Consider the following 115,343-nt stretch of genomic DNA (forward strand, 5'->3'; position numbering starts at 1 on the left):
AATTGCAGGAATTTACAATTATGACCTGTATTTATCATTACAACAGGCGAGTACTTGATATTTTCGCAGGAGGTCTAATGTATTCTTCTGTGGCTTTTCGGTAGTTACCCTTCATTCTATCATCTTTAAAACTGTCTAAATTATCCGGGTCGCCATAGACGCGACCATAGGCAATTTTTCTCAGAGAGCATCCAATTAGCTCGGCAGTTTGAGCTTGTGTATTCCCGCTATTTAGCAATAGAAATATTAAGGCTCTTTGCCGAATATCTGGATGCTTATGCTCTTTTAATGCTTGTTGCAGAGTTTCTTTTGTTTCGGAACTCAGGAAGTTTTTAATAGGCATTAATTTTTCCTAAATACGGTCATACTGTATTATACAATATGCGTTTTAAATGCACAACAGCTTATCACGATTATCCCATTTTAACTGGTATTTTATTTTTCCGCAAGTCCCTAACACTCGGAAGTGCTGTATTTAGTGTACCTTCATAGTGAATGGGTATAACTTATTCAGCAAGCCCTATCTATGTTCTGACGGGGGTGTTACCGTCAGATCCCACACTCCGTCACCAACAAATTTCTGGCAGAACATCCAGCCCGCCCCACATTCTCCAAAAGCCCCAAAACCATTCATTTCAACCAGGCAGGGTGAGCCATCAAAGCTGCAAAAGGCTGCACTCCCCGCAACTGATTCGACAGCGGCAAATGACCCCTAGGCGCACTCAAATCCCAGATAAACTCTTGCGGGTAGCGCGTCCAATTATTCCCCTTTTTCCAGCCAATTAGCGGCCACAATTTATCCCAATTCTTGCCCGAACTCAGCCAAATTTCCCGCTGCACTGAAAAGCCAAATTTGCCTTCAGAATGAACTTTCCACAGCGTATTAATTGTTTGCAAATCCGCTATCGGCAAACTCTCAACTTGCGTAAAATACAGCCACTTTCTCACGGAAGCTGTTTCACCCGCCAATTCACAAAGCTTGTCTAAAGTCAAGCGATCGGCTTCTTGAAATTCCTGTAACGCCAATAATTGTTGCAGCGGAGTGTAATCAATGTTAGAGTCCGATCGCAGCGGCACAACCCCACTTGGAAAATTCGCTTGCAAAAACTCCGCCGCTCTCGGAGAATTAGCACTGTAAAGAATTTGGTAAGCCTTACCCATTACCGCAGTCGGTGCCTCTGACTTGCGCTCTAATAAAAATTCCATCAATACATCCCAACCGGAATCTGCTATTTGTTGTTGTAGCAGTTGCAGTTGAGCTTTTTCCGAACCAGACCTCAACTGAGAGCGGAGTTCGGCTGTATCGGCCGCCGAGTCTAGAGGAGAAGTAGAAATCGAGTCAGTCATGAGAAACTATCAGCTATCAGCTATCAGCTATCAGCTATTAGCTGAAGCCCTGGTTTTCCCCCATTGTACAATGGTACTGACTCCGATTCACTTCTCTGTACTCGGATGCCTGCGCGCAAAGCCGCCTGGTTTAGCCGATCGCCCCCACCCTCTTCGCCAATGGCAGCAATAGCAAATCAGTCTACCATCTGAATTTTACGATCGATGCCATGTCAAAGAGTTTTTCTTGAACCTAGTCGTCCACGATCGAAACCCATGCAGAGAAGGAAGGCGGAAAAAAGTTTATGTCATATTCCGAGTCTTCCCACTCTTTGACCCAAAGCGGCACGGCGCCGGGGCGAGGAGTTGCAGAAAAGGTGCGTTCTTTGACTTCGATCGAGTGAAATAGCTGTTTTAAAGTATCTCCCCGATCCAAAGCTTCGCTGAGGATGTCGTCCAACTCAGGATCGACCCGTTTGACACGGTTTTTGTCCTCCTCCAGCCACAGAAGTTTCAAAGACTTCAGATCTCTCGGACTGAGGATGCTCTTGTAGTACACGCGCTTAAGGGTCGCTACGGGTTCCAATGAGCGTTCGATCCGGCGAATTTGCTGAACTCGCAGGTAGTGCCATTCCGCTAAACGCTTGCTTTCCGAAGGCGGGAGAGTACCCTTGCCCGCTGCGTGTTTGTAGTCGTATTTAATCAAACTGCAAGCCATATTGGCTAGCAGATGAATTAACTGTTTTTCTTTGGGTGTTGCCTGACGCCGTTCCTGGGTTCTTGTCAATACGCGCTGTCTGCGGGTAGTTTCGAGAGTATTTTCCATTGGGTTTTTACGAGATGAAATACGATTGTGCCAGATCCAAATCCCGAACATCAGAAGGTAAGGAAGTTGATAGGCGGGGAAACTCCACCGACAGACTCGCCTTACCTGTTTATTTTCCCATTCACCGTTCTCTGAAACTGACCCCTACCCCTGGGATTAGGTAGACTGATATTGGGATCTAGTTTTAACCGCCTCGATCAGAGGCGGTTGCGACAACAAATGCCACCACAACCACAACCGCACCAGAGCAAACCACACAAGAGCGCCAATTATTTCCTGCCTTTACCCGTTTTTACCTCTTCTTGCTCCCCATCCTCATTCGTTCCAGTGTAGTTAAAGTCGGGACGACTCTCCCAAGCCGTCAAACTACTGGCTGATGAAGGTTGTGTGGCGATCGCTGAAGCGCTGGCGCTGCCTGCCTGGAAAAAGCCGAAGCCAGCCGAGGCAATTACCCCTAATACTAAGATGCTGTTTTTCATGTTCGATGACCCTGATTTGCGTAGATTGACACTTTTTGGCTAACCCGATCAGTCAGAAATGGGTTGATGCAATAACCCACTTGTCTTCTGATAAATCTGCCTGCCATAATCAATTCAGACAGGCACACCCGCTTGTGATCGGAAACGCCGGAAGTGACGTGTTACTAATGTCCACGATCATCCATCAACCCGAATTTTTTGGGTAGTGGAGCGAAAGCCATCAGGGCGTCGATCCATCAGGGAGTTATGCCATCAGGGTGCTAATCCATCGGGTAGTTAAGCCATCAGGGCGCATCTTCTACAATTAGCCACCGACTTAACTTTTATAGTTGAGTAAGTGGTTAGCCTGGTACTGACAAAGCCTTTAAGAATTAAACTTTTTGTGGATGCATCCTGAAAAGTTTGTTCTTAGGAATCCCCGAAGGCGAAAGCCCCGGGAAAGTCAGCAGCATGGAATTCCATGCAATCTAAGTCAACTAAAAAAACGCAGATTAACGCAGATTAACGATATCTCCCACTCAAGCAGTCCTCAGCAAAACGCTGGGGTTTTTTATTGGCAGCAATTGTTCAGCGTTTGTCTCCGGCATCCGGCAGGCGGAGCTGAAGGCAGAAGGTTGACGGCGCTGTGGTTATGAGTTTCCCTGCCAACATCATACCACCGGGTGAAATTTAAAGTATTATTGTAAAAAAATGTGAAAAAAAGGGCGTTTTAGCGTTCTCAATCCGAGGAGAGTGAAAATTGATCAATTATGTGAACGAGTGTAAAAAATTAAGTGGCGGGCTAGGATTCAGCCGATCGTAGGATTTGGGGCGAACGCTTGCAAAGATACGGTAAAGATTGACAAGGAGAAAGCTGAGCTAGTAGACAATAGAGAAAGACGAACAAAAATTTTCCACCATAGTAAGCTGGCAATAATTGCAATTTGTAACCTTTCGATCGCACAGCATAGGGGCGTAAAATCTTGATGAATTCCCAGATGACAGCAGAAGTCAACTCAACGTACCACTATCAAGTCGGAGGATATTTGCCTGCCGGTGCGCCCACCTATGTCAGGCGATCGGCAGATAGCGAGCTCTACGAAGGACTCAAAGCCGGAGACTTCTGCTACGTGTTGAGTTCGCCACACATGGGAAAGTCCAGCCTGCTAGTGCAAACGGCCAAAAGGTTGCAAGCCGAAGGTACAGTTTTTGCCGCCATCAACTTGAGAAGCATCAGCAGCCCAGATATCTCCCCCCAAAAGTGGTACGCAGCAATCATGTACCGCATGGCAAGCAGTTTACACATCACAAACAGGTTTGATGCCATCAAGTGGTGGAACGATCGCGAACTGCTATCGCCGATGCAGCGATTGGAGATATTTCTCGAAAAAGTTTTGCTCAAGTCACTTCAGCAAAATCTGGTAATTTTCATAGATGACATTGACAGCATCAGCAGCCTAAATTTCAGTACCAGCGATTTTTTTGCTTTGATCCGGGCTTGTTACTCCAAGCGGGCAGAGCAACCGGAATACGATCGCCTGACTTTTGCTGTTATGGGAGTAGCAGCCCCCTCAGAATTGATCCGAGATCCCAGATGCAACCCTTTTAATATTGGACGGCAGATTCATTTAAGTCGATTCCAACTGCACGAAAGTTTGCCGCTAGCAAAAGGATTAGCCCTGAAAGCTTTTCGCCCCCAAAAAGTTCTCCAAGAAATATTAGCTTGGACGGGCGGCCAACCGTTTTTAACTCAAAAAATTTGCCACTTGGTACTTGAATACGGGCCTTTCATTGGCCGAAATTCCGAAGCTCAGCAGGTAGAAAAACTGGTCAAACACAGAATTATTAAAAATTGGGAAGAAGAAGACGATCCCCAACATTTGATACCCATACGCGATCGCATTTTCCATAGCCACTGCGACCTCACGCCACTGTTAACGCTGTACCAGCAAGCTTTGCAACCGGTCAAAGCAACAAAACCGGGGGAATCGCAGGGAGTACCCGCAGATTACTGTCCCGAAAAAATCGAATTGCAACTGTCAGGACTGGTTGTTAAGTCTAACGGTAAATTAATAGTTGCCAACCTAATTTATCAGTCAGTTTTTAATCGATTCTGGGTGGAAAAAGAGCTGGGAAAATTGGCTCCCTACCACTCCGCGCTAGCAGCATGGCTGGCTTCAGACCGCGAAGATGAATCGCTGTTATTGACAGGGGAAAGTTTGCAGTCAGCTTTGGATTGGGCTGCGAACAAACAATTAAGCCAAGAACACTCTTGGTTCTTGAATCCCGATCGAACTTTTGGGGAAAAACCGACAGTGGTTGTCGCGCAAGTTGCAGACAGCAGCGTAGACACAGATGCAGAAAGCAGCATCCTCACCCCGCCCTCAGATAGTGTTCCAACTGGCAGCAACGAACAGAGATTGTACGATCACATCGTCTCCTGCGTGGAAACAGAATCTCCGGCACAGGTGATCGAGCGGTTCCGAAAGCTATTTATAGACGGCATGGGCTATCCCGATCGAGAGATTGAAGCAACTTTGTACAGTATAGTCTCCGTCAAGCGATCGGATCAGCACTTTAAATATATCCTCCACCGCTGCTGCTACATCCCGATCAACCGCTGGCAATTGCAATCACACAACCAGTTCGCGATCGCCAAGTTGGTAGCTTTATTTAAGCAGAGTTCTCCCCGATTCGGGACGGAATTTTACATAGTCAAGCGCTTGCAAGAACAAATAGCTTTCTTTACTAAAAGTGAAGAATTCCAGACCCTAGATCGCTTAGTAAAAGCCCTAGATAGAGAGGCGGAACTGCAGACACAAGATACAGATTATCCTTTGGGCGAATTGATCTGTCGGTATCCTTATTTGTACGGCTATTCTCTACTGAGCAAGGGCAGTATTGAGGAAGACCAACAAACCATTCAAAAACTGGCATTTCAAAGACAGCGACAATTTGAAACACATTTGTCTCTATATTTAAATTATTTGGTTGAGCCGAGAAATACAGAAATAGGAATTGTGCATCGAGCGGCTAATCCCACACTTTTAAACGATGCAGAACTGCACTTAGCGGTCAGGGAATTTGCGGGAAAAGTAGCAGGCGATCGCAGCTACAAAGAAGAGGCTCAATTTTTCCTGAGAGATGCCAGACAAACTCCATCTTACGCCTCATTTAAAGTGGATTTATATGAATATTTAATATCCTCGGTTGAACCAGAATACGGCGGGCGTCAATTTAATGACCGTTTGTACAAACAAATCAAAAATACATTGCGAGAAAATGATTCGGTGAAATTCAATAATATATTGTTAGTTGGGACTTGCCACCAGTTGTTCAACTTCTTAGTAGTAGAAAATGCCCAACATCCCAGCCACTACGTTTTTTACGACTTGGTGTACAACCTCGGTGCCAGCAGGACAATGGGTTTAATGCTCAAACTGGTACTGCTTTCTGGCAAAGTTAAACCAGAGTTGGAAAAGCGATTTTCTATTTTGTTTAATCACTATGAAGGGAAAGCTTCTAATGAAATTATGTGGTTTGTCAAATCCTTGGAAAATTTCAATGTGGCTTTGGTTGTGAATTTTGGTAAGACGGATTTGTCTTTGGTTAAAAAACAGCTTATTTTGAATTGACAACAAAATTGAGCGGGCTGCCTTATATAATGATAGTAGTAGCTCAAAAAAATTCATGTAAAACCCATGAAAGCCTTTGAAGTCACAGGAACGCTCGACGAAAAAGGTCAATTAATTCTCGATCGACCTTTAACACTAGACACTCCGGGCCCCGTGCGAATTTTCGTCCTTCTTCCCGAACCTACAGATGAAGCTGAAGACGACCCCGACGATACGACCGTTGAAGAAGTAAAAGCTAGTCTCAGAAAAGGATTGCTACAAGGCAAAGCCGGACAAACGAGATTAATCTCGGAACTGTGGGAGAGAATCGATGCCGAAAAAGGTCAATTATTGCTTGATCGACCTTTAACGCCCGGTATTTCCGCTCTCCTAGGAATTATTCTCCTTTCCGAACCTATATATGAAGCTGAAGAAGATCCAGACGATACTCCAGTTGCCGAAGTGAAAGCTAGTCTCAAAAGGGCATTCCAGGAAGCAAAAACCCGACAGCGAATACCTCTTTCTCAAATGTGGGAGGGCATCGATGTCGAATGAATCCGATCATCTAGTTCAAATCGATTTAACGCCTGAGTATAAGCGAAATTTGCGTGAATTATCCAAAAAGTATCGACAAATCCGGCTAGATACTCAGCCCGTAATTGAACAAATACAGGCTGGCAATTTTATTGGCGATCACATTCCCGGAATGGGCGAAGATTATATCATCTTAAAAGTCCGGGTGAAAAACAGCAACATCCAAAAAGGAAAAAGTGCAGGGTATCGCATGATTTATTAAGTCGAATCGCCGTCTATCGTACTTTTGTTAACCATTTACTCAAAATCCGATCGAACAGATATTAGCCTCAAGGAAATCCGCCGCATCATAGCCGAGTTTGATGAAAACGAATAGCGGTGTATTATTATTAATTTTATGATTAGCTATCTCAAAGGCACAGTCGCCGATATCGCCAAAGGCAGCAACCGCGTCATATTGACTCTCGAAGTCAATCAAATTGGCTATGAAATCCAAATTTTGCCCCGCGTCACCGGTCAATTGCCAGCATCCGGCGAAGTCGCCCAAATTTTTACCCACCAGCAAGTTAAGGAAGACCAAATCGTATTGTACGGTTTTGGCAGCGCGGCAGAACGCGATTTGTTTCGGCAGTTGACGAGTGTCAGCGGTGTTGGAGCTCAACTGGCGATCGCACTTCTCGATACTTTAGGATTGCAAGATTTAGTCCAGGCGATCGTCGGCGGTAACACCCGCATCCTCGCCAAAACCCCGGGCGTGGGTACAAAAACCGCAGAACGTCTCGCCCTGGAACTCAAAAGCAAACTCTCGGAATGGCGACAGCAAGCAGGTTTGACAACTTCAGTCGCCGCCGGAGTCCCCCCAGCTATTCAAGAAGAAGTCGAGATGATCCTGCTGGCGATGGGATACACTGGGGCGGAAGTTTTGCAAGCGCTGCAAACCCTCAGTCAAGACAGCAGTTTGTCCGCCAAAGCGAATGCCGATGATTGGATACGTGAGGCGATCGCCTATTTGAGCCGATAATCGCCTACAACATCTAGCCGCCCGGAATAAAAACCCTGGACGGGCGGGACATCCCACAATTTTTTTCCTGTGGGATGGGCGTCCCGCCCGTCCTAAGTATGTTTGCAATTCAAGTCTATTCTGCTCAAAAAACAAACCCATCCGTGGCAAAAATTTTATCGTTGTTATGCTTCTCGTGTGATAACATTGGAGATTGTGACAATCGTACAAAAAAAACTAAAATCAATTCATGGCTCTTACACAACAGCGCAAACAAGAAATCATGGGCGACTTCCAAACCCATGAAACCGATACCGGTTCAGCAGATGTCCAAGTCGCCATGCTGACCGATCGCATCACCAAACTCAGCGCCCACCTGAAAATCAACCAAAAAGACTTCGCCTCCCGGCGCGGTTTGATGATGATGATCAGCCGCCGCAAGCGCCTGCTGGCATACATCCAAAAGGGAAGCGTAGAACGCTACAAAGCATTGATTGCCCGTCTAGGCATTCGCGGCTAAACACCAAAGCCAAAATTTGCGACAATATTCTTTAATCTTGGACAAACACCAAGACTTATTGAAAAATGTTCGAGATTTCAGGTTAGAGATAAAATATGTCCTCCGAACCACCCCGCAAGCGCTTGCCCTTTGAACCGGCAACAAATCGTAAAAAAACGCCTAAAAAGCCCCCAGAACCCCAAGCAAGCGTGGCCTTAGAGTCGGATTCTGCCGATAAGCAGCCGAAAGCTAACAAAACCGGAAAACAGGCGCAATCCATCCCAGAAGTAGTCAGCCAACGCATGATATCCCGCATAGCGGTATTCTGCGGCATACCTACCATATTGGGAATTTCCACATTTTTTGTAAGCTATTTGGTAGTCAGCAAGGGCTTGTTTGATCTGCCCAACACAGCAGTATTGCTGGTAAGCATGGGCTGTTTTGGTCTAGGCGTTCTGGGATTGAGCTACGGAGTCCTCTCGGCTTCCTGGGATGAAGAAGTTTCAGGAAGCACTCTGGGGTGGGAAGAATTTAATACTAATTTTGGACGGATGCGAGAAGCGTGGCGTGAGGCAAAATCTAAAAGTTAGTCATTAGTTATTAGTTATTAGTCATCGGTGTCAACTTAACATTAAACCGATAGTCCGATAGTCCGACAGGGAATGAATTCCCTGTCTCAAAGCGAAAGTCCTCTAAAGAGGACTAATGAATTTAAAAAGTTTTCTTCTCAGTCCTCTTCAGAGGACTTTAGCTTTGAGACAGGGGTTTTAACCCCTGGCGGACTTGGCGGGTGAGCGAGAGAACTTGGCGGACTAAAAGCTTAAGTTGACACCAATGGCTACTGCCGTGTCCTGATATCATTCGATCGCCATTGCATCTCATCCGTGTCATAATCCGTAGTTTAGCCCAACAGAAAAGGCAAAAAAAATATGATTATAGTAATGAAAGCCGGCACTCCAGAAGCCGAGATCGATCGACTAGACGAAGAACTCCGCACTAACTGGGGTTTGACACCAGAAAAAATCGTCGGGCGTTACAAAGTCGTCATGGGTTTGGTAGGTGACACCGCCGAGCTCGAACCGATGCAACTGCGCGAAATGAGCACCTGGATTGAGGAAGTGCTGCGCGTCGAAAAACCCTACAAACGCGCTTCTCTCGAATATCGCCAAGGAGAAGCCAGCGAAGTAGCGGTTGCTACTCCTTTAGGAACTGTAACGATCGGCTTGCATCACCCGATCGCGATCGTAGCAGGCCCTTGCTCGGTCGAAAACGAAGAAATGATTGTCGAAACGGCAATGCGCGTCAAAGCTGCTGGAGCTCATTTCCTCCGTGGTGGCGCGTACAAACCGAGAACTTCCCCCTACGCTTTCCAAGGCCACGGCGAGAGTGCTTTGGGATTGCTAGCTGCGGCCCGGGAAGCTAGCGGTTTGGGGATTATCACAGAAGTTATGGATGCGGCCGATTTAAGTGCGATCGTGGAAGTAGCGGACGTGATCCAAGTCGGGGCGAGAAATATGCAGAATTTCTCACTGTTGAAGAAAGTCGGAGCTCAAGACAAACCGGTTTTGCTGAAGCGCGGCATCTCCGCCACCATTGAAGAATGGTTGATGGCTGCTGAGTATATCATGGCTTCTGGCAATCCGAACGTGATTTTGTGCGAGCGCGGAATTCGCGGGTATGACAGGCAATATACACGCAATACCCTAGATTTGTCGGCGGTTCCAGTGTTGCGGACTCTGACTCACTTACCGATTATGGTTGACCCCAGTCACGGCACCGGTTGGGCGCAGTTTGTACCGTCAATGGCGTTTGCTTCGATCGCCTCTGGTACTGATTCGCTGATGATTGAAGTGCACCCGAATCCGAAAAAAGCTTTGTCTGACGGGCCGCAATCTTTAACACCGGATCAGTTCGACAAGTTGATGGAAGAATTGGCGGTGATTGGTAAAGTCATGAACCGTTGGCCGCAACCCGTGCCAGCTTTGGTATAAAAACAGGCGAAACGCCTAACCTAAAATGCGATCGCGGTTAAATCCCCGACTTCTTAAAGAAGTCGGGGATTTTGTTATTCGGTTTTTGGAATAGAGGCCCAGGGGCGATCGTACTTCTAGGAAAGTTGGGAAATTTTGTATAATACATCTATCAACTAATTAGCGAGAGGGCTGGGAGTCATGGTAGGCATCGGAACCAAACTCACTTTAGCAGAATTTCTAGCTTTGCCCGACGGAGATGTATATTATGAGTTTGTAGATGGTCAAGCAGTTCCTAAAGTGTCTCCAAAAATTTTTCATTCCAGTTTACAGGGAGCTTTAAATTTCCTATTGCGTCTATGGAGTCGGGGAAAAGGTAGAGTCTTTCCAGAATTAGCGGTTCTATTAAAGCGTCAGGATCGAAACTGGGCTCCTCTACCAGATTTACTGTATATTTCTTATGAACGTTTACCGCGGAGTTATCGGCGGAATCAAGCTTGTCCCGCAATTCCTGAACTGGTGATTGAGATTATATCACCGGATCAAAGTATGAAGGAATTTGAAGAGAAGGCGAAAGATTATTTGGCGGCGGGAGTTCCGCGAGTTTGGGTAATCGATCCAGAAGCTATTTTAATAAGAATCTTTTTCCCCGATGGTTCTAGTCAAGTTTATACGGATAATACACCGATTGTGGATGAGTTGCTGCCTGGTTTGGAGTTGACGACTAGACAGATTTTTCAGGAAGCGGAATTGATTGATTGATTGATTGATTGAGGGCGATCCTACTCTGTGGAAGATATCAGTCGTAGGGTGCGTGACAACGGGAAAACTTCAACTCGCGGCGGTGGGACTATTGATTGTCACGCACCGCACGCGGGCAAAGCATTGAATAATACGCTGTCACCGGAAACGACATCACTTACACTTCGAGACGGATTTTGACTGTTGTGCCAAAAGCTTTTCTGAAGGCTGATTCAACATCGGGAAGTTTTTGAATTGCCATTAGCAAAAGTGGTGTTGAGGAAACTTTAATCCGGGCTTCGCCATCATTGAGAGCAATCAGTTTTCCGTGTTGTCGCATCAGTTCTTTAGTGCTGCGCGGTGATATGTGAAGGATCACAGTTTTCCATGTCAGACCTAGCATACTTTGAATTGCTTCTTCCATTTGTTTGAGTGGATCTATTTTCTGAGGCATTACAGGTAGTTCTAGTTGAATGGAGAAGTTGGGTGATTGTCGATTATTGAGGCTTGCCATAATCAAAATTTCCTCTGTGGCTTGACTTTTTAAGCATGACAGCTAGGAATCTCATATATTGGTAGTGAGAAAAATCTCATTTTTATGAGAAACGCCTAATATGGATGCCAAAAGAATCAGAGAGATTTTCGATACCCTACCTTCCAAGCGCAAGCAGGTACTCCTGAGAGTGTTAGCGGGTGAGAGTAAGGCAAAAATTGCCTGTGATATTTGTGATGGGAGCACAGATGCTGTACAGCAGAATTTGAGACAGCTTTATAGGTGCTTTGAGATTCAGGATGAAAGAGAACGCAAACTACCAGGGTTAATTGCTCTGTTTGCCAAGTCAATGCCTGAGTTGATAGGTGTTGGTAATTCTCAAGGGATTAACGAATCGCAGCCATCAGTCTATGATGATGAGACTTGGGTAGGCGGTGAGGAACCGAAGATCGCAAACCCAAGCATCAGTGTCGATCAAGAACAGAATTTTGGTTGGGTTGAAGATGCTTCAGAGGATAACCCCGATGTCTTGGTGCAAAGGGTGCGATCGCATCCCTATCACACTGCTAAAATTAAAGATCAGTGCGGACAATTACGCATCTTAGATGTTGAATGGCCAGTGGAAATAGATAATATTTACATTGAGGTCAAAGTTCTGGAAAAGCTTCCTAGCAATAGTAGGAAAACGATTTCTGATTTTCTATGTTTAAATTCAGCGATAGATAAGTCTGACCGTCTTGATGTAGATAAATCACAACAAGAACGAGTACCGGGCCTAGAGGTAGCAGCAAATAACTTGAAGTTAATGGTACTGGGAAAACAAGGGTCAGGTAAAACCACTTTTTTGAATCATTTAGCAATTCAGTGCAACCAAGGTAGGTTCCAATCTCAACTTATACCGATTTTTATAGAACTGAAATATTTTGCTATGATTGCTCGGGATAAATGTAATTTTAGCCTTTTCAACTACATCATCGACGAATTGTTAAATTGTGATGTTTGGGAAGAACAGATTAATACCTTGCTTTTTAACGGCAGAGTTTTTATTTTGCTTGATGGTTTAGATGAGGTAGAGCCAGAAAATGCTGATGCAGTTTTGAGAGAAATATATTATTTTTCAACACACTATTTTAGAAATAAATTTGTTATAAGTTGTAGGATTTCTACTCAGCTTGCCAATCGGCGATTTAGTTTAAAATTTACTGAGGTCGAAGTTGCAGATTTTAAGAGTGAGCAAATACAAGCATTCGCTAAAAAATGGTTTGTAGCAGTTGCCAGGAACTCTATAGAGCAGGGTTTAAGCCAAGCTGCTGAGTTTATTAAAAAATTGTATCTTTCAGAACATCAATCAATTCTAGAACTAGCAGGCACACCTATCTTGCTCAATCTAGCCTGCTTAGTTTTCCAAGAGAAAACTAATTTTCCTTCTACCCGAGCTAAGCTTTATGAAGAAGGATTAGACATTCTGCTTTTCCGATGGGATGAAGCCAAGAACATTAAACGGGATGAAATTTATCGAAAGTTGCCTGTGCGGAACAAAAAACAACTGCTGAGTCACGTAGCAGCCATTACATTTGAGCGAGGCGATGAAATTAAAGTTTTTGAGCGAGATATAATAGAGCGAATCATCGCCGACGGTCTTACTAAATTAACTGATGAAAACAACGCTCCGGTGCAAGTACAGTTAGATAGTGAAGCAGTGCTGAAGTCTATTGCAGAGCAAGATGGGCTACTTGTAGAACGCGCAAGAGGAATTTACTCTTTTTCTCATCTCACATTTCAGGAGTATTTTACCGCTTGGAAATTTGCTAATAGTTTAGAGCCACAAATTTTAGAAAAATTACTCGTCCATATTAGTGAAGAGCGATGGCGAGACGTGTTTTTATTGACTTCGGAAATGTTACCTTCGGCTGAGGAATTAATGCGATTAATGAAAGAAGAAATTGATAAAATTATACCCCAAAATGACAAGTTTCAAAAGTTTTTTGGCTGGTTAAAGCAAAAATCTTTGTCAGTCAAGAATCAAGACCAAGTTCCCTTCGGACTAGCTACCGTTCGGAGTTTGTATTTTGCTCGTGAAGTAGACCGATTTTCTAACAGTATGCGAGAGCCTGTATCCAGTCTTTTTAAGTGTGCCTATGCTCTGGAGCAAACGGTTTATTTTGGAAGTAATAATGCTCTTGATATAGATAGCGCAGTTTATTTTTTTGTTGTTTTTGCCGATAAACCTAAAGTTATCCGTTCTTGTGCGCTTGATGCTGTCCTTGAACTTAAACCTGAACTTAAGCAAAAACTCGAAAAACTCAAATATGAGATACCTGAACTAGCCAATGACGAAATACCTGATGATGAAATATCTGAGGATGAGGAAAACAAAGAAAAATCTCAGAAATTTAATAATTGGTTTGGCAATGATTTTTCCCGGTGGTTTGACCAAGTAAAAGTCGTAACAACTGAGTCTCGGAATATAGGCCATGATTGGCATTTCAACGAAGAATATAAAACTCGTTTACGGCAGTATTATGATGCTAATAAATTATTAGTTGATTGTTTAAATAGTAGTCGTAATCGTAGTCCGACAATAAGAGCGCATATCGAAGAGACTTTTTTATTACCTCAAACGAAATATTTTCAGCAATAAAAGTAGCAGAGATCGCCGTCTTTTTAGACAAGATATATCTATTACACCAAAACTGAAGCAGATATTAACAGCCTAAATTGAATTGCTAACTATACATAAACTCAAAGACATTCATTAAGTTGTTTCAGATCCCCTTGCGGCTGCACTTGCTTGTGCAAACTAATTTGGTCGCCCACTTCATACCCCGAATTAAAACCCGCCTCACTGCTGATTTGAGAATCTGTTCTCGTTTTAACTTTAACCCCTCGGCCCTCTAGATAATCCGCGATCGCCTGTTGATTTTTCTCAAACATCGATCGCACTACAATCCCTGGAGTCGCCGCCACATCCCCCGAACCCGGAATCCCCGACTCTTCCATCTCCTGTTTTTGTTCCAACAATCTTTGTCTCAACCTCGTCGCGCATCCAACCCGAAAAGCATTCAGGTACGCCAACCCCCTGCCGTTCCCTTTGCGGTATTTAGCCCTTTTTTCAATCGCAGAACTCAAATACTCGTACAGATGTTTGCAAACAATCAGGTTTGTAGAAGTTCCCACCAAAAACATACTGCCATTATAAGTGTTTCGCATGGCATTGCAACCGTTAGCGTCGGCAATTCCCGAAAGCAGCATCATTTTCCAAGTGACAAATTTCGATGTTGTTTCAACTGAGTCTTCGTCAATCTCTTCTTGGTGATTTGGCCCTAAATCGGCGAGGCTGAGATTGTACTGTGCCAGTAAAAGGGAAGCTTTTTCGGCCGCAGCAGTGGATTCGTTTTCATTGGATGAGGTGGCGAGGGCTAACAGCTTTTTGATTCTTTCGACAATACTTGTGTCTGGCATTTTTCAATCGGTTTTAGGGTGAGAGTATGTGGTGGCAAGGATTTGGGTGAATTCCTATTTTAGTATAGCTGGGAATGTGCGATGTTTTTTGAGGAGGATTTTTGTGAACCGCAGAGGGCGCAGAGGGCGCAGAGAGAGAGAAAGAAGTTCGCCGCGGATGGGTTACTCTTCGAGGACTTCCAGGACTGATTTGGGCAACAATTTATCTTTAAACCAGACTACTTTTGCTGGCACATCTTTTACATTCACCCCGGCTTTTTCTAAATTCAGCCGTTCGGAAATAGCTAAAATCAAGTTATCGCATTCTGACTTCTGTACTTGTGCAAATTTCTTTTGCAAATACTCGGGCCGCCAATAGCCAACTATTTCTAATAAAAATACTCGCCCGTCGGGATGCACTAACCGAAAGTCGGGTATCATCACACTACCTGGTATCGGAATTAAATCAACTTCTCGCTCTAGTTGCCACTCGGTTTTTGTGGAATTCCATCTTTCAGCAAATGCCGCTTCTAACATACTATCATAAGGCTTGCCAGGGGGATAGTGGCTGACTAAACCGCAGTCGGAATTTAGGGTGAATTTACCTGTTTTCAAAACGCCACTAAAAGGGTCTTTTGTGTGCAGTGTCGAGTGCATACTCCATTTGGTGACGTGCAGCAGTGCGGGTAGCATTTTCGCCAGGGCTAAGCCGTAGCGGGTGCTGGGTTTGAATAAGCTTGTAGGGCCGTCTATTGTCAGTGTAAAACCGTGGTCTGCATCGCCTTCGATGTAAGTCATTAATTGAAATAGTTTCAGATAGCGAAATAAGAGTTTGTATTCTCCCGGATCGTTGCGGTGGGCGGTTAATTGGACTTGACTTGCTCGGTAAAATATGCCTTGAACTTGAGAAAGATTGTATTTGTGAAGCAAGTTTTCGGGTGTTGGTGCATTAAACTCTGTGAGGATTTTGTTTTCGTTTAAATCGGCGTATAAACCTGTACTGATTTCGTAAGGAAAAACTTCTCTGTTTAAGTCTTGGCTGAGTTCAGTTGCTACTTTTTCCAGGGTTAATTGGGTGGATTGAGGGCTGGGAGTCGATCGCGCTGACAAGGCAAATACCCGCTGTCTCAAGTCTGATGGTTCTAGGGGGCTGACGACTTCCAAGGTGCAGAAACCGCCCTTCAGCAGGTGCGCTAATCCCCGTTTCAGCCGATAGTCGGGGCTGTCGCCTTCCAATTCTAGCAAGCGTCCGTCGAGTTCGCCTTGGGTTTTGCCGATCGACTCTTGGAAACAGTTTATCGTTTCGGTAGCTGCTTCTAAGTTTTTAGCATCTATCTTGAGGCGTAGCGGGATGATTGATTCCCCATTTTGGCGGTGACTTAATAAATCGGTGGGTAACATAAGCAGTGAAAACTTTTACTCAATTTTTTGTTCGACAATCACCATAACTCCCCTAAGTTTTCCATCTTCTGTCAAGCTTTGGGTAGTCCGAATTCGCCGATTGTCACTGACAAGATTTATTGTTTCAACGGCCCTCAGAATGTTAGTTGCTTTATCCCATATTTGAAAAACTATCAGATGATTTCCAACTTCTGTGGCTAGTGTTTTGTAGTTAGAAAAGATAGAGTCAGGACTTTCAATTTCCACCTGCCCTTCACCGACAACATGACCCACAAAGTTTTGGGTTTCAGTCTTGCCATTGGCATAAGTTTGAACGTTAGTTTGCCTCCACTCGTTGTCCACAATTTTCTGGGTTAACACGGCTGTAAAACGCTGGGCTTCTTGGAGGTCAGCATTGAGGATTGTCCAAGTTCCCTCCCAAACTCCTGTATGTTTGGGGAAGACTTTAAAGTTACTTATTTGTGTGATATCGATCATTTTCCACTAATGTGAATTAGTTAATATTTAGATTATACACTAATTGGGAAATCTTAAAAATTCCGTGAAATCATCATTTTTGTCTCCTCAATTTATGGGTGATTCGGCTGCTTTTTTAGTCGCCTCTCGGTTGACTCCGTAAATCGATTGTAGATTTTAGATTGTAGATTTTAGATTTTAAATAAACCTAGGAGTGATTTAATTATATAGCCATCTTTTCGCTAAGACTACCCATCTCATAACTAACTTTTTTAGGCTGACTACCAAGGAATTTCATCATCATTGTCTTCTCCCCATTTTGCTGGTGATTCAGCCGCTTTTTTTGTTGTCTCTCGGTTGACTCCGTAAATTGGTGTTGGTTTGACAGTTTCTAATTTCGGATATGCTGTGGGCGGCGGTTCTATTTGTACTTTTGGTTGGGGTTTGTGAACTTGCATTCCTCCTCTGCGGCGCTGAGATGTTCTTTCTTCGCTGGTGTCTTCGGTGACGACTTCGTAGAGAATTGCTAACTTATTTACATCGCTGCTTTTGCGGAGAACTCGACCCAATCTCTGGATGTATTCGCGTTCGCTTCCGGTACCTGACAATATAATAGCAATTCTGGCATCTGGTACGTCAACTCCTTCGTTGAGGACGTGGGAGGCGACGAGGGTTTTGTATTCGCCGCTGCGAAAGCGGGCGAGGATTTCGTGACGTTCTTTGACTGGGGTTTGGTGGGTAATTGTGGGGATGAGAAATTCTTGGGAAATTCGGTAAACTGTGGCGTTATCTCCGGTAAAAATTAGGGTGCGATGGGGAGAGTGTTCTGCTAGTATTTGGGCTAAGATTCGCAGTTTTCCTTCGGTACAAAGGGCGATTTCTTTTGCTTGGCGGTGGGCTAGCATGGCGCGCCTTCCCAAGGGCGATCGCGCGCTTGCCATGATAAACTGTTTCCAACCTTCGAGGCTGGATATTTTGATGTTAGACTGTTTTAAGAAGTCGTTGCGAATGTTCATGAATTCGCTGTAGCGGTCGGTTTCTTCTTTTGACAGTTTTACCATGATTTGAACTATTTTATGGTCGGCTAAGGCATCGCCTGCCAAATCTTCGGGTCTTTTGCTATATACTGTCGGGCCGACGAGGAAATGTAAGTCGCTGTGGCGGCCGTCGGTGCGATCCGGTGTTGCTGTCAGTCCGAGTCGAAAAGGGGCGATCGCATATTCAGATATTACTCGATAAAAGTCCGTTGGTAAATGATGGCATTCGTCAAAAACCAACAACCCGTATTTATTGCCCAAGGTTTCTGCATGAATACTTGCACTGTCGTAGGTTGCGACTAAAATAGGCGTTTTGTCCCGTGAACCTCCGCCCAACAATCCGATTTCGATGTCTGGAAAAGCAGCTTTCAAATTAGCGTACCACTGGTGCATTAAATCGAGAGTTGGTACTACAATTAATGTACTGCGGCCTGTGACTTGCATGGCTAATTGTGCCAGATAAGTTTTGCCGGAAGCGGTGGGGAGGACGACTACTCCTTGGCTTCCTGCTTGCTGCCAAGCTGCTAAGGCTTCTTTTTGATGCGGGTAAGGCTGCATTTCGACGCTGGGTACGAGTTCGAGCAGTTCGTAGGCCCGGGCTTCGTCGGTGAAGTGAATGCAGTCGGCTTGGAGGCATTCTACCAGCGGGCGGTAGTGAATGGCTCGAATGCGGAATTTTTCCACGCGATCGTCCCACGTGGCAAAGTCCGCCCAGTCTCTGCCTTGGGGCGGCGGGTGCAGCAATAGAGTTCCGCGATCGAATGTTAAGGTAGGTGTGCGTGGCATTTTTTTTTAGAGACCTGAGTCGCTGCTGTTAAATTATAAATGACCGATCGAATATATTGACAGCAGACTCTCTATCAGCTATTATTTAATCACATCTATTAAACCCTAATGTATTTTAATCTAAAATAGGGTTAACTTAAAATTAAATAGTAATCCTTTCAGGATTTGTCAAAGTCAATATTTCTTTCTTTTCTCCTTCTATACACCATCAGGGGATCCTCTACAAAAAATCTCGTTCACAAATCAAATAGGATGACCCTAGCATTTTTTGTAGCCGACCAAATTGCCCAAAGGTCAAAAATGTCAAAAAAATGTAGCAGGGACTTTAGTCACTGTTTCTGAATTGGCAAAAAAACGTAGGCACTGACTACAAAATGCTTGGTATTGATTAGATATTTTCCCCACGGCTTCGAGTTCAATTATCATCGGAATAATATGTTTGATTTTATACAATACAAAAAAAGATTTTTACAAGCGACTAAGGACTGGAATAACGAGAAATGGAATAATTTTGATGACAATCCATTGCTGCTTTCGGCCCCAATGCTTCAAGATTGTCACGTGAAAAATTGTCGCTTTGTTGAAAGTAGATTAAAGATATTGGAATATCTGCCTAAAAATAGTGTGGTGGCTGAGGTGGGAACTCAATACGGGCGCTTTGCCGAAAAAATTCTGGCTATTGCCAAGCCCAAAAAGCTGCATTTGATCGATTATAATCTTGATTTATTCAAAGCAGAAGTCAGCAAAAAACAAAAAAGTCTAGTTCAAGAAGGGATAGAAAATGGAACGGTAGAGCTTCACGAAGGGGATTCTTCGACAATTTTAAGGAGCTTTCCTGACGAGTATTTTGACTGGATGTATATCGATGCCGACCACGAATATCACGGTGTATGCAAAGATATTCAGCAAGGTTACACGAAAATTAAAGCCGCAGGAATGATGGTTTTTAACGATTATACGAATTGGTCGGTATGCGAGGTGATGCCTTACGGTGTGGCGAAAGCAGTCAATGAGTTTTGTATTGCGAACAACTGGGAAATCGTATTTTTTGCCTTTCAGCCCCTAGGGTATCACGATGTGGCAATCAGGAAAAATACTGGGGAAACGGCACTGCGAATTCCGTTGGAGGAAGCCAATTCCGAATTGCAGAATTACCAATATCAAATTCAACAGCTACAGTTACAGTTGGAACAAGCTAAAAAGACGATCCACTTGATGGAAAACGATCAATTTGGGAAATTGCGATCGATCTGGCGGAAAATCCAACAAAAATTATCCTAGCCCACCCGGATTGCCAAATCTAAAATCTACAATGGTATTGTCCCGCTGGGGATAGTTTTTAGGTTAGATTCGATCTACGTATGCCTGAGATTAGAGGTTATAGATGGAAATAGGCGTCCCCAAGGAAATCAAGGATTTAGAGTTTCGAGTCGGGCTAAGTCCCACAAGTGTCCGGGCTTGTTCGGACAAAGGTCACGTAGTTTTCGTCGAAACGAATGCTGGTGCTGGGGCCGGTTTCGCGGACGAGGACTACGTTGAAGCAGGGGCTAAGATTGTCTTAAAAGCATCAGATGTCTGGAATCGCGAACTAATTGTTAAAGTTAAGGAACCGCTGCCTGCTGAGTATCCGCTGATGCAAAAAGAGCAGTTGCTGTTTACATATTTGCACTTGGCTGCCGATCGCACATTAACCGAGCATTTAATCAGCAGCGGAGTCCAGGCCATCGCCTACGAAACCGTCGAACTCCCGGACAGAAAATTGCCACTGCTAACGCCGATGAGTATTATTGCAGGGCGTTTGGCAGTGCAGTTCGGAGCTCGGTTTCTGGAACGACAGCAAGGTGGCAGAGGAGTGCTTTTGGGTGGCGTACCGGGAGTAAGACCGGGTAAAGTTGTGATTTTGGGCGGCGGCATTGTCGGCACAGAAGCAGCGCGAATTGCTGTAGGAATGGGCGCGAGAGTGCAGATATTAGACGTAAATGTCGATCGCTTAGCCTACTTGGAAACTCTGTTCGGTTCCAGAGTAGAATACCTCTACAGCAGTCCTTTGCAAATTGAAGCAGTTGTTCCCGATGCTGATTTATTAATCGGTGCAGTTTTGGTCTTAGGTAAAAAAGCTCCAATTCTGGTTTCTCGCGCATTTGTTGCGAAGATGCACCCCGGTTCTGTAATTGTTGACGTAGCCGTTGACCAAGGCGGCTGCGTAGAAACTTTGCGAGCAACTTCTCACACAAATCCTACCTATGTTGAGGAAGAAGTTGTGCATTACGGCGTACCAAATATGCCCGGTGCCGTGCCTTGGACAGCGACTCAAGCTTTGAATAACAGCACTTTGCCCTATGTTTTGGAGTTGGCAAATAACGGGATTAAAGCTTTGGAAATGAATCCGAGTTTGGCGAAGGGATTGAACGTGCAGAATCACCGATTAGTGCATCCGGCAGTGCGCGAGGTTTTCCCTGATTTAGCTGATTGAATTGCCCGTTTTTTGAAGTAAGTTGTCCCGGATCTAAATTGTATTGTGTCGCGGGCAGGATGCCCACCCCACAAGAAACTTGATGTGTTGTGGAATGGGCATCTTGCCCGTTCCTAAATAAAGTGGAATGGCATCTTGCCCGTTCCTAAAGATGATGCAAGATGTGAGTATGGGCGGCGGGTTTATATAATTTGTCGATACTTATCAAATATCTCGGCGAACCCGCCCCTAGCAAAAATCATCAGATACAATTCCGAATCAAACGGACATGATATTACTAATAACTTTGTAAGATTATGGTTGATAAATTTGGCGGATTGCGTCAAGGTTGTTGGCTTCAGGCATATAAGATGCGATCGCCTGCAAAACAGCAACATCAGAAATTGCCGAAATTTCATCAAGCAGCAGCAATCCTTCCTCTCCAAACTTCAAATTCAAGCCGAGTTCGATCATCTGAATAAATGCTCGTTTAGTCCGCGCTTGTTCCTCCAATAACTGAGCATCTTTTTGAGATAACTGAGCATCTTTTTGAGCCGCCAGTTCGTCGCCTGTAGGAATGGGATCGCCACTAGGATAGCACCAGCGCAACCAAGTACCACCGACCTTTTCAAATTCACCTTCCCACAGAGTTAATCCCAAACCGACTTCGGGAAACCAAGCATCAGTTTTGGGCGCGTAGGATTGGTTCTGCAACTCAAAAACTCGCAGCGTGCTACCTCTCAACTCGCGTAGCGGATCGTACACAACATAATAGGGGATTCGCATTCGAGCGTAGTCTATTAACTTGCTGCCCAATTCATTTCCCGGAGTTGGGGAAACAATTTCGATCGCAATTTCGGGAGGTTTGCCAAATTCCCAAAATAAATACGATCGCACTTGTCTTTCCCACCAATCCTCAGCACCAGTAATATTGATACTAAGAAAAACATCCGGGGCGATTCCCGGTTGACGCACGCTGCTGAACAAACCAACATTTGCCGCCGCAATAAAAGGAACAGTAATCCCTGTATCGCCACCGCTATATAAAACCGTTGTCAGCAGTCGCTGCTGTTTTTCGTTGATGAAGCTGTCCAAAGGAGTATCGTCTTCTAGCACTAAGTTGCTAATATCTGGCAGCTGACTGGGATCGAGGATTAATGGCTCAGACATAGGTAGCCGAGATGAGAACTATCTGCCACAAAAATTTTAACATCATCAGCCAAGGGACTCGGGCAATATTAAGTTTTTCCACCAATGTCAACAGTCAACTTGAATTCGCTTCATTCGATCGCTAAAAAATCCAAATTATCTGCGTTGATCTGCGTCAATCTGCCTGAAATCTGCGGTTGACCGATCGATCGGTTTATGCCATGCAATAAGTCTAGTTAACAGATATATTACTCGCAGCCCAGAAGCAGAAAAAATATTTCCCAAAACACTTGACAGATTCCCGAACTTATGGCAAAGTAGTGATTCGTGACCGATGCGGAACTGGCGGAATTGGTAGACGCGCATGATTCAGGTTCATGTGGTGCAAGCCTTCCGGGTTCAAGTCCCGGGTTCCGCATTCCAAAAGCAGAAGGAAGTTTGGGGTTAACCCGGTAAAGGAAATAACCCCATTCGCTCTGCTGAATTAAACAATGATTACAAGTATTCAAAACCCCCTAGTCAAAGAAATCCGCAGGCTGCACAGCTCGAAGGGACGCAGGGAACAACAATTATTTTTACTAGAAGGGACGCATTTGCTCGAAGAAGCTTGCGCCGCTAAACACCCGCTAGAAACAGTTTGCTGCACTCCCGAATGGTTGGATCGCCACGGGAAATTGTGGGAGCAAATTGGTAGTTTAGCCGATCGCACAGAATTAGTAAGTGCAAAAGTATTAGAGTCGATCGCGACTACAGTCCAACCCGACGGCATTGTCGCCACCGCACCCCGCACCGCCACAGCGCCTGCAGAAATCTCAACTTTAGGAATAGCCCTCGAAACAATCCAAGATCCAGGCAACTTGGGGGCGATCGTCCGCACGGCTGCGGCTGCTAATGCCGATGGTTTGCTGCTGAGCACCGACAGCGCCGATTTAGACCATCCAAAGGTGCTGCGCGCCTCAGCAGGAGCTTGGTTTAAACTGCCCGTAGCAGTCACTCCAGATTTAACCGCCGAAGTCTGGGCGTATAAAAATCGGGGAATGCAAATATTAGCAACCGTTGCCGACGCGAGTTTGACTTATTGGGAAGTAGATTTGCGAGTGCCGACTCTGATAGTTTTGGGTAACGAAGGCTCTGGGTTGTCGCCAGAATTGAGAAGTTTGGCCGATCGACAAATCCAAATTCCCCTGAGTCGTGGCGTAGAATCTTTAAATGTGTCGATCGCCTCTGCCCTGATCTTGTACGAAGCTCAACGCCAAAGAGCTGATTAGACTTATTGCATAAATTTTTGATTGATAGGGAAACCGCAGATAAACGCAGATAAACGCAGATTCATTTCCAGATAGGAGAGCGAATGCCTGCAATTCAAATCTCTTATTTAATTGTTAATTAATGCTTATCTGTAGGGCGGGTTCATCAATATCTGTAACTTCACATTTATAGTCTTGGACCCACGGATGGCCTGAAATCGGGTTTTTATAACCCAAATACCTCGTTACAGCCCGCAGAGTCGCTAAAAAGCCCGGTTTCTTGGGTCGGAGTGCGATCGTCAACTGAAGCTGCCGGGCCTTTAAATTGTATTTTTAACTTCGCTGTGTCCCCAGGGTTTCCTCCCCCTCTCCCCATCTACCCCTCTGAGATTTGGGCGATTTTGTTTAATATGATGCAACTGTAAAGCCAGGAAAGTGGTTACTCTCCTACCAACAGTTCAGGCTGGCATGAAATAAATATGAAGAAGTGTAGGCAAGTGCTCTCACAAATGTTAAGATTCTTAACATAACGTAGTATTGTGCACACCCCAACAAAAACCTAACCTGAGACGGTGCTGACTGGGAGTAGTAGCTAGCTACCATAAAATTAAGCCTCTTTAAATGGAAGGAAAGCGCAAGTCCCCGCCCGCTTTCCTTCCCAGCTAAAGCTAGGGGTTTGCGACTACCGCAAACCTTTAGAGGCACAGATCCTCAGCGGGAAAAGCTCATGAAAACTCTTAAGTCCTCAGATACAGATTCTGTTCGCGCTTACTTGCGGGAAATCGGCCGCGTTCCCTTGTTGACCCATGAGCAAGAAATACTCTACGGGAAACAGGTACAGCGCTCAGCCGCACTGCATCAGGAGAAAAATATTTTAGCCGAAGAGTTAGGCCGCGACCCGACGGCGGCTGAATGGGCACAGGCAGTTGGGCTGTCTGAGGCACAGTTGCAGCGGACGATCGAACACGGGGAAAGGGCAAAGCGCCAAATGGTGGAAGCGAATCTCCGCCTGGTAGTGTCTGTTGCCAAGAAATATATCAAGCGCAACGTAGATTTGCTCGATCTAATTCAGGAAGGTACGATCGGGATGCAGCGGGGAGTAGAAAAATTTGACCCGACTAAGGGCTACAGATTTTCAACTTATGCTTATTGGTGGATTCGTCAGGCAATTACTCGGGCGATCGCCGAAAAAGGCCGCACCATCCGCTTGCCGATCCACATTACCGAAAAGCTCAACAAAATTAAAAAGGCTCAGCGCCTGCTAGCTCAACAGCTCGGCCGCGCGGCTACTTCTGCAGAGTTGGCTGCAGAGTTAGATTTGACTCCCAAGCAAATTCGCGAATATCTCGATCGCTCGCGCCTGCCACTTTCCCTGGACTTGCGCGTGGGAGACAATCAAGATACAGAGTTGGGCGATTTGTTGGAAGATACTGGTACTACCCCGGAAGATTTTGCCCTGCAATCTTCCCTGCGGACTGACTTAGATCACCTGATGGCGGAACTGACTCAGCAACAGCGAGAAGTGCTCGCCTTGCGCTTCGGTTTAGAAGACGGGCAAACCTTAACTTTGGCCAAAATAGGCGATCGACTCAACATCAGTCGGGAACGAGTGCGGCAAATTGAACGGGAAGCTTTGACCAAACTCCGCAAGCGCAAGCAAGATATCAACGATTATCTAGCCAGCTAGATAGATTGGGGATTGGCGATCCGGACGCACCAGATCGCCAATTCCCCATCTAAACATCGTAAAAACCGTCGCCTTTAATTCGGTTGTGCCCACTCAGTGCTGGTAACTGTCCTGCTACATTAGTAAATACTTAGTAATAAAGATCAACAGCGATCGGATAAGGTAAAGGTTATTTAATTTAACCGCCCGCATCTCAAATAAAAAGCTGTCTCTGAAACGGAGGTACTCGTGAGCAACTCATCTAATAAATCCCCAGAATTCTTTGAAGAAGACGGAGAAAATGCCAACTTATTATGGCAATACGTGCAGTCAATGGCTCCCGACACTGTTTCTCAGTTGTCTAAGCCGACTTCTCACGAAGTGTTTCAAGTAATGGAGCGAAATATTGTTGGACTATTGGGGAATTTGCCTTCGGAACACTTCGGGGTGACAGTGACTACCAGTCGCGAACATTTGGGTAGATTGCTCGCCTCAGCTATGATTAGCGGTTATTTTCTCAAAAATGCCGAACAGCGAATGACTTTTGAAAAGTCCATACAAGCCAGTGAGAGACACGGCTCGGACGATTAGTAGATTCTTAACATTTAAGTGTACAAGTGTCAAGCCCCCCCTCGCAAGATGGGGGCTTAATATTTTAGATTTTAGATTTTAGATTTTAGATTTTAGATTTTAGATTGTTGATTTTAGATTTTAGATTTTAGATTGTTGATTAAATAATTGAATAATTATTGATATTATTCTTAAATTCCCAATTCCCCATTCGCAATTCCCCATTCGCAATTCCCCATTCCCAATTTCTAGTTAATATGTCTATTACTCCCTTGGCCCACAAAGTTATCGGCGTTGCTGCAATCTGGAACGATCGCCAACAAATTTTGATTGACAAGCGCCGACAACATGGACTGCACGGGGGTTTCTGGGAGTTTCCGGGCGGAAAAATAGAGCCTGGGGAAACAATCGAAGCTTGCATAAAACGGGAAATTATGGAGGAGTTGGGGATTGTTGTAGAAGTTGGCGATCGCCTGATTACAATTGACCACGACTACACTAAATTTACAGTTAGACTATACGTGCACCACTGCCGCCACGTCAGCGGGGAACCGCAAACGATCGAATGCGATGAAATTCGCTGGGTAACACTCGACGAAATTGACCAATTTACTTTTCCCAAGGCAAACGCACAGATTATTGCTGCACTGCGGCAAAGTTGAACTGTCATGTCAAATTTCTTGCTATCAACTATCAACTGTCAACTATCAACTATCAACTGTCAACTGTCAACTGTCAACTATTTTTGGACGGGCAGAGTAAAGTGAAAACAACTGCCTCTATCGGGTACAGAGTCTACCCAAATTTGACCGTAGTGGGCGCGGATGATGCCTTGACACAGAGACAGTCCAATGCCGTAACCGTCTGTTGATTTATCTCGCTGCAAGCGAAAGCTGTCTTCAAAAATGCTCGCGCAATCTTCTTCAGGAATTCCCGGGCCGCTGTTGCAAATACTGACTTGAACTTTGTAAGCGGTGCGGTGGAGAATTGAAAGATTAACAGTTCCTCGGTCTGGCGTGTACTTGCTGGCGTTGTCAAGCAGGTTGACTATGACTTGTTTGATGCGATCGGGATCGGCATAAACCAAGGGCAAATCTGCGGGAATGTCTGTTTCTAAGTTCAGACTTTTCGCCTGAAATTTGTCTTGAAACTGCAATATTACATCTTGACAAATCGCCCCCAGTTCGATTCTTTTTGGTTCAATGTGGAGTTGAGCGTTTGTACCCCGGGCTGCTTGCAGGATATCTGTAATCATACGATCGACAATTCGGATTTGGCGGCGGGCTTGCTTCATCAAATGAGCCGCCAGAGTCGGTGTCAAACGGGACTTTTGCCCCTCCTTCACCTTCTGATTTGACTCCAAAGTCTCCAAAGCCAAAGATGCCGCCGTCAAGGGATTACGCAAGTCGTGAGCCAGCATCGCAATAATCCGGTCTTTCAACTGCAACTGCTCTTGCAGGTGTTCTTTTTCCTGTTTTAGCCGAAAAACTTCATCCGCAAGCTGCACGAGCTCAGTGGCGCAAGCAACCGAATAGATGGGTTTTGGGTCTGCCAGAGCTGCTGCCGTCAGAGCAGGGGCAGACTGCTGCTGAGCTGCGTATTCTTCTACAGAACGCTTCCAGCGGGGCCACCAGTGTTCGAGTTGGGCGATTAAATTGCTGCCGGCGAGAGTTTGTCGCGGCTCAGGATGAATTTTGAGCAACGAGGGAGTGGCTACAAGTTTAAAGTGTTCGGCTAAATCGGGCTGTTCTCCTACGTCGATGATTTGAAGATCAAAGTCGCACTCTGCCTTCAAATCCTTTAGGGACTTGCGGATGTGTCTGGTCTGTTCCCTAGAAGAGGGACGCTTGTCTACAAACAGCAAAAGCTGTAAAAGCGGTGCGGAATTGACCGGCTGTTCGGGAGAACAGTCAGTGCCGCTGGTGCCGGGTGTTGGATGGACGCTGTTGAGCTTTTCGATCGGGTGAAAATAATTGACCATTGCCGAGCCGAGTTATTTCACTTCTACTTTAATTTAATACTTGCTTTAGATTTATGCTAGTGTCCGATGATTTCATTACGGCGGGCCAATGACATTTTTGAGATGGAAGAAAAATGAGTCGCTGCAGGTGGTGGTGAAAGTGGCGGCCGCCTTTTTTGTGCTGTGCCTGTTGCTGACGCTGCATCGCTACTACAGTTTTTACGCTACTTACGACCAAGGCATTTTCAATCAACTTTTTTGGAACGGCACTCGGGGTCACTTGTTTGAGAGTTCCCTCTCTTCGGCTTTGTCCACTAATGTGGTTCACCAAAATCAGCTCCCGGAAGTATCTTACTACCGGTTGGGGCAGCATTTCACCCCGGCGCTGATGCTGTGGCTGCCAATTTACTCGCTGTTTCCCTCGCCCGTCACTTTGACGGTGTTGCAGGTGACTTTAATTACCGCGGCTGGAGGAGTGCTCTATGCTCTCGCCAGACATTATCTGGAACCGAGGCTGTCGGCGACAATTGTTGTGAGCTATTACTGCGCTAACGCGGTCATCGGCCCGACTTTGGGCAATTTTCACGATATTTGTCAAATTCCACTTTATGTCTTTGGCTTGCTGCTGGCTATGGAGAAGCGCTGGTGGCCCTTGTTTGGGATTCTGGCAACTTTAATTTTGGCCGTGCGAGAAGATGGGGGAGTTGTTTTATTTGGCGTTGGAGTTTACCTGATTTTGAGCCGGCGCTACCCTGGGACTGGTTTAGCCGTCTGCATACTCAGTTTTGGTTATATGATCGTCCTGACCAATCTGATTATGCCTTTGTTTTCTGCTGACATATCCCAGCGGTTTATGATGGAGCGCTTCGGCCAATATGCCGATGGAGATGAAGCTTCGACTCTTGAAATTATTTGGGGAATGGTTAGCAATCCCGGGCGCTTGGTGGCTCAATTATTTACGCCGTTTTTTGGTAAAATTAGATACCTGCTTGGCCAGTGGTTGCCATTAGCTTTGGTTCCTGCTTTCGCGCCTGCATCTTGGATGATAGCTGGATTTCCGCTGCTGAAGCTATTTTTAGCGAAAGGAGAGTCGGTGCTGGCAATTAATATTCGCTATGCGATGACTGTGGTTCCAGGGCTTTTTTATGGGGCGATTCTGTGGTGGGCCCAGCGTCAAAAGGAAGAAGATAGAATGGTGAGAGAGGAAAGAATGTTTTTGCGTTTTCCTTCTGCTTTATTTCCTCTGCCTTCGTCTTCAAGGTTTCGCCGCTTTTGGGCGTTTTGCATCTGTTTGTCGCTATTTTTTACCTTCACTTCTAACCCAAATCGGACTTTTTCTTTGATTTTGCCCGATGCGATCGATCCTTGGGTGCAGGTTCCTCTTGTCAGACAATGGCAGCACGTTTTGCAAGTGCGGCCGCTGTTGGCTCAAATTCCTGCTGATGCTAGCGTGGCAGCGACGAATACTATTGTGCCGATTTTGTCAAGCCGCCGAGAAATTCTCAGGTTTCCGATGTTTGAACTCCGCAATGATGCGGGGAAGGCAGTGAAGATGCAATATGTAATTGCCGATATCTGGCAGTTGCAGCAGTATCAGGCTGCGTTTCGCGGGGAACGGGGACAGTTGCAGGAGATCGTACCGGCGATCGATCGAATGTCCAAATCAGGAGAGTACGGAATTGTTGGCTTTGAAGATGGCGCGATTTTGATGCGTCAGGGTGCTGTTTCTAATTCTGGATCTGCTGCTGCTTGGACGCGTTTTCGCGGCGAATTGGAGCCGATTTTGAAGAAACGGTAAGCGGGTAGTTACGATCGCCATTGCTTCCCTCAGTGGCTCAAATCTTGAGGAAACCTGTTTTTTCAGGTAATGGCGATCGAGCAATTTCCTGCAAAAACCAGGTTTAGGAATGATTTTCTGTCTTTGTTGCTGCCAAAAGTCAGGCATTGGGCATCAACTTGCGATCAACTCAAATTTGAGGCCGATTATTATACAATAAATCTGTTAATCCTAAACATTAAGATATATAAATTATTTGGAGGAAGAAAGATGAAAATTTTGGTATTGGCATGGGAGTTTCCTCCCAGAATCGTAGGCGGTATCGCCCGCCACGTAGCGGAACTGTATCCAGAATTAGTGAAGCTGGGCCACTCGATTCACTTAATTACAGTCGAGTTCGGCCACGCGCCAATGTACGAAGTGGTGGAAGGAATACGGGTGCATCGGGTGGTGGTGGGGCACGCCAGGGACTTTTTTCACTGGGTCGCGAATCTCAATCAAAGCATGGGCAAACAAGGCGGCAAACTAATGCTGGAGGAAGGCCCCTTTGATATCATCCACGCTCACGATTGGTTGGTGGGAGATGCGGCGATCGCCCTCAAGCATACCTTTAAAGTACCCCTAATTGCCACCATCCATGCCACCGAATACGGGCGCTTCAACGGCATCCACAACGAAGGACAGCGCTACATTAACGGCAAGGAAAACGACCTCGCTTACAACGCTTGGCGGGTAATTGTTTGCAGCGACTATATGCGGCGGGAAGCCGAACGGGTACTATCGACTCCGTGGAACAAAATCGAGGTAATTTACAACGGAATTAGAGCCGAAAAAAAGCCGCGCTGGAACGAATTTGACGCGATGAACTTCCGCCGCCAGTTTGCGACAGACGACGAAAAAATAGTATATTATGTAGGAAGAATTAGCTATGAAAAAGGCATTGCTGTATTTCTAAATGCTGCACCTAAAGTAATTTGGGAAATGGGGGGCAAAGCGAAAATTGTGATTGTTGGCGGCGGCAATACAGACCATCTAAAACAGTTGGCTTGGCATTTAGGAATTTGGCATAAGTGTTATTTTACGGGGTTCATGTTTGAGGAAAATCTTGACAAATTTCAGACGGTGGCTGACTGCGCGGTTTTTCCCAGTCTTTACGAACCTTTTGGGATTGTAGCGTTAGAAAGCTTTGCTGCAAGAGTGCCTGTGGTGGTGTCGAATGCGGGCGGACTTCCAGAGGTGGTGCTGCACACTAAAACTGGCATTGTTACTGAGGCAAACAATCGGGATTCTTTGGCATGGGGAATTTTGGAGGTGCTGAAAAATCCGGGTTACGCGCGGTGGTTGGTTGACAATGCTTATGAGGATTTGGAACGCCGATTTAGTTGGCCGAAGTTGGCGATGGAAACCCAGTGGGTTTATGACCGGGTGGTGGAGGAAAGGGCTGAGGTTGATTGGTAAGAGTGTTGACTGTTGACTGTTGACTGTTGACTGTTGACTGTTGACTGTTGACTGTTGAGTAAAATATCAACTTTTTTAGAAGTAGAAGTAGGTTGGGTTGAGTGATAGCGAACCCTACGCTTCGCTCCGCCCAACATCTTATTTGAAATGAAGAGTTGGGTTTCGTTACCTCAACCCAACCTACATATTTGGGATTTCACTCCATTGAGAACCGCTATAGTTGCAAATATTAAGGATTTGTAACACAATGATATGGATACACTTGACGTTAGCTTGAGTGGACTCGGAAGATTTAAAGGGAATTCGCATCTTGAATATTTTTAGGGACATCGATCCCCAACCCAGACGCAGCTTGCTGACTTTATTCACCGCAGGCCTGCTATTCTGGTCGAGTTTGGCTTCGCTGCTGCCAACTTTGCCGCTGTACGTTCAATCTGTGGGCGGCACAAAACAGCAAATTGGCTTTGTGATGGGTGCATTTGCGATCGGACTTTTGCTATCGAGGCCACCGTTGGGTAAAATAGCCGACAGCAGGGGGCGAAAACAAGTTTTGCTGCTAGGCGTGGCAGTCGCTGCGATCGCCCCTGTGGGCTACCTGTTAGCTCAATCTATCCCCTTACTGTTACTTATTCGCGTTTTTCACGGCATTAGTATCGCCGCTTTTACCACAGCTTACAGCGCTTTGGTAACAGATTTGTCGCCACCAGGAAAGCGGGGCGAATTAATCGGTTACATGAGTTTGGTGAGTCCTATTGGTCTAGCATTTGGCCCGGCTATTGGCGGATTTGTGCAAGCTGGGGTTGGTTATACTCCTTTGTTTGCGATGTCGGCGGTTTTCGCTGCAACGGCTGTATTTTTTACCTGCAAAATTGCGGAACCTAATTTTGCAGATTTAACACAATCGGACTCGCTATCTGAGGACAAAAATAGCCAAAAATACTGGGAAATGCTGTGGAATCCTAGAGTGCGGATTCCGGCTTTAGTGTTATTGCTGGTTGGTTTAGTATTCGGAACTTTGAGCACTTTTATGCCTTTGTTTATCCAAGAAACTAAGGCTAATTTGAATCCGGGATTATTTTATTCTACGGCGGCTATCGCCAGTTTCGGTATACGGTTGCTCACGGGACGGGCTTCGGACAAATACGGTCGGGGCTTGTTTATTTCTGGCGGCTTAATTTGTTATGCGGTATCTATGTTATTGTTGTATTTTGCTAACAACAGCAGTGCTTTTTTAATAGCAGCTTTGGTTGAAGGTTGCGCGGGCGGTACGGTTTTGCCGATGATGGTAACGCTGATGTCGGACAGGTGCGAACCTCATGAAAGGGGCCGCTTGTTTTCGCTTTGTATTGGCGGATTTGATTTGGGAATTGCGATTGCTGGGCCGACTTTAGGCTTTGTTGCTGAACAAGTTGGCTACAGAAATATGTTTGGTTTTGCGGCTGGCCTCGCTGGCTTGGCTTTGCTGGTTTTTATTACTCAGTCTAGCAAGGGCTTGTCTAATTCGATGAAATTTGCGATCGGTAGAGGCAAAGATATTTATGCTTTGAATCAGTAGACTTGAATTGCCAAAGTCCTTTTAATCAATTTTGGGGCGATGCTCAAAGCCCACTCCACCATAAAAAATGATTTTTGTGGGATGGGCTTTGAGCATCGTCCTAGATATTTTTGCAAGAGGTCTAGTAAACGCACAAAATTAAAAAAGTTATGAGTTTTAAGTCGTGAGTTGGATTAATTTCTTAATTCAAAACTCAGAATTCAAAATTCATAACTTTTAGTAGTGGGCTTGGAGGGATTCGAACCCCCGACCTCATGGTTCGTAGCCATGCACTCTATCCAACTAAGCTACAAGCCCCTGTTGCTTGGAGAGTTGAAATTTTAGATTTAATCTAAAATTGAACAATCTCTGTTCCGCACAGAATCTAACAGTAACACCATTCTCAAAATAATGCAAGACCTTTCTCAAAATATTTCTAAATTGCCCGATCGCCCGCAGCTAACTCACCTCGACAACAGCGGGGAAGCCCAAATGGTGGACGTTTCGGCGAAAGTGGCAACTGTGCGGCAAGCTGTGGCCGCGGGGCGGGTGCGGATGCTACCGGAGACGTTTGCTGCGATTGAAGCGGGGAATGCGCCGAAAGGGGATGTGTTGGGCACTGCGAGGCTGGCTGGGATTATGGCGGCCAAGCAGACGGCTAATTTGATTCCTCTGTGTCACCCTCTGCCGCTGAGTAGCGTGAAGGTGCAGGTGATAGCGGATGCTGGGTTGCCGGGGTATCAAATTCGGGCGACGGTGAAGATTAAGGCGGAAACTGGGGTGGAAATGGAGGCGCTGACGGCGGTTTCGGTGGCGGCGCTGACTTTGTACGATATGGCGAAGGCTTTGGAAAAGTCGATCGCCATTGAATCGATTCGTCTGGTAAGCAAAAGCGGTGGCAAATCAGGGGATTATCAAAATTTAGAGGAATAAATTTCCTGTCTTGAGAGGGATGCAGAATTCAAAAAGCTGCGCTTAAGATTAAAATAGGCACAGAACTACTAATATCATGTGAAAAACTATGCCTCCTCGTTGGCCCCGCAAACCCGATCGCAACGATCCAGAGTACCGCCGCTTAGATGACCGGATGAATTTTGCCATCCACGTCGGTCTTTTTTCTGCTACAAATTCTGGTTTGTGGTTTGTTCAAAATTTGCAAAAGGCTGATTGGCCTTGGGCAGTTTCGGTAACGGGTGTATGGGCTCTAGTAGTTTTGGCCCACGCGATTTTCATTTTTGCGATCGCCGATTATTCGCCCCTCACCAAAGATTCTGGCTGAAGGCAGTTGTCGGCGATCGGTTAACTTTTTTTGACGGATCACCAATAACTTTCTGCTTTTTATATGGCTAATACTACTCAGGCGATCGAATCCTTAGCAGCCGAAATCGGCGAAAATGTCTACATTGACATTGCCAAGTGGCATTTGTATCTCCGTGATGCCCACCTGCATACGGTGGTTGCCCAACAACTTTATTCAATGCTGGAAAAGGGCAATTTAGATACTGACAAAGTTGAAGGAGTTTTGCAAGGAATTTCAATCAAGTTGGGCGGCGGCAAGCGAGAAGTGCCGCTGGCAGATTTGATTCCGATGCAGTGTCAAGTTAAGTTGATGGATGTTTTGGAGGAATTTCAGCGTCAGATGTGATATCAATTGTTGATTTGGATTTAAGTGCGATCGCCCTTTGTGGATTTAATGGCGATCGCACTTTTCATTTTTCCCTAAACCAGCATGAAGTTAGCCGCTGTTAGCGAATTGGCACTCACTCCAATCATCACACCTAACTCTTCTCCTGTCAAGGCATTTTTGATAATTGTACCCTGAGTATTTTGAGTTATTGCTAACTGGCTAAAGCTCAAACCTCCGCTTAGTGCGATCGAATCTTGACCAATGGTAAAATCAGCAATAATGTCAAATCCTTGACCTGCATTTAAGACAAAGATATCATTGCCGCTACCGCCAATCAAACTATCATTTCCCAAATCTCCGTAAAGGATATCAGAGCCTTTTCCGCCCAGGAGAGTATCGTTATCTTCCCCACCGTAAATAGTATCATTTCCTTCACATCCTCCCAGAATATCTGCTTGTTCGTTACCGCTGATAAAATCATTGCCAGCACCGCCGCAGATGGTATCCGAACCCTCATTTCCAAACAGGTAGTCGTCTCCATCACTACCAAGCATTATGTCGTCACCTTTGCCTCCAAATAAGGTGTCATTATCCTTGCCCCCATCGATGAAGTCATTATCTTTATCACCCCGAATGATGTCATTACCTTCGCGGCCATTTATGGAGTCATTGCCTTTGCCTCCGAAGATTAAATCATTGCCCAAGTCGCCAAGAACGATGTCGTTTCCTTCATCTCCAAATAGGATGTCATCACCTTTGCCACCGCTGATAAAATCATTGCCTGTGTTGCCGTTGAGGATGTCGCGAACCTCGCCACCATATAAGTTATCATTCCCTGATTTGGCATCGAATATATTGCCGTTGTTGCTGCCGAGAAATTCATCGTTTTGGGCAGTGCCTATTTGAATTCCCGATACACCGAGTATGGTGTTTTCAACTGAGTTAGGTTGGTTTAAGTTGGGATAGTCAATGTCATCGCAGATGCAGTCGTCATTGGGGATGTTATTAGTTATTGGTGTTGGCGTTATTGATGGTGTTGGCGTCGGTGTTTCAGCAGGGGTTGGTGCAGGGGTTGGTGCAGGGGTTGGTGCAGGGGTTGGTGCAGGGGTTGGTGCAGGGGTTGGTGCAGGGGTTGGTGCAGAGATTGGTGCAGGGGTTGGTGCAGAGATTGGTGCTGGTGTGGGTGTGGGTGTTGGTGTTGGTGTTTCCCCAGGGATTGGCGCTGGTGTGGGTGTTGGTGTTGGTGTTTCCCCAAAGATTGGCGCGGGTGTGGGTGTTGGTGTTGGTGTTTCCCCAAAGATTGGTGCGGGTGTGGGTGTTGGTGTTGGTGTTTCCCCAAAGATTGGTGCGGGTGTGGGTGTTGGTCTTGGTGTGTTCGGAGGGATTGGTGCGGGTGTGGGCGTGGGTGTGGGCGTGGGTATCGGTGCGGTGTCGTTGTCAGTATTAGTAACTGCGACATCTGAAGCATCAACACCACTGTAATTAGTATCGGTACTGGTAGCGGGTGCGGTGACAATGTTGTAAGCAACATTCCCATCTACTACTAAGTCATCTACTCCGGTGACAGTGACGGTTTGGGGAGTATTCCAGTTAGCCGATGTGAAAGTTAAACTCGGTTTATCTACAGTACCTTCAGCCGTATTATCCGAAGTCGTCCCAATCGTCACATCTGCTGTAGGCTGGCTATTTAGAACTACCGTAAAAGTAGTAGTTCCCCCCGCTTCAGTAGTTGTTAAACCGCTGGTAGGAGTGACGGTGATGCCTTTGCTGTCGTTGTCAGTATTAGTAACTGCGACATCATCCGCATTAACACCACTGTAATTAGTATCGGTACTGGTAGCCGCAGCGGTGACAATGTTGTAAGCAACATTCCCATCTACTACTAAGTCATCTACTCCGGTAACGGTGACAGTTTGGGGAGTATTCCAGTTAGCCGACGTGAAAGTTAAACTCGGTTTATCTACAGTACCTTCAGCCGTATTATCCGAAGTCGTCCCAATCGTCACATCTGCTGTAGGCTGGCTATTTAGAACTACCGTAAAAGTAGCAGTCCCCCCCGCTTCAGTAGTTCTTGTTAAACCACTGCTGGGAGTGACGGTGATGCCTTTGCTGTCATTGTCAGTATTAGTAACTGCGACATCATCCGCATTAACACCGCTGTAATTAGTATCGGTACTGGTAGCAGCAGCAGTGACAATATTGTAAGCAACACTGCCATCTACTAATAAGTCATCTACTCCGGTGACAGTGACGGTTTGGGGAGTATTCCAGTTAGCAGAGGTGAAAGTTAAACTGGGTTTATCTATTGTCCCTTCAGTCGTTTTATCGGAAGTCATCCCAACAGTCACATCTGCTGTAGGCTGGCTATTGAGAACTACTGTAAAATTAGCTGTTCCGCCCGCTTCGGTAGTGGTTAAACCGGCAGTCGGAGTGACGGTGATGCCTTTGCTGTCGTTGTCAGTGTTGGTAACTGCGACATCATCGGCATTAACACCGCTGTAATTGGTATCGGTACTGGTAGCAGCAGCAGTGACAATGTTATAGGCAACATTTCCATCTACTACGCTGTCATCTACTCCGGTGACAGTGACGGTTTGGGGAGTATTCCAGTTAGCCGATGTGAAAGTTAAACTCGGTTTATCTACAGTACCTTCAGCCGTATTATCCGAAGTCGTCCCAATCGTCACATCTGCTGTAGGCTGGCTATTTAGAACTACCGTAAAAGTAGCCGTTCCCCCTGCTTCTGTGGTTGTTAATCCGGCAGTGGGATTGATAGAAATTCCCGCAATATCATCGTCTTGAATCGTGGTGGTTATTGGAGAACCAATAATGTTAGCAGTTCCTGGGGCAGTGGCGTTGCTCAGAGTGAGTGCTAGGGTTTCGTTAGGTTCGGCAATTCGATCGCCCAAAACATCCACCGCAATAGTCGCTATGCTAGCATTGGCCGCAAAACTAATCGTACTACCAGTAGCCGTGACCCCAGTTCCGGTAACATTGGCGTTGTTGTAATCTGCACCGTTGGTTGCGGTTCCCCCAAAGCTAAAATCGATGCTGCTACTTTGGCTAATTTCTCCGCTGCGAGTAACGGTGAAACTTACCGTTTGAGTGCCGCTATTTCCCTCAGTGATGCTAGCGGTACTGCCGACAACGCTGTAAGTAATATCGTTATCAGTAATCTGGGCATTCACCGGCCCGATCGCCAATGTTGTCGGATAATTGGGATCGGTACTGTTGGTAATCGCGTGGGTTAGTGCACCGGTATGGTTGTTTTCTGGTAGCGTGTCATCAACAGCACGAACGGTGACAGTTTGGGGAGTGATACCATTAACATTTGTGAAGGTTAGAATTTGCGTGGCAGCAAAATTCGTTCCATCTAGGCTAACTTCTGCTTGAGTATCCGCCGTCACGGTAATGTCAACATTGCTGGTGGGGAGGGTGTTCAATTGTAGGGTATAAGAATCGGTAATTCCCCCTTCTGTTACTTCGGTACTGCCAGCAGATTGAGTGACGGTAACGCCTGGAGAGTCGTTGTCTGTGTTGGTGACATTGACATCTTCTGGGTTGAGATTGTTATAGTTTGTGTCGGCTGTGGTGGTGTCGGCAGCGGTGATAATTTGGTAGGCAATATCACCGTCAGCCACTAAATCATCTACGCCGGTGATGGTGGCAGTTTGGTAAACGTTCCAATTGGTGGAATTAAATGTGAGGTTCGCGGGTAAAACCGTGCCTTCTGCTGTGTTGTTGCTGGTTAAGCCAAGGATGACATCGGCGGTGGGTTGGCTGGTTAAGCGGATGTCAAAGGTGGCTTGACCACCGAATTCGCTGGTATTGCCGCTAATCGGGAGGATTTGAAAGCCAGCAGTGTCGTTGTCGGTGATGGTGAAACTACCTGTGGTAGTGGTTCCTAATTGAATGCCTGCCGATGGGCTGCTAATGGTGAGGGTGGCAGTTTCGTCAATTTCGGCAATTTGGTCGTCGCTAATGGTGAAGGTGACTTGTCCGCTGGTGGCGCCATCGGCGATGGTAATTTGGGTGGGAATGGTGCCGGTGAAATCAGCAGCCGTTGCTGTTCCAGTTAAGGCTAGGTCAACGGTTTGGTTGCCGGCTACGGGTGCGTTGGTAGTAGCGGTGACGGTGATGGCGGTGGTTCCGGCTTCGGTGCCGGTAGTCGGGGTAACTGAGAGGTTGACGTTGGGGAAGTCGTTGTCGGTAATCGCAATATTTTGACTGGTGTTCGCTCCCAACACTATCCCAGCCGAAGGATTGCTGATAGTTAGAGTTGCAGTTTCGCTTCCTTCAATTAAGGCATCATCGGCAACAGTAAATGTAACTGTTCCTGTAGTTTGTCCAGTGGGAATGGTGATGGTTGTGCCGCTGAGGTTGTAGTCGCCAGCGGTGATATTTGTTCCTGCTACGCCTAAGTCAACGGTTTGAGGGCCTGTAACTGTTTCAGATGCGATGGCGGTGACGGTGATGGCGGTTGTTCCTGCTTCTGTGCCTGCGCTACTGCTGACTAAGAGGTTGACGTTGGGGAAGTCGTTGTCGGTAATCGCAATATTTTGACTGGTGTTCGCTCCCAACACTATCCCAGCCGAAGGATTGCTGATAGCTAAAGTTGCAGTTTCGCTTCCTTCAATTAAGGCATCATCGGCAACAGTAAATGTAACTGTTCCTGTAGTTTGTCCAGTGGGAATGGTGATGGTTGTGCCGCTGAGGTTGTAGTCGCCAGCGGTGATATTTGTTCCTGCTACGCCTAAGTCAACGGTTTGAGGGCCTGTAACGGCACTCTCTGCGGTAGCGGTGACGGTGATGGCGGTTGTTCCTGCTTCTGTGCCTGCGCTACTGCTGACTGAGAGGTTGACGTTGGGGAAGTCGTTGTCGGTAATCGCAATATTTTGACTGGTGTTCGCTCCCAACACTATCCCAGCCGAAGGATTGCTGATAGCTAAAGTTGCAGTTTCGCTTCCTTCAATTAAGGCATCATCGGCAACAGTAAATGTAACTGTTCCTGTAGTTTGTCCAGTGGGAATGGTGATGGTTGTGCCGCTGAGGTTGTAGTCGCCAGCGGTGATATTTGTTCCTGCTACGCCTAAGTCAACGGTTTGAGGGCCTGTAACGGCACTCTCTGCGGTAGCGGTGACGGTGATGGCGGTTGTTCCTGCTTCTGTGCCTGCGTTACTGCTGACTGAGAGGTTGACGTTGGGGAAGTCGTTGTCGGTAATCGCAATATTTTGACTGGTGTTCGCTCCCAACACTATCCCAGCCGAAGGATTGCTGATAGTTAGAGTTGCAGTTTCGCTTCCTTCAATTAAGGCATCATCGGCAACAGTAAATGTAACTGTTCCTGTAGTTTGTCCAGTGGGAATGGTGATGGTTGTGCCGCTGAGGTTGTAGTCGCCAGCGGTGATATTTGTTCCTGCTACGCCTAAGTCAACGGTTTGAGGGCCTGTAACGGCACTCTCTGCGGTAGCGGTGACGGTGATGGCGGTTGTTCCTGCTTCTGTGCCTGCGTTACTGCTGACTGAGAGGTTGACGGGGTTGCCTAAAATCGTACCGTAAACATCGTTATTGTCTTGGTTATTGCCGACACCGTTGGCAGAGGTGGTGGCAGCGGGAGTGCCAGCTTGGTTGGCTGCGGTGTTGCTGGTGAAAGTTGCTCCTAATCCAAATGAGGTGACAATAGGTAGCGCAGTTGGCATTCCCTGGTTGTTGCCGTTAGCGTTGGTGAGGGACTGCATGGCGAAAATTGCCCCACCTTTGCCTTGACCGGGGCTCGCGCCTGTGCCGCCTGTGGCTGTGTTGTTCGTAAAAGCGGTGTTATTAAGCGTTAAAGCCCCTTGGCGGATGAAGATGGCACCACCTAAACCAGCACCGCTGCCGCCGTAGCGGTAACCGCTGCCGCCGCCGCCAAAGTTGCCGCCGTTGGTGCTGTTACTGCCGCCGCCGCCGCCGCCATAGCCACCTAAACCAAAACTGGTGTTGCCCCAGCCGCCGCCGCCGCCACCAAAACCGCCTCTGCCGCCCGCCAAGCCAGCGCCAGAGGCGGTGCCACCGCCGCCGCTGCCCACGTCACCGTTGCCGGCGGCGCCGCCGCCAAAGATGCCGCCGACGCCGCCCAAGCCACCGGTCAAGCCACCGTTGCCACCGGCTCCACCGGGGTTGGTGCCGTCAAAACCGTTGCCGCCAAAGCCGCCGCCGCCGCCGCCGCCGCCATCAAAACCGCTGATGTAACCGCCGCCGCCGCCGCCAATTGCTTGATTGCCATTAAACGCAATATTATTAAGTGCAACCGTGCCGTTATAAACAAACAAACCGCCACCCATCCCGGCAGCAGCACCCCCCCCACTACCACTACTTCGACCACCATTTCCGCCTTGGGCTCGTCCGTTAGTGATAGTCATGTTGGAGAAACTGACGATTCCCGAATTGACAAAGAAGGGACGAACATCACCCGCATCATTGATGCTGTTGTTATTGATATCCCCGCTTACGATGAAACCGCCACCAATAAAGGCAATATTGCTGTTAATGGGAACATTAGGAGTTCCTGTAAATCGGACATTTGTTTGGATAGTAATAGTGTCATCGCCACCTGCGGCATTCGCATCTAAAATTGCTTTGCTCAATGTGCCTGCTACAGTGCCTGTGCCATCATCGGTTGCGACTGTGACATCAAAGTTAGCCAGGGTATAGTCATAATCTTCCATCGCCTGCCGATTAAACGGCACGGCGGATTCAATCTGGCCCGTTACTATTTCTAAATCCCAGTCGCCGCCTTTAACGGCATTTCCTGTTAAGTCGTTAGAGGCTGCGACATCTGCTCCGGTGAGTTCGCTCAATCGCTTGACAAAATTATTGCCAGTTTCTCCGGCAGCTGCATCGCATCCATATAATAGGATGTCGCCGTTTTCTGTGAGGCCATTTCCCCACTGTTTTAGCTGAGTGTTGAAATTTTCTATATCATTCCCATTCAGTACATCTGAACCAAGTTTTAGACTGCCTTCGCTGCCGTGTGAAAGGATATGCACTGCTTCAATATCTTTTTGATTAGCCAAGGCATTGGTAATTTGCTCGATGCCGCTCAAATTTTCATTTAAAATGAAAATTTGAGCGGCATCGATGTTTTGAATCAGGCTTTGATAGTTCTGTACAGAAGGATCTACGAAAATGATTTGTTGGTTGGTGGTTGGTAAGTTCATGGTTGTTGAAATCCTTGAGATTTATGGTTTATATTTAAGTCCGGTGGCATTGGAATTGATATTACCCACAGTCGGGACATGACGCCGTGCCCATTGGTGTCAACTTAAGCTGTCAGCCCGCCAGTTTTCTCGCTCGCCCGCCAGTCCGCCAGGGAATGAATTCCCTGTCTCATAGCTAAAGTCCTCTAAAAGAGGACTAATGAGTTTTTCAGTCCTCTTTGAGAGGACTTGCGCTTTGAGGCAGGGGTTTCAACCCCTGCCGGAATGTGGCTTCGCGACAATGGCGCTGGCGCGGCTGTTTGTGGCATCTGTCCAAAAAGATAAGCTATCAAATCGCTCGAACAAATCGGGGGGTAAAATTGTTTTTCTCGGTTTAAACTCGACTTTGGCACGCACTTGATGCAATCCTTTTGTTTGTAGTCTCTTATCGAATTCTGGTTCGTGATATTGAACATTCTCGAAATCATGCTCGAAAAGTTCTTCGCCCAAAAATTGATAAATTAGCGACATTATTTTAGCGGGGTTTATAGTTAACAGCTCGTAATCTACCAGTAGAATAGATGCACTTTGTTCGCTGTAGAATGCTTCTTTGAGAGCGTTGTAAGCATAACCAACTAAACGGGAACCCTGACTTAATGCTTCGGTGCGGCTGTAGACTGTCGCCCGTTCCGCTGGATTGTTAAATAACCGGGAAATATCAAAGGCGTTGCGCCGAATCAGTATCTCGATGCTGTCCATAATCCAGGCGATGTTTCTGACGCAGCAGATGACTTTTGCTTCGGGAAATAGTTCCTGAACTAATGGTAATTTGCTGCACCACAGGCGATTGGTGTCGAAGATAATTTCTTTGTCGGCTTGCGGGTGGTAATAAGCCGAAAAGATGCTCATAATCAGCGCCCGTTTTTGTTCGGGGGAAATGAACGCGGAAAACTCGTTGTCTTCGCTCATGGCTTCCAGCATTCTCTCCACTAATCCCCCCACTGGGCTAGTCATAGCAGCGTGAAACCGGGGATTTTGTCGTAGTAGTGCAGCCAGCAAAGTAGACCCTGAGCGTGGTAGTCCTGATATGAAGTGGGATCTCACTGGCTTCGCGTAGGAATGAATGTAAATAACATAGATGCAATCCAAATGTATCATACTAAAGACATATCTTTTATAGCATATTTTTATTTATACTCCGCAACACAACTCTGCTGGTTTACGATATCTTTACAATCTAGACATCGTGGGTTTACTTTCCCTGTCTCTATCATTGCTTCGGGCCCCTGCCTCTGTAAAGTCGGAAAAGTCGGATCTTAAAGTCGGAAAAGTCGGATCTTTTCCATGTGGACATAATTTAGACCTCCCTCAGAGGCTGTGGGTATGAGGGCGTATTTTTTTTGTAAGAATTTTATTGGCTGTTTTGCCAGACAGCATTAAGGTTGACGATATCTTTACAATCTAGACATCGCCGTTGTTAATTATTGGGGAATTTTTAACCGCTGATGCGGGCGGATGGACGCGGATGGACGCGGATAATTGTTGATTTGGGTGTAAGGCCGATCGCACTTTGTCTCAAATTCCTGGAATCGGCCGCAAATTTCTGATATTTATTTGCGAAAACGTCCCCGAATGCGATCGACAAACATATCAACTTCCGGCAACTTCATCTGACTGACAAACACCGCAAAAACTGCTAACCCTACAAAACTTGCCACACTCAACTGCACTAATTGAATTACCACACCTTCAGTACCCAAAACTCTTTGACAGCCTTGCAGAGTAGCCAAGGTGACGAAAGCAGTTAGACAACTGCCAGAAGTTAACCCCAGAAAAGGCAAACTCCACTCCCCCCAAGGCAGACCACCCAGCTTTTTATCTAAAAAGTACAAAAGCATAATCATCGAAACAAGATTCACTCCCACCGTCGCCAAAACTAATCCGGGCGCGCCAAAAGCTCCTACCAACAAATAATCCAAAAGACCGTTTAAAAAGATATTGATAATACTGATGCGAAAAGGGGTTTCCCCGTCTCCCAAAGCGTAAAATACCCGTACCAAAACGTCGCGTCCCAAATACACAAACATTCCAATACTGTAAGCCATCAATATCGGCGTCACAAACTGCGATGCTGACCGATCGAAAGCATAGCGTTCGTAAACAACACGGACGATCGGGCCGGCAAGTGTTACCATTAAAGCGCTTAGGGGCAGCATCGTAACGCCGGTCAAAATTAAAGATTGACGAATTCGATCTTTTAATTCCGGCCAGTCTTTGGGTTCGGCAAGGCGAGAAAAGATTGGCAAAAATGGTACTAAAATTACATTAGAAATGATGCCTAAAGGAGTCATAACCAACAAGCCGCTGTAACCCATCGCAGATGCAGCTTGAGGGATGTAGGATGCAAAAAATAGGTCAGTATAGACATTAATTTGCAGCATTCCCGATGATAAAGTAGCAGGAACCATCACCTTAACTACTTCTTGTACTCCGGGACGTTTAAAATTGAACCGCAAACGCAATTTTCCCAAGCCCGCGCGCGACTGCGCCACCAGTTGCACCAACCACTGCAAAACTGCTCCCGCTAAAGTTCCCCAAGCTAACACTAAACCGCCCATTAGTGCGTACCCAGGCTGAGTAATTTTTTCTCCGAGTTGCAGGGCGAGAATCGCCAAACCGCCGACAAGTGCAACACTAGAAAATAAAGGACTAATCGAAGGCAACCAGTACATATCGGCGGCGTTGAGAGTGCCGAAACCAATACCGATTAAGCCTGAAAGTAATGCCATCGGTGCCATGATCCGAAATTGTTGGACAGCAATTGCTTTGATTGCTAAGCCTTCTGCTGTTCTATTTAATCCCGGTGCTACCAAATCTATCAGCGGATCGGCGAAAATAATTAAAGCGACTGTTACTAACAAAAGTATGCCGCCGACTAAGGTGGTGATAGTCTCGACTAAGGGTGCAGCTTCTTTTTTGTCGCGGCGGGCTAAAACGCTGACTATGGCGCTGTGAAAAGGCCCGTTGATGCCTCCGAGTAAAATAAATAAGAAACCGGGTATGACGTAGGCGTAGTTGTAGGCATCGACGGCGACACCGACTCCAAAGGCTGCGGCGATCGCAATTTGGCGCACCAACCCGAAGACTTTACTAATCAGAGTGGCGACTGCGACAATGCCGGCAATCCCTGCTAGGGAACGAGAGGGCTTCTGCGGTTCAGACACAAATAGTTACAAATGCTAGTGATAAAAGGCTTCACTAAGTTTAATAGCAAATCTGGAAAATCATAACATGAATTCAGAAAATTTCTATTCCGCATTACCTTTACTGGACAATTTTCTCAAGATTACCGATCTGGGTAATTTTGTTGACGTACCTGATGATTGGTACATTGTTGTCACAGATATTCGCGGTTCTACCAAAGCGATTGAAGCTGGAAAATACAAAGAAGTTAACTTATTGGGAGCTTGTTCGATCGCTGCTGTTTTGAATGTAGCAGGCAAAATAGAAATTCCCTTTATCTTTGGTGGCGACGGCGCTTCTCTGTTAATGGGGCCATCGCTTTTACCCGCTGCTAAGATTGCTTTGCTTGCCACTCAACAAATGGCTAAGACTGAATTTGACATGGATTTGCGAGTTGGGGCTGTGCCGGTTAAAGTTGTGGTAGCAGCTAATTACCCGGTTAAAATAGCTAAGTTTAAAGTTTCCGAAAATTACAGCCAAGCTGTTTTTATCGGGGGCGGCTTAACCCGTGCGACTGAACTTATTAAAGACCCTGCTGCTGGTAATATTTACAGTATTAAAAATCAGGGCGTTTCAGAAACAGCCGATTTTTCAGGATTGGAGTGCCGGTGGCAGGATATTCCCAGCAAGTACGGGGAAATAGTAACGCTGCTGGTAATGGTGCGATCGGATTTCGATCGGCAAAGTCATCTATTTTATAGAAATATTTTAGAAAAAATTGAATACATTTACGGCAAGGAAGATTGTTTAAATCCTATTAATGGTAAAAATCTTAATTTGACATTGAATAGCAAAAAGCTAATTAAAGAAATTCAAGTTAGGGCGAGCAATGCTAGTTGGCTAGACCGCCAGATAGATTTATCAAAAATACAGTTAGAGACGGCGCTTGGTTCGCTGCTAATGAATTTGAAAGTTAAGACAGAAGAGTTAGATTGGGGAGTTTATAAAGATATTGCGATCGCAGCTACGGATTACCGAAAATTTGATGATATGTTGCGAATGGTAATTTCGGGCAATGGGTGGCAGCGAAAAAAATTGACGGTGTACTTGGAAAAGAATTACCGAGAAGGCAAGCTGGTTTACGGTTTGCACGTTGCTGACAGAGCGTTGATGACTTGTTTGGTGTTTGAACGCAACGGCCGCCAAGTACATTTTATAGACGGTGCTGATGGAGGTTATACTTTAGCTGCAAAGGATATGAAACAAAGAATGAATCAATAAGCCGGGAGCATCTCATATTTGTAAAAATACTTCTTTTGACTCCTGATTTCTGACTCTTTCCTCCTGTCCCGCAGTCTCGGGCCTCCTACCTCCAATTTCTAGCTGGGCTGCTTTCATTGAGATGCTCCCAGTAAGCCTACCTAAACTACAAACCGTCGTTTCGTGCTATGATGCCTCAATCTAAAATCTAAAATCTAAAATCGAATTACCGTGCTGAAACTTTATCACAATCCGCTTTCGACTAACAGCCGCCGGGTTTGGATCGCCTTGCTCGAAAAGGACATTCCGTTTGAATTGGTGTCGATGAAATTAAATGGCGATCAATTTCAGCCAGATTTTTTGGCAATTAGCCCTTTTCACCACGTTCCTGTTTTAGCTGATGGGGATTTTAATATAATAGAAACGCTGGCAATTCTCGATTATCTGGAAGCTAAGTATCCCGCGCCTGCACTGCTACCGGAGGATGAAGGAGAAAGGGCGATCGTGCGGATGGTGGAAATGGTGACAGTGAACGAGTTGACGCCGGCGATGAGTCCTTTTGTACGCCAGACTTTCGGCGGCGAAGGCGACCCGGAAAAGTTGGAGCAATCACAGCAGCAAGTAGCTGCGGTACTGAGGTTTTTTGAGGGTTTGTTGGGCGATCGCTCTTTTTTTGGCAAGGGCGATCGTATTACTCTAGCCGATATTGTTGCTGGAGTTTCCGTGCCGTGGCTGCCTAGTTTGGGCATATCTTTGGACGAATATCCCAATTTAAATGCTTGGTCGGAACGCTTAAATTCCCGCGATTCTTGGCAAAAAACTCAAGCTAGTCCCGAATTGGTAGAAGCTTTTAAAGCGCAAATGAAACAGTTGATGAAAGGCAGGCACAAGCAACCTTTGAACGATCAAATAAATGATGCGAACAAAGAAAAAAGTTAACTCACGACAAAACTTACGCAAGTAGCAGATTGAAACAGGTTTGTAGTTGCGCTTCAGCGCTGAAGCGCAACTACAAACCTACTAAAATATCAAAATATAATGAGTGACTTTATTTACAAATATCCCGCTTTATTACCAGGCATTTTAATCAAGCGGTACAAGCGATTTTTTGCCGAAATCGAACTAGATTCGGGAGAAATTATCACCGCGCACTGTCCGAATACCGGCCCGATGACTGGTGTTTTGATTCCGGGTAATCCTGTCCTAGTATCTGCCAGCGATAATCCCAAACGCAAGTTAGCTTATACTTGGGAATTAATTAAGGTTTGCGATACTGTACCTGTTTGGGTGGGAGTTAATACTGGGCTGCCAAATCGAGCGATTAAATTAGCTTTGGAGTTGCGATTGTTTCCTGAGTTGGGCAATTACAGTTTAATTCAGCCGGAGGTTGTTTACGGTATCGATAAAAAAAGTCGTGTTGATTTTTGGCTGACTGGTGAGGAAAAACCGATTTTTCTGGAAGTGAAAAATACAACTTGGGTCAAAGATACATTAGCTTTATTTCCTGATACAGTGACGGAGCGGGGACAGAAACATTTGAGAGAGTTGATCGATGTGGTGCGGCAGGGTTCGAGGGCTGTAATGCTGTATTTTATTAATCGGGGAGATTGTACGGATTTTGCTCCGGGAGATAGTGCCGATCGCCTTTACGGACAATTGTTCAGACAGGCTGTGGCTGAAGGTGTGGAAGTTTTGCCTTGTCGGTTTGACGTGACGCCGGAAGGTGTGCGCTATTTGGGCTTAGCAAAAATGGATTTACTAACCGCTAACGGAAACTGAAGTGCTGGATCGACTGCTGGTTTACAGCACAAAACGAGAATTCTGATCGGCCACCGTCTCCGAGTTATATCGTATCCGGTTGCATAGGAATGATCTTAACAGTTAACAGTCAACAGTTAACAGTCAACAGTTAACAGTTAACAGTCAACAGTTAACAGTTAACAATTAACATCATGTATAGCGATCCTAAATCATTTGCATAGTTCTTGTAGGGGCAATCCCCCCGTGGTTGCCCAATCTCTCGGAGGCGGGCACGGGGGCACCGCCCCTACATATCTGCATGAATGATTTAGGATTGCTATATGAGTGCAACCGGAATTGATATTATGGAGGAACACTGGTATTTTTGTATTGATAAATTACTGATTTATGGAAATTTGCAGAGACAGTATATTGCTGCTTTTGCACGAATTTATTATGGCTTAAAAAAAAATCTAACTACCGCTATAGTTGGTGAAAAATCGGGAAATTGATTCTTCTTTTAATGTTTGCTTAATAAATTACCTGTCAGTATCAGGCGATGTTTCGTACAATACAGTTATGTAGCATCTTACCAAAAAGAGCGATCGAACTATGGGAATGACCCTGACCGAAAAAATCTTAGCCAAAGCATCAGGCCGCACTAAAGTAGAGCCCGGAGAAAACATTTGGGTAGAAACAGACGTGTTGATGACCCACGATGTCTGCGGGCCGGGCACCATCGGCGTTTTCAAACGGGAATTCGGCGAAAATGCTAAAGTCTGGAATCCAGACAAAATCGTCTTAATTCCCGACCACTACATTTTCACCAACGACGAACGCGCTAACCGCAACGTCGATATTCTCCGCGATTTTGCCGCAGAACAAGGGATAAAATACTTTTACGACATCACGGATCGATCGGACTTCAAAGCAAATCCCGACTACAAAGGAGTTTGCCACATCGCCCTAGCCCAAGAAGGCCACACGCGGCCCGGCGAAGTGCTCTTCGGCACAGATTCCCACACCTGCAATGCCGGCGCTTTCGGACAATTTGCCACCGGTATTGGCAATACGGACGCGGCATTTATTATGGGAACCGGCAAACTGTTGATTAAAGTGCCGGCGACGATGCGCTTTATACTCAACGGCGAATTGCCCGATTATTTGTTAGCAAAAGATTTGATTTTGCAAATTATTGGCGATATCAGCGTGGCCGGGGCTAACTACCGGACAATGGAATTTGCCGGCGATACAGTCGAACGTTTGACGATGGAAGAACGGATGACGCTGTGCAATATGGTAATCGAAGCTGGCGGCAAAAACGGCACGGTGGCTGCGGACAAAACCACGTTTGATTACGTTAATCCTCGTACTAATGTGCCCTTTGAGGCCTTTTACACTGATGCTGATGCTAGTTTTTATAGCGATCGCACCTACGATGTCAGCAAATTAGAACCAGTCGTCGCCAAACCGCACTCCCCCGACAACCGCGAATTGGCCCGCAACTGCCGCGATGTCAAGATCGATCGAGTTTACATCGGTTCCTGCACCGGTGGCAAAACCTCCGACTTTTTGAATGCAGCCCGCATTCTCAAAGGAAATCAAGTCAAAGTTCCGACGTATTTAGTACCGGCCACTCAGAAAGTTTACGAAGATTTGTTTGTCACAAAATACGAGGGTCAAACGCTTTCGGAAATCTTCTTAGCTGCCGGCTGCATCGAACCCGCAGCCCCTTCTTGCGCCGCTTGTTTGGGTGGCCCGAAAGATACTTTCGGGCGGATGAACGAACCGGAAATTTGCGTGTCTACAACTAACCGCAATTTCCCCGGCCGGATGGGGAACAAAGAAGCGCAAGTTTATCTGGCTTCGCCTTACACGGCGGCCGCGTCTGCCCTGACTGGGTATGTCACCGATCCGCGCGAATTCCTGCGTTAGATAGTTGCTTTTAGCATTCTTTAAGGTTGACACAATGGCTGAAGAGTTCCCTATTATTGTAGTTCCAGAAGCAGCCTATGAGCTATCTGAAACCGAGACTATGGGAACTAAGTACAAGTTTTGGTTTGACCATCCAAATTTAGGGCGTTGCTTGTACAAACAGTCTCGACCGAATACAGGTGAAGATTGGGCGGAAAAAATTGCAGCCGAGTTGTGCAAATTGCTCGGACTGCCCCATGCTCAATATGAACTGGCAACTTGGAGAAGTCAACGCGGAACTGTCTCACCATCATTTTTGCCCGATGGTGGCAGTTTCATTCCTGGAAATCAAGTTTTGTCTGCGAGCGCACCGCACAGAGTTAATATTGTGTTGAATGCGATCGCAGGCAATTCTGTTAATTTGCCCCTCGATTGGGTTCCGCCAGTCGGGATAGAAACAGCAGTAGAAACTTTTATCGGATATTTGCTATTAGATGCCTGGATTGGCAATACAGACAGTCACTCAGAGAATTGGGGTGTATTAGATAAACCCGAAAGCGCTCCTACTTTAAATATCGCCAGATATCTAGCACCAACTCACGACCATGCCTCTAGTTTGGCAGTGCGGATATCTGATGAACAACGGCAAAATAGACTAATTACAAAAGATACTGGCTATTCTGTCCAAGCTTATGCTAAAAGATGCTTTTCTCAGTTATATGCTAGCGATAATAGACCAAAGCCTCTCAAGACTTTTGAGGCATTCCGCTCCGCAGCGCTAGACTATCCCCAAGCAGCCCAAGTTTGGCTTAATTGCCTTACCAGGATTTCAGCTAATGATCCTCTAGCCATTTTTAACCGGATACCGCGCGATCGCATTTCACAAATTACGATTGACTTTTCTCAACAACTACTTAAATTTAACAGAGAAAGGCTACTTGAATTGACAGGAGATTTGCTTTGAAAACACTATTTTTGGCTTGGCAAGACCCGGGCAGCAGTTCTTGGTTTTCGATCGCAAAATTGACATTTAACGGTAAAGAATACCAGTTCAATTATACAAATGGTGTTCTAGAAGCTCAACATAAGTGCAGGTTTGAACCCTTGCCATCTTTCCCTGATTTCAATAAGGTTTACACTTCACAAAAACTGTTTCCCTTGTTTTCCAATCGAGTGATGCCGCGATCGCGCCCTGACTACCCTGAATTTGTACAGTGGTTGAATATCCCTCAACACGAAGATGACCCAATTGCTTTATTGGCCCGCAGCGGAGGGAAACGGGTAACTGATAATTTTGAGGTATTCCCCTGTCCCGAACCGGATGAAAATGGACGTTACCGCATCCATTTTTTTGCACAGGGACTGCGACACCTTCCCAAGCCGGCAATTGAACGGATTAATGGGCTTCAAGTGGGCGAACTTTTGTATTTAGCCCACGAATTTCAAAATCCGCACGATTCCTCTGCTTTGCTTCTGTGTACTGAAGATCACTGGATTGTAGGCTATTGTCCGCGCTATCTTTGCGGGGATATTTTGAAAATTATCTCGCAGGATCGAGAATTAGTTCGCGTAGAAGTCGATCGCCTCAACGAACCCTCAACGCCGCTAAAGTTCCGCTTGCTGTGCAAGATGACCGCCGATTGGCGAGACTTTCGCCCCTTCCAAGGTTGGAGGTACCAGCCGGTTAGCAGTGATGTTTTAGCTGCAAGTGCGATCGGATAATCAGCAACAATAAGTAAAGTTACGATCGCAGAATTAGGGAAAAAGTCAAGTTAATTATTGTGAATTGAATACAGAATATTGCCCAATTTATACAAATAATTAGCTCAATATTGACACTTTTTCCATAATAGAGTATGTTTAACCTAATTTATCAATTTCAAATTCCGCAGTTTTAGTTTAAATTCATAGAATTTATGAAAGTTAGAGCTACACAATACTAATGATTTCCATTAGTATTGTTCTTCTGCAGGAAACCAATTAGAGTTATATTTTTTATAATTATAATTGGTCTGGGTGCGAAATTGACCGAACATAAACTTCAGAAAAGTGTGAGTATGAACAAAAAAATAAAGATTGGGGTTGCTGAAGCTTTTGGTACTTTTGTGTTGGTATTAGGTGGATGTGGCAGTGCGGTTTTAGCTGGAGACAAAATCGGATTTTTGGGAGTTTCTATCGCCTTTGGTCTATCCCTCTTAATCATGGCTTATACGATCGGGCCTATCTCTGGATGCCACATTAATCCGGCGGTAAGCATCGGTTTAGTAGTTGCCAAACTGATCGATGCTGTTTTGCTTCCTTATTATATAGGAGGTCAGATTGTAGGGGGAATTTTAGGCGGTCTTGTTTTGTACATGATAGCATCAGGAAAACCGGGTTTTGATGCGGCGGCTTCTGGATTTGCATCTAACGGTTTTGGAGAACATTCTCCCACTGGTTACGGGCTTTTAGCAGCAGCTTTGACGGAAATTGTACTGACGGCTTTTCTGTTATTTACCATCATGGGTACTACCGATCCCAATTATCCCGTGGGTTTGGGCGGAATTCCGATCGGCTTGATGCTGGTGTTGATTCACTTAGTCGGAATTCCCGTAACCAATACTTCAGTCAACCCGGCTAGAAGTATCGGTGTGGCACTTTTTCAAGGCGGATGGGCAATTCAACAGTTGTGGGCGTTTATTGTGTTCCCGGTGATTGGTGGAATTATCGGGGTTTTGGCTTATAATTTAATTAAAAACACGAGGGAAGAAATTTGATCTAGAATTAGAAACAGACTGGGTTTCTTGAACTTTTTATGCGTTGTAGGATTTATGAGAAAATTTAAGAAACTCGGTTTGTCGATCGCACAACTCGATCAAATTACAAATATTTGGTAAATAGGCGCCATGATTGCGATCGTGATGGGAGTTTCCGGTTCGGGAAAAACTACTGTTGGCAAGTTGCTGGCGCAATCTCTCAATTGGGATTTCAGCGATGCCGACGATTTTCACCCGCCAGCCAACATCGAAAAAATGAGTTTGGGCATTCCTTTAGAAGATGCCGATCGCATTCCGTGGCTTTTGCAACTGCAAAGTCAAATAGACACCTGGTTATTAGAAAATAAAAATGTTGTGTTAGCTTGTTCCGCCTTAAAAGCATCTTACCGCGAAATGCTCTGCCGAGACCAGCAGCAAATGAAAATAGTTTATCTCAAAGCTTCTTTTCAGCTATTAACAGCCAGGTTAAAAACTCGCGACAATCATTACATGAAAGCAGACTTGCTGTCAAGTCAGTGCGCTACTCTCGAAGAACCAGAAACTGCAATTATTATAGATGCTTCGCAGCCGCTAGAGGTAATGGTGCGCCAGATTGAAAATTATCTAGTTTGCAGTTAATTTCCTACAAAAAACAGGTTCGTAGTGAGGATTTTAGTCCGCCTAAAGAAAGACTAAAGTCCGAAGGATCGAACCTATTAATGTTTGGCGGGATGTTTTTTGTACAAATACAAGAAAGCTTCTACTTCAGCGGCGGTTGGTTGAGCTGCAATTGCTCCAGGCTTCATCGCTGTCATCGCACCCACCGCGCTCGCAAAGGTAACAATTTGTTTTGCTATTTCTGAATCTGCTAAATTCTTAATTCCGTGCTTGCACAACTGTTGCACAAAACCAGCGACAAATCCGTCACCGGCACCTGTTGTATCCTCAACATCTACTGTAAAGCCGGGGATTTTTCCTTCATTTTCCGAGATACAATAAGCGCAACCTTTCTCGCCCGCAGTCACCAAAACGCCTTCTACAGAATCGAGGCGGTAGGTAATAGCTCCAGCGTCGGTAGTTGCAAACAACCATTCTGCTTCTTCCTCAGATAACTTGACAAAATCAACTTTTTTTAAGAGTTTTCTAATATGCGCTTTTGCTTCGTCTGGATTTGGCCAAAACACGGGACGCCAATTGATATCAAGTATAATTTTAACGTCGTAACGTTCTGCTAGTTCGATCGCTCTTGCGATCGCCTCTCGACTTTCAGGATAAGCTAATTCTAAAGTGCCTAGCACTAAATATTCGGCATTTTCAAACAGCACTTCGGGTAGTTGTGCAGCGAGGAGGCGGGTGTCGGCAAAATCCGCAGTATCAAATTTGCCAAAACCGGCAAAATTTCGATCGCCCGCTTGATTCCGCAAAACATAAACTTGCCGCGTCGGCGCACTCAGATGGTGCTGCACTCCAGCGGTATCAACCCCTACTTCTTGCAATACCTGCACTAGGGAATTCCCCAATTCATCCCCACCTACAGCGCCGATAAATCCCGCCGCCGTCCCCAATTTAGCCAAAGCACAGGCAACATTAGCAGGAGCACCGCCGGGATATGCAGTCCAAGATTCTACCTCTTCGAGAGATACTCCTGATTGGTCTGCTAAACAATCAAATAAAATTTCACCCAGACACAGAACGCGAGGATAAGTCATATCTATTTTAGATTGGAGATTTGAGATTTTAGAGCAGCAGTAGACAGCTCAATAATTATTTTTAACCCATCCCAGAAAAATTGCAAGCTATTTTTTAATGGCTGCTCCTATAATATCAGACTTACTGATACTGGCAGTTACTCCTTCAACGCACAAGTGCAGTGCGGGCGTATTAGTTGTTTTACCTGAAAACATCTGCGGGTTTGGCCCGGATGTCTGATGCGCGCAGGTAAAGGGGGGCTCACGCGCCACCGGAACGGTGCCAGCAGTGCAAGTCGGTGCGGGTCATGCTGTGTCGGCGCTGAGTTTGCACTTTTTGCGATTCTGCAAGCGAGTTGGTGCTTCGGGCCCGAAATAGTAGCACAGCAAATTTAATTTTCTCTTCATACTTCATCCCTAATCCTCTAGAATTGTAGATAGGTAAATATGCAGACATAGGAAAAATTTATGAGCGGGATCGTCTCTGGTACCCCTGTCACCCTGTCGGACAGAGAATTGCAAGTGGTAGAGTTAGTAGCGGCGGGACTGACTAATGAGAAAATAGCCGAAAAGTTAGAGATTAGCAAGCGTACAGTTGACAACCACATTAGCAATATCTTGAACAAGACACGCGCTGACAATCGAGTTACGCTTGTACGCTGGGCTTTGCAGTGGGGAAAGGTATGTTTGGACAATATTAACTGCTGCCCTTTACCGCGGCCGATGGATAAAGAAGTATCTTAAGTAGGGGATCTGGTTGGGGACAGGCAAAGAAATGATGCAAACGGCACAAGAAAAACAACTCCGCTATCAAATTCAATGCCCTGGATTGCCGCTGGCGGTGTATCGCGAAGTGGCGGTCCATTTGCGTCAAGTTGAAGGGGTGCAAACCGGTTTAATTCCGCAGCTGTCGCAGCGGTTTGATTACTACGACAGCCAAGTTGGGGGTTTGTGGATACAGTATCCTGAAGGGTTCGATTTGGCAGGTCGCGAGCGGGTCGATCGCATTTTGGCTTATTATGGCGATCGTTACGGAGTTTGGGAATTATTAAGTCATTAATTAGGGGAAATTGTTAGGTGTTGACTGTTGACTGTTGACTGTTGACTGTTGACTGTTTACTAACAACTAACAACTAATGACTAATGACTAATGACTAATGACTAATGACTAATGACTAATGACTAACAAAATGAGTGCAATTAAAACTTTACCGGGAACGCGGGATATTTTGCCCGCTGAAATTCAATACTGGCAAAATATAGAAGAAGTCGCTAGAACAATTTTGAAAAAAGCGGCTTATAGAGAAATTCGGACGCCAATTTTTGAACAGACATCTTTATTTGAACGCGGCATCGGCGAAGCTACCGATGTTGTGGGCAAAGAAATGTATACTTTTAAGGATAAGGGCGATCGATCGACTACTTTGCGCCCAGAAGGCACCGCCGGAGTAGTCCGAGCTTTTATTCAAAACAGTTTGTACGCGGCTGGTGACGTGCAGCGTCTGTGGTATGCTGGGCCGATGTTTCGCTACGAACGCGCGCAAGAGGGAAGACAGCGGCAGTTCAATCAAATTGGCGTGGAAGTCTTGGGGAGTGCGAATCCTCGTGCGGATGTCGAGGTAATTGCGATCGCCTGCGACATCCTGCAAACCCTCGGTTTAAAAAATTTGCGCCTCGATATTAATTCTGTCGGAAATAAGCAAGACAGACAAAATTACAGGCAAGCTTTGATAGATTATTTTACACCGCACAAAGACGAATTAGACGCGGATTCTCAAGACCGCTTGACTCGCAATCCGCTGCGGATATTGGACAGTAAAAATCAGCGCACTCAAGAAATTGTAGCTGGTGCGCCTAGCATTTTAGAATATTTGGGAGAGGAATCGCGAGATCACTTCGAGCAAGTGCAGCTTATGCTCACAAATTTAGGAATTAGCTATCAGTTAAATCCCAGATTAGTGCGCGGTTTAGATTACTATACCTACACCGCATTTGAAATTATCTCCGACGATTTGGGAGCGCAAGCAACAGTTTGCGGAGGCGGCCGCTATGACGGTTTAGTCAAGGAATTGGGCGGCCCAGATACGGCGGCAGTCGGTTGGGCAATGGGTATCGAAAGGTTGATTATCCTGCTGCAAAAGTTGCAACCTTTGCCCGCGCCCAAGCAGGATTTTTATTTGGTATCTAGGGGGGCAAAAGCAGAACAGCAATCGGTATTGTTAGCTCAAAAATTGCGAAGTGCGGGGTTTAGCGTAGAGATAGATTTGAGCGGCAGTGCTTTCGGGAAACAGTTTAAAAGAGCCGACAGAAGCGGTGCAGTTGCGTGTTTGGTTTTGGGTGATGCGGAAGCTGAAAATGAGACTGTACAATTGAAGTGGTTGGCGAGTGGTGAACAAAGTGCGATCGCACAATCAGAACTACTAGCAATGACAGACGAGCTAAAACAGAAGATCATAGCTGCATATTAAGTCCGGCAGGGAATGAATTCCCTGCCTCAAAGCTAAAGTCCTCTAAAGAGGACTAATTATTTTAACAGTCTTCTTCTCACTCCTCTTAAGAGGACTTTAGCTATTAGCCAGGGGTTTCAACCCCTGGCGGACTGTCGGCTTAAGTCATTACTAATTGGCCCTGCCCGGTAACGCAGATCCAGAGGCTCTGCCTCGTCATTAAGCCATTAACATTAATCCCAAAAACCAAGAGATATAATTTAAGCATTAAAACATTTAACCTCTGATAAACTATGTCTGTAGCAACTAAAAATTATGAAACACAACTCACAATCACCTGGCCGCTACTACCAGAAGATTTCCAACTACCAGACGACCCCGTGGAAGACGAAAGCCAACCATTGTTAGCAGCAGCTTTGCGCCAGCCCCTAACAGCATTTCCTGAATTAATGCAGGATGCCTTAATTGTTTCCAACTTTGCCCTGTGTGCCGGCATAAGTTTCCCAGGTTCAACCAGCGACGAACAGCGTATTATCTGCAAAGCGCCAGATTGGATGTACGTGAAACCCGTCAATCCAAAAAATGTCTCTCAAGTCCGCCGTAGTTACACGCCACACACAGAAGGAACCATCCCCCAAATCGTGATGGAATTTCTTTCAGAAACCTATGGAGAAGAATACTCCGTTGAATTTACCTCGCGGGTGGGAAAGTGGTATTTTTACGAGCAAGTAATTAAAGTACCCAGATACGTCATATTCCGAGCCAAAACTGCTCATTTAGAAGTTTACGCTTTAGAATCAGAGCACTACAACTTTCAAAAACCAGATGAAAACGGACGTTATTGGATACCGGGATTAGACTTGTTTTTAGGAATGTGGCAAGGAACTCAGGAAGGAAGGACAGGCTGTTGGTTGAGGTGGTGGGATGCAGAAGGCGAGTTGTTGCTTTGGTCAGAAGAAAGAGCCGATCGCGAACGACTCCGCGCTGAAAAATTGGCAGAAAAACTGCGTCAAGCCGGGATCGAGTTAGATGATGAAGAGTGAAATATCAATTGATGAGTCGAATTCGATCGCGTTTTGGTATGATGGCACTCTTGTGGTGCGGGCATCCAGCCCGCCCTTGCGTCACTTTGCACTCCTATGTTAATCGAACGTCTCCAGCCGATCGCCTGGACAACAAAACCGCAACTCATATCCTTATTTTCTGGTTGCGGCGGCATGGATTTGCCATTCCACCAAGCCGGATTTGAGGTAGTTTGGGCGATCGACTCCAACAAATACGCCTGCAAAACATTCAGCAGAAACATCGCCGATGTCATCATCAACGACAGCATAGAAAATATAGACATTGCACAAGTTCCCCAAGCAGAAATATGTATAGGAGGGTTCCCCTGTCAAGATTTCTCCCTAATTTGGAAGCGCCCCGGACTTGAAGGAACCAGAGGCAATTTATATACATACTTTCTCGATTTTGTCAACAAAAAAAAGCCGAAAGCTTTTGTAGCAGAAAATGTCAAAGGCTTATTAAGTGCAAATAATTATCAAGCAATAAAACAAATAATTTCTGACTTTGAAAGTATCGCTCCGGGCTACTTAGTTAAACCTAAACTCTACAACTTTGCTGATTACGGAGTTCCGCAATTTCGGCAAAGAGTGTTATTAGTTGGCATTCGGATGGATACAGGATTTAACTTTGTGCATCCTCAGCCCAAATACGGTCAAAATCGAGAATATCCCTATCGAACAGCGGGCGAAGCACTCAAAAATGTGGAAGCAGTTCTGGACAATAACCAACATCATAAAATTCAAGCCCGCACCGTGGAAATTTTAAATCGAATTAAACCAGGAGGCAATTTCTCTGATATTCCCAAGGATAGTCCCTACTATGTCAAAGGCATGATCAGTCACGTTTATCGGCGAATTCATCCAGATAAACCATCATCGACAATCATTGCTGGTGGAGGTGGCGGAACTTGGGGTTATCATTATTTAGAACCGCGTTCTTTGACAAATCGTGAAAGGGCAAGATTGCAAACATTCCCCGATGATTTTGTTTTTGAAGGTTCTACTACTGAAGTGCGACGGCAGATTGGAAATGCAGTTCCGCCGCAGGGAATCGCGGCTGTTGTTGAGTCTTTGATTCCGCTATTTAAGGGGGATTATCCGCAAGTAGATTTATATGAAATGAGTAAAAAGTTGCAGGTAATGTCAATTCAGGAACGATTAAAATGGGCTGAATAAGAGGGGCTAGAGCAGAGTTTTTCGTTAATTTAAAAGTGTGGTATAATCAAAATACCTGAGTCTGACGAAGCTTAAATCTTATGTCTAAGTCAGGTTATATATTTTTATTTATCGGTGTGTGACATTAATTATTACTCCCGTGAACAAAAACTTAACTAGAGGAAACCCCTCTAGAAACACACGTCATTACCAGTATCCCCAAGAGATACTTGATTGCCATCGGGATATGGTAGAGGAACTGCGGACTAAGGCTAAAGAGGTTCGATCGACTCATATTAGAAAAGCCAGTTCTGGTAATGTTGCTGTTGCCAAACTAGAACTCCCAATGGGTGGAGTTTATAGCCAAGAAGCTACTAGCAAGCGAGATCCTCTAAATATTCCAGGTAAAGAGGATGGGCCAAAGTTATTCTTTGAGCCAAGGCTTAACAGAATAGCATCCTGCAACAACAAAGAACACGCCGAGTACAAGCTTTTCAATAAACTTGCAGAAGATTTAGAAAGAGATGATCTTTCCTTGGATGCAGAAGGAATACTCTACCTCTACACTGAGAGAGATATGTGTTCTGGTTGCAACATTACTTGTGATGAGGACTTTAAGATGAGGTTCCCGAATATTCAAGTGCTTATCTTCTACGAACGTCCATATCCGTAGACATATCAGTATAGACAGCCAGTAAAGGCTATCAAGGCTTTACTGGCTTCTGTACCCAAAGTAAAATTGAGGTGATATGAAGGTGACAATGAACTGGCTCATAGTTTATGATTAATGAAAAACATAAGGAGGGAAAGTCAATGATCGAGTTTGACATAGGCTACTACAGAAATTTTCAATTGCCCAGCAACTCAGATATTCCTGAGCAATTACAGGAAACTCTTCACAGGGTTTGGGAAAGAAAGTATCGTGATTTATACGAAACGGGTGGAAAATGCAATGTAGAAGAAGCTTTTGTAGAAGTAATGACAGCTTTTGGAATGCCTAATGATGCAATATCCCATCAGCGATATGTCTACATGGCTTATGGAATAGCATTAGTGGCTAAACCGACCATTAAACATTACTTTCCTGAAGAACACAAAGCTGATATCGTTGAAGGAATTGTATCTTGTTGGCTGAAGGATAGCTGTGAAATCCCAGAAACTTGGGCTGATACCTTGTTTCCTAACATCAACAAAATCGGAAAATATCAAGCTACTGACGAAGCTTACAATATCTTTTACGGCTTGCTGCAAACACTCAATACGAAAACAGCTTATAATGCCATCTTAGATATTCTGTATGATGGGATTACTGGTGATGCCATTTCTGGTTTTACTGAAGCCAGACGAGATATGTTTAATTGGTGGCTGATCGAAGTAATTCCTGCTGCTTATTGTTTAAAGCTGCCATCTACTTTATATTCGGGAACATGGGAATTTCCGCCGTTGAGTAAGCTTGCGTAATCGATATAAGCAAATCGATCGAATAACTAATCAGGCACCATCAAACCCTTCAAAATTCTCCCCTTCTCCTCCTCCCTCAACCCCTTACACTGCACCAAAACCCCAAAACCACCCAAACCCATCGGATCGATCGCTCGATGCAAAGCCTCCCTGCGCCGCAACAGCGTTGCCACATCCAATACAGTTGTTGATAGAGCAGCAATACGATCGCCCAAACCCAACGCCATCAAAAACAAAGCCTGCTGAGTAAACCCTACCACATCCAAACCGCACAATTCCCCCTGCTTTTCCAGCGCCGTAAAATCAACATGAGCCGTTAAATCCTGCCGCCCCACATTAATATAAGGATTGCTGTGATATCGGTGGCGATAATAACACTGTAGCGTCCCCTCCCTGCGCCTCGGATTGTAATAGCGGTGCGCCGGATGGCCATAATCAATAGTTAACAAATATCCTCGCTGCAACTTTTGAGCAACTGTACTCATCCAGTCCAAAGCCGCCAAATTTACCTCACTGCGATATCCATCCCCATAAACACTCGCCGACAAATCGATGCCCACCCAATCCAAATATTCGGCAATTTTAGGCGTGGAAACTTCGCCAATTACTTCAATAAATTTTATCTCTTTTTGTTCATTATTGGGCGTTTCTGCGGCCACGTAAATCTCCCTAACTTGCCCTTCTTCCAGAATGAATTGATGTACTGGCAAAGCATCTACTAACTCGTTAGAAAAGAAACAGCCGAGTATTGAATTATTAACTATCTCATCCCAATCGCACCACTTAACACACTTGATATCACTTAAAATTTGGCGTTGTTCCGCTTGAAGTATTGGCGAAATTTCAACAATTATGTATGTTAAACTTTTAAATAAGTCGGGATGTTGCCGTTGCAGATACTGCAGCACATTTTCGGCAAAATTTCCCCGTCCAGCGCCCATTTCTACGATCGCGAAATTGAAAGGGCGATCAAGAATTTCCCACATTTCTACAAACTGATCCGCCAAAACCTCCGCAAAATCAGCACCCCAATGAGACGACGTGATAAAATCGCCTTGTTTTCCGATCGACTGTCGATCGCTATTATAATATCCGTGCTGCGGATGATATAATGCCAAATTCATATATTCAGCAAAAGTAATTCGCCGCTGCGGACTCGCGACAATTCTTTCGCAGATTAAAGCGCAGAGTTCCGGGTTGCTGTCATTGATATCTGGTTGCTGGACTTTCATAATTTATCGAATCAAAGTTGATGTTATTTCATTTGTGAAGGAGAGATTTTTTTTATTAACCGCAGAGGGCGCAGAGGGCGCAGAGGGCACAGAGGAAGAGAGAAATAAGGTACATTTTAGCGACGTTAATAGCAAAATTAATCGATATCTATCCGCGTTTATCTGGGGTTTAAAAAAAATCAACCCGGTTCCATAAAAAAACCGGGTTAAGTTCTCAGATAAAAACCGACAAAACCTACCTGTCAACCGAGCCCATAATAATGTCGATACTCCCCAAAATTGCCACCAAATCCGCAATCTTCACACCGCGCACGATGTGGGGCAAAATCTGCAAATTATTGAAATCCGCAGCCCGAATCTTCCAGCGCCAAGGAAACACACTATCATCCCCGATAATATAAATTCCCAACTCACCCTTGCCGCTTTCAACCCGCACGTAATGTTCGCCCTTGGGAATCTTAAAAGTTGGGGCTACTTTTTTGCCAATAAACTGATAGTCGAAACTGTTCCACTCAGATTTTGGCCCGCTTTCTAAGCGCTTGGCTTCTAAGTTTTCGTAAGGGCCGCCGGGGAGTCCTTTCAAGGCTTGATAGAGGATTTTAACTGACTCGCGCATCTCGCGAATTCGGACTAAGTACCGGGCTAAACAATCGCCCGCAGCTTCGGTGCAAACTTCCCAGTCGAATTCGTCATAACATTCGTAATGGTCAACTTTCCGCAAATCCCAATTTACCCCAGAACCGCGCAACATGGGGCCGGAAAGTCCCCAGTTAATCGCTTCGTTGCGGGAAATCGTACCCAGGCCTTCAATCCGGCGGCGAAAGATTGGATTGTTGGTGATTAAACGTTCGTATTCGTCAATTTTGGGAAGGAAGTAATCGCAGAAATCTTCGCACTTATCTACCCAACCGTAAGGCAAATCGGCGGCAACTCCGCCAATGCGGAAATAGTTATTATTCACCATGCGATAACCTGTGGCTGCTTCCCACAAGTCGAGAATTGGTTCGCGATCGCGCATAGTATAGAAAAAAGGAGTTTGCGCGCCCACGTCCGCCAAAAACGGCCCTACCCACATCAAGTGGTTAGCAATCCGGTTCAACTCCAGCATAATTACCCGAATATAACTAGCCCGTTTGGGGACAGCAATATTTGCCAACTTTTCCGGTGCATTCACTGTCACCGCTTCGTTAAACATCCCGGCAGCGTAGTCCCAGCGGCTCACGTAGGGGACGTACATCACGTTGGTGCGGTTTTCGGCAATTTTTTCCATCCCGCGGTGCAGATAGCCCAAAACTGGCTCGCAGTCCACCACATCTTCCCCGTCTAGGGTGACAATTAACCGGAGTACCCCGTGCATTGAAGGGTGGTGCGGCCCCATGTTGAGCACCATCGGTTCGGTTCTAGTCTCAATTCTTGACATAATTAAATGAATTAATGATTACTGACTATTGTTGATTTTTGTTTCGCTGTTATAGATTATGAAGGATATCGAGCTCTGTGAGAAAAATACCTCTGGATCAGATGTCAGTATTGACACCTATCACGTTCCAGTTTTGGGTCAAGAGTTAATTGCGGGTTTGGCTGTGCGTGCAGGCGGGCACTATTTGGACGCGACGCTTGGGGGCGGCGGACACACGAGTTTGATTTTAGCGGCGGCGCCAGATGTTACAGTGGTGGCGATCGACCGCGATGAACAAGCCATCCGTTTTTGCGGGGCCCAATTTGCCAACTCACCCGTTGAGTTTTGGCACGGCAACTTTGCTGAATATCAGTCCTCAGAGGCCGAATTTGATGGTATCATAGCAGACTTGGGCGTCAGCTCTGCTCAGTTCGATACACCGGAACGAGGATTTAGTTTTCGCCACCCAGCTCAACTAGATATGCGTATGAACCAGCAGCAATCTTTGACGGCAGAAGAGATTATCAACCACTGGGAAGAAGTTAAACTAGCAGATATTATTTACAAGTACGGCGAGGAGCGACTGTCGCGGCGCATCGCAAGGCGGATTGTGCAAGGGCGTCCTTTTCAAACTACAACAGAACTTGCAGGGGCGATCGCCTCCAGCTTCCCTCCCAAGCAGCGCAACGGCAGAATCCATCCGGCCACCCGCACTTTCCAAGCTTTAAGGATAGCCGTCAACTCCGAACTAGCTTCTTTAGAAACTTTCCTCAACCAAGCGCCAAGGTGGTTAAAACCAGGTGGGAGAATCGGAATCATTACATTTCACAGTCTGGAAGACCGACCAGTCAAGCACCAACTCAGAGGAACACCCAGTTTGCAGGTACTGACAAAAAAGCCGATCGTGCCGCAATCCGAAGAAGTAGCTAGAAATCCCCGCTCTCGTTCTGCTAAGCTCAGACTGGCAGAAAGATTAGCTTGATTCGGCAGTAGTAATATGCTTGCTGCAAAAAGTTCAGAGATTAGAGGGACTTGAATGCAGCAATAAGCGTGCGCTTCGGCACAGGTGTAGGGAATAGCGCCAACAACCCACGGCTAACCCTCCGGGTACAGTGGGGCTTGAAATACAGCCGGTGTTGACCAGACTTAGGTAGCAATACCTGCGTTAGTAGTAAGTGTTAAAATTCACACCGAGGTCAGTACCCAGCTAGTTAAGAACTCTGCAATCAGAGCATTAATTAGCCGTTTTGAATGCTGGTGTGTTTAGAAAAGTACCGACTGCTAACAAGGTCATTACTCGTATCAAAGCGCAAAAGCTGACTCGGGAATTTTCCCTATTGAAGCGGCCTACCGAAGCGGGTTACAGTATCGAAAGCCTCTCATCTGTGCGAACAGATGGTGCGAAAGGAATGCTCACCTTGAGGTAAAACGGGTTTCTTTAACTCAACTTGACGTAACTGATATGTTGCATATATCCAGCCCTCCTTTTCCTCCCGCCACCTTGCTGATTACAGCTATGGTGGGGGTTTTCAAGGGGGAAGAAAGATGAGTCGGGGAGATGGAAGCAAGCTGAAACTGATGGTAGTCGATGACGAACCCGACAACTTGGATTTATTGTACCGGACGTTTCGACGCGACTTTCAGGTTTACAAAGCAGATAGCGCCCTCAGCGCCCTGGAAGTTCTAGACGAACAGGGCGAGATGGCAGTGATTATATCTGACCAGCGGATGCCAGAAATGAATGGCACCGAGTTTTTGGGGAAAACAGTCGAGCGATTTCCCGATACGATTCGGATTCTGCTAACGGGATACACAGATGTTGAAGATTTGGTCGAGGCCATCAACTCAGGTCAAGTTTTCAAATACATCACCAAACCGTGGAATCCAGAAGAACTCAAATTGGTGATCAATCAAGCCTCAGAAACTTACAAATACTACAAGCAGCGCAGCGTTGCATTGCGCCGCGCTTTACGCAAGGAATCTCTGTTCAATGAGGTAATGAGCGTGATTCGCGGGTCGCTAGATTACTCTAGTATGGTACAAACTATTGTTCAAACCGTAGGTCAAACTTTTGAAGCCAACTATTGTATGCTGCGGCCGGTAGAGACCGATAGACTATTGCCGAGTACCTTCCCCTACCAAGCCCAAACCGACGAGGCCATTCACTTTTCTTTTGATGAAAATTTGCTGGTTCAAGCCGTAGCCACCCGCCAAACTCAAGTGAACCCAAACAGTGGGGGGGACGGTAAATCGGTTGAGATTGCCGTGCCCCTGACTTACCAGCAAGAATTGCTGGCGGTACTGGCTTTGTGCCAGATTGGCGGAACTAACCCTTGGTCGGCAGAAGATATAGAGTTAATAGAAGGTGTAGCAGCTCAAGCTGCTCTCGCCCTGTCTCAAGCTAAGCTATACCAGCGCACTCTGGATTTAGCCAAGCAGATGCAAAACGAGTTGGAAGTGGCCCGCCAAATCCAAACAAACTTGTTGCGTCAAAGTTGGCCGGATTTTGAAACTGTCAGGGTGCAAGCTTGCTGCTATCCCGCGCGGGAAGTTGGTGGCGACTTTTTTGAAGTCTACGTCCACTCCCAAGGGGATATTTGGATAGCGGTGGGAGATGTTTCGGGTAAGGGAGTTCCGGCTGCTCTATTTATGGCGAGCGCGATTTCGGTGATGCGGCGGGAACTTTCCCAAGAAGTTTCTCCAGAACCCGCTCAAGTTATGCAGAACATGAATAGCAGTATGTCTGACGACCTGATCGGCAACAACCATTTTATTACAATGGTTGTAGCTCGTTACACTCCGTCAACGGGACACCTCGCGTTTGCTAATGCCGGTCACATTTACCCGATTGTTTGGTCTCACTCGGAGGTGAAAGCTCAAGCTGCTAGCGGTAAAACGCCAGCCGAGCCGAATTTCCTGAAAGCTCGTGGCATTCCCTTGGGGATACTACCAGTTTGGAGAGGCAAAGCAGGTGCGATCGAATTAAAGTCAGGAGATGTATTTCTGCTGACGAGTGACGGAATTACTGAAGCTAGCGTGACCACTGAAGTCGCAGGGGGTGTACCAACCCGTTCTATGCTACAACAAGAAGGGCTTTGGCAACTCTTGATTCAGGAACCGGGTTCCTTCAGCTTGGACAATTTGTTGGCTTACATCCGAGCCGACAATCCAGTTCAGGAAGACGACCAAACCATACTCTCTCTGGAGGTTCTTTGAATCTGTCAGCGACTCCCGACGCATAGTCGGGGGTGAGAGCCGAAAAAACTTAAGCCCTGCAGGTTGACGGGCCACAGAGTAGTCCTGCAAAGGACGGCGTTATCGTCAACAGTCAAAAACCACAGTAAAAAACCTAGCCGGCGATGGCGCAGCTAGTTTCCTGAATCGCTTTCCTGGGGGATTAAACACCTGTAAAAGGTTAAGGTAGAAGGCATTGGTCAGAAAAAACCAAAGCTTAAAAGTCAGGGATTGAAACAAAGATTTTTTATACTTCGCTGCTTGCAGTCTCGGTATAATTATCACTTGTTAATGGGATTTAGACCCATAACTAAAGTTTTCAACAATACTCTTAACTTCTGCCTTCTACCGAATGACGAATGCCTGATTTTTAAACAGAAAAGGCTAGTATCCCCCGAGTAGCGACAAGTATTGAGGCCGAATCCATTCGGCGCGTCGTGTTTCATACCTGGTGTGAAGACACAGGGTTTTCAAACTTACGGGATTTTTTTATGAATACTGAGCTTCATGTGCCAAGCGACTTGCGGTTTTTAACAATTGTTGAAAATTGGTTGCTGAGCAGTTTGGAAGTAGAGCTAGGAGAGCACGTCGATTGGCCGCGTCAGTCGAATCGTTTGCGCTTGGTGTTAGCAGAAGCCTATTCTAACGTGATCCGCCATGCTCACAAAGATCAACCCAATTTGCCCGTGTTAATTCGCTTGAATTTAAAAAATAGGGATATTGGTTTAGAAATTTGGGATTACGGTAAAGGTTACGAAATGGATACTTACAATCCCCCGAGGCCGGAAGCTAAACAGGAAAGCGGCTACGGCTGGCTGATTATGAGCAGACTTATGGATCGGGTGGACTACACTTTGCAATTAGACGGTCGCAACTGTCTGAAGTTGGAAGCGAGTTTGCCGGAAAAATCTTAATTAGTCGTTAGTCATTAGTCATAAGTGATTAGTGATTGACAATGCACTTTGAGACTCGCTTTGGCTGTCTGTCGCACGCTGCGGTGACAGCCACTTTTTCGTGCAGTAGCGTCAGCCCAACGCGAGACTGTAAGATTGTAGGGGTAAAGTCCCGATCGCACAAATACCGCAGAAACGGGATTTTTATACCGTGAGTGGCACTTCACTAAAGATTTGGATAAAAAACCCGGTTTCTGCCTCATTCTGGCGATAAAAAGCCGATCAACCTGTCGAACTCACGATTTTAGCTATTACGTGCGATCGACAGGTCAAACTGCAATAGGCAATTTAAATCTGAAACAGATTATCAAACAGCTTATTTCTTATGTGACCGCAGATTTAGCAATTCTTGGGGAGAAGCTAACAGTTTGACTGTGACAGAAAGGATTTTTTGGTCAGAATTGAGCAACAACAGCCATCCGACATTAACACCAAATGCGGAAGTCTGCACCCGGCCGCTTACCTGAACTTCTACTTGACCATCTTCTAAAATTTGGCTAACACCTTTCTGGGGTTCTAGCTGCATTCCTCGCGCTTCTTTTTTAAGATAAGTGGCGATCGAGATGTTGCCGATAATTGGATCTTCAAACGGCGCGTTTAGAACCCCATCATCGGCAAATAAATTAGCCGTCGCTTCAAAATCGCCCGCGTTTAAAGTTTCAAAATATTGCAGTACGGCTGGAATGGTTATGCCTGCAATCTTTATAGAGGTAGTTAAAATAGGTCGAGTTGTTGCGGTCATAAAACAAGTAATTTCAAATGAATGAGTATACTTTAATCATTATCTTTGCCGCAGCAAATCCCTCAAAAGATATAAGTAGGGCTAGGAAAATAATTCTCCTAAAAAAGGAGAACCGGAGAGCGTCAATCGCAGCTTTCAGAGCGATCGACCAAAATCAATATTACTTCCAAAAAATCCAAGTGTAGCCAAGCTGCAAACCCTGATAGCATCAGTCATTTCCCATCCTTCAATTCTTGAATCTAAAATTTAAAATCTAAAATCTAAAATGATATAAACCCAGACACCTAATGGCATCTGGGTTTTTGGGCAAGCCTGTTTAACAGAGCCAACCAGAATATTCTATTTGCGGATCAAATTGAGCAATTCCTTCGGAGATGCCAACAAGTCGATCGCCACAAAGAAAATTTGACCTTGGGGATCGAGCAAAAACCGCCACGCAATGTTCATTCCCACATTCGCGCCGAACCAGGGAGTTTCGACTTTGCCGGTGACTTTCACTTGGCGGTAGCCATCTTCGGCTGGTTCTGACACGCCTTGCTGGGGCATCATTTTCAGTCCGATGCACTCTTCGCGCATATAGTTGAGGATAGCTTCGCGACCAACGATCGGCTTTTGGAAAGGTGGTTGCAGGGCACCTTCTTCAGCAAATAAACCGACGGCTGGGGTGAAGTCGAAGGCGTTCATGTAGTCGATGTAGCTGAGCACAGTCTGCTCGGTGATACCTTCAATCTGTGTTTTCACCCGCTCTTCTGGAGCGGTGGGAGTGCTGCGGGGGGCTGAGCGTTTGCCGTACTCTTGGTTAAAAGCAGGGTCATAGCCCATGTTAACTACGGTATTCCGAAGTACGGTAATTTGCTGACCCGGATCGAGTTTTTTGATGGTTTCGAGAACTTGGGTGGCTTCGGGAGACATTTGATAGCCAGCCGGGATCGGAGCGACAAGGCCCTGTTTCATCAACTGTCCCAACTCGTACCAGAAACCGAGTTTGGTGTTGACGCGCAAGGAAGTGTAAATCCGGCCAATTGTTGTGTCGGCGTTGCTGGCTAGGTCAAACATGGTTTTGCTTTGAGCAGCCGGCGACATCTGCTTAATTTCGTTGAGGACACCTTCGACAAGCGCCATGCTTGCTACTCCCGGTGCTGCTGCGGTGATGGAAATGCCCATTTCGGTGTAGGCATACCAGAGCAGTGCGAGTTGGTCTTCAACACTGAGTTTGTAGAACGCTTCCGTGGTAGCCGGAACAACGCTAGCAATCTCGGTGTTTGAGAAAATAGATTGAGCTGATTGAATACTAACTGCCATATTTATGCTGTGGGATTCGCTGTCGGTTTTACTTGCGTACTTGAATTAGCGAATCGAATTCTCCCTAAATTAAATTATGTAACATTTTTGACATTTGGGAGTTCAAACTTATAAATATAAAGATTGTAAAAGAATTATCAATACTGTTCCAAAATTACTCTTAAAGTTACTAGACTTATGGCACAAATTGTGCAGTGGTTTCTTACCCGATGAAAAAATCAATTAATAGCGATCGCATTAAGCAAAAAGCCCTTGAGTTGGGCTTTCACAAAGTGGGGATAGCCTCAAAAGACCCGGATTTCGATCTAGAAAAACAAAGATTGCAAGCTTGGCTGGACAAGGGTTATCAGGCGGATATGGCATGGATGGCAAACCCAAAGCGGCAGGATATTCAATTGGTGATGCCAGAGGTTCAGTCAGTAATATGTGTCGCCATCAACTACTACACACCTCACCAACGCCCCTCAAATCCCCCTTGTGAGGGGGGGGTTGAGGCAGGGATCGAATATGCTAAAATCTCTCGCTACGGTTGGGGGCGGGATTACCACAGAATTTTGCACAAAAAACTGAAGGTTTTGGCAAATTGGGTGCGATCGCAAGGCGAGGGAATTGAAGCGCGGTATTATGCTGATACCGGGCCAATTCAGGATAAAATGTGGGCGCAGCGTGCCGGGATTGGCTGGATTGCCAAAAATGGTAATGTAATTTCGCGCGAATACGGTTCTTGGGTGTTTTTGGGCGAAATCTTGACTAATTTGGAGTTAGCGTCGGATGAGTCTCATACGGAACATTGCGGTACTTGTACTCGCTGCATTGAGGCGTGTCCGACGGGAGCAATTACTGAGCCTTTTGTGGTGAATGCCGATCGATGTATAGCTTATCACACGATCGAGAATCGAGCCGAAAAATTGCCCGACGAAATTGCATCTAATTTACAAGGTTGGGTAGCAGGCTGCGACATTTGTCAGGATGTTTGTCCTTGGAATCAGCGATTTGCTAAACCAACTGATGTGGCAGAGTTTGAGCCTTATCCTGAAAATATAGCACCGACACTTGCAGAATTAGCCGACATTTCCGACGAGGAATGGAACCGCAGATTTACCGCTTCGGCGCTGCGGCGCATTAAACCCGAAATGCTGCGGCGAAATGCCAAAGCCAATCAAATCAATAGTTATTAGTTAATTGGTATTGGTTATTGGTTATTTGTTATTGGTTGTTGGTTATTGGTTGTTGGTTATTTGTTGTTTGTTGTTGGTTATTTGTGATTGGTTATACTCAAACAGATTTAATAAATCGGAGAGCTAACAAAGAGTGCATTTTACGTTTGATTAGTAGGTAATATAGAAATGATGACCTATTCCTGAGTTGTTTTACTCAATGCTAAAAGTAATTATTTTTGATTTTGACGGTACTCTAGCAGATACGATTGATATTCTTCTGAATATAACTAATCGTTTGTCAGCAGAATTCGGCTTTAAGTCTGCCACAAAAGAAGAACTCGCTCAACTGAGCAATTTAACTTCTTGGCAAATCCTGAGATATTCTGGCATTTCTATCTTCAAATTCCCGCTGCTGATTAGAAAATTGAAAGCAGAGTTACATAATGAAATTCCGAATATTCAATTATTTCCGGGAATCAAAGAAGTTTTACTGGAGTTAACAAAACTTGGCTTTCAACTGGGTATCATCACCTCTAATTCCAGAGAAAATGTCTTAGCATTACTGGAAATCAACGGTTTGCAAGGCACTTTTACATTTATTTATTCTGGCTCAACTTTTGGCAAACATAAAGTTATTAAAAAATGGCTAAAAAAAGAGCATATAAATCCTGAAAAAGTCATTTATGTCGGAGATGAAACGCGAGATATAGACGCAGCTAAAAAAACTGGAATTAAGATAATTGCTGTAAGTTGGGGTTTTAATTCTAAATCAGCTTTGGCTGCACAAAATCCTGACTTTTTGATTGAACGTCCCCAGCAATTGATCGAGATTATGAGTAATCTGGGATAAATGTAAACTTATGTAAAGAGAAATTACAAAAGTTAAAGTAGTAAAAACTTTGTGTGCGTACCGATTGAAAAAATTGATTGATGTTGATATAAAGATGAATGAAAAGATTTACTCGATCGCTCAAATAAAGAGGAACAGTATTATGTCAGCCTTTGAAACTTTCTTGACGTTCGGCTTCGCTTCAGTTTTCGCGGTAGCTACTTTGGCGACTTGGTTGCGTTTCACCTATCCACCTTCTGTTAAACGCAATTAGTTGTAAGTAGGTGGGTACAAATAAACAGTAGATGGGGAGGGCGGGTTTAGCCTTCAAAAACTGGCTGGTATCATATATTCTTAGCTAAACCCGCCCCTACAAAATACTATTGTTTTTTCGCAATGACCTACTTATTATTTTTTCAACTTGGTATCAGAAGTCGGGTTTCTTAGACTTTGCATGATACCCAGAAACCCGGTTTCTTCGTAAATATTTCGCCACCCAACCGATATTTTCTGAGAAACCGGGTTTCTTAGACTTTGCATAATTAAGAGAAAGAAAAAATCAATTTGTTAGTCTCCTTCGCCCCGTTTTAGTGCGGCTAAGACAGCTTGCTGGCTAACTGCTTGGTAGATTTTGGCAAAATGTTGCTTGAGTGCGTCTGATGCAGATGATGATTTGGTAGCGGTTCCCTTTCCGTCTGTTGCGAGGGGAATTGGGCCTAAAATATCTAAGACTGTTTCGCTGCTGGGGGGAGGTACAATTACTACTAGAGATGATTCTAGTTCCTGGTTGTATTCCCAAAAGCGATCAACCTTCGGCAATTTAGCATTCGCAATAGGGGAATTTTCGCCCGAGTTTAGCAGTGTATTCTCCTCTCCTTCGGTACCCCGTCTTTGGCGGAGTGCTGTCAGGATTTGCTCTTTGGTTCGGCCCCGCATTTGAAACAGTACGAAGGGGTCTTCGCTGAAGCGATCGCCCAATAAGTAGTATACTGCACTGATATGCTTGCAAGGATTTTTTGGGTCAGGACAGCTACAGCGTGATCGAATATCAGATAAACTTAACGGAAATAGCGTTTTGCCGGCCGCTGCAAATACATCTTCAATATTGTGCGGCATTTCTCCTGCTAATAATTTAGCTGAAAACACCGCTCTTTGCGACATATTTTCAATCACATAATCCCAATCTTCATCGGTTAATGTATCAAGTCCTAAAGAAACTTGATAAGGTTTGGGATCAGTGCCTTGAACTACGGCAATTACTTCTTGGTTAGGAAATTTAATGCTGAGAACTTTACCTTCGCGCGCGTACTGCCAGCCGCGTTCTAAGCGCTTTTTGAAGCGGTAGGTATTGATTAAATCGAGCCACTGTTGTGTCCACCATTCTCTGTCTATCATAAGTCGAAGGAAGTTCGGCAACGGATTTTGTAACGGATGTAACGGATGTAAGAAGGAAGTTCGGCAACGGATTTTGTAACGGATGTAACGGATGTAAGGAAGAAGGAAGAAGGAAGAGGGAAGGAGGTATATATTAGATTATGTCCAATAAATCAACCCTAATTATTGTAGGAGCGTGTTCACCAATATATATGATACAAACGATGGATATAGTAAACCCGCCCCGCCCCGGCGACAAACCAATAAATATTATTCTTCTTCTGTTTCTATAATAGCATCGCGATCGAGAATTAGTAAATTGCGAAGTTGGTCAGTATCAAGTTCAGTTAGCCAGTTTTCGCCCGCGCTGACCACTTGTTCAGCTAGAGCTTTCTTACTCTCAATCATATCGTGGATTTTTTCCTCTAGCGTACCCGTGCAGACAAATTTGTGGACTTGCACGTTGCGAGTTTGACCGATGCGAAATACGCGGTCAGTTGCCTGATTTTCTACTGCGGGATTCCACCACCTGTCATAGTGGAAAACGTGGGTAGCCCTGGTTAAGTTCAAACCGGTGCCACCAGCTTTTAACGATAATATCATAATCGGTGGGCCTTGGGGATCGTGCTGGAAGCGATCGATCATTTCTTCCCGCTGCTGTTGCCGAATTCCGCCGTACAAAAACAAAACTTCTCGCCCTAAATGCTGTTCTAGATGCGGTTTTAGGAGTTTTCCCCATTCGGCAAATTGAGTAAAAATCAAAGCCCGATCGCCCTCAGCGACAACTTCTTCTAACATTTCCACCAACCGCTGCAATTTCCCCGATTCTTGGCTGTTAATGCTCAATTCTTTGGGCTTAGCTTCTGCGTTCACAAGAGCCGGATGGTTGCAAAGTTGCTTGAGTTTTACCAGCAAAGCCAGAATCATTCCCCGGCGCTGAATGCCCTCGGCTGATTCCAAATTAGCGATTGACTCTTCGACTACTTTCTGATAAAGTGCGGCCTGTCCAGCCGCCAGACTGCAAAATACAGTCATCTCTTGTTTTTCCGGCAAATCTTGGATGATTTCCTTGTCAGTTTTCAGGCGGCGGAGGATGAAAGGCCGAACGAGCGATCGCAAAGTATGCAATGATTCTCTATCTCCATATTTCTCGATCGGAATTGCAAATCGGCGCTGAAAGAAATTGCGCGGCCCCAAATAGCCGGGATTCAGAAATTCTAAAATTGACCACAATTCTTGCAGTCTATTTTCCACCGGAGTTCCCGTCAGCGCAATTCTAAAAGATGCCTGGATTTGCCGCACCGCTTGCGACTGCTTAGCCTCGGAATTCTTAATATTTTGGGCTTCATCTAAAACCAATCCTTGCCATTTAGTGCTTTGAATTTCCTTAGCATCGCGAAACACTAGCGCGTAACTGGTAACTATTAAATCCTTGCCCTTAATTGCCGCCGCAAATGCTTTACCTTTAGCGCGTTTGTCTCCGTGGTGAACTAACACTTTTAAAGTAGGGCCAAATTTCTTGACTTCGCGCTCCCAATTGCCCAATACTGATGTCGGACAAACCAGTAATGTTGGCGCTTCTAGGGCATTTTGTTCTTGTAAGTGCAGGAGGAAAGTGATTAACTGGATCGTCTTCCCTAGCCCCATATCGTCCGCGAGACAAGCACCTAAACCCCAGCGTTCTAAGAATGCTAACCAGCCCGCCCCTAGCGCTTGATAAGGCCGCAATTCTCCCCGGAAACTAGCCGGAGTCGCGATCGCACTTACGGCCTGATTATCGCTTAAAGTATTCAACAATTCCTGAAGTTGACCCGTTGCTTCAAAATTCACCACAGGCAACTTTTCAATCATCTGAGAATCGCCAGAAGCCAAACGCAAAGCATCCTCCAAAGAAAGAGTCATTTGCTCTTTGCGACTAGCAAAAAAAGTTTTAGCAGCCTTCACATCGGTTGCGCGCAACTCTACCCACTCGCCGTTAATTTCCACCAAAGGCGAATTCAACGCGATCAAGCTGTCAAACTCAGCCTTAGAAATGCGCTGTCCGCCGATCGTCAATTCCCACTTAAAATTTAGCAGACTTTGCAAGCCCAGCCCACCTTTCGCCGGATTCACCTTCGGAGTTTCCGCTTGAATGCTCAAACCCAAACGACTCGCCCAACCATCAGCCTTAGTCAAACTAGGCGGCAAAACAACGCCCAACCCGCTATCAGCAAACCGCCAAGCCACAGACTTAATAAACTCGTAAGCTTGCAGCGGATTTAATTGACAAGATTGAGGGCGCTGGGTTTGCAAAGTCGGTTCAATTAAAGGATAAAGTTTCGATGCTAAACCCAAGCCACTGAGCAAAGTTTCTTGAGGTAATTCAATTGTCCGCCCCGCATAATTAAAACGCTCGACTGAGTTATTCCAAACAGTTGTCGCGTCCACCAAAAAGTCGATTTCATCTACTGCTTGCAAGCAATAATTTAAGCTCCAGTTAACTTTACCGGGAGACGGCGGTAGGAGTTGAAAGCAAGTGTGAAATTGATTTTGTTGAGACAGTTGGTTTTGCAGCGGTGAACTCCAAGCACTCAGCTTGGTTGCCAATTTTTCCAAGGCTGCTGATTCTACTTGCACAATTCCAGATTCCTGTTGCAAAGCTTGCAGCCATTCGCGGGTTGGAGAAACTGTTTTGATGTCAAAATTTGAGCTAGCAGCCGTTAGCGCAGCCCTCGAAGAGGATCGCACTTCACAATCTACCACACTACTCAAAAACCCCAACACCAACTCCTGGGCCCCCACAGGCAAATCCACCGCTAAAGCCTTTACCAAATCCGCAGCCGAATTTCCATCTCTTAAATCCGTTAAATCCGTTAAATCCGCTACAAAATCCGCTGCCAATCTTCCATCCGCTAAATCCGCTGCCGAACCCTTCTGATATGTTCTACAAGCCGTCGGCATTTGCTTAGAAAAAGTAGCGAGACGGAGAATATCAGTAGAACTATCTAACAAAGGTTGCCATTTAGCAATAGCAGAACCGTCCGATAGTTGCTCTAATGCTGGCAAAAATTTGCATCTCGCCAATAAATCCAAACTCCACCTAGCAAGATGCGACCAAAAACGCAAATCCGAGCCGACAAAAGAGTCAGTTTCTGTGCTATTGAGCGGTAGCGATTGCAAGAAAACAAAAGCTGCTTGAGGATTAAGTAAATAGCCCTCGACTTGCCAAGGATAAAGATAAATTTCCTCAGTTTGGGCCGGTTCTGAGAGTGCGGCTGCTGAGTGCTGCGGCATCAGAGTTGCGTTGTCTGCGGAGATTTGGGTGGGAAGTGCGATCGCCAGAATTTGCCTCTGAATCGATAAATCTTCCGTGGGAATCGCTGCGTTTTGAGTTTTGGGCGATCGCCTAGTTTTCTTACTTTTTTCCTGAATCTCTGCGGTTTCCGGCAATTGCCAGTTTAGTTTGCCCGACTGCTGCAAGGAAGTTACGAAAATCTTAAATTCAGCTTCCGTCATTGCTAAGGGATGCCGAATATTTATCGATTCAACGATATCGATGGTCCCAATTTTTCGCCAAGTTTCTCCCCAAATAAATAAGCCACTTTTTTCGCTTTCGAGCTGCCAACTGCCGTGTAAAATTGCCATTTTTTAATCCGGATAATTTTATTTAATTGCGAGGTTAACTACAGCATTTATATGGGATTTATGAAGAGTTTTTTAACAAACAGAGGATATTTTGAGCCAGACAGGACTTAGGTATAACCTCTATATGTAGGGTGCTTACGGCGCACCTTACCAATTACCGATTACCAATCTCTAAATCGAAAATTCATCGTACCATCTATGGAAGGCGTTTGGCGGGCGATCGACCGGATCATCAGATCGCAGAATGCCAAAAATAATTTCCAAGTATAAATGCTTACAATCGAGGCGCAGACAGTCGATCGCCCGCCGATGCTCTCTCTCTTTTGGCATTGGAGTCTCAAACATCCTGTGGTAATGTTACGATCCCGACAGAGAAAGAATGTGGTAGATAAGGAAGCAGTCCTACATGGTAGAGATAGACAAGTCAATATCCTTCGATGGAAGGGATATTAGACTGAAGATTGGTTTACTGGCGCCTCAAGCAGGCGGTGCAGTTTTGATTCAGTCGGGTGACACGGCGGTTTTAGTCACGGCGACTCGATCGCAGGGGAGAGAGGGAATTGATTTCCTGCCCCTGTTGGTGGATTACGAAGAGAGACTGTACGCAGGCGGTAAAATTCCCGGTGGATTTTTGCGCCGGGAAGGGCGTCCCCCAGAAAAAGTGACTTTGACTGGGCGTTTGATCGATCGCCCGTTGCGCCCGCTATTCCCAAGCTGGTTGCGAGACGACATCCAAGTCGTAGCAACAACGCTGTCGATGGACGAACAAGTACCCCCAGACGTTTTGGCGGTAACAGGCGCTTCCGTAGCGATTCTGCTGGCGAAAATGCCGTTTTACGGGCCAATGGCTGCCGTGCGAGTCGGTTTGGTAGGGGACGATTTCATCATCAACCCAACCTACAGCGAAATCAAAGAAGGCGAATTGGATCTCGTGGTAGCCGGTTCTCCTGATGGAGTAATCATGGTGGAAGCCAGCGCGAACCAATTGCCCGAACAGGATATCATCGAGGCGATCGACTTCGGCTATGAAGCAGCCTGTGACTTGATTCAAGCCCAGCGCGAAATCATGGCAGAATTGGGCATCGATTTCGTGGTAGAGGAACGCCCACCGCAAGATTTCGCCCTCGAAAACTTCATTCGCGATCGCGCCCAAGAGCCAATCCGCATCATTTTGTCAAGATTTGAAAAAGACAAAGCAATACGGAATGCAGCTTTGGATGAAGTTAAAGCCAATGCAGTCGAATCGGCGATCGCCGAACTCGCCGAAGACGATCCGATCAAAGTAGCCGCCAGCGCCAACGGCAAAGTAATCGGCAACGTTTTCAAAGACGTTACCAAAAAAATGATGCGGAAGCAAATCATCGAAGATGGCGTCCGTGTAGACGGCCGCAAGCTAGACGAGGTGCGCTCCGTTTCTTGTCGCGTAGGCGTGCTGCCGTCGCGAGTACACGGCTGTGCGTTGTTCAATCGCGGGTTAACCCAAGTCTTGTCCGCAGCTACCTTGGGAACCCCCGGCGATGCCCAAGATTTAGGAGACGACTTGCACCCGCAGCAAGACAAACGCTACTTGCATCACTACAATTTCCCGCCATTTTCCGTGGGAGAAACTAAGCCGATGCGATCGCCCGGACGCCGAGAAATCGGTCACGGAGCCCTAGCAGAACGCGCTTTGCTGCCAGTTTTGCCATCCAAAGAAGATTTCCCCTACGTAATTCGCGTAGTTTCCGAAATCCTCTCCTCCGACGGTTCAACATCAATGGGTTCAGTTTGCGCCTCAACGCTAGCATTAATGGATGCAGGCGTTCCCATTTCCCAACCCGTCAGCGGCGCGGCAATGGGCTTAATTAAAGAAGGCGATGAAGTCCGAATTTTGACTGACATTCAGGCAATTGAAGACTTCTTAGGCGACATGGACTTCAAAGTAGCCGGTACCGACACCGGAATTACTGCTTTGCAAATGGACATGAAAATCAAAGGTTTGCCCTTAGATGTGATAGCCACAGCCATCCGCCAAGCCAAACCCGCGAGACTGCACATTTTAGAAAGAATGCTGTCAACTATCGACACTCCCCGCAAGGAAATGTCGCAGTTTGCACCGCGTTTGCTAACGCTGAAAATCGATCCAGAATTCATCGGTTTGGTAATTGGGCCAGGTGGCAAAACGATCAAAGCCATCACCGAAGAAACTGGTGTCAAGATTGACATCGAAGACGACGGAACCGTGACAATTGCTGGTAACGACAGCGAAAAAGCTCAGCGGGCTTACAATATTGTCCAAGGCATGACGCGCAAGTTGAATGCTGGAGATGTGTATGTTGGCCGCGTGACTCGAATTATTCCGATCGGCGCTTTTGTCGAAATTCTGCCAGGAAAAGAAGGAATGATTCACATTTCCCAGTTAGCGGACTACCGCGTTGGGAAAGTGGAAGACGAGTTAGCTGTGAATGATGAAGTGATTGTCAAAGTGCGAGAAATTGACAATAAAGGTCGAATTAATTTGACCCGTTTGAACATTCATCCTGATGAAGCGGTAGCCGCCCGCGAAGCGCTGAATAAATAGTTGACGGTTGACAGTTGACGGTTGACAGTTGACGGTTGACAGTTGGTAATTGGTAATTGGTAATTGCTAATTGGTAATTGGTAATTGCTAATTCCTAACTGGTAATTGAGATTAAATCTGATTGTTTCAGATTGATTTGGGAGTAGAGTGCGCGACAGCGACAGATCGAGTTTGTGCGATCGGCTGTGGAAGTTAATACAGTCGCGCACTTTACCCTCGGCGGTTGAAACCGCAACTACCCAAATGAAGTCCGTGCAAAGCGGGGACTCAAGAAAAGATAAAATATTCTTAGATAGTTACGATAAATGGTATGATCTAGGCTTGTAAACCGCAGACATCGCAGGTGAAGATAGCAGGTTTGATTTTCATCAGCGTCTGTAGAAAAACGCAGATAAAGATGACATCAAGACCTCGCTACGATCCAGACGAGAATATTAGCCGTCATAGTGCAACTGATCCAGAGAAATGCGATCAAATGGCCAAGCGTCAGGGATGGGAATTAATCCGATGGGAAAAAACAAACGATTCCATACTTAAAGTTGATTGTGTCTTTGAAGGGTTGACAGAGTTTCCACCGAGTCCATAGGAACCCGAACACGAGAGAAAGGAATAAATCAATGCCGAAACGGTTGATCGTTTTCAAGACTGAATCGCTATCTTCCCCTGGATGGGAGGATCGATCGCTTTCTCATACAGGTGCTCTAACCAGTATCCTCGCAGAACATTATGATTACTCAAGCAAACCTCTGCCTCAAGCGGGCGATCGCCTGCGAAACTTTGCCCAATTTAAGGAGAATGCAGATCCTAAATCCCCTGCTGTCAGCACTCACGTTCGCTGGGGAGATTGGGAAGTATCGCGCGTAGAGGAGTACGCTCCCAAGATGCCGAATGCTGAGTATGACTGTTTAGCGGTGTGCTATTGTCGCTACTCACCCATTGAGCCTGAGTGGAAGGAACTGCCGAAGATTCAGGTTCCCGAACTACAAGAGCATTAACGCGCCCGTTGGCCTAAAATATGCTTGTCGGGCGATCGATTTTACTCTTAGTCCGCGGAGGCGGACATTGTTTGTATAGACGCGGTTTCAACCGCCGAGTCCCTGAAATCAAATAACCGCAATACAGTCAATCTCTACTAACACATCTTTTGGCAAACGCGCCACCTCCACACAAGCGCGCGCCGGTGCAGTTTCCGCATCAAAATATTTCGCATAAACCGCATTCACGGCGGCAAAATCATTCATATCCTTGAGAAAAACCGTAGTTTTTACCACATCCAGCCAAGTAGCGCCCGCTTCTGTGAGAATGGCTTCGAGATTTGCCATAACTTGTTCGGTTTGTTTTGCCACGTCGTCGGTGTAGACAATATCGTTTAGTCTAATGTCGATCGCAATTTGACCAGCTACAAACAGCATAGTGCCCGTTGCGGCGATCGCTTGATTGTAAGGGCCCACGGGTGCGGGTGCTTTGTCAGTACGAATAATTTTGCGTGTCATAGATGTTATTGTTTGGGATTCTTGTTGAGATTTTTCTGGTTTGTAGCCGATTTCTGGCTCTGAGATTTCTGATTGGTAGATTTCTCCATCTGGCATTATCGCATCAGTGAAGTCTGTATTTTTGATATTCCAACCATAGCTGTTTGCATCCATCAAATTAGCCTTCTTCAAATTTGCTCCCTCCAGATTTGCATTGCTCAAATTTGCCTCGTGCAGATTGGCTTGCTCTAGGTTTGCTCTTTGCAGATTAGCTTTGTTGAGATATGTCTTTTGCAAGTCGCATCGACTCAAATTTGCATCAGCTAGATTTGCATTGCTCAAATGTGCCCCTTGCAGATTGGCTTGCTCTAGGTTTGCTCTTTGCAGATTAGCTTTGTTGAGATATGCGTTTTGTAAGTCGCATCGGCTCAAATTTGCATCAGCCAGATTCTCGCTAGATAGACCAAATTTAGGCATATTTACTTCTCGTAAATTAGCTCCTTGAAAATTAGTTTGTTGAATTTTTGCGCCACCTAACTCTGCGCGACCTAAGTCTGCCTTAGTCAGGTTTGCCCCAGTCAAATTTGCATCAGTCAGATTGGCTAGACTCAGATTTGTCTCTATCAAAGAAGCTAAAGTTATGTTAGCAGAAGCTAGATTTGCTCCCCTCAAGTTTGCTTTATTTAGATTGGCATTAGTTAAATTGGCATTAATTAAGTATGCTCCACTTAAATCAGCACCACTGAGGTCGGCCCAAGATAGATTTTGTGAACTAGATGTGGCATTGGTCAAATTCGCACTTTTTAATGATGCCCTGCTAAGGTTTGTCTTGTGAAGGTTAGCCTTAATCAGGATTGCTTCACTCAATTCTGCTCTGGACAAATTGGCATCCTGTAAATCTATCCCGCTCAAGTCTGCACCTTGAAGGTCTACCCCACTTAAGTCTGCTCCCCGAAAGTTGCGCTGTCCTGCTGCGTATTTTCCTAAAAGTTCTTCAGCATTCATAAATAACCTCCCTGTCCTCACGTCCCAAAAATCACTATACCATCCGCGCGAATCCGCCTGCACTAGCGGTTTTGCGGATGGATGATTATCGGATTCCATACCACAGAATTACCCGTGAAAGAACGTCAGCCAGCAATAAACTTCATAGCAACACCATTCATGCAGTAGCGTTTCCCAGTAGGTGCAGGGCCGTCATCAAATACGTGACCCAAATGCCCCCCGCAGCGACGGCAATGCACCTCAATTCTAGTCCCAAACAGCGAATTATCCACCGATGTGCCGATCGCCCCTTTGATCGGTTCATAAAAACTTGGCCAACCAGTACCGCTATCAAATTTGGTTTGCGACGCAAAAACTGGCAAACTGCACGCAGCACACGCATAAATTCCCTTCCCGTATTGCTTATCGAGAATGCTAGTGTGAGAGCGTTCAGTACCGTGTTTTCGCAACACCTCAAACTGTGCCGGAGTCAAAATTTTGCGCCACTCTTCCTCAGTTTTAGTAATTTCAAAAACACCCTTAGAAGCGGCCATAACATCTGACTTTCCAGGCAAACAGGACGATAACCATGCCATGCTTACTGTTGCTAGACCCGCTTTCAAAAATAATCGTTTTTTCATGATAGATATTCCACTTGTTGCTAATTAACTACATTATGACTTATATTATATGGCGATCAATTAGCATAACAAAAACGGTTCGTATTACGGACGACCGTCCCTAATAATAGCGGACTAAAGTCCGTACTACGAACCTTACTTATTGCAGTAAATCTTTGTTCAGAAATGCTGTAATCGATCGCCATATAATACAATTCCTGTGAGAGTTTAGCCCCCACAGGACTCACTGCCTTTCAAACATCAACGGCCTAAGCCATAGCCGGAGCACCAACAACTTCACCTTTCAACATCCGAGAAGCAGCATCAAGCAATTGCTCCTCCAAATAAGGCTTAGTAAAATAACCTTTCGCGCCCAAACTGTAAGCCATTTGGCGGTGTCTATCAGCACCGCGAGAAGTCAACATCGCGATCGGCAATTCACACAAAACGGCATCCTTCTGCATCCGAGAAAGTAGTTCCAAACCATCCATTCTCGGCATTTCAATATCGCAGAAAACGATATCGCAAGGCAGACCAGATTTCATCTTTTCCCAAGCTTCCTTACCGTCGCGAGCTTCTTCGACACGATAGCCAGACTTCTCAAAAGTAATCGACAACAGCGATCGCACCGTAATCGAGTCATCCACAATCAGCACAGTCGGCTCAGTCTTCTCGATTTCCGCCTCCTTAGTAGCCCTCTCGCTCTCATCCCAAAGCGTACCGCCAGTTTCCTTCCGCAGCCTTCCGGTAGCCAAATCGATCAGTTCCAGAACGTCTGCAATCGCCACGATTCGACCGTCCCCGAGCACTGTGGCCCCAGCAATCCCGATCGGCTTCGGCACCGGCCCCTCCAACGGCTTGATCACAATTTCCTGTTCCGTCGAAACCTGATCCACCTGCACCGCCAAGAAATTGCCAGCAGACCGCAGCACGATCACCGAAATCATGTCATCGTCAGTATTAAACCCGTAAACACTGCCCCGGCCCAAATGGCGGTTGTAAGCCAGCAAATCCCGCAGCGGCCGGAACGGCAAGCTTTGACCCCGCCACTCAATGCAAGGCAAACCGTCCGCCCCCGTCGTCACCTGATCGCGAGGCACATCGATCATATCCTCGACCCCATCCATCGGGAAAGCAATGCGAGCTCGATCGCTAATGCAAGTCAGAGCCTTAGAAATGCTCAACACCAGAGGTAAACGGATGGTAAACACAGTCCCTTTGCCGATGGTTGAATCAATGGACACAGTTCCCCGAATCTCCTGCAAGGAAGTCTGCACCACATTCATACCGACCCCCCGGCCGGCATACTCCGTCGCCTGTTCCTGAGTGCTGAAACCCGGCATAAATAGCAAATCGTAAACTTCCGAGCGAGACATCCTCTGAGCCTGAGCCGCCGTCAGCATACCCTGCTTAATCGCCTTCGCCTTCACCCTTTGCGGGTCAATTCCCGCCCCGTCGTCAGAAACCGAAACCACGGTTTGGTTCCCTTGGTGGAAAGCCCGAATCGTAATCCTGCCGACTGCAGGCTTCCCAGCCGCCAGACGCACCTCCGGCGCTTCGATCCCGTGAGTAATCGCATTGTTCACCAAATGAGTCATCGGGTCATATAGCTGATCCACAATCATCTTGTCGATCAAAATATCCTTACCCTCAACCTGCAACTGAGCCTGCTTCCCGCACTTAATCGCAATTTCCCGCACCGCCCGGAACAGCCTGTCCGTCGTCTCCGCAAACGGCTTCATCCGGGCGCGAGTCAAACCTTCTTGCAGTTGAGTCGTAACTTGCCGCAGTTGGCGAGTCACCTGATCGGCCTCATCCACCAAAAACTCAATGTCCGCGGCCGACTCCCGCACCCGCACGATCAGCTCGATAATCTCCTGAGCCAAACTGTGGAAAGGAGTAAACCTGTCCATTTCCTCCGGTCTCCAGGCACTTTCCCGGGTGTGGGATGACTCCTCAGAGCGCCAGGCCGATCGGTGTCCCTGACGGTTTGCCAGCAAAGCAATCTCCAAAAGACTCCGCTCGTAGAAATCCTGAGTCCGCTGGCTCACATCGCTCAGCAGCGTTACCTGGTGCAGCAAATTGTCCAAAAACTGTCGCATCCGTTCTTGGTCTTGCTCCAAACTGTTGCGGTTTACCACCAGTTCCCCCATCAAATTGCTGAGGTTATCCAGTTGCTTGATCGGCACCCGCATTGTCTGGTCGCCGAACCCGCCCGCGCGGGCATTCCGCCTGGGTCTGTTGATCGCCGACGGCCCCATATTTGCTTCCCCTTGGCGGCCACTGTCCTTGGGATCTTCCAGCAGTTTTTCCAAATCGCCAAATTCGTCGTCGCTCTCATCGGCCGCAGCGCGCGGACCTTTACTAGCAGTTGTCGTCGGTAGCCCGTGAATTTCCGGCATAGTTGCGCTCTCGCTGAGGAGCTCTTCGAGATCCGAGAAAACTTCTGTATTTACCGGACTCTGATTTGTGCTCCCAGAAGCTGCTATGACAGCGACCGCACCCCCTGCAATTAACAGTGCTTCTAAATCGTCAAAATTGCCTTCGTCGTCCTCATCACCTGATTCGCCATCGGCAAAAAAGTCTGCCAGCGACCCCTCTTCCAACTCCGAGGAATCGGCCTCGCCCGACTCGTCCTCAGCGTCCCAAAAGCCCGTTGTCAGTTCCGAAGTCACCAGAACCTCAGCATCGATCGAATCCAACAAATCGTCAAAACCCTCCAACTCCTCGTTGTTGAGAGTAGCCCCGGTTTCCATCGCCGAGAGCAAGTCAGCATCGCCCTCAAACATACCATCGAGAGATTCTGCCGGCAGTAGCTCTAAATCCGCACTCAAAAAATCCGTTTCCAGGGCATCAAACAAATCATCTTCGCCCTCAGACTCCCCGGCGCCATCTGTTTCGGCTCGATCGAACAAACCATCGGGAGGCTGAGCAGACAACTCCTTCACAGCCACAGCCGCGCCGTCATCTGGCGCCGATCCAGCATCGCTCTGCTGCACCATGCCTTCGGCAAACATATCCCCCAAGAAATCGAAAGCTGCGCCCTCATCAAATTCGACATTTGAAATTTCCGACTCATGATGATCATCGGACAAAGCCCCAAGTTCAACCTCTGCCGAATTTCTCAAGCCTTGGTCGGAAACAGCCGCACCATTGTTCTCGAACAAACTCCCCAACTCGCCCTCATTAACTCCCACACCTGCACTGAGCAATTCTGAATCCCCATCATTCCGCCAACCCCCACGGGCTTGCCCCGAAGCTTCTCCGTCATACTCAGTACCGGTAGGTACAGAACCGAACAGATCAGCCAAATCTGCGGCTTCTCGGGAAGTAGCCGCTCCTTGCCGATCCCGCGCAGTCTGTTCATCCTCAGAAATCGAACCCGAGGTCATATCCCCAAACAGCGCATCTAAATCCGTATCGTCCAGTTCTAGGTTGAGCGATTGCACAGACTCGTCTTCCATGCCGAAAGCATCTTCTAGCCAGTTTTCATCCGCAGAGATATCTAAATCAGAATTTGATGTCATGTTAAGAACGTTGCCCATTTCCTCATTTTGTGCGATGCCTGCAGCTTGATCTCGATCGCCCCCGTTCTCCCCAGCTTCGTCTTCTGAAGAAAGGAAATTAGAAGTAATCCCCAACAGCTCGCTCAAATCCGAATCCTCGCCCAGCTCAGAGAACAACTCGAAATCATCCATTTCATGGAGAGCAAGCGCTTCGGCATCCGCTGAATCATTATTGCCCCCCCCTGCTGCAGACTCCTTCGATCCTGCGTCTAAAGCCTCCGACTTCAGGGAATACTCCGAAGAGACTGCCGGCGGCACACCCGTTGCCTCAGATAAGCCTAAATCGCCGAACAAGTTATCGAAATCAGCATTGTCCGTAACACCAGCAGAAGTTTGGGCAGCCACTTCGTCCAAAAGCGTACCGAGAGCATCTTCGTCCGCTTGTCCCCTGGCTGGGGCCACCGTGTCGCCTCGCCGCTCCAAACCGCCCCTACCGTTACCCGTTTTAAGCTGTTTGCGAGTTAACCGCTGGCTCGAACCCCCATTTTTATGACCGGCAGCTACTGCCGAGCCCTCTGCCTCCTGTCCAAACAGCAAATCCTCCCCAAACAAACTCGTCAGGTCATCAATCGGAGGCTTCGTGTTCGTTTCGGAACTTTCCGCATCGTATTCGTCAAACAACAAATCAGTAAAATCGCCGGAATTGTCATCATCGTCTGACCCCAGCATTCCCGTCGCCGATATCCCAGAAGACTGTGCATAGTCGAGGTCTTCTTCTTCTTCCCAAGCGCCGTCGAGCTCCGGGGACTCGCCGTCAAACAAGTCAGCTAAGGTGTTGAGTTCTGCAGCGCCCACTTCCGGGCCGGTGCGGGTCGAGCCTCTAAAAGCACCCGTCTCCATATCCGATTCTGCGAAGGCGGAATCTTCGTCGAACTGGGACGATCGAATGCCACTGTCATCGTTGCTGTCGCCACTGTCTAGTTGGTCGAACAGCTCGTCTATACTCAGCCCAGAAATAGTCGGCAGCAACTTGTTCAATCCATCCGGGGCATCGCCCGATCCCACCATATCCCAGGCCTCATCCTCAACAGAAACCACATTTTTCCCGGATTTACTCGGTTGAGCGAAGGCCAGCAAATCTTCAAAATCCGTTTCTGGAACCAGAACAGCCGGCTGCAGCGCCAGAAGTTTTGCGCTTGGTGCGATCGACGATTCTAGACCCGAAATTACCAGTTCTTGCGCTTGTTTGATGTCTTTGATCACCGTTGGGGCTAAGGTACGGTAAGTATTTTCTGAGTTGGCGATCGCCTTGGATACAGCTTTGATCAATTCTATCCAGCAGGGTAGTTCAAATTCTTCCCCTGCCCTGAGCAAGTTCCGACAAATGTTCTTGAGTTGCCGCCTGCTTTCTGGCCCCTCGGGCTGTTTGAACTCTTGCAGGAGTTCCCGCATCCTCGCCGGCACGTCTGAGTCAAATACTAGCAGCAGCGCGCTGTCTTCTGTTGCTCTGGCATCAGGTGCGTAAACTGACCGCGAATCCGGAAAACTCCTTGATGAGGCAAACGCCCCGACTCCCATCCCCGCCATAACTTGTTCGGGTACGGCCAGAGCGCTGCTCTCGTCTGCATGGTGTTCTCCGTGTCCAACGAGTCCCCCCAAGTGCCCGTTGAGCTCTTCAAATACTGGTTCTAATTCTCGAACCATCTGTTCTCCCAATTCTTCTGTCAGTCCAAAAGGCCCCGACAGTTGCTCTAAGAGCCCTTGCAATGTGTCAAAAATTCGCAGAAAAAGGGACTCTAGCTGTTGGTCTACTTTAACGCTGCACTCTTTTAAAACTTTAAAACTATCTTCTAGTCGGTGAGCTGTTTGCTGAATGCTGGTCAGCCCCAGCATTGCTGCTCCTCCTTTGACAGAGTGAGCGGCCCTAAATACTTCGTTGACCAGTTCTGGGTCTTCGATCGTGGTTTGCAGATTCAGCAAGCCTTGTTCGATCGTATTGAGGTGGTCTTTTGCCTCCTCAATAAAGTAGCCCATTATCCTCTGTTGTTGCTCCGGCAGCATAGTTTTATTCCTGATTTTAAGCGTTATTGTATTGGGTCTATGTTAGTAGTTCTAGAAAAGGTCTCTGTATATCTCGCCCCTTGCCAAGAGAATAATCTGGCTGCGAGATATGGCAAATGTCCTGGCTATTTTTGCTTTCGATATGCCCTCACTTAAAAGATAGCGAATCTGCTGCACTTGTTCGGGTTTGAGTTTGCGGTTAGGACATATCTTGCCGGGAACGAAAGGAAAGCGGTCTTTTTCTATGGCATCGCGGGAGTTATCGGCGGGAGTTCCTTCCCACAAATGGTCAGGATTGACACAACCGCGATCGTCGCAACTGTGACAAGCAAAATAACCTGATTTTACAGGTCGTCCCAGTTTGTGTGACCGTACCAGTCTGTGAGCGTAGAAACTTTTTGTTTTGCCATTAATTTTAGTACCCTTAATGGCGTAACCATCACTTCTTTTAGCCAAGGTACAAATCATGCAGCCGTTCGGCTGTATTTCAGCGCGAATACCGGGAATTATTTCTCTGCCTAGCAGTTGTTTTTGAGGTGTCGGGGCCGATGTACTTCCTACATCCTTAATACGTCCTTTTTTAAACCTGTCTTGAGAATTTTCCAGTCGAGAACCTTCCCATAAATGGTTAGGATTGATGCAGTTGCGGACATCGCAACTGTGGCAAGCAAAGTATTCCGGTCTAATCGGACGACCTAATATATTTTCTAATACTAAACGGTGGACTGTAAACGTTTTCCATTCACCGTTAATGCGAAGTCTTTTGTTCGCATAGCCGCTGCTAGATTTTGTTAGGGTAGAGATAATACAGCCCGTCGGCTGAATCTCACCAAATATGCCAGGAATTACCTCTACTATGTTATCGTTCATCTGTACAACTCCTAGTTTGTTTAGGTGCTGAATTGGCATCCCCGCAGCGGTTTCAAGACTGCGAGGTTGCTTTTTATCTATCATTGTTGCCACACTAATGTGCTTGTAAGTCAGCAAGTAAAAAAAGCATTAAACAATCAATTATTGTCTTTCTGCTGTTTCTACTCGGAACCTTTCCACCGATGTCAAAAGGTCGCGAGCAACACCTACCAAATTTTGCAAAGCACCGGAAACTCGCTGCGCTTCTTGGGATGTTTCCTGAGCAGTTAGCTCGACTGCTTGCATCACACTGGCGACCGAGCGAGCTGTTTCATTCTGCTCCACAGTGTCCGCAGTAATCGATCGCACCAGCACGTCAATTCGATTAGTAACTTGAATGATATCTTCAAGCGATCGCTTCGCCTGTTCTGCCAATCTTGTCCCCTCAATAACCTGCTGAGTACCTTCTTCCATCGCCGTCATTACCGCGCCGGTTTCGCTTTGAATTTGCATCACGATCTGTTCGATTTCTTTCAAAGACTTAGCCGATCGATCTGCCAACTGTCGCACCTCGTCTGCCACGATCGCAAAACCCCTGCCCGCTTCCCCAGCTCTCGCCGCCTCAATACTGGCGTTGAGGGCCAACAAATTCGTCCGAGAGGCGATCGTCGCAATTAAAGCCACAATCTTAGAAATCTCTTGAGAAGCTTCCGCTAACCTCTTGACTTTTCTCGTTGTTTCGGCTACGGTTTCTCGAATTTCCAAAATCCCGGCCACCGTCCGCTCCACAGCCTCGCCCCCTTTCAGAGCCGTTGCCGCGGCACCCCGGGCAACTTCTTCCGCCTCTCTAGCGCTCTCTGCGACCCGCTGAATCGCATCGGTGAGGACTTGTACCGAATTCAGCGTTGCCGCCAGTTCCTCAGCTTGCCGCAGCGCGTCGGAAGACAAATCGCCCGCAAACTTAGCACTATCCGTAGCGCCTTTACTGACCTCCCTCGCCGCCTGCTTCACCTGATGGACGATTTCGCGCAGATTTTGAATTGTCAAGTTAAACGAGTCAGCAACAGCACCCAAAACGTCTGCGGTCACTTCCGCAGTCACCGTCAAGTCACCCCTGGCCGCTCCTTCCACGTCGTCTAGCAACCGAATCACTTGGCGCTGCAAGTCTTCTTTTGCCTGTTCCTGCTCGTCCGACTTGCGCCTGGTATCGCTAATCGTGGTTTGGATGACCTTCGCCATGTGGTTGAATTTAGCAGCCATTTTGCCAAATTCATCTTCCGAGTAAACCGTAGCACGAGCATCCAAAGTTCCTTGAGATACCGCATCGAACTGAGCTTGCAAATTGTCCGACGACTTGCGTACCTGCTGGGCGATCAACTGGCCGATGCCCCAAGAAGTTAAAAAGCTGGTAAAGCCTGCGGCTGCGGTCATTACCCAGCCTGTTTGGCGCAGGTAAACGATCGCCTCCGGTTTGTCTTGCCGCAGAGCTTGATAGGAGGCAATGTTGGTGACGAAAGCCACAGCTACCAGAGAAACCAGTCCCGCCCCGATTGCCGTGTACAACTGTTTTGTAAACAAAGGGGCATTTTCCAAGAAAGCCAGTCCCCCCTGTTCTACTGTTACCGAAGTATCGAGCGCTTCTGTTTCGGTGGGAGCAAAAGTCGGCATCGACCCATCACTCGCGCCAGAAATGGGAAACATCTCGTCGTCTCGAATTGCCGAGCCGTCGCTGTTGTCAAAGTCCAGGCTGCTGCCGGTCGTTCCCATCATGCCGCTGGTCGAGTTGCCGAAATTGGTGTTACCTCTAGTCAAGCTCGAACTGGTGGCATCTTCTGAGATATCAAAGTCCGGCAAATTGCCTAAATCGTCAAACTCGTCAAATTCGTCTAAAAAGTCGCTGTGTTCTTGAGCGTTCCCAGTTTTTGACGACCAGGCGCTGTTGTTCTTGTCGGACGCTCCGAAAGCTGTCGCTTGTTCGTTTTCGTCGAAAGAGAAAGAATCGCTAAAAGCGTCGTCTTCAAAAGCATCTAACTCGAAGTTGTCTCTTGAGCCAAATGCCGGGGGTTCCGAGTCGCTGTAACCGTTGCTGTTGGCGGAGGCTGGATCGACTGAATTAAATTGTCCCCGGCTCGATCTTTGACTTTGAGAGTTGGGGACAGCACCTCCCATCAACAGCGTTTCGTCTTCCGCCAGCGAATAGTTTGACGAGTAGTCCGACCCGTTATTCGGCTGTTTGTTTTGAGGTCGAGAAGACCCGAAACCCGACGAGGGCATCGCCTCAGCAAAGGGGTCTTCCTCTTCGGCCGGAGGTGCGTTATGACTGTGATTTTGGCCGCTCTGGGGCGGGGATTGGTAGTCGTAGTCGGAGTTATCGTCGAATTCGTCTGGCAAATCGAGCGCAGCAAAAGGTTCGCCAAAATTGTCCGAGGGCCCGATGGGGGAGTCTAGTTGGTTCGAGTCGAAGGAATTCCCGGTTTCTGAAGAGGCAAAACTTTGACCGTTGAGCATCTGAGTCGGAGCTTCTGAAAACGAATCTCCTGAGTAAGGTGCGCTTTTCCCAGACACTTTGCTGCTAGACAAGTCAGCAGCATCAAACCCTCCATCATCTAAGGCAAAAGGGTCTCCAAAGTCCGAGTCGGCAAACTCGTCTATGTCGTCTAGCGAGTCGGATGTCTCAGCATAAGCTGCCATTCCGCCACTGTCGCCACCAAACGGGTTAGAATGTGAGGTTAAATCTGGGACTAAGCCTGCGCGATCGTCGTCTTCTGCTTCCCACCCCAAGCCACTCATGCCCAAGTCGGCCAAGTCCTCGTTTTCCATGTCGTCTGGGGATTGACTTCTATAGGAAAGGGATGGGGAATTTCCTTGAAAAAGTCCCAAATCCGGGTCTTCTAACCCTTCATCAAGAGATAAGTCTGGATAGAATTCTAATTCAGTTTCAGCAGACAAAGCCTCGAAATTTTCCGTTTGCAGTTCTCCAGATAAAAATTGGTCTGTGTAGGTAATTCCGTTGTGAGCGTGTTCCACCAAACTCGGGTCGTCACTCAGGCCTAGCACAACCGTGTACTGTTCCCGCGCCACCTCATGCTGTTGCAGTCCGTAGCAGTAAATGTGTCCGCACAGCAGGCGAGCGCTGGGGTCTTCGGGAAAATCTTCTACTAATTGATAAACTAGGGCTGCGGCTTCTGAATAATTGCCATCCATGTAGGCCGCTTCTGCCCGTTGGTAGTCCTGCTGAAAGTTGGTACTTGTTGCCATTTGCCGCCCTCTTTGGATTTTAGATTTTAGATTTGAGATTTTTGATTTTTATCTTGAATTGAATGTTTAGATGCGCGCCTCAAGTCGTGTGACTGTTGATGGTTAGACCCCAATCGAAAATCGCAAATCGCAAATCTAAAATCGATTTCACGCTGCCCACCGCGCCGAGCGCAGAATTTTCACTTGATCTAGCAGTCGGAGCACTTTCTGAGCTTGTGCACCTAACATCCATTCTCCCCTCAGAAATGGAATCATGCCGTCTGGTGCATTGTTCTGAGAGTGCAGTTGCTCTACGTCGAGCCAGTCCATCCCCACAATTCGATCGACTGCCAGCCCCAAAATCGTGTCTTGGTCTTCCACAGCCACGATCGGGATTTCGGGTCTATCTGTGTTCAGAGGTGTTTGGTCTCCCAGAAATTGGCCGAGGTCTGCCACCCAAATCACTCGTCCTCTCATATTTAGAGTACCTAAAAGCAAAGAGGAAACGTTGGGGATCGGTGTCATGCGGTCTGGGGACGGGGATAGTACCTCTCTAATCCCTGTCGCTGGCAGTGCGAACTCGTTCCCCGAAGGAACGTAGAACCGCAGGTGCAGCTCGCCTTCGGGAGTTTCTAGTTCTTGGAATTCCGGAGCCGGATCTACCCCTAGTCCTGGTAATATAAAGTCTGGGCTACCGCTAATCATAATTCTGACACCTGCATTTCTAGCAAATTGTTGAGGTTTCCCGCCAAGAATAACCCGATCGAAACTTCGATGGTCGAAACTTGACACAGCCAAGCTTGACACAGCCAAGGGGTGAATGGCGCGACTGCCGGAGGTCCTTGGCAATAAATTTGCTCCGTCAATAATTGACTGCCATCAATAAATTCGCGCGACCTTTGCTGGCACATTAGCTCAAATCGACTACGAACAATTAATTTGAAACCCCTAAAGCTTCACTTTGTACTCCCACCGCCGTCTCAATTGGTAAAACTCTAGGTAATTTCTGCGATGAATGCTAAACCGATACTCGGATTAGCGAGGAGTTGTTGACATGGCTGGTGTCGCGACAATCATGAACGGAGTCACTTAAGACTGACAATTGCACTCTCTGACTTTGTACAGAAATACCTAGCAATAAGTAGCCCTGTGCATCAGTTTTTCGGAGCGGCTGCAAGTGGAGAACAAGTATATTATATTTGCACTTTGAGCGTGTTAGACCCACTTGGGCCTAGAAATTGAACAGAGTTTTACCGACGCCCTTATGCCAGCGCGCGGATTAATACATTCTAGTTTATGGTGCGATCGCCAATAGTACCCCCAGCTTTCTCTTTGTGGCGGCCGAGACTTGATCTAACCGCAGGTACAAAAAAGCTCCCATCATGGCATGGGTGCGAAATTTATTTTTCTTCTAATTGGTCTTCTAGCGAGCGGTCTAATAATCTTTCCGAGAGATTGACCCGAGGGTAGCCGGGGCCCACATATTTTTCTACCAGCATCAATAACTCGCTTTCACCAAAAGGTTTGGTGTAAAAGTCTGTAGCTCCTGCCATGCGGGCTTTAACGCGGTCGATAAAGCCGTCGATACCCGTCAGCATAACGATCGGCGTCTGCCGGAAAGCGCTAGAACTCCGCAGCATAGCGCAAACTTCGTAGCCGTCGAGTTCCGGCATGGCGATGTCACACAGAATTAAATCGGGTTTGAGTGGAAACACCAAACTCAGGGCTTGGAGGGGATTGCCGATCGTAGTAGCTTCGTAACCGTGTTCATTTAAAATTGACTCAACTGTTTTGCGAATAGTATTGTCGTCGTCAATACAGACAACTCTCGGAACCTTGGTTTCTGGGGACGACCATTCTTTTTTATTGTTGGCCGGGGCAACAGAGGGTTCGTAAAATACTTGCACCAATCCCTGCTGCACGAAGGGGTAAATCGCCTTAGCGACAGTCAGCACGTCTCGGTTGAGGTACCGCGCCATTTGGCGGATCGAAGTGTGGCCGTCGGCCCAGCGTCTGAGAGTATTAAAGGTATTGACAGGCAGCGCTACTCGCAGCTCGGAGGGGTCTGAAATCACCGGGCATTGGTTGGGCGACTGAATGTGAGGGTGAAACTGCTTCCACTGCTGCACCTGTTTGACAATCTTGGCCAGCAGCGAGCTAATTTCTAAGCTGGTCAGTTGAGGAGCCAAAGCTGGGCCCATTTCAAAAGTGAAGGAACCCTGGTGGAGACTGAGCAAGTCAAACAGGGTTTCGTGGATCATGCTCTGGATGATGTTGCGCCCTTGAGCTGGGGTGAGGATGTGGTTTTCTAGCAGGGCCCACAGGTAGCCGTATTCTGGGGCATTGGTAGATGCCATATAGGGAACTTGGATTTTGTCTAGGGCGGTATCTGCTTTGTAGCGGCGCAGGTAGTCGCGTAAGCGCAACAAACTGCCCGCACTCTGGGTAGCGTAAATAATCTGACCGTTGAAGCAGAAGACATACCAGGATTGTCCTGCAAGGGAGCGCTGGGTAGGTTGAGTACCCGTGCTGCTGCCGGTGGAGGTGTAGGCCTCTACGAACAGTTCTCCGGTTCGCTGACCTAACTCAATCAATTGCAGGATGCTGCGGATGTCTATTTCACTCAAATTTCCCTGCATGCAGCTAAAGTGTCCTCCTTAAAACCGTTGGCGTCTGAGATCGGAAAGACTGTGTGCTGGCGAAAAGATTGACTTTAGTTTCCGTCAATAATTTACGCGCTGATGCCGATCTCACAATTGGGAATTGACGAAAGGGCGATACTTGCTGCCGCTCCTCGGCCGCGCTACCAGTCCACAAGCTGAAACCGCGAAACTCGGGGCATTCTCTAAGTGTAGAGTTTCACCTTAGTATTCCCACTGTTGCCTAAACTCGTAGAATCCACATCGCACGATTGCACGGGTTCTTCGAGTGTGCAAGGCTGGCATTCCCGACTGGTTCAAGTCTTCGATCGCCAAACTTTTGAAGTTTTTGGCTGAGTATGCCGTCAGTTTATCCAGCACATTTTGGCGTAGGTCAACTTCAAAATACCGAGGATTCTCTGGTTTTACCGCTGCTACCAGCAGGAAGTGCCGATCAAGCCCCGATGGGAACTTGAGGCTAGTCTGTTGGGTTGGATGAGTTGCGATCGAGGTTTTTTTGGGTTTGCCACAGCCCTAAAATCAGGTGCAGTCAAAATGAACCTTTGTTGGCAATTGTCAGCAAAACCCTCAGTGCTGATCGACCTTTTTGCTCGCCCGCGGCGAGCGCCATAGGCTCGCGTCATTACCTTATTCTAAGGCAGCGTGGTTCAAAACCCTAGTCCGCCGGAGCAAGGCGCCAGCTTGGGGGCAGCAAAGGCTTTTTTCACGATCGACTCGCAACTAAAGCGTGGTAGAATCAATCGAAAGTTTTTGACCGAAACGCCAGACGCAAGCCCCGGGCTACCGACATGGGGATTGAGACCTGGGGATCAGTCGGTAGGGACTTTGACTTTTAAGTCTCGTGAAACGATTGTATTGCTAAAACCACAGTGGTATAATAGGCAGAGAGCGATTCGCCAGATTCAGTTGACAGTTGACAGTTGACAGTTGACAGTTGATAGCGACCTCTACCTGGAAGGAAGAGGATTGGAGTAATGAATAGTCTTCTTTTAATTTCTCCCGATCCGGCTTGGGGCTTTAAACCAATTCTTTCTGGTAAGAATAACTTTCAACCCATTGAAATATCCTAGACGGCGAGCAACCCCGGCAACGCACTAATCCGATTAATTCGGAATAGTTAAAGGGCAAATAATTGCAGCATAGGTCACGTTCAACCTTAAAAATATGAAGGACTCAGCAAGTCTGCGCTCCGCGAGAAGTAAAGTTCTTTGAGTGAGTAGAGCGATATTTGAATGTCCCATTGTCGTCTAGAAGGTGGGCAAGAATCCCCCGGCTTTAGACGTGGGGAGGTTCAAGGACTGACCTTTTTCAGGTTTGGGCTATGGCAGTCTCCGCAGTGAGAGCTAGTCTTTAATCAAGCGGCATTGGTACTGCTCTCTCATTCCTCCAGACAACTGGCGGCGGCCGTACTTTCTGGAGGTTCTCCCGTGAGAACATGCTATGCGTGAGTGCTGAAGAAAAGTTAGAAAAAAATGCTATCCCCCGATTGGGCAAACGATACCAAAAAGTAAGACTTAAGTGGCAAAAAGTTATCCTTACTTGCCTATACTTGTTTACTTTAGGTAAGTTGACTAAAGATCACACGCAGTGTTATGTTTAGTCAAGAACCTTTGGCTTAAGGGGGATAGCCTACTTATCTTGGGATTAGCCGTCTACCAAACAGCGTAGGAAGTAAACACCACTTATCTTTTAGGCCTTTAAGTAACTTAAAGTAAGTTGGGATAGGTTTTACGAAGCAGAGGACTATTAGTGTGCTGTATCTAGCGGAAGTACAAAAACAGAGAAGCGGCTTTGGTCTCGGTGGCGGTAAGGCTGAACTGAAACTGCTAGCTTGTCAGCGGGGCGAACATAACTGGAGCGCCGTACCAGGCGATGACGCGATCCCAGTTGAGGAAGCTAATAAGTTTAACGACGGCACGCTGGTGCTGGTTGAGTTGAGCGCTAGCAAGCAAGTGCAGCGGATTCAGGAGGCAGCCCGCCAGTTGGTGAGCATTCTGCAAAATTTCTCGCGATTGCAGGACAAGTTTAAGGATAAGGAAGAGGAAATTGAACAGTGGAAGGCTTCTCTGACGTTTTCGAGTCAGGAACTCAATCGCCGGGAAATGGAAATGCAAGCCCGCGAAGAGCAGTTGGCTCAAATGGAAGAAGAGTTGGAGCGACTGGAGGCTCAGCGCTCGGAAATTGAAAATACTCGAGATGAAGCTAACCGACTGCGAGAAGAAGTCGATCGCAGTCGTGTGGAAATTGAGACGGCTTGGGAACAGTTGCGGGGCGAGCAGCAACGGGTGGCCCAGCAGCAGTCTGAGGTTCCGCAGGGGGCAGTAGTTGATGAGCAGCAGACCCAGAGGATTCAGGAGTTGATGCAGAAGCTGGGAGGGGCAATTGCTTCGGCCCAAGGGGTGCGGGAACAACTGAATCAGTCTTTTGGTGCCGTGGGCGCTCAACAGGCAATTCTGGATCAGCACTGGCAGCAGTTGGAGCAAAAACAAAGCATAGCTCAACAGCAAGAAGAAGAGGTCGATCGACAAAATCAGAGCCTCCAAAACCGCTGGCAAGAGTGGTACCAATCTCAAGAAGCTTTGGCCGGGGCTCGGGCGGAGCTTAAAGGGCAGCAAAGTACCCTCAGCGCTAAGCAGGATCAGGCTCAGTCCGTGTCTTTGCAGGTGCGGGCTGTTGAGGATCTTTACCAGCAAGTTTCCAGGCTCGCATCTGCTTCGGGTACTGCGGGTACGGAGCAAAAAGTAGATGTGTCAGCTTTGGAGAAGATGCCTGTTGATGAGTTACAGGGGCTGGTGCAACACTTGCAACAGGATTTGGAAAAGGTGTTCCGGTTTGTTAACGATCAAGAGGAGGAGTTGACTCTGCAGCAGGAGACAATCGAGGAGCTGCAAGGGAAAATTCAAGCTGCTAGCGAGTATGATCGCATGGCTTTGGAAAATGAAATGGCAGATGAACTCGAAAGTTATCAGATGTTAAACGAAACTCTGGTGGGACAGCGCCTCCGGTTGCAGGAACGGGAAGATGTTTTAAAGCAGCATCAGGCGGTGCTGTGGCGGCGGCTGGGTACTGCTAATGCTCCAAAACAAGAGCGAGGAGATATTGATTTGGGGCCGATTGTCGCACAGCTCAATACTCAGCGGCAGCAGCAAAGCCAAGAATTGCAAAGACTGGAAAACGAAATTCAGCAGTTGCGGGAAGCAATATCCCAAATTGAGGCAAATGTCAACCGCAAAAATGGGGAAAGTGAGGCGAAACGCTACGAACTCAAGCAGTTAGAGCAGAATTTGTTCAACCAGAAAGGTACAGTGGCGCAACTCTGGGGCAGAGTGAATGTTTATCAAGAAATGTTGCAGCCCGTGCAGGACAATTTGAATGCGCTACGCCAAAAGCTCGAAGCGGTGGCGGGGGAACTCGATCGCGTGCAGCAGACTGGGGAGGAGCAAGATCGGGTAGTTTCGGATCTACGACAAGTCCTTTCGGGTTTGATGACTGCTTAAAATTTAAGATCTAAAATTATCCAAGGTTTTTCAACTCGGGCGATCGCTCCTCCTGGAACTGGATCGGTTTGCGATCGGTTGGGCGCTACGATTAAGCTGGTTAGTTTTTCTACGCTTTCAAAACTAGGCGCCGAGGACAATATTTGTTGCAGTAGTTGTCGCATTGCCCGTCGCTGCAAGGCCAGGGGTGCTTCCCGCAAAATCGGGCGATTTAACTTGACGGGAAGTTGAAAATTCACCTGGGGGCTGTCTGCAATTGGAGACATTGCTCGCTGTAGCAAGTCGCTGGCTGCAAGTTCGAGATATTCTACGTCGGCGCGGAGGAGTTCGGCTGTTTGAGCTAGCGCTTGTTGGGCTTTTGGGTTGAAATGAGTTTCCAAATAAGGCAATAATTCTGATCGAATGCGGTTGCGACTATATTGCAAGTCTTGATTTGTGGAATCTTCCCAAATTGGTAGTTTTTGCTCTTGACAAAATTGACCTGTTTGCGATCGAGTTATTTCGAGCAAGGGACGAACTAAATAGATTTTAGATTTTAGATTTTGGATTTTCGATTGGGAATTTTCCTCCTGATTTCCCAATCTCAAATCGGCAGATATTTGGGAGTTAGGATTTTCGCCCGAATTCCCCAATCTAAAATCGGCAATCGGCAATCGAAAATCGAGCAGGGGCCGCCTCCAGGTGAGGGCAGAAAGTCCGTCGGCGCCGCTGCCGCGAATCAGGTTGTAGAGAAGTGTTTCGGCGCGATCGCTGGCTGTGTGGCCTGTAACAATGTAGGGGTAGTTGTGGGCGATCGCAATTTCGGTTAAAGCTTGATATCGCCACTGTCTGGCCGCTGCTTCTGTTTTGGAAATGTCCGAGGCTGTTTCCAAATAGTAGGATATTCCCCAATTTTTAGCTAATTGTTCTACATGATTGGCCGAGGCTTGCGAGTCAGAACGCCAACGATGATCGCAGTGAACAATCGCTAGGTTCCAACCCCATTTTGGCTGCAAATCTAGCAGTAATTTAATTAAACACAGAGAATCTTGTCCGCCGGATACTGCTACTAGCAAGCGCTGATTTGATGGCAATATTTGTCGGTACAGCAGCGTCCTGTGAACTTGAGCGTGCAGGTGCGTCCAATTGGAAGATTCAGGCATTACAGTTGACAGTTGATAGTTGACAGTTGATAGTTGACAGTTGACAGTTGACAGTTGACAGTTGACAGTTGCCCGTTGATAGTTGACAGTTGCCCGTTGATAGTTGACAGTTGTCAGTTGCAGGAAGGATGCTGTTTTAAGCTCCTCAACTCAAAACTCTGAACTTAAAATTCAAAAATCTTCCTCCTTTCCCTCTGCCGTAAGTAGCAGCTTAGCTCCACATTCCTATACTTTGGGGGTCGCGGTCGGGATACCTAGAAACAGGAAAATTATTACTTATTTCTGTTGAGTCACATTGATTTAATGGCTCATCTATATCGGTTTGATTTGAGCTATCTACGGCGTAGTTTTGCACGGTGTCTGATCTTTCTGCAGCGGCAGGAAGGGCTTTTTGTTCTTTGATTTCAGGTTCGAGCGGAATGAACTCCAGACGCATTCTAAGTTTTCCTTTAGTCCAGTCTTTTCCAGCGCTTAATAACTCGCAATCCAGGCCGTCTGAAAACAATTTTTCGTCTACCAATTTTGATTGCATAATTGCCATAAATTCGCTGACTTTGAATGTACATTGATACATCAAAGCGCTGGTAGGGGCAGACACAACATCGTCTTCTTGGGGAAATATTTTCGATTCGTCCATATTAATTGTCCTTATTTTAATGAATGAAGGAAGTTCGGCAACGGATTTTGTAACGGATGTAACGGATGTGAGGAATACCGAAGTTAGAAGAATGAAGAAGGGTCTTCGGCGAAGCTGAGCGGGTAAAAAAAGGGAAGAAGGAAGAGGGAGTCAATTATTAGAATTTCGCTGGTTGAGTAAGGTGGGAATTGCCCACCCTACAATCGGAGATGATATTAATCCCGATTCTTTGACTTATCCTGTTCTTCTGTGGCCCATTGGTGGATCGGGAGTTAGAAAAACCAACCGTAGGAATGTAAACCTTTGCCTAACAGATTAACGCCTAGATAGCAAATCCAAACTACCACAAAACCTGTGGCGGCTAAAATTGCTGGGCGCCTTCCTTGCCAGCCACGAGTGATGCGGGCGTGCAGGTAGGCTGCAAATACCAACCAAGTAATTAGCGCCCAAGTTTCTTTCGGGTCCCAACTCCAGTATGATCCCCAAGCTTCGTTAGCCCAAACCGCACCGGCAATAATGCCAACTGTCAGTAAGGGGAATCCTAAACCGATGATGCGATAGCTAATGTTATCAAGAGTTTCTGCTAGATTCAATCGCTGGGGCGAGAGAAGTTCTGCGGTTTGAGTTGGGGTGGTTGATGCGGTTTGAACGGTTGCTAATTCGAGCACTGCGGTGGTGCCCAAACCGTTATTGTTGGGGTTGAAAGATGGTTCGCTGAATGCTAGTGCGCTGTCGGCGACTGTTTCGATGGTTGGAGATTCGGGGTTTTGTGGGCGTTGGAGGCGGTAGTTGCCGTTGCGGCTGCTGTTGGTGCCGAAGGAACTGCCGGTGAGTTCGATTTTTTGGCCACGGGTGACGATTAAAAATGCGATCGCCAGTAGCGCTCCTACCATTAAAGTTGAGTAACTGAGCATCATGACGCTAACGTGCATCATCAGCCAGTTTGATTTGAGGGCGGGTACTAGGGGCTCTGCAGATTGCATGGTTGCCGGCAGAGTCAGGGCTGCAAAGGCGGATATTGCCATTGCTACGGGGGATGTGGCTACTCCTACTAAGCGGGAACGACTCATGTTTTCCGCGACTAGGTGGATGGCGGTGATTCCCCAAACTAGGAAAAATAAAGATTCGTAGAGGTTGCTTAAGGGGAAGTAGCCGGCTTCTATCCATCGAGAACCGAGTAAAGCGGCGATGGATAGGTTGGCGACGGCCATTCCTGCGGTGCCTAGGGCCCCCAGGTAGGGAATGCCGGGGAATGCTGCGCCCACCCAGTAAATGAGCATTGTGGAGAACAAAACGGCGAAGGAGATGTTGTCCAGCCAGTTCTGGAGTACGACCAGATCCATAAAAATTACTCCGGTAATGTTTTTACTTATTTTTGCTAACTAGATCGATCGTACTGGGCTTCGGGAGTTTTGGGTTTGGGATTTTGAATTTTTGTGGCAATTATGAGTTTTTGGCGGTTGTTGAGGTGCCCGCGGGCGATCGCACGACGATCGCACGGACGCATCAAACAAGCTACTATTGACCCACCAGACGAGTGTGATCCCGTCAAGTCACGCTTGTTGATTCTGGCTTGCGGATTTTGGATGAGTTGCATAGGCTAGAGGAGATGTTGACTTAATGCGTCGAGATTCAATCTTTTACAAGTTCTTTCAAGAAACTCCAACGCTGCTGTTTGAGCTATTGGAAGAGGCACCATCAAATGCGGAACAGTATCGATTTGATTCGGTGGCGGTGAAGGAACCGAAGTTTGAAATTGATGGGGTATTTTTGCCGCCGGATGCTGAACCTGGAGTTGTATATTTCTGTGAGGTGCAGTTTCAGCGGGATGAATTGCTTTATGAGCGATTGTTTGGTGAGTCGTTTTTGTATTTTTATCGCAACCGTCAGCGATTTACAGATTGGGAAGCGGTGGTAATTTATCCTACACGATCGACTGAACAATCAGAAACGCATCCCTATCGATCGCTCTTGAGCAGCAATCAGGTGCATCTGGTATATTTGGATGAGTTGGGTGCGATCGAACAGTTGCCGCTGGGAGTGGCGCTGATGGCGTTGACGACTATCGACGAAGCGAGTACGCCGACAGTGGCGCGATTGTTGCTGGCGCGATCGCAGCGGGAGGAGTCGGAAGCAGCTAGTCGCGCAATAATAGAGATGCTGACGACGATACTGGTTTACAAGTTTACCAATTTGAACCGAAGGGAGGCAGAGGCGATGTTAGGGATTACGCTTGAGGAAACTCGGTTTTATCGGGAAGCTAAGGAAGAAGGGCGCGAACAAGGACTCGAACAAGGCATTGAACAAGGCATCGAACAAGGCCGCGAACAAGAAGGAAGAGCCTTGATTTTACGTCAGTTAAATCGCCGTCTGTTCAATCGGCGAGTTGGAATTTTGCCGGAATCTATCACCACTAGAATTGCTGATTTGTCGATCGAGCAAATAGAATCTCTAGCAGAGGAATTGTTGGATTTTCAGTCGATCGAGGATTTAGAGGTTTGGCTGGAAAATTTGCCTAAGTGAGATGCGATCGCACTTTTGCCTGCATAATAGATCTCTTGCAAAAATAGCTAGGACGGGCTCTCCGGCCCATCCCACAATTTTTTTTTTCTTGTGGGATGGGCCGGAGAGCCCGTTCCAAAATTTGATTAAAAGGACTTTTGCAAGAGGTCTAATGAGTTGCTGTGTTGAATTGAGCGATCTAAGAATGATGGAAATGACAACAAGATATTTGCAAATTAGCTCATTTTGCAAAAGCAGGTAGTGGAACAACTCCATCACGCAGTAAACACGATCTCTATTATGGCGGAGGTATTCCTTGGGTAAAATCTGGTGATCTACCTGAATCAATAATTAGTGAAACTGAGGAAACAGTCACTCAGGAAGCTTTAGCAGAAACATCATTGAAGCTTGCACCCAAAGGATCTATCCTTGTTGCAATGTATGGCGCTAATGTTGGTCGTGTTGGAATCTTAGGTATTGATGCAACAACAAATCAAGCAGTTTGCCATATTGTCCTAGAAAAAGACAAGGCTGATTCGAGATATATTTTTCGTGCCTTACAGCAAAAACTGCCATAATTCATATCAAGAAGTGTCGGCGGTGCACAGCCTAACATTAGTCAGCAAATAATTCGAGAGACAGAAATTCTACTGCCACCGATCGCCCAACAGAAACAAATCGCCGCAATTCTGGACAAGGCGGAGGAACTTCGAGCGCTGCGTCGCAAGGCTTTGGGCGAATTGGATGCGATCGTGCGATCGATATTCCTTGAGATGTTTGGCGATGTAGGAGCGACATCCCGCTTTCTTGTTGAGCAACTCGAATCAGTTTTAAAACAACCTCTTCAAAACGGTGCTTATTTTTTAAAAGATGCTTACGTTGAAGATGGCGGAATAGAGATGGTTCACATGAGTGACGCTTTTTACGAAGTTGTCATTCGAGGTAATCTTAAGCAGGTCATTTGTAGTGCTGACGAATATAAGAAGTATCGTATTTCTGAAAAAGATATTTTGATTGCTAGAAGGTCTCTTAATTATGAAGGAGCAGCAAAACCTTGTTTGATTCCGCCTTCACCTAATCCACTGATTTTTGAATCGTCATTTATTCGCGTAACCCCGAACCCGGAAAAAATTGGTGTTCTATTTTTGTTTCATTATCTCAGCAACGACTGGGTGAGGCAGAAGTGTATTAAACCATTTCTTACTCAGTCAACAATTTCAGGTATCAACCAATCAAACTTGGCGCGTGTGCCTGTACTTACTCCTCCCCTCCGGCTTCAACAAGAATTTGCTCGGCGGGTGGAAGCGATCGATCGTCTCAAAAATACACATCGCGAATCCCTCACCCAACTCGATGCCCTCTTCGCCTCCCTCCAACATCGCGCTTTTCGAGGAGAGTTGTAGCCGTCGGTAAAAGAAGCGTGGAATCGTTTATAGACAAAATATTTAAACAACCAGCATCTTCCCAAATTAGCGCCAATAATCGATATTTATGGACTATAATAGAATTAATAAAAGTTTCAGTGCAACAATTAAAACGGAGGTAATTAGCATGACTACTGTACAAGACGTTGCAGCTTATATTCTCGCCAAGAAAGGCGAACTTCCCGCTATGAAACTTCAGAAGCTTTTGTACTACGCTCAGGCATGGTCATTAGTCTGGGATGAAGCCCCCCTGTTTCTTGAAACCGTAGAAGCATGGGCAAACGGGCCTGTTATTCCCGACCTCTACAAGCACCACAAAGGGCAATTTATCGTCTCAGAGATCGCAGGTAATCCCGAAAATATTACCCCGATCCAAAAAGAAACTATTGATAAAATCCTGGAATTCTACGGCGATCGGACTTCCCAGTGGCTGAGTGACTTGACCCATCAAGAAGAACCCTGGATCAGTGCCAGAAAAGGACTCGCAGCCACACAGCGCGGAAATCAAGAAATCACACTTGCTGCAATGGCAGAATACTACAGCAGCCTGTAACCCTGTCACTCATGTCCAAGCAGAAAAAACAGCCAAAAGTCAAATCCCAGCCCGCTCCTCAAAAACAACCCAAAATCGCCGAAAATCCTCAAGATTACTACAATCGTAATCCAGCATGGCGAATTTCAAAAATGGAACTAGCCTCTCACTATGGTTGGCAAAATATTGATGGAGAAAAACTCAAAGAGATTCAAACAAAACTCACTAACTTTGAATCTATGACGTGGCGGGAGATATTGGTTGACAGTAAAAAACAAAATCATACCGTGCCAATTAATAAGCTCTCTAAACTAGCCCGCGAGCGACTCAGCGAAATCAATCTCGATGATTTGGATGAACTCACTTCTTTACGCTTATCTGCGACCGAAAGAATCTGGGGCATACTCAATCAAGGCGTGATGGAGCTACTTTGGTGGGACCCGAACCATGAGGTGTATCCCACCCAGAAAAAGAACACTTAAAACCTAGATTGCAGTAAAAATGTGTAACTTTCTATGCTGCGATCGCAACCGGAATTTAATTGATCGAGCCAGCGAGTTAGGGCGATCGTCGCAGCGCTAGAAGAGAAAGACCGTATTCCGGTAGTGCGCGAACAAATGGCACTAATTCAAGACATTCTAACTGATGCCTGGTGAGAAAATGTCACAATTCCCATTCTAGAAGGTGCCCGTAACAGGCTGCGATCGCTGATTCGTTTGATTGAAAAGACACATCTACAACCAATTTACACGAATTTTACCGACGAATTAGGTACTGAAACCTCCTTCGATCTGCCTGGTTTAAACAGCAGCCAGTTCGATCGCTTCCGTGCGAAAGCGCGTCAGTTTTTGCAAGCTCACGAAAATCATATCACAATTCATAAGCTGAGATCCAACCAACCGCTGACACCAAGCGATTTGAACGAACTAGAACGAATGTTGAGCGAAGCAGGTATCGGCGAACCCGAAGAGTTAGCAGCGGCTAAACATTTAGGTTTGGGGTTGTTTATTCGATCGCTGGTGGGACTCGATCGTCACGCAGCAAAACAAGCGTTTGGCGCGTTTTTATCCGGCTCTAAGTAGGTCGGCGGAAAAATCCATAAGTATGTAACAAAATATTAAGTCTGGTGACGGGACTTGAATTTAATACGTTGTGTTGGGTAATCTCCTCTTTTTCCTCTAGCTTCTAGTCCGTCAATTACGGCGTAAGCGAGTTCTAATTCATCCTCAAACATTTGTCCGACTAATTCATCTTCTTTAATGTGTTGCCACTCTAATTCAATTGGGTTCATTTCAGAACAATATTTGGGTAAGAAAAAGATATATAAACCCTGACTTTCCCACTTTGACCATAACTGTTTAACCTCGTGACATCGGTGTATTGGACCGTTGTCTTGTACAATAATTCTAATCCGTTTCATTTGGGCCGCTTCTTCTGCTTCTTTCTCCATCATCTGAATATAAGCTTTTCGATCAACACCTCCAATTACCAAACCATATACAAAGCTACTTAAAGGTTCAAAAAGCCCCACAATACTTAATCTACGACCTCGATTTTTAGTTTGCTGTATCCGTTTTTGTTGACCTTTTTTGTAATATGTATAACTTGGTTTACTCCACGCACAAAATCCTGATTCATCTAAATATTTTAAGTCGATTTCTCCGGCTGCCGCTGCTAATTCCAGCATATCTAGGTCTGATTGCTTTATTTCTCGTTGTTTGGGGTCTTGTTTTCCTTTATGACTTGGACTAGCTCTTTTCCAAATGATTCCTTTTTTTTAGTACCCGTCTTAGTCGGTCTGGACTTAATTTAATAGAGCGCTCTTTTTCTAATTTATCAGCTAATTGAAAACTGTTATATGTACGTGGTTCTTTTTTTAAGCATTCTGACAAAAACTCTATATCTTCTTCTTTCCATTTGGCTTTTACCCCTCGACCTGGTTTTTCCCAAAGGCTTTCTATACCAAATTCTTCCCATTTATGTAAGACTGCTCTCACTGTTTGTGAAGCCCAGTTAAAGTGAGTAGCTATTTTCTCAACATACCAGCCATTTGCGTTTAACCTGATTACTTCTGCTCGATCTTTGACTTTTTGTGGTAATGAGCGCCGTTCTCAGATTAAATAGGGTTTTGTCTTGCTTTTGAGTCAGAAATACTCTTAATCGAGCGCCCATATATTAATTACCTCACTAGAGCTATACCTTTCTTTATGTATGTTAACATAGTTTTGTTTTTTTTCGCCGACCTACTTACATTCTCCGCGAATTCGATCGAATTCATTAACTTAATCATCGATTATCTAACGCATCATGGCGTGATGGAAGCCGGTTTGCTGTATGATTCTCCATTTACAGACATTAATGCTCAAGGCCCTGAAGGCGTGTTTAGTCCCACCCAAGTCGATACATTGGTTTTGGTTTTGGAGCAAATTAGCGCGGCGGCGGCTGCATAAATTTCAGTGGGCGATGCTGTTGATTTGCACGGTGTTTTATCCCCGCACAGTCAAACAGTCGCTTAACTCAAACAAATCCGATCACCAAGGATTACCAATCATTCTAAAAGCAGACCAATAATAGGGATGAGAAAAATTGCGCGTCGCCGTGTTTGCCAATTCCGGAGGTAGCGGCACATTACCAACAGAAGTCCGCAACATCCCTCCTTCAATCTGCACATCTTGGCGCAACATCGCTAATTGCGCTTGCCGGAGTGCTTCTGCTTTAATCGGAGCAGTTTTTAACTGCCCGTAAAACTCCGCCATCAATCCTAAACTGCCCTCGTCGCTGACATACCAAAGAGTCGCCATAGCCGATTTAACCCCGGCTTGCACAGCTAACCCGCCAAAGCCTAACTCGGCTTCTCGATCGCCCACAGCAGTCTTGCAAGCACTCAAAACTAACATTTCAACTTGCGGGCTGTGCCAATTCATTTGCCGCAACTGATCCAAACGCAATTTAGTATCCCACAACTGAATAAAGGATTCGCTAGGAGCTCCAGATCGAAATTCAGCGTGGGTAGCCAAGTGAATCATCCCAAAAGGCTGCTGCTGGCGCTGCGATTTCAAATTAGCCAGGGTGAAAGCTTCGTTCAAGAAAGACTTACCAGGCCACTCCTGCGGGGTAATTGTCGATACTTCTACCTCCACCGCAGGTAAAGGATTCATATCTGGAAATTGCGACGCGCCCATTGCCAAAACTTGAGTATTTTTGAAATTGGCGGGGCTGGTATCTGTCAAACTCAGACTCGGCATTGAGCCGACGCTGTAACGCTCTATCAGAAAGCCTTTGCCGTCGTGGAGTGCGGCCATTGGGATCGATCGCAACCCCATATCTGAGATAAAAGATAAATTCTGAATGCCTTTGGCTTGCAACTCTGCTTCGAGCGGCGCTACCATCCACTGGTAGAGCTGCTGAGCCAAGGGCAAATAACTTTTAGTGTTGCGCTTTACCGGATTAGTCAGTTCATCGCGAAATTTCCGAACAGCTTCCATTACCTGGGCGCGAGAGGTTCCAGGGATGCGCTGGCGAACGGGTACGCCTTCGGGGGTGATCACCATCAGTTCCAGTTCGTCAGAGGCTTGAATTTGCTGTTCTACGCGCAGCAACGGCGAACTGTTGTATGGTCGAGCAAGGGTAGAACCCTTGGGTACAAAGCTCATATAGACAAGAGCTGGTTTGATGCCTGTGGCTTTTTCGACACTGCGAAGGGTATTTTGGGCATCTTCTAGGGTGGCGATCGCATTTGTTGATGGCAAATTTAGGTAATCGACAAAATCACTGGTAAACCTCTCTTCTACTGGAAAAATAACGGTATTGAGGTTGGTTGGTAAGTTGGAAACGTAAATATTTGGGGAGGCGGGAGTTGAATTGCGCTGTTGTAAGGAATTAGATATCTGGTTTTGCTGTTGCAAGCTGGGGGAAAATAAAGGATTTGCGTTCCGAGGCCCGCTGACGGAGAGCACAGGAGCCAGAACCGGTGCGTTTGACGGCGCGAGATTTATTGGCGCCGCAGCAGGCACAACAGATATCTGGTTGGGTGAAACTGCTGGAGGCGTTACTGTTACTGGTGCAACTGTTTGATTTTGCACTGTCGGGGCGATCGGCAAATTTGAGACCGGTGCTGGATTTGGAGGAATTGTGGGTGCGGGTGGCACATTTGGTACCGGTGCTGGATTTTGACTAATTGTGGGTGCGGGTGGCACATTTGATACCGGTGCTGGATTTGGAGGAATTGTGGGTGCGGGTGGCACATTTGATACCGGTGCTGGATTTTGAGGAATTATGGGTGCGATCGGCAAATTTGATACTGGTGCTGGATTTTGAGGAATTGTCGGCGCTGGTGTCAAATTCGATACTGGTGCGGTAGGTTCAGTAATTGCCGGGGCTGGTGGCAAATTTGATACTGGTGCGGTAGGTTCAGTAATTGCCGGGGCTGGTGGCAAATTTGATACCGATGCTGGCGTCGGCGTCGGCGTTAGCGTTTGTGCAGGCGTTGGTGCAGGTGCAGGTGCAGGTGCAGGTGCAGGTGCAGGTGCAGGTGCAGGCGCAGGTGCAGGTGCAGGCGCAGGCGCAGGCGTCGGTGCAGGTGCAGGTGCAGGCGCAGGCGCAGGCGTCGGTGCAGGTGCGGGCGTCGGTGCAGGTGCAGGCGTCGGTGCAGGTGCGGGAGTTGGTGCGGGCGCAGGCGTCGGTGCAGGTGCGGGCGCTGGTGCTGGTGCTGGTGCGGGCGCAGGCGTCGGTGCAGGTGCGGGCGCAGGCGTCGGTGCAGGTGCGGGCGCAGGCGTCGGTGCAGGTGCGGGTGCAGGTGCGGGAGTTGGTGCGGGCGTTGGTGCTGGTGTTGGCGCTGGTGCTGGTGCTGGTGCTGGTGCTGGTGCTGGTGCTGGTGCGGGTGCAGGTGCGGGTGCGGGTGCAGGAGTTGGTGCGGGTGCAGGAGTTGGTGCAGGAGTTGGTGCGGGTGCAGGAGTTGGTGCGGGTGCGGGTGCGGGTGCGGGTGCAGGAGTTGGTGCGGGAGTTGGTGCGGGAGTTGGTGCGGGAGTTGGTGCGGGAGTTGGTGCGGGCGTTGGTGCTGGTGTTGGCGCTGGTGCTGGTGCTGGTGCTGGTGCTGGTGCTGGTGTTGGTGCGGGCGTACCCGATACTGAAGAAGCCGTAATGTTAATTCGCGTCGGCTCTACTATCTGAGGGCCTGGGCTGGAATAACCTCCAGATGCAATAACATTTTCCTTGTTCGCACCCCCAGTGGCAATGCTACCAGCAGTACCGTTCAAGCTGTTATAGTCGGGCCCGACGCCGAAAAGAGTGTTGGTGGCTTCGCCGCCGTGGCGAATGGTGATATCTCCACCATTAGCGCTACGAGTCGCAGCGGCGGAAATGCTGCAAGCTTGGGACAAGCAGTTGCTATCGTTTGTGAAAGTGCCTGTGGCTCGGAAATGACGGCCGGCTGTAATGTCAATATTTCCTCCGGCTGTTCTTCCTTCGGTGTTGATACGGGTTACTTCGATGTCGTTGCGGGCGTTGAGGGTGACTTGGCCACCTTGTTTTTCTTCGGAGTTGGCGTCTATGAACCCTGTTTGAATGCTGCTTGAGGGTGCTGCAATACTAACGTCTCCGGCGTTGCTGTTTTTGTCGATCGAGCTTGCGTTGATATTGCCTGTTTCTACTTTTCCTGTACGGCTGGTGACGGTGATGTTGCCGCCTGCGGTGGTGTCGGAGTCGGAGTTGATATCGACAGTGCTAATGTCGCCACTAGCTTCTAGGGCGATTCGGCCGCCTTGGGAACTTCTCAGGTTTCCGCTGGCTGCAATGCTGTTGGCTGCTTGAATGTCGATCGCCCGAGCGTTTGCATCTTTTAGCGCAACGTCCCCCGCAGCTACTACTCGGTTAGACGCCGTGAGTACCACTTCACCGCTGGCATTGACGCTGATGCCTGTAGCGTTTGTTTCACCGATGCCTGTGAGCAGTTCCGGCAAGGATGCGATCGGCAATGCCGAAGCTGTTACCGCTGTTCCACTGCTGCTGGTTGCTGAGGGCGGCTCGATTTCCAAACTTAGCAAATTGCCTCGCTGGCTGACGCGCACTAAATTTGTCCCGGAGACTGATGCTACGGTAAGTTGACCGTCTGGGGCAGAAAGGCTGCCTGTGCTGACAACGGTTCCGCCGAGCAAGGTTAAGTTCTGCCCTGACTTGACTGCTAAGTCTGCCGTGCTGATAATTGCCGCTGCTTGATCGGCTCCAAAAGCAAAGGAACTGGGCGCGCCTGTCAGAGATGTGTAGGTGTTAGTACCGTCCGCGTTAAACGAGTTTGAACCAAATCCAATAGCGGTGGCGGTGGTTGCTGTGAAAGAAGCCGGCACGTTTAAGCTGGCACTGTTGCCAAATATGATGCCGGATGGATTCATCAGAAACAAGTTAGAATTGCCGCCTGTTACTTGAATTAAGCCGTTAATAATCGACGGGCTACCGCCGCCTATGCCCGCTAAAATGTTGCGAATGTTGGGGTTTGATATAAAGTTGGCAATCTGATTTTCCGACAAGCCGAATTCTGTAAAGCTGTGGAAAAGATTTTGTCGATCGCTCGATAATTGCCCGCCTTGAATATCGAAGCGAGTTTGCTGCCCAGGAGTTCCGCTTTGGGGTTCGCTAGTGACTGTTGTGTTCGTTCCCTCCGCCGCTGGAACAATAGTTTGACCTTGGGCTTTTGCTTGTAAAAAGTAAAGATTTATTAAGATAATTGGCAGAGAAAGTGCCAGTTTGCTTATTCTTTTTTTAGACAGACATCTCGCCTGTATTTGAATATTTTTGGCGGTTTCCATAGGTTTTTAAGGGGTAAAATATATACACAGAAATTAGGTAAAAAAACCTAGTTTCTCGGAAAATTTGGGGTTAAAGACTGTATATTGATGAAGCTACCGGGTTTCGGACTGCAAGTGCGTTCCAGACTCACTTTCCCAACTCACTGAGGAAAATTTCCCTGTAAAATTTGCCTCTGCATTTGCAATTCCCCGAGCGTATCTTCTGCACAATCTAAATATAACTCGCAATGCCTAGAATCTGTATCTTCCCGATGACATATAAAAAAAACTGGCTTTCCTAGACGCACTCCGACCCCTAGAAACCGTTTTTTTTACATTAGTGAGAGTTTGAAGGAAGTATGGCGGTTTAAAAAATCGGCTTCTGCGCCCAGAACTGACCGGTAAAAATCCACGTAAAAACTTTTTCCTTTCCTTTTATAAAGAACAAAAAAAGCCGGCTCTACAATTGCCGACCCTTAAAATTATGACAAAAATAAGAAGTGCTGGACGCAACGGGTACATAAAGTGTAAGGTGCGTCAGAAACGGTCGATTGCTTTTTCCTTCCTGGACGTAGAAACCGAGTTTTTTAACGAAAACACTTAGTTGCAGTCCAAGGCTTAAAAAACTCGGTTGCTTTGGTATTCCTAGACGCAAGGCTGCATAGAAACAGGGTTTTTTAACGAAAATAATTCGTTGCAGCACACAGAAACGATAAAAAACCCCGGTTTCTTTAGTGCGTATGCGTAAGTCTTGTTCTTGCTTCTTGCTTCTTGCTTCTGGCGGCTGCCTTTCGGTTTTAATTTGTTGCCCTGTTGCTGTTTAATGGGCTCTCCAGGCGGATTTGTTGAACTATTTAAGAGTTAGTTGGGAGAAGTTTGGACGGTGGGCGAGGGACTTGGTGAAGCAGGGCTCGGTGAAGCAGGGCGCGGTGAAGCAAGACTCCGTGAAGGATTTGCAGGAGGAGTGGATTGCGTGGATTTTTTGAGGCCGACAAAAGCGTCGTAACGGGTGGTACGATCGCCAATGACGGCCGCTGTAACGCCGATCGACCGCGTGGCGTCTATCCACATTTTTTGGTTGGGAGGAAACTCCGGCAAAGCTAGGTTTTTCGGGTTAAACGCACTCTCGGTGTCGATGAAGAAATTGCCATTGTGGGGTTGAAGTTGCGATCGTACTGTTTTCTGGAACAGTTCGCTGCTTAAAAGCGGACTTTTTGGTGCCGGAACGATCGCATCAACCACTGGAGCTCCTACTGTCATAAACGCTACATCGTTCATCCAGCCGCGAGTTACCGTAATCCCTCCAAACGGCGATGTCCATTTTGTCGCAGGTTTGCCGCCGACTTGAATTTCCTCAACTCTAAACCCTTTCATTTTCATCGTTTCATCAAGCTGTTTCAGGGATTTGTCGGCTGCGCCCCGGTTGTTTGTTTCCACCATAAATACAAATCCGGCAGCAAATTTGTCTTTGGGATTTTGTGCGGGGGCTGGTATTAATGATAGAGAAAATTCTCCCCCCATCCAGTTCATCAAGTCTTTATCTAAATCCATGCCCGTAGTGGATTTTAAACCTGTGCGCAAAACTTGGGGATTAATCGGGGAAATCGGGTTTGCCTCGGCTCCCAATACATAGTCTTGCCACAAACGCTGCAAGTTGCCGCCGGATACCATCATTATTGTATTGCTTGGCAGGCGGTTAACCATTTTTAGAGCATTGTTTTCTACTGCTATCCTTCTGGTAGAATCTGGTTTTAGCCAAGAGACTGATTTGAAGGCAATTCCTTCTGCATCCAGCGTCGCTGTGGTGGCAAATCCCTGATTTTGTTGCAGTTTTTCGAGGCTTTCTGGCGAAATTTCGCGAGCTGAGTTGGCGGCGGCATAGGCGGCGGCAACGGGCATATTGACGTAGATTTGACCGAAAGCGCCCGGACTTTTTATTTTGTCTATGGCGTCTGCATAGCCAGGGGTTTTTGCTAGGGAAGGTTCGCCTTTGTAGGTGTCGATTATTCTGTCTGTAGCGCTAGAATCTGTGGTGACTGCTAGATAGCTTGTGCCGAGTACCGCGACTGAGAAATTGCGATCGGGTACGCCTTGAGTTTCTGTGACTTGGACGCCTTTATAATTACGCTCAACTATTTTTCCTTGGCTGAGAGGCCTGGGTTTTGTTAATAATTCTTTGGCTTTGATCGGGTTGGCAATTGGCAGGATAATTGCCACTGACTGTTGAATTGGCGGAGATGGGGGCGCGTTGGGTGCTGTCGGGGGGGCTGGTATAGCTATTTTGTTGCGGAGAAAGGCTACCATTGCTGTGTTACCCACCCAGGGTTGAATGTCTTCCTGGTAGGCGTAGCCGTTGCTTGTGAGGATGCGATCGCGCATTTCGCTTAAAAACCTCTCAAACGAAGCTTTTGACTCCGGCGTGCCAAACTCTCGCAGTCTATTCCACTGCGATTCATCGGTGGTGATGGATAGGGCCATCATCGTATCTTGCGGGACAACCGTTGCCCCCGCCGGCAAATCTTTGGCGGGCCCACGGGAAATGACGAGGTAGTAGGTGACAAAGCCTAAACCGATCAGAAGTGTGGCGGCTCCGATCGTAAACAGCAGGGAAGATTTATCTTTCTTAAACATTATTCGTAAGGTTCTGGTGCTCGCAACATGATAGATTATTTTCTTGGCTCATGTAACAGATACATTAGCAGATACACTTAACCGGGCAAATCTAGGAAAGTTGACTGTTGACTGTTGAGTGTTGAGTGTTGACTGTTGACTGTGAGCCGAAAAACAGAAAATTGTGCTTATATTTGGTGGCAGATTGAAGGAGACTTTACCAGAACGATGCTACCGGATTTGATCTAAGTCCGTGTCAGGAAACCCAACACAAAAAATCTGGCAAGAGTTTTGTGAAATGGTATTAACTGAATCAGTTTCTTGCCTTAAAGTCTTTAAAGATAGTTTGAAACGAGTACATCAGGCGGTGGACATCGTTTGTGGCTCTAGGAAAAATGTTGAGTTCCCATTTTTTGCGAGCAGTAGTTAGCAGTTTTGCTATGGGTTGGGAGTAACTGTTAGAAATGAAATAGCTGCCGCCTTCGTAGCGAATGTCTGACGCTAAGCCGATAAAAGCACCAGCCATTTCTAGTTTTAGTTCCGAGGTGCTGTGTTCCGATTTTACTGCTAAAATTACCTGCGAGTGCCGGGGTTCGCGGTTGAGCAAGCGGCAGATATTTGCTTCTTTTTGGTACAAAATTAAAACGTTACAGTTGTGCAAAACTCCGGCTCTACCTTGGACTTTTACTCCTAGGTGAACTTCCAAAGCTGGTTTGTCGGGAAATTCCACCACAGCATGAGTGTATGGATGTGCAGTGCCGTGGATTTTTCCCGCTGTTTTTCTAAATGTTAAATATTTCGGTGTTTCGTCGTCTAAAACATTGTTGTAATAAATAGTACCGCCTTCATTAGCAACTGCTTTTAGCAGAATAGTGAAGAGGTAAGTATCAAAAATTCTGGATTGTTCTGCCGCTGTGTTAAAATCAGGATCGATCGAGCTTTTTAATTTGCTTTTTATTTCGGAATTGATGGCGTAGTTGCTCGGCCCGGAAGGCAGTTTTTCGAGCAAGTGCTTGAGGGCGATCGCCTGTTTGTGACGGGGGGCGGTGACGCTGGAGGTAAACTCGATTGTTTTGGCAGTTTCGGCACCTGAATTGGCAAAGGTAATTTTTGTGCCGAGGGGAGAGGTTTCTGATTCTACTTTCAAGAAATAAGCAATTTCGTCTTCCATTTCGGAAGTGTTCACCGTCGCTTGTTCGACTGCATCAATTAACAGCAAAAGTTGTTCTTTTGCGGTATAATCTTCTATCTTAAGCAGGGGTGTTTTTCGTTTGAGCGATCGCTCTTCAATTACTTTGCCTATCTCTACAGTATCCGCTACTTGTTGAACTACCCAACCCAAATTAAACTCATTCAGAATTGCCGCCAGTTCTTGATAGAGTTTGGCGTACTCGATCTCGTCCATAATTGTTTCTGCGCTGCATACTATTCTGATTATACAAGCTGATTTGATTTTTTGGTCAATGGCTGGTGAGCAACTGCGCAGATTGGCTGTGATGGCGGTGTGGTGAAGTGTTCGAGTGTTCGAGTGGGGAAAATTTTTCTCTTGGCTGAACATCTATCCGTCACATCCGTTAAATCCCGTACACTGCTGGTTGCCGAACTTGCTGCTGCTTGAGAGAGACAATTGGCAGTAAGCTATTCTACGACATTTGTAGCGATCGAACTATGGCAACTATCAACGACAACTACCTCAAACTCAAAGCCGGCTACCTGTTTCCCGAAATTGGGCGCAGGGTGAAAGCCTTTGCAGAGGCGAATCCCGAAGCGCCCATCATCCGGCTGGGGATTGGCGACGTGACTGAACCCCTACCGGCTGCTTGTCGGGAGGCGATGGTGAAGGCGGTGGAAGACATGGGTTCGCGGGATAGCTTTAAAGGATACGGCCCGGAACAAGGTTATGAGTGGCTGCGGGAGAAAATTGCCGAGCACGATTTCAAGTCGCGGGGATGCGATGTGGATGCTTCGGAAATCTTTATTTCTGATGGTTCTAAGTGCGATTGTGGCAATATTCTCGATATCTTTGGCAATAATAATACGATCGCAGTTACCGATCCAGTGTATCCGGTGTATGTAGACACTAACGTCATGGCCGGACACACGGGAGATGCGAACGAAAATGGCGAATACGGCGGCTTAGTTTACCTGCCAATTACAGCAGAAAACAATTTTACTGCGGAAATTCCCACCGACAAAAAAGTCGATTTAATTTACTTGTGTTTTCCGAATAACCCGACCGGGGCAACTGCAACCAAGGAACACTTGCAAGCTTGGGTAAATTATGCTAAGGCTAACGGTTCGATTATTTTCTTCGATGCAGCTTACGAAGCGTATATTACCGATCCGAGTTTACCGCATTCTATCTACGAAATTGAAGGTGCGCGTGATTGTGCGATCGAATTTCGTTCTTTTTCAAAGAATGCTGGTTTTACGGGTACTCGCTGTGCGCTAACAGTTGTACCGAAGACTTTGACTGGAAAAGCAGCAGATGGTTCCGATGTCGAAATTTGGAAGCTGTGGAACCGCCGCCAATCTACTAAGTTTAACGGAGTTTCTTACATCGTGCAGCGCGGTG

At 46.6% G+C, this 115,343-nt stretch carries 93 protein-coding genes, 2 tRNA genes and 2 pseudogenes (1 of these 97 running past the window's edge); 56 read left to right on the top strand and 41 right to left on the bottom strand.

What is annotated here, in order from left to right; translation table 11 throughout:
• Nucleotides 1-37: 37 nt before the first annotated feature.
• Together QUA44_RS06755 and QUA44_RS06760 are read right to left on the bottom strand one after the other, a co-directional pair.
• On the bottom strand, nt 38-343 hold the full coding sequence (locus tag QUA44_RS06755) for a helix-turn-helix domain-containing protein (protein WP_333249314.1): 306 nt from the start codon (nt 341-343) through the stop codon (nt 38-40).
• 287 nt (nt 344-630) lie between these two features.
• The gene (locus QUA44_RS06760; protein WP_333249316.1) at nt 631-1,347 is read right to left on the bottom strand and encodes a GUN4 N-terminal ARM-like repeat domain-containing protein; all 717 of its coding nucleotides are present in this window, start codon (nt 1,345-1,347) and stop codon (nt 631-633) included.
• On the opposite strand from QUA44_RS06760, the gene QUA44_RS06765 reads away from it, so the two are divergent.
• Complete coding sequence (locus QUA44_RS06765; RefSeq protein WP_333249317.1) at nt 1,346-1,519, top strand: hypothetical protein; 174 nt, start codon at nt 1,346-1,348, stop codon at nt 1,517-1,519. The two genes, QUA44_RS06760 and QUA44_RS06765, sit on opposite strands and share 2 nt — an antisense overlap.
• A gap of 60 nt (nt 1,520-1,579) precedes the next feature.
• Here QUA44_RS06765 and QUA44_RS06770 read toward each other — a convergent pair whose 3' ends face one another.
• The gene (locus QUA44_RS06770; RefSeq protein ID WP_333066315.1) at nt 1,580-2,152 is read right to left on the bottom strand and encodes a hypothetical protein; all 573 of its coding nucleotides are present in this window, start codon (nt 2,150-2,152) and stop codon (nt 1,580-1,582) included.
• Between the two features lie 269 nt (nt 2,153-2,421).
• On the bottom strand, nt 2,422-2,631 hold the full coding sequence (locus QUA44_RS06775; RefSeq protein ID WP_333249319.1) for a hypothetical protein: 210 nt from the start codon (nt 2,629-2,631) through the stop codon (nt 2,422-2,424).
• Between the two features lie 977 nt (nt 2,632-3,608).
• Here QUA44_RS06775 and QUA44_RS06780 point away from each other — a divergent pair.
• From QUA44_RS06780 to QUA44_RS06815, 8 genes are all read left to right on the top strand, one after another.
• The gene (locus QUA44_RS06780; RefSeq protein ID WP_333249321.1) at nt 3,609-6,245 is read left to right on the top strand and encodes an AAA-like domain-containing protein; all 2,637 of its coding nucleotides are present in this window, start codon (nt 3,609-3,611) and stop codon (nt 6,243-6,245) included.
• Nucleotides 6,246-6,311: 66 nt separating this feature from the next.
• On the top strand, nt 6,312-6,779 hold the full coding sequence (locus tag QUA44_RS06785) for a type II toxin-antitoxin system RelN family antitoxin (RefSeq protein WP_333249323.1): 468 nt from the start codon (nt 6,312-6,314) through the stop codon (nt 6,777-6,779).
• The gene (locus QUA44_RS06790; protein WP_333249325.1) at nt 6,769-7,020 is read left to right on the top strand and encodes a type II toxin-antitoxin system RelE/ParE family toxin; all 252 of its coding nucleotides are present in this window, start codon (nt 6,769-6,771) and stop codon (nt 7,018-7,020) included. The genes QUA44_RS06785 and QUA44_RS06790 overlap by 11 nt, the downstream gene beginning before the upstream one ends.
• Before the next feature lie 135 nt (nt 7,021-7,155).
• Nucleotides 7,156-7,779, top strand: a complete 624-nt coding sequence (gene ruvA, locus QUA44_RS06795) for a Holliday junction branch migration protein RuvA (RefSeq protein ID WP_333249327.1) — start codon at nt 7,156-7,158, stop codon at nt 7,777-7,779.
• 229 nt (nt 7,780-8,008) lie between these two features.
• Nucleotides 8,009-8,278: a 30S ribosomal protein S15 gene (rpsO, locus tag QUA44_RS06800; protein WP_333249329.1), complete on the top strand. Its 270-nt coding sequence runs from the start codon at nt 8,009-8,011 to the stop codon at nt 8,276-8,278.
• A gap of 95 nt (nt 8,279-8,373) precedes the next feature.
• The gene (locus tag QUA44_RS06805) at nt 8,374-8,847 is read left to right on the top strand and encodes a PAM68 family protein (protein WP_333249331.1); all 474 of its coding nucleotides are present in this window, start codon (nt 8,374-8,376) and stop codon (nt 8,845-8,847) included.
• Nucleotides 8,848-9,186: 339 nt separating this feature from the next.
• Nucleotides 9,187-10,248: a 3-deoxy-7-phosphoheptulonate synthase gene (gene aroF, locus QUA44_RS06810; RefSeq protein WP_333249335.1), complete on the top strand. Its 1,062-nt coding sequence runs from the start codon at nt 9,187-9,189 to the stop codon at nt 10,246-10,248.
• A 180-nt stretch (nt 10,249-10,428) separates the two neighbouring features.
• Nucleotides 10,429-10,989 (top strand): Uma2 family endonuclease, encoded by a 561-nt coding sequence (locus tag QUA44_RS06815; protein WP_333249337.1) that lies wholly within the window; start codon nt 10,429-10,431, stop codon nt 10,987-10,989.
• Nucleotides 10,990-11,146: 157 nt separating this feature from the next.
• On the opposite strand, the gene QUA44_RS06820 is transcribed toward QUA44_RS06815, so the two are convergent.
• Nucleotides 11,147-11,482: a hypothetical protein gene (locus QUA44_RS06820; protein WP_333249339.1), complete on the bottom strand. Its 336-nt coding sequence runs from the start codon at nt 11,480-11,482 to the stop codon at nt 11,147-11,149.
• Between the two features lie 100 nt (nt 11,483-11,582).
• On the opposite strand from QUA44_RS06820, the gene QUA44_RS06825 reads away from it, so the two are divergent.
• Nucleotides 11,583-14,102 (top strand): NACHT domain-containing NTPase, encoded by a 2,520-nt coding sequence (locus QUA44_RS06825; RefSeq protein WP_333249341.1) that lies wholly within the window; start codon nt 11,583-11,585, stop codon nt 14,100-14,102.
• 101 nt (nt 14,103-14,203) lie between these two features.
• Here the strand turns inward: QUA44_RS06825 and QUA44_RS06830 are convergent, their stop codons facing one another.
• The 4 genes from QUA44_RS06830 to QUA44_RS06845 all read right to left on the bottom strand — a co-directional run bounded on the left by QUA44_RS06830 (nt 14,204) and on the right by QUA44_RS06845 (nt 18,582).
• Nucleotides 14,204-14,923: a DUF2786 domain-containing protein gene (locus QUA44_RS06830; protein ID WP_333249343.1), complete on the bottom strand. Its 720-nt coding sequence runs from the start codon at nt 14,921-14,923 to the stop codon at nt 14,204-14,206.
• A 162-nt stretch (nt 14,924-15,085) separates the two neighbouring features.
• Nucleotides 15,086-16,303: a DUF790 family protein gene (locus QUA44_RS06835; RefSeq protein WP_333249344.1), complete on the bottom strand. Its 1,218-nt coding sequence runs from the start codon at nt 16,301-16,303 to the stop codon at nt 15,086-15,088.
• A gap of 15 nt (nt 16,304-16,318) precedes the next feature.
• Nucleotides 16,319-16,780, bottom strand: coding sequence for a DUF3598 family protein (locus QUA44_RS06840; RefSeq protein ID WP_333249346.1), 462 nt, complete (start codon nt 16,778-16,780; stop codon nt 16,319-16,321).
• 260 nt (nt 16,781-17,040) lie between these two features.
• A complete protein-coding gene (locus QUA44_RS06845) occupies nt 17,041-18,582 on the bottom strand; it encodes a DEAD/DEAH box helicase family protein (protein WP_333249348.1) in 1,542 nt (513 codons plus the stop codon).
• A 435-nt stretch (nt 18,583-19,017) separates the two neighbouring features.
• Here QUA44_RS06845 and QUA44_RS06850 point away from each other — a divergent pair, with 435 nt between their 5' ends.
• Together QUA44_RS06850 and ald are read left to right on the top strand one after the other, a co-directional pair.
• Entirely contained in the window at nt 19,018-19,863 is an 846-nt protein-coding gene (locus QUA44_RS06850; RefSeq protein ID WP_333249350.1) for a class I SAM-dependent methyltransferase, read from the top strand.
• Nucleotides 19,864-19,966: 103 nt separating this feature from the next.
• Nucleotides 19,967-21,055 (top strand): alanine dehydrogenase, encoded by a 1,089-nt coding sequence (ald, locus tag QUA44_RS06855; protein ID WP_333249352.1) that lies wholly within the window; start codon nt 19,967-19,969, stop codon nt 21,053-21,055.
• Nucleotides 21,056-21,349: 294 nt separating this feature from the next.
• Here ald and QUA44_RS06860 read toward each other — a convergent pair whose 3' ends face one another.
• Nucleotides 21,350-22,204, bottom strand: a complete 855-nt coding sequence (locus QUA44_RS06860) for a Uma2 family endonuclease (protein ID WP_333249354.1) — start codon at nt 22,202-22,204, stop codon at nt 21,350-21,352.
• 315 nt (nt 22,205-22,519) lie between these two features.
• On the opposite strand from QUA44_RS06860, the gene QUA44_RS06865 reads away from it, so the two are divergent.
• From QUA44_RS06865 to mutT, 5 genes are all read left to right on the top strand, one after another.
• A tRNA-Leu gene (locus QUA44_RS06865) sits at nt 22,520-22,601 on the top strand.
• 73 nt (nt 22,602-22,674) lie between these two features.
• Nucleotides 22,675-23,451 (top strand): RNA methyltransferase, encoded by a 777-nt coding sequence (locus tag QUA44_RS06870; protein WP_333249356.1) that lies wholly within the window; start codon nt 22,675-22,677, stop codon nt 23,449-23,451.
• 706 nt (nt 23,452-24,157) lie between these two features.
• Entirely contained in the window at nt 24,158-25,117 is a 960-nt protein-coding gene (locus tag QUA44_RS06875; protein WP_333249357.1) for an RNA polymerase sigma factor, RpoD/SigA family, read from the top strand.
• Between the two features lie 228 nt (nt 25,118-25,345).
• Nucleotides 25,346-25,687: a DUF760 domain-containing protein gene (locus tag QUA44_RS06880; protein ID WP_172187001.1), complete on the top strand. Its 342-nt coding sequence runs from the start codon at nt 25,346-25,348 to the stop codon at nt 25,685-25,687.
• Between the two features lie 236 nt (nt 25,688-25,923).
• Entirely contained in the window at nt 25,924-26,328 is a 405-nt protein-coding gene (gene mutT, locus QUA44_RS06885; RefSeq protein ID WP_333249359.1) for an 8-oxo-dGTP diphosphatase MutT, read from the top strand.
• A gap of 77 nt (nt 26,329-26,405) precedes the next feature.
• On the opposite strand, the gene QUA44_RS06890 is transcribed toward mutT, so the two are convergent.
• Nucleotides 26,406-27,647, bottom strand: coding sequence for a histidine kinase (locus QUA44_RS06890; protein ID WP_333249361.1), 1,242 nt, complete (start codon nt 27,645-27,647; stop codon nt 26,406-26,408).
• An 88-nt stretch (nt 27,648-27,735) separates the two neighbouring features.
• On the opposite strand from QUA44_RS06890, the gene QUA44_RS06895 reads away from it, so the two are divergent.
• From QUA44_RS06895 to QUA44_RS06905, 3 genes are all read left to right on the top strand, one after another.
• The gene (locus QUA44_RS06895; protein ID WP_333249362.1) at nt 27,736-29,424 is read left to right on the top strand and encodes a DUF2079 domain-containing protein; all 1,689 of its coding nucleotides are present in this window, start codon (nt 27,736-27,738) and stop codon (nt 29,422-29,424) included.
• Between the two features lie 249 nt (nt 29,425-29,673).
• Nucleotides 29,674-30,861 carry a glycosyltransferase family 4 protein gene (locus QUA44_RS06900; protein ID WP_333249364.1) on the top strand — a complete coding sequence of 396 codons (1,188 nt, stop codon included), beginning with the start codon at nt 29,674-29,676 and terminating at the stop codon, nt 30,859-30,861.
• Between the two features lie 310 nt (nt 30,862-31,171).
• Nucleotides 31,172-32,416, top strand: coding sequence for an MFS transporter (locus QUA44_RS06905; RefSeq protein ID WP_333249366.1), 1,245 nt, complete (start codon nt 31,172-31,174; stop codon nt 32,414-32,416).
• A gap of 223 nt (nt 32,417-32,639) precedes the next feature.
• Here QUA44_RS06905 and QUA44_RS06910 read toward each other — a convergent pair.
• Nucleotides 32,640-32,713, bottom strand: a tRNA-Arg gene (locus QUA44_RS06910).
• Between the two features lie 93 nt (nt 32,714-32,806).
• Here QUA44_RS06910 and moaC point away from each other — a divergent pair.
• From moaC to QUA44_RS06925, 3 genes are all read left to right on the top strand, one after another.
• Complete coding sequence (moaC, locus tag QUA44_RS06915; protein ID WP_333249367.1) at nt 32,807-33,328, top strand: cyclic pyranopterin monophosphate synthase MoaC; 522 nt, start codon at nt 32,807-32,809, stop codon at nt 33,326-33,328.
• 88 nt (nt 33,329-33,416) lie between these two features.
• The gene (locus tag QUA44_RS06920; RefSeq protein WP_333115571.1) at nt 33,417-33,674 is read left to right on the top strand and encodes a 2TM domain-containing protein; all 258 of its coding nucleotides are present in this window, start codon (nt 33,417-33,419) and stop codon (nt 33,672-33,674) included.
• A gap of 63 nt (nt 33,675-33,737) precedes the next feature.
• Entirely contained in the window at nt 33,738-34,040 is a 303-nt protein-coding gene (locus QUA44_RS06925) for a DUF3181 family protein (protein ID WP_333115568.1), read from the top strand.
• A 74-nt stretch (nt 34,041-34,114) separates the two neighbouring features.
• Here QUA44_RS06925 and QUA44_RS06930 read toward each other — a convergent pair whose 3' ends face one another.
• From QUA44_RS06930 to murJ, 3 genes are all read right to left on the bottom strand, one after another.
• On the bottom strand, nt 34,115-41,221 hold the full coding sequence (locus tag QUA44_RS06930) for a DUF4347 domain-containing protein (RefSeq protein WP_333249369.1): 7,107 nt from the start codon (nt 41,219-41,221) through the stop codon (nt 34,115-34,117).
• Nucleotides 41,222-41,470: 249 nt separating this feature from the next.
• The gene (locus QUA44_RS06935; protein WP_333249371.1) at nt 41,471-42,358 is read right to left on the bottom strand and encodes a sulfotransferase; all 888 of its coding nucleotides are present in this window, start codon (nt 42,356-42,358) and stop codon (nt 41,471-41,473) included.
• A gap of 452 nt (nt 42,359-42,810) precedes the next feature.
• Complete coding sequence (gene murJ / locus QUA44_RS06940; protein ID WP_333249372.1) at nt 42,811-44,424, bottom strand: murein biosynthesis integral membrane protein MurJ; 1,614 nt, start codon at nt 44,422-44,424, stop codon at nt 42,811-42,813.
• Nucleotides 44,425-44,491: 67 nt separating this feature from the next.
• On the opposite strand from murJ, the gene QUA44_RS06945 reads away from it, so the two are divergent.
• The 9 genes from QUA44_RS06945 to QUA44_RS06985 all read left to right on the top strand — a co-directional run bounded on the left by QUA44_RS06945 (nt 44,492) and on the right by QUA44_RS06985 (nt 52,671).
• The gene (locus QUA44_RS06945) at nt 44,492-45,664 is read left to right on the top strand and encodes a DUF3095 domain-containing protein (RefSeq protein ID WP_333116224.1); all 1,173 of its coding nucleotides are present in this window, start codon (nt 44,492-44,494) and stop codon (nt 45,662-45,664) included.
• A gap of 210 nt (nt 45,665-45,874) precedes the next feature.
• Nucleotides 45,875-46,582, top strand: a complete 708-nt coding sequence (locus tag QUA44_RS06950) for a glutathione S-transferase family protein (protein ID WP_333116228.1) — start codon at nt 45,875-45,877, stop codon at nt 46,580-46,582.
• A gap of 99 nt (nt 46,583-46,681) precedes the next feature.
• Nucleotides 46,682-47,422: a DNA/RNA nuclease SfsA gene (gene sfsA / locus QUA44_RS06955; protein ID WP_333249374.1), complete on the top strand. Its 741-nt coding sequence runs from the start codon at nt 46,682-46,684 to the stop codon at nt 47,420-47,422.
• 302 nt (nt 47,423-47,724) lie between these two features.
• Nucleotides 47,725-47,895 (top strand): hypothetical protein, encoded by a 171-nt coding sequence (locus QUA44_RS06960; RefSeq protein ID WP_333249376.1) that lies wholly within the window; start codon nt 47,725-47,727, stop codon nt 47,893-47,895.
• A gap of 100 nt (nt 47,896-47,995) precedes the next feature.
• Complete coding sequence (locus QUA44_RS06965) at nt 47,996-49,318, top strand: 3-isopropylmalate dehydratase large subunit (protein WP_333249377.1); 1,323 nt, start codon at nt 47,996-47,998, stop codon at nt 49,316-49,318.
• 34 nt (nt 49,319-49,352) lie between these two features.
• Nucleotides 49,353-50,261 carry a hypothetical protein gene (locus tag QUA44_RS06970; RefSeq protein ID WP_333249379.1) on the top strand — a complete coding sequence of 303 codons (909 nt, stop codon included), beginning with the start codon at nt 49,353-49,355 and terminating at the stop codon, nt 50,259-50,261.
• On the top strand, nt 50,258-51,019 hold the full coding sequence (locus tag QUA44_RS06975; RefSeq protein ID WP_333249381.1) for an HIRAN domain-containing protein: 762 nt from the start codon (nt 50,258-50,260) through the stop codon (nt 51,017-51,019). Before QUA44_RS06970 ends, QUA44_RS06975 begins: the two co-directional genes overlap by 4 nt.
• 335 nt (nt 51,020-51,354) lie before the next feature.
• On the top strand, nt 51,355-52,053 hold the full coding sequence (aqpZ, locus tag QUA44_RS06980; protein ID WP_333249383.1) for an aquaporin Z: 699 nt from the start codon (nt 51,355-51,357) through the stop codon (nt 52,051-52,053).
• A gap of 129 nt (nt 52,054-52,182) precedes the next feature.
• A complete protein-coding gene (locus tag QUA44_RS06985) occupies nt 52,183-52,671 on the top strand; it encodes a gluconokinase (RefSeq protein ID WP_333249385.1) in 489 nt (162 codons plus the stop codon).
• Between the two features lie 77 nt (nt 52,672-52,748).
• Here QUA44_RS06985 and QUA44_RS06990 read toward each other — a convergent pair whose 3' ends face one another.
• Nucleotides 52,749-53,741, bottom strand: a complete 993-nt coding sequence (locus tag QUA44_RS06990) for a carbohydrate kinase (protein WP_333249387.1) — start codon at nt 53,739-53,741, stop codon at nt 52,749-52,751.
• Nucleotides 53,742-53,982: 241 nt separating this feature from the next.
• A complete protein-coding gene (locus QUA44_RS06995) occupies nt 53,983-54,177 on the bottom strand; it encodes a hypothetical protein (RefSeq protein WP_333249389.1) in 195 nt (64 codons plus the stop codon).
• 11 nt (nt 54,178-54,188) lie between these two features.
• Between QUA44_RS06995 and QUA44_RS07000 the strand changes: the two genes are divergently transcribed.
• The 7 genes from QUA44_RS07000 (at nt 54,189) to QUA44_RS07030 (ending at nt 59,847) form a co-directional block, all read left to right on the top strand.
• Complete coding sequence (locus QUA44_RS07000; RefSeq protein WP_333249391.1) at nt 54,189-54,464, top strand: photosynthetic electron transport-dependent transcriptional regulator PedR; 276 nt, start codon at nt 54,189-54,191, stop codon at nt 54,462-54,464.
• 34 nt (nt 54,465-54,498) lie between these two features.
• Nucleotides 54,499-54,780 carry a hypothetical protein gene (locus QUA44_RS07005; protein WP_333249598.1) on the top strand — a complete coding sequence of 94 codons (282 nt, stop codon included), beginning with the start codon at nt 54,499-54,501 and terminating at the stop codon, nt 54,778-54,780.
• A gap of 130 nt (nt 54,781-54,910) precedes the next feature.
• Nucleotides 54,911-56,188 carry a histidine--tRNA ligase gene (hisS, locus tag QUA44_RS07010; protein WP_333249599.1) on the top strand — a complete coding sequence of 426 codons (1,278 nt, stop codon included), beginning with the start codon at nt 54,911-54,913 and terminating at the stop codon, nt 56,186-56,188.
• 272 nt (nt 56,189-56,460) lie between these two features.
• The gene (locus tag QUA44_RS07015; protein ID WP_333249393.1) at nt 56,461-57,210 is read left to right on the top strand and encodes a Uma2 family endonuclease; all 750 of its coding nucleotides are present in this window, start codon (nt 56,461-56,463) and stop codon (nt 57,208-57,210) included.
• Nucleotides 57,211-57,306: 96 nt separating this feature from the next.
• Complete coding sequence (locus QUA44_RS07020) at nt 57,307-58,407, top strand: DNA cytosine methyltransferase (protein ID WP_333249395.1); 1,101 nt, start codon at nt 57,307-57,309, stop codon at nt 58,405-58,407.
• A 226-nt stretch (nt 58,408-58,633) separates the two neighbouring features.
• Entirely contained in the window at nt 58,634-59,059 is a 426-nt protein-coding gene (locus tag QUA44_RS07025; protein ID WP_333249396.1) for a deaminase domain-containing protein, read from the top strand.
• Between the two features lie 107 nt (nt 59,060-59,166).
• Nucleotides 59,167-59,847 (top strand): hypothetical protein, encoded by a 681-nt coding sequence (locus QUA44_RS07030; RefSeq protein WP_333309588.1) that lies wholly within the window; start codon nt 59,167-59,169, stop codon nt 59,845-59,847.
• Nucleotides 59,848-59,873: 26 nt separating this feature from the next.
• Here the strand turns inward: QUA44_RS07030 and QUA44_RS07035 are convergent, their stop codons facing one another.
• Together QUA44_RS07035 and QUA44_RS07040 are read right to left on the bottom strand one after the other, a co-directional pair.
• Nucleotides 59,874-61,079 carry a class I SAM-dependent methyltransferase gene (locus QUA44_RS07035; RefSeq protein ID WP_333249400.1) on the bottom strand — a complete coding sequence of 402 codons (1,206 nt, stop codon included), beginning with the start codon at nt 61,077-61,079 and terminating at the stop codon, nt 59,874-59,876.
• A gap of 235 nt (nt 61,080-61,314) precedes the next feature.
• The gene (locus QUA44_RS07040; protein ID WP_333249402.1) at nt 61,315-62,499 is read right to left on the bottom strand and encodes an NAD(P)H-quinone oxidoreductase subunit H; all 1,185 of its coding nucleotides are present in this window, start codon (nt 62,497-62,499) and stop codon (nt 61,315-61,317) included.
• A 58-nt stretch (nt 62,500-62,557) separates the two neighbouring features.
• Between QUA44_RS07040 and rsmH the strand changes: the two genes are divergently transcribed.
• From rsmH to QUA44_RS07055, 3 genes are all read left to right on the top strand, one after another.
• Nucleotides 62,558-63,460 carry a 16S rRNA (cytosine(1402)-N(4))-methyltransferase RsmH gene (gene rsmH / locus QUA44_RS07045; RefSeq protein ID WP_333249404.1) on the top strand — a complete coding sequence of 301 codons (903 nt, stop codon included), beginning with the start codon at nt 62,558-62,560 and terminating at the stop codon, nt 63,458-63,460.
• 563 nt (nt 63,461-64,023) lie between these two features.
• Nucleotides 64,024-65,694 (top strand): SpoIIE family protein phosphatase, encoded by a 1,671-nt coding sequence (locus QUA44_RS07050; RefSeq protein WP_333249406.1) that lies wholly within the window; start codon nt 64,024-64,026, stop codon nt 65,692-65,694.
• Between the two features lie 509 nt (nt 65,695-66,203).
• Nucleotides 66,204-66,626, top strand: coding sequence for an anti-sigma regulatory factor (locus tag QUA44_RS07055; protein ID WP_333249408.1), 423 nt, complete (start codon nt 66,204-66,206; stop codon nt 66,624-66,626).
• Nucleotides 66,627-66,981: 355 nt separating this feature from the next.
• Here QUA44_RS07055 and QUA44_RS07060 read toward each other — a convergent pair whose 3' ends face one another.
• Both QUA44_RS07060 and QUA44_RS07065 read right to left on the bottom strand, forming a co-directional pair.
• Nucleotides 66,982-67,407, bottom strand: coding sequence for a ketosteroid isomerase family protein (locus QUA44_RS07060; RefSeq protein ID WP_333249409.1), 426 nt, complete (start codon nt 67,405-67,407; stop codon nt 66,982-66,984).
• A 339-nt stretch (nt 67,408-67,746) separates the two neighbouring features.
• Nucleotides 67,747-68,709, bottom strand: coding sequence for an orange carotenoid protein N-terminal domain-containing protein (locus QUA44_RS07065; protein ID WP_333249411.1), 963 nt, complete (start codon nt 68,707-68,709; stop codon nt 67,747-67,749).
• 209 nt (nt 68,710-68,918) lie between these two features.
• Between QUA44_RS07065 and queG the strand changes: the two genes are divergently transcribed.
• Both queG and QUA44_RS07075 read left to right on the top strand, forming a co-directional pair.
• Nucleotides 68,919-69,887 carry a tRNA epoxyqueuosine(34) reductase QueG gene (gene queG / locus QUA44_RS07070; RefSeq protein ID WP_333249413.1) on the top strand — a complete coding sequence of 323 codons (969 nt, stop codon included), beginning with the start codon at nt 68,919-68,921 and terminating at the stop codon, nt 69,885-69,887.
• Nucleotides 69,888-70,086: 199 nt separating this feature from the next.
• Entirely contained in the window at nt 70,087-70,719 is a 633-nt protein-coding gene (locus tag QUA44_RS07075; protein WP_333249415.1) for an HAD-IA family hydrolase, read from the top strand.
• Between the two features lie 546 nt (nt 70,720-71,265).
• Here the strand turns inward: QUA44_RS07075 and QUA44_RS07080 are convergent.
• From QUA44_RS07080 to QUA44_RS07090, 3 genes are all read right to left on the bottom strand, one after another.
• A complete protein-coding gene (locus tag QUA44_RS07080; protein WP_333249417.1) occupies nt 71,266-72,093 on the bottom strand; it encodes an SWIM zinc finger family protein in 828 nt (275 codons plus the stop codon).
• A 249-nt stretch (nt 72,094-72,342) separates the two neighbouring features.
• Entirely contained in the window at nt 72,343-75,696 is a 3,354-nt protein-coding gene (locus tag QUA44_RS07085) for a DEAD/DEAH box helicase (RefSeq protein ID WP_333249419.1), read from the bottom strand.
• 171 nt (nt 75,697-75,867) lie between these two features.
• Complete coding sequence (locus QUA44_RS07090; protein WP_333249420.1) at nt 75,868-76,026, bottom strand: hypothetical protein; 159 nt, start codon at nt 76,024-76,026, stop codon at nt 75,868-75,870.
• Nucleotides 76,027-76,102: 76 nt separating this feature from the next.
• On the opposite strand from QUA44_RS07090, the gene QUA44_RS07095 reads away from it, so the two are divergent.
• From QUA44_RS07095 to QUA44_RS07105, 3 genes are all read left to right on the top strand, one after another.
• Nucleotides 76,103-78,256 carry a polyribonucleotide nucleotidyltransferase gene (locus QUA44_RS07095; RefSeq protein WP_333249422.1) on the top strand — a complete coding sequence of 718 codons (2,154 nt, stop codon included), beginning with the start codon at nt 76,103-76,105 and terminating at the stop codon, nt 78,254-78,256.
• A 397-nt stretch (nt 78,257-78,653) separates the two neighbouring features.
• On the top strand, nt 78,654-78,842 hold the full coding sequence (locus QUA44_RS07100; protein WP_333249423.1) for a hypothetical protein: 189 nt from the start codon (nt 78,654-78,656) through the stop codon (nt 78,840-78,842).
• A 31-nt stretch (nt 78,843-78,873) separates the two neighbouring features.
• A complete protein-coding gene (locus QUA44_RS07105; RefSeq protein WP_333249425.1) occupies nt 78,874-79,251 on the top strand; it encodes a hypothetical protein in 378 nt (125 codons plus the stop codon).
• Nucleotides 79,252-79,359: 108 nt separating this feature from the next.
• Here the strand turns inward: QUA44_RS07105 and QUA44_RS07110 are convergent, their stop codons facing one another.
• The 8 genes from QUA44_RS07110 to QUA44_RS07145 all read right to left on the bottom strand — a co-directional run bounded on the left by QUA44_RS07110 (nt 79,360) and on the right by QUA44_RS07145 (nt 93,624).
• On the bottom strand, nt 79,360-80,832 hold the full coding sequence (locus QUA44_RS07110) for a Rid family detoxifying hydrolase (protein WP_333309591.1): 1,473 nt from the start codon (nt 80,830-80,832) through the stop codon (nt 79,360-79,362).
• Nucleotides 80,833-80,858: 26 nt separating this feature from the next.
• Nucleotides 80,859-81,353 carry a peptide-methionine (R)-S-oxide reductase MsrB gene (msrB, locus tag QUA44_RS07115; protein WP_333249429.1) on the bottom strand — a complete coding sequence of 165 codons (495 nt, stop codon included), beginning with the start codon at nt 81,351-81,353 and terminating at the stop codon, nt 80,859-80,861.
• A gap of 248 nt (nt 81,354-81,601) precedes the next feature.
• Complete coding sequence (locus tag QUA44_RS07120) at nt 81,602-86,899, bottom strand: response regulator (RefSeq protein ID WP_333249431.1); 5,298 nt, start codon at nt 86,897-86,899, stop codon at nt 81,602-81,604.
• Nucleotides 86,900-86,950: 51 nt separating this feature from the next.
• Nucleotides 86,951-87,769 (bottom strand): HNH endonuclease, encoded by an 819-nt coding sequence (locus QUA44_RS07125; RefSeq protein ID WP_333249433.1) that lies wholly within the window; start codon nt 87,767-87,769, stop codon nt 86,951-86,953.
• A 141-nt stretch (nt 87,770-87,910) separates the two neighbouring features.
• Nucleotides 87,911-91,006: a methyl-accepting chemotaxis protein gene (locus tag QUA44_RS07130; RefSeq protein ID WP_333249434.1), complete on the bottom strand. Its 3,096-nt coding sequence runs from the start codon at nt 91,004-91,006 to the stop codon at nt 87,911-87,913.
• A gap of 147 nt (nt 91,007-91,153) precedes the next feature.
• Nucleotides 91,154-91,687, bottom strand: coding sequence for a chemotaxis protein CheW (locus QUA44_RS07135; RefSeq protein ID WP_190661936.1), 534 nt, complete (start codon nt 91,685-91,687; stop codon nt 91,154-91,156).
• Nucleotides 91,687-91,896 carry a hypothetical protein gene (locus QUA44_RS07140; RefSeq protein WP_333249436.1) on the bottom strand — a complete coding sequence of 70 codons (210 nt, stop codon included), beginning with the start codon at nt 91,894-91,896 and terminating at the stop codon, nt 91,687-91,689. The genes QUA44_RS07135 and QUA44_RS07140 overlap by 1 nt, the downstream gene beginning before the upstream one ends.
• A 489-nt stretch (nt 91,897-92,385) precedes the next feature.
• Nucleotides 92,386-93,624 carry a response regulator gene (locus tag QUA44_RS07145; protein WP_333249438.1) on the bottom strand — a complete coding sequence of 413 codons (1,239 nt, stop codon included), beginning with the start codon at nt 93,622-93,624 and terminating at the stop codon, nt 92,386-92,388.
• A gap of 1,772 nt (nt 93,625-95,396) precedes the next feature.
• On the opposite strand from QUA44_RS07145, the gene hmpF reads away from it, so the two are divergent.
• The gene (hmpF, locus tag QUA44_RS07150; protein ID WP_333249440.1) at nt 95,397-97,142 is read left to right on the top strand and encodes a pilus motility taxis protein HmpF; all 1,746 of its coding nucleotides are present in this window, start codon (nt 95,397-95,399) and stop codon (nt 97,140-97,142) included.
• Here hmpF and tilS read toward each other — a convergent pair.
• The 4 genes from tilS to QUA44_RS07170 all read right to left on the bottom strand — a co-directional run bounded on the left by tilS (nt 97,139) and on the right by QUA44_RS07170 (nt 100,518).
• Nucleotides 97,139-98,284: a tRNA lysidine(34) synthetase TilS gene (tilS, locus tag QUA44_RS07155; protein ID WP_333249441.1), complete on the bottom strand. Its 1,146-nt coding sequence runs from the start codon at nt 98,282-98,284 to the stop codon at nt 97,139-97,141. The genes hmpF and tilS overlap by 4 nt on opposite strands.
• Before the next feature lie 211 nt (nt 98,285-98,495).
• The gene (locus QUA44_RS07160) at nt 98,496-98,921 is read right to left on the bottom strand and encodes a KGK domain-containing protein (RefSeq protein ID WP_333249443.1); all 426 of its coding nucleotides are present in this window, start codon (nt 98,919-98,921) and stop codon (nt 98,496-98,498) included.
• 272 nt (nt 98,922-99,193) lie between these two features.
• Entirely contained in the window at nt 99,194-100,264 is a 1,071-nt protein-coding gene (ccsB, locus tag QUA44_RS07165) for a c-type cytochrome biogenesis protein CcsB (protein WP_333249445.1), read from the bottom strand.
• A gap of 35 nt (nt 100,265-100,299) precedes the next feature.
• On the bottom strand, nt 100,300-100,518 hold the full coding sequence (locus tag QUA44_RS07170; RefSeq protein WP_333249447.1) for a hypothetical protein: 219 nt from the start codon (nt 100,516-100,518) through the stop codon (nt 100,300-100,302).
• Nucleotides 100,519-100,541: 23 nt separating this feature from the next.
• On the opposite strand from QUA44_RS07170, the gene QUA44_RS07175 reads away from it, so the two are divergent.
• Together QUA44_RS07175 and QUA44_RS07180 are read left to right on the top strand one after the other, a co-directional pair.
• Entirely contained in the window at nt 100,542-101,444 is a 903-nt protein-coding gene (locus QUA44_RS07175; RefSeq protein WP_333249449.1) for an Rpn family recombination-promoting nuclease/putative transposase, read from the top strand.
• Nucleotides 101,445-101,650: 206 nt separating this feature from the next.
• Nucleotides 101,651-102,082, top strand: a pseudogene (locus QUA44_RS07180) (restriction endonuclease subunit S); the annotation flags it as partial.
• Here QUA44_RS07180 and QUA44_RS07185 read toward each other — a convergent pair.
• Nucleotides 102,039-102,221 carry a hypothetical protein gene (locus QUA44_RS07185; RefSeq protein WP_333249604.1) on the bottom strand — a complete coding sequence of 61 codons (183 nt, stop codon included), beginning with the start codon at nt 102,219-102,221 and terminating at the stop codon, nt 102,039-102,041. The pseudogene QUA44_RS07180 and the gene QUA44_RS07185 sit on opposite strands and share 44 nt — an antisense overlap.
• Here QUA44_RS07185 and QUA44_RS07190 point away from each other — a divergent pair.
• The 4 genes from QUA44_RS07190 to QUA44_RS07205 all read left to right on the top strand — a co-directional run bounded on the left by QUA44_RS07190 (nt 102,197) and on the right by QUA44_RS07205 (nt 104,461).
• On the top strand, nt 102,197-102,826 hold the full coding sequence (locus QUA44_RS07190; RefSeq protein WP_333249602.1) for a restriction endonuclease subunit S: 630 nt from the start codon (nt 102,197-102,199) through the stop codon (nt 102,824-102,826). The genes QUA44_RS07185 and QUA44_RS07190 overlap by 25 nt on opposite strands.
• Before the next feature lie 148 nt (nt 102,827-102,974).
• Nucleotides 102,975-103,400: a type II toxin-antitoxin system antitoxin SocA domain-containing protein gene (locus QUA44_RS07195; RefSeq protein WP_333249451.1), complete on the top strand. Its 426-nt coding sequence runs from the start codon at nt 102,975-102,977 to the stop codon at nt 103,398-103,400.
• Between the two features lie 131 nt (nt 103,401-103,531).
• Nucleotides 103,532-103,861 carry a hypothetical protein gene (locus QUA44_RS07200; protein ID WP_333309597.1) on the top strand — a complete coding sequence of 110 codons (330 nt, stop codon included), beginning with the start codon at nt 103,532-103,534 and terminating at the stop codon, nt 103,859-103,861.
• A gap of 234 nt (nt 103,862-104,095) precedes the next feature.
• On the top strand, nt 104,096-104,461 hold the full coding sequence (locus QUA44_RS07205; RefSeq protein ID WP_333249455.1) for a type I restriction-modification enzyme R subunit C-terminal domain-containing protein: 366 nt from the start codon (nt 104,096-104,098) through the stop codon (nt 104,459-104,461).
• Nucleotides 104,462-104,496: 35 nt separating this feature from the next.
• Here QUA44_RS07205 and QUA44_RS07210 read toward each other — a convergent pair.
• Nucleotides 104,497-105,551 (bottom strand): annotated as a pseudogene (locus tag QUA44_RS07210) (IS630 family transposase).
• Nucleotides 105,552-105,586: 35 nt separating this feature from the next.
• On the opposite strand from QUA44_RS07210, the gene QUA44_RS07215 reads away from it, so the two are divergent.
• Nucleotides 105,587-105,829 (top strand): type I restriction-modification enzyme R subunit C-terminal domain-containing protein, encoded by a 243-nt coding sequence (locus QUA44_RS07215; protein ID WP_333249457.1) that lies wholly within the window; start codon nt 105,587-105,589, stop codon nt 105,827-105,829.
• 81 nt (nt 105,830-105,910) lie between these two features.
• On the opposite strand, the gene QUA44_RS07220 is transcribed toward QUA44_RS07215, so the two are convergent.
• The 3 genes from QUA44_RS07220 to QUA44_RS07230 form a co-directional block, all read right to left on the bottom strand.
• Entirely contained in the window at nt 105,911-110,179 is a 4,269-nt protein-coding gene (locus QUA44_RS07220) for a CHAT domain-containing protein (RefSeq protein ID WP_333249459.1), read from the bottom strand.
• An 840-nt stretch (nt 110,180-111,019) separates the two neighbouring features.
• Nucleotides 111,020-112,789: a DUF3352 domain-containing protein gene (locus tag QUA44_RS07225; protein ID WP_333249460.1), complete on the bottom strand. Its 1,770-nt coding sequence runs from the start codon at nt 112,787-112,789 to the stop codon at nt 111,020-111,022.
• Nucleotides 112,790-113,081: 292 nt separating this feature from the next.
• Nucleotides 113,082-114,173 (bottom strand): hypothetical protein, encoded by a 1,092-nt coding sequence (locus QUA44_RS07230; protein WP_333162088.1) that lies wholly within the window; start codon nt 114,171-114,173, stop codon nt 113,082-113,084.
• Between the two features lie 263 nt (nt 114,174-114,436).
• Between QUA44_RS07230 and QUA44_RS07235 the strand changes: the two genes are divergently transcribed.
• Nucleotides 114,437-115,343 carry the 5' portion of an LL-diaminopimelate aminotransferase gene (locus QUA44_RS07235; RefSeq protein ID WP_333162092.1) on the top strand. Its footprint extends 332 nt past the window's final position, so only the first 907 of its 1,239 coding nucleotides appear in the window; its start codon is at nt 114,437-114,439; the stop codon falls past the right edge of the window.

This window comes from Microcoleus sp. N9_A2, from assembly GCF_036701775.1.
GTDB lineage: Bacteria > Cyanobacteriota > Cyanobacteriia > Cyanobacteriales > Microcoleaceae > Microcoleus.

What these genes read in the sequence shown, in the direction of transcription:
- QUA44_RS07225 (WP_333249460.1), bottom strand. Translation starts at nt 112,789, where the DNA reads ATGTTTAAGAAAGATAAATCTTCCCTGCTGTTTACGATCGGAGCCGCC.
- QUA44_RS07040 (WP_333249402.1), bottom strand. Translation starts at nt 62,499, where the DNA reads ATGTCAAGAATTGAGACTAGAACCGAACCGATGGTGCTCAACATGGGG.
- QUA44_RS07170 (WP_333249447.1), bottom strand. Translation starts at nt 100,518, where the DNA reads ATGCAACTCATCCAAAATCCGCAAGCCAGAATCAACAAGCGTGACTTG.
- QUA44_RS07015 (WP_333249393.1), top strand. Translation starts at nt 56,461, where the DNA reads ATGTCTGTAGCAACTAAAAATTATGAAACACAACTCACAATCACCTGG.
- QUA44_RS06760 (WP_333249316.1), bottom strand. Translation starts at nt 1,347, where the DNA reads ATGACTGACTCGATTTCTACTTCTCCTCTAGACTCGGCGGCCGATACA.
- hisS (WP_333249599.1), top strand. Translation starts at nt 54,911, where the DNA reads ATGAGTGCAATTAAAACTTTACCGGGAACGCGGGATATTTTGCCCGCT.
- QUA44_RS06945 (WP_333116224.1), top strand. Translation starts at nt 44,492, where the DNA reads ATGAATTCAGAAAATTTCTATTCCGCATTACCTTTACTGGACAATTTT.
- QUA44_RS06890 (WP_333249361.1), bottom strand. Translation starts at nt 27,647, where the DNA reads ATGGTCAATTATTTTCACCCGATCGAAAAGCTCAACAGCGTCCATCCA.
- rpsO (WP_333249329.1), top strand. Translation starts at nt 8,009, where the DNA reads ATGGCTCTTACACAACAGCGCAAACAAGAAATCATGGGCGACTTCCAA.
- QUA44_RS06780 (WP_333249321.1), top strand. Translation starts at nt 3,609, where the DNA reads ATGACAGCAGAAGTCAACTCAACGTACCACTATCAAGTCGGAGGATAT.
- QUA44_RS07200 (WP_333309597.1), top strand. Translation starts at nt 103,532, where the DNA reads ATGGAACTAGCCTCTCACTATGGTTGGCAAAATATTGATGGAGAAAAA.
- QUA44_RS06805 (WP_333249331.1), top strand. Translation starts at nt 8,374, where the DNA reads ATGTCCTCCGAACCACCCCGCAAGCGCTTGCCCTTTGAACCGGCAACA.
- QUA44_RS06785 (WP_333249323.1), top strand. Translation starts at nt 6,312, where the DNA reads ATGAAAGCCTTTGAAGTCACAGGAACGCTCGACGAAAAAGGTCAATTA.
- ccsB (WP_333249445.1), bottom strand. Translation starts at nt 100,264, where the DNA reads ATGGATCTGGTCGTACTCCAGAACTGGCTGGACAACATCTCCTTCGCC.
- QUA44_RS07035 (WP_333249400.1), bottom strand. Translation starts at nt 61,079, where the DNA reads ATGAAAGTCCAGCAACCAGATATCAATGACAGCAACCCGGAACTCTGC.
- QUA44_RS07100 (WP_333249423.1), top strand. Translation starts at nt 78,654, where the DNA reads ATGACATCAAGACCTCGCTACGATCCAGACGAGAATATTAGCCGTCAT.
- QUA44_RS06920 (WP_333115571.1), top strand. Translation starts at nt 33,417, where the DNA reads ATGCCTCCTCGTTGGCCCCGCAAACCCGATCGCAACGATCCAGAGTAC.
- QUA44_RS06965 (WP_333249377.1), top strand. Translation starts at nt 47,996, where the DNA reads ATGGGAATGACCCTGACCGAAAAAATCTTAGCCAAAGCATCAGGCCGC.
- QUA44_RS07175 (WP_333249449.1), top strand. Translation starts at nt 100,542, where the DNA reads ATGCGTCGAGATTCAATCTTTTACAAGTTCTTTCAAGAAACTCCAACG.
- QUA44_RS07080 (WP_333249417.1), bottom strand. Translation starts at nt 72,093, where the DNA reads ATGATAGACAGAGAATGGTGGACACAACAGTGGCTCGATTTAATCAAT.
- sfsA (WP_333249374.1), top strand. Translation starts at nt 46,682, where the DNA reads ATGAGTGACTTTATTTACAAATATCCCGCTTTATTACCAGGCATTTTA.
- QUA44_RS06860 (WP_333249354.1), bottom strand. Translation starts at nt 22,204, where the DNA reads ATGTCTGAGCCATTAATCCTCGATCCCAGTCAGCTGCCAGATATTAGC.
- QUA44_RS06960 (WP_333249376.1), top strand. Translation starts at nt 47,725, where the DNA reads ATGAGTGCAACCGGAATTGATATTATGGAGGAACACTGGTATTTTTGT.
- QUA44_RS07190 (WP_333249602.1), top strand. Translation starts at nt 102,197, where the DNA reads ATGTTTGGCGATGTAGGAGCGACATCCCGCTTTCTTGTTGAGCAACTC.
- QUA44_RS07030 (WP_333309588.1), top strand. Translation starts at nt 59,167, where the DNA reads ATGATTAATGAAAAACATAAGGAGGGAAAGTCAATGATCGAGTTTGAC.
- QUA44_RS07065 (WP_333249411.1), bottom strand. Translation starts at nt 68,709, where the DNA reads ATGGCAGTTAGTATTCAATCAGCTCAATCTATTTTCTCAAACACCGAG.
- QUA44_RS06835 (WP_333249344.1), bottom strand. Translation starts at nt 16,303, where the DNA reads ATGTTACCCACCGATTTATTAAGTCACCGCCAAAATGGGGAATCAATC.
- QUA44_RS06930 (WP_333249369.1), bottom strand. Translation starts at nt 41,221, where the DNA reads ATGAACTTACCAACCACCAACCAACAAATCATTTTCGTAGATCCTTCT.
- QUA44_RS06820 (WP_333249339.1), bottom strand. Translation starts at nt 11,482, where the DNA reads ATGGCAAGCCTCAATAATCGACAATCACCCAACTTCTCCATTCAACTA.
- QUA44_RS06995 (WP_333249389.1), bottom strand. Translation starts at nt 54,177, where the DNA reads ATGTCTGCATATTTACCTATCTACAATTCTAGAGGATTAGGGATGAAG.
- QUA44_RS06770 (WP_333066315.1), bottom strand. Translation starts at nt 2,152, where the DNA reads ATGGAAAATACTCTCGAAACTACCCGCAGACAGCGCGTATTGACAAGA.
- QUA44_RS07230 (WP_333162088.1), bottom strand. Translation starts at nt 114,173, where the DNA reads ATGGACGAGATCGAGTACGCCAAACTCTATCAAGAACTGGCGGCAATT.
- QUA44_RS06870 (WP_333249356.1), top strand. Translation starts at nt 22,675, where the DNA reads ATGATTACAAGTATTCAAAACCCCCTAGTCAAAGAAATCCGCAGGCTG.
- QUA44_RS06970 (WP_333249379.1), top strand. Translation starts at nt 49,353, where the DNA reads ATGGCTGAAGAGTTCCCTATTATTGTAGTTCCAGAAGCAGCCTATGAG.
- QUA44_RS06985 (WP_333249385.1), top strand. Translation starts at nt 52,183, where the DNA reads ATGATTGCGATCGTGATGGGAGTTTCCGGTTCGGGAAAAACTACTGTT.
- QUA44_RS07095 (WP_333249422.1), top strand. Translation starts at nt 76,103, where the DNA reads ATGGTAGAGATAGACAAGTCAATATCCTTCGATGGAAGGGATATTAGA.
- QUA44_RS07125 (WP_333249433.1), bottom strand. Translation starts at nt 87,769, where the DNA reads ATGAACGATAACATAGTAGAGGTAATTCCTGGCATATTTGGTGAGATT.
- QUA44_RS07005 (WP_333249598.1), top strand. Translation starts at nt 54,499, where the DNA reads ATGCAAACGGCACAAGAAAAACAACTCCGCTATCAAATTCAATGCCCT.
- QUA44_RS07195 (WP_333249451.1), top strand. Translation starts at nt 102,975, where the DNA reads ATGACTACTGTACAAGACGTTGCAGCTTATATTCTCGCCAAGAAAGGC.
- aqpZ (WP_333249383.1), top strand. Translation starts at nt 51,355, where the DNA reads ATGAACAAAAAAATAAAGATTGGGGTTGCTGAAGCTTTTGGTACTTTT.
- QUA44_RS07085 (WP_333249419.1), bottom strand. Translation starts at nt 75,696, where the DNA reads ATGGCAATTTTACACGGCAGTTGGCAGCTCGAAAGCGAAAAAAGTGGC.
- moaC (WP_333249367.1), top strand. Translation starts at nt 32,807, where the DNA reads ATGCAAGACCTTTCTCAAAATATTTCTAAATTGCCCGATCGCCCGCAG.
- QUA44_RS06825 (WP_333249341.1), top strand. Translation starts at nt 11,583, where the DNA reads ATGGATGCCAAAAGAATCAGAGAGATTTTCGATACCCTACCTTCCAAG.
- QUA44_RS06900 (WP_333249364.1), top strand. Translation starts at nt 29,674, where the DNA reads ATGAAAATTTTGGTATTGGCATGGGAGTTTCCTCCCAGAATCGTAGGC.
- QUA44_RS06875 (WP_333249357.1), top strand. Translation starts at nt 24,158, where the DNA reads ATGAAAACTCTTAAGTCCTCAGATACAGATTCTGTTCGCGCTTACTTG.
- QUA44_RS07220 (WP_333249459.1), bottom strand. Translation starts at nt 110,179, where the DNA reads ATGGAAACCGCCAAAAATATTCAAATACAGGCGAGATGTCTGTCTAAA.
- QUA44_RS07105 (WP_333249425.1), top strand. Translation starts at nt 78,874, where the DNA reads ATGCCGAAACGGTTGATCGTTTTCAAGACTGAATCGCTATCTTCCCCT.
- rsmH (WP_333249404.1), top strand. Translation starts at nt 62,558, where the DNA reads ATGAAGGATATCGAGCTCTGTGAGAAAAATACCTCTGGATCAGATGTC.
- QUA44_RS07020 (WP_333249395.1), top strand. Translation starts at nt 57,307, where the DNA reads ATGTTAATCGAACGTCTCCAGCCGATCGCCTGGACAACAAAACCGCAA.
- QUA44_RS06845 (WP_333249348.1), bottom strand. Translation starts at nt 18,582, where the DNA reads ATGCCACGCACACCTACCTTAACATTCGATCGCGGAACTCTATTGCTG.
- queG (WP_333249413.1), top strand. Translation starts at nt 68,919, where the DNA reads ATGAAAAAATCAATTAATAGCGATCGCATTAAGCAAAAAGCCCTTGAG.
- QUA44_RS07000 (WP_333249391.1), top strand. Translation starts at nt 54,189, where the DNA reads ATGAGCGGGATCGTCTCTGGTACCCCTGTCACCCTGTCGGACAGAGAA.
- QUA44_RS06775 (WP_333249319.1), bottom strand. Translation starts at nt 2,631, where the DNA reads ATGAAAAACAGCATCTTAGTATTAGGGGTAATTGCCTCGGCTGGCTTC.
- QUA44_RS07025 (WP_333249396.1), top strand. Translation starts at nt 58,634, where the DNA reads ATGGTAGAGGAACTGCGGACTAAGGCTAAAGAGGTTCGATCGACTCAT.
- QUA44_RS06790 (WP_333249325.1), top strand. Translation starts at nt 6,769, where the DNA reads ATGTCGAATGAATCCGATCATCTAGTTCAAATCGATTTAACGCCTGAG.
- QUA44_RS07050 (WP_333249406.1), top strand. Translation starts at nt 64,024, where the DNA reads ATGAGTCGGGGAGATGGAAGCAAGCTGAAACTGATGGTAGTCGATGAC.
- tilS (WP_333249441.1), bottom strand. Translation starts at nt 98,284, where the DNA reads ATGCCTGAATCTTCCAATTGGACGCACCTGCACGCTCAAGTTCACAGG.
- QUA44_RS06935 (WP_333249371.1), bottom strand. Translation starts at nt 42,358, where the DNA reads ATGATACATTTGGATTGCATCTATGTTATTTACATTCATTCCTACGCG.
- ald (WP_333249352.1), top strand. Translation starts at nt 19,967, where the DNA reads ATGGAAATAGGCGTCCCCAAGGAAATCAAGGATTTAGAGTTTCGAGTC.
- QUA44_RS07110 (WP_333309591.1), bottom strand. Translation starts at nt 80,832, where the DNA reads ATGGAATCCGATAATCATCCATCCGCAAAACCGCTAGTGCAGGCGGAT.
- QUA44_RS07130 (WP_333249434.1), bottom strand. Translation starts at nt 91,006, where the DNA reads ATGGCAACAAGTACCAACTTTCAGCAGGACTACCAACGGGCAGAAGCG.
- QUA44_RS06850 (WP_333249350.1), top strand. Translation starts at nt 19,018, where the DNA reads ATGTTTGATTTTATACAATACAAAAAAAGATTTTTACAAGCGACTAAG.
- QUA44_RS07215 (WP_333249457.1), top strand. Translation starts at nt 105,587, where the DNA reads ATGTATGTTAACATAGTTTTGTTTTTTTTCGCCGACCTACTTACATTC.
- QUA44_RS07120 (WP_333249431.1), bottom strand. Translation starts at nt 86,899, where the DNA reads ATGCTGCCGGAGCAACAACAGAGGATAATGGGCTACTTTATTGAGGAG.
- QUA44_RS06815 (WP_333249337.1), top strand. Translation starts at nt 10,429, where the DNA reads ATGGTAGGCATCGGAACCAAACTCACTTTAGCAGAATTTCTAGCTTTG.
- QUA44_RS07090 (WP_333249420.1), bottom strand. Translation starts at nt 76,026, where the DNA reads ATGCCAAAAGAGAGAGAGCATCGGCGGGCGATCGACTGTCTGCGCCTC.
- QUA44_RS07185 (WP_333249604.1), bottom strand. Translation starts at nt 102,221, where the DNA reads ATGTCGCTCCTACATCGCCAAACATCTCAAGGAATATCGATCGCACGA.
- QUA44_RS06840 (WP_333249346.1), bottom strand. Translation starts at nt 16,780, where the DNA reads ATGATCGATATCACACAAATAAGTAACTTTAAAGTCTTCCCCAAACAT.
- QUA44_RS07060 (WP_333249409.1), bottom strand. Translation starts at nt 67,407, where the DNA reads ATGACCGCAACAACTCGACCTATTTTAACTACCTCTATAAAGATTGCA.
- QUA44_RS06925 (WP_333115568.1), top strand. Translation starts at nt 33,738, where the DNA reads ATGGCTAATACTACTCAGGCGATCGAATCCTTAGCAGCCGAAATCGGC.
- QUA44_RS06765 (WP_333249317.1), top strand. Translation starts at nt 1,346, where the DNA reads ATGAGAAACTATCAGCTATCAGCTATCAGCTATCAGCTATTAGCTGAA.
- ruvA (WP_333249327.1), top strand. Translation starts at nt 7,156, where the DNA reads ATGATTAGCTATCTCAAAGGCACAGTCGCCGATATCGCCAAAGGCAGC.
- QUA44_RS07160 (WP_333249443.1), bottom strand. Translation starts at nt 98,921, where the DNA reads ATGGACGAATCGAAAATATTTCCCCAAGAAGACGATGTTGTGTCTGCC.
- QUA44_RS06830 (WP_333249343.1), bottom strand. Translation starts at nt 14,923, where the DNA reads ATGCCAGACACAAGTATTGTCGAAAGAATCAAAAAGCTGTTAGCCCTC.
- QUA44_RS06895 (WP_333249362.1), top strand. Translation starts at nt 27,736, where the DNA reads ATGACATTTTTGAGATGGAAGAAAAATGAGTCGCTGCAGGTGGTGGTG.
- aroF (WP_333249335.1), top strand. Translation starts at nt 9,187, where the DNA reads ATGATTATAGTAATGAAAGCCGGCACTCCAGAAGCCGAGATCGATCGA.
- QUA44_RS07140 (WP_333249436.1), bottom strand. Translation starts at nt 91,896, where the DNA reads ATGTGCCAGCAAAGGTCGCGCGAATTTATTGATGGCAGTCAATTATTG.
- msrB (WP_333249429.1), bottom strand. Translation starts at nt 81,353, where the DNA reads ATGAAAAAACGATTATTTTTGAAAGCGGGTCTAGCAACAGTAAGCATG.
- QUA44_RS07055 (WP_333249408.1), top strand. Translation starts at nt 66,204, where the DNA reads ATGAATACTGAGCTTCATGTGCCAAGCGACTTGCGGTTTTTAACAATT.
- QUA44_RS06990 (WP_333249387.1), bottom strand. Translation starts at nt 53,741, where the DNA reads ATGACTTATCCTCGCGTTCTGTGTCTGGGTGAAATTTTATTTGATTGT.
- QUA44_RS06755 (WP_333249314.1), bottom strand. Translation starts at nt 343, where the DNA reads ATGCCTATTAAAAACTTCCTGAGTTCCGAAACAAAAGAAACTCTGCAA.
- mutT (WP_333249359.1), top strand. Translation starts at nt 25,924, where the DNA reads ATGTCTATTACTCCCTTGGCCCACAAAGTTATCGGCGTTGCTGCAATC.
- QUA44_RS07145 (WP_333249438.1), bottom strand. Translation starts at nt 93,624, where the DNA reads ATGCAGGGAAATTTGAGTGAAATAGACATCCGCAGCATCCTGCAATTG.
- QUA44_RS07075 (WP_333249415.1), top strand. Translation starts at nt 70,087, where the DNA reads ATGCTAAAAGTAATTATTTTTGATTTTGACGGTACTCTAGCAGATACG.